Source organism: Clostridium tagluense (assembly GCF_003865095.1).
GTDB lineage: Bacteria > Bacillota > Clostridia > Clostridiales > Clostridiaceae > Clostridium_AD > Clostridium_AD tagluense.
The window spans coordinates 1-96819 of sequence record NZ_BHYK01000019.1 but is presented as its reverse complement, the minus strand read 5'-3'; the positions used below and the strand labels follow the sequence as shown (position 1 = coordinate 96819).

Here is a 96819-nt window from a genome sequence, read left to right as displayed (position 1 = left end):
TTTGTAAGAACAAAAACATTAAATTCCATAAGTTTAAGGCTAAAAAGACAACGACCTTATTTCTTAAAGTTGTAATTGACATACAAATATTCCTATGTGCTTTTTTCATAAGTCAGTTAACACTATCATTAATAATATTTATAAGTTTCTATTAAATAAGTGACATAATTTTAATGTAAAATATTGTTTAATATCAATGATTATAATTTCCTATAGACTCATAAATTATTTTCTATCAAAACCAATAATTAGCAAAGTGATTTTTACTTATAAATAATATGAGATTTATGTAATCCAATCATGACATGATACTGAATATCAATTAATAATAGATATCTTTTAATAGATTGTACTATCTAAATGTTATCATGTCAATACTATATTCAAATTATAATTCTGTAAATCAACTTGAAAAGATAAAAATAGTTTGGAGCGTAGGTTATAAATGAAAGTTTAAAACAAGGATATAGAGCGGTAATAGTTGTTGTTTAAAGCCCATTTTAAATATATAATAAACTGAGGCAGGTGATTTTAATGTATTCTTATAATGATATGGCTTTAGAAGAATTGAATAAATGGAAGATAGAAATGAAAAAAAAATCCACATTAGTTGAAAAGGTATCAAAGGGTATTCAAAATAAATTTAATGGAATATTACCCGAAAAATATCATGAAATAATAACTTCAGCTATAAAAAATATGATTAAAGTAGTTTTAGTTGGGTCTAAATATATTACGAAAGAGCCCTCTATAAATTTATCTCTTCAAGAAAGAGAAGAATTAGTTGCACAAAAAACCAAGACATATAAAACTACTGCTATGGTAGAGGGGGCAGGAACAGGGGCAGGTGGATTCCTTTTGGCACTTGCGGACTTACCTTTACTTTTAAGTATAAAAATTAAATTTCTTTATGACATTGCTGCAATTTATGGATTTGACGTTAATGATTATAAAGAAAGAATTTATATATTATATGTATTTCAGCTCGCTTTTTCTAGTAAGAGTAATGTAAATGAAGTATTTGATAGAATGGAAAATTTTGAAGAATATTATAGTACATTGCCCAAGGATATTAATTCTTTTGATTGGAGAGCGTTTCAGCAAGAGTATAGAGATTATATTGATTTAGCAAAACTATTACAGCTGGTTCCTGGAATAGGGGCCTTTGTAGGAGCTTATGTTAATACTAAATTTATTGATAAACTTAGCGAAACGGCTGTTCAAGCTTATCGTATGAGGATATTATAACTCTAAAGTATGCTGAAAATATGATAATAAAATAGCCCTCAGCACTAAGTAGAGAGTGTATATTACGCAAAGAATAACCAGCTACAATTTGCATTTCCAAGAGTATTTCCGTTATGGTTTCATCCATTATCAAGGTTTGTAGCACCATTATTTGTATTCTTAATGGTAGAGGGATTATTCCACACAAAAAATAAATTGAAGTATAACCTTAGATTATTCGGATGGGCTATATTTATGGAAATTGGGAATTTTATAATAAATAAAGGGTTAGTGTCAAAAGAAGTTGTAGTTAACAATAATATATTTATGACACTGGCCCTAGGACTTACAATACTTAATTTGTTTGAGTTTAGCAAAAATAAGGAAGGCGCTAAAAAGGTAGGAATAATAGTGTTTTCAATAGTTCTTATTCCATTGGGAGTGTTTACAGAGGGTGGGATGGTTTTGATACCATTTGCATTAATAACATATTTTTTTAGAGAAAATAAGAAAAAAGCTATTATAGGATATTTTGTATTATTTTTAGCTTTGGCTCTTATGAGTTATGTGCCATATGATACATTTCAAGAGACAATAGAAATGTTAATGTTTAATTCAGATTTCTTATTTATAACAGCAGTTCCATTTATGATTTTATATAACGGAGAAAGAGGGGTTAACAATAAATTTAGTAAATATTTATTTTATGTTTTTTATCCATTACATTTATGGATATTAGCCATAATGGAATTTGTATTAAAGTAATGGAATAAATTGTATCACCTGGCTAAATTACATTAAATATTTATTAGTGTAGTAAGGAGTTGAATAAATTATTCAGCTCCTTATTTTGGTTTGTATTAGAGCAAAACTTGAGGGGATAGACTGAAATATTTTTGAATGTTTTAAGGATTTATAGAATTTCATTTAAAATAAACAAATATTGACAAATTGAAAAAGGTAGCTATAATAAGGGTAAGATGGGTTTTTATGATATACAGTTTAGTTCATTATATATTTTATGTAAAGCGTAAAGCTGTAAATTAAAGTTATTTTTAATTTTTATAAGAATTTAAAAATCATTGGAGGCAAGTATGAAAAAAATATTATTATATTGTTTGACCATTCTGTCATTATTAGTTTTATTAGTGGGATGTTCAAAGAAAGTGAATGATAGTAATAAACCTGAAATGTTTAAGAGTGATAAACTTGGGTTTTCAATTGTTTTCCCAAAAACTTGGAAGGATAAATATAGGGTTGAAGAAAATGATATGGGGATAACTGTGTATTTTAAACCAAAGGAAAAAGCAGAAGGTGGATACGGTAAACTATTTGCTTTTATTAATAAGAATTCAGCTAATTTCTATGAAGATAGTCTTGATACAATTTGTGATCAACGATATTTTGAAGCAAAAGGTGCTACTTATGTTATAGGTGGACCAACAGATCTAAATTTCCCGGAAGAGCATCCAGAATTTAATACCTTTTTAAAGATGAAGGGAGAACTAAAAGAAGTACTAAAGACATTAAAAATAATAGATAAGTAACGGTTTTTATAATAAACAAATGAAAGGAGATTATATGATTAATAAAGAAAAACAAAAGCTTATGAATGTATGGGACAAGGTTGCAACTAGATTTGGTAAAATTGGACCTAATTATTGGCAGAGATTTGGCAATAGATTAGTTGAACTTTCAAGTATTAACAAAGGTAAAAAAATATTAGATATTGGAGTAGGTAGGGGAGCTTCATTATTTTCTGCAATAAATAAAATAGGAAAAGAAGGATATGCTGTAGGTATAGATGCTTCAGAAGTTATGGTAAGTGAAACACATAAGGATATTGAGAAGCAAAAAATAGATAATGCCAAAGTAATAAAGATGAATGCACAAACATTAGAATTTGATGATAATTTTTTTGACAATGTTATCTGTGGGTTTGGAATCGGGTATCTTTTATATAGTGATAGTAAATTAACAGAAATACTAAGAGTACTTAAAAAAGATGGACAAGTAGGCTTTAGTATATGGGCTATACAAGAAGACCAAAAGTGGCTAACAAAGATAGTTAACAAATATTTACATATAGATTCCTCAAATCAAAATAACAAATCAGGTATTCCCAAATTTGATACAGCCAAAGATGTGAGAAAAATATTAGAAAATACAGGTTTAAGAAATATTAAGGTTTATAAGGAAAATGCAGATGTGATTTATACAACTAAAGAACAATGGTGGGAAGAAATGTGGTCTAATGCAGTAAGAGCAGTTTTTGAGGCAGTAGAAGAGCTAGGTGATGATAAATTTAAAGAGTTTAAAGTAGAGGTATTTAATGGACTTGAAATGTATAAAAATATAGATGGGTTGCATTTTAATATGCCAGTGATATATGCATTTGGAGAAAAATAAAATACAACTCAAGGTTATAATTAGATAATGATAATAAAGATGGTTATTTAATTATTACTCAGCTTTTCAAGTAAATATTCCCCTTTAAATACTCCTATTAAAAAGATTAACACCATAACAAATAGCATCAAAAATAGGAATGGTTTACTGCAAGATAGCATGTTTGAACCTAAATAGCAGGAAAGTACTAATGCAGGAATTCTTCCAAAAGTTGAGTATACTAGGAATTTTTTTAGAGACATTTTTGAAATACCACAGGCGAAAATTAATGAGTCTCTTGGTATGCCTGGTAAAAAATAAATTAGAAACACAATAAGATTTAATTTTTTTGAGTTCAAGGCTGCTTCAATACTTTTCAATTTTGTTTCAGAAATAAATTTGTTAACAAGCGGTCGTCCATACTTTTTTGAAAGTAAAAATAGTAATATAGATCCAAGAGTTATTCCGATAAGAGAAAGAATAGTTGCTCCAAGGGTGCCATATATCCATCCACCAGTAGCTTGAATTACTTCGCCAGGAATGAAAAAGATTGTTACTTGAAGAAATTGAGAAAGTATAAAAATAAATATTCCATAGTATCCAAAGGAAGTTATGAAATTTTTAAATTCTTCAGGGCTTTTTAATACAAATAAATATTGTCTATATTTACAACCTAATATTAAGGTGATTATAATTAATGTGGATATTAAAATTAAATTTCTGTGTTTTTTTATAAATTGGCTGAGCTTCATATGTGTACCTCCGTATTTTAAATATCAAATTTAGTGCATGGTTTAATTTGTTGTCCAATGATTATTATAAGAGTTTTATAAGATTTGAACAAGCGATTAATATAACATTTACATTACATTATTGAAATGTTAGAAATTTTTAACCACTTTGTAAATAATAAAACCTAAAATACAACCTAATGTATTTAAAATAATATCATTAATATCTAAAACACCCACGTTTAGAATAAACTGACCCAGTTCAATACTCCTATACTTTAATCATAATTTTATAAGTGTATCTTTATTCAATTATACAGAATGTTAACATGAACTTCAATATTTATAATAATAAGGAGAAAATGGTTATAGTTATTTTTTACATTGATAATATAATATTTTACAATTAAAATAGGAATTACTTACTTAGGGGAGAAGTTAATAAAATAATTATTTCTTTTTATATGAAAAATGAAAGCAAGAGAAATGAGGAAAAGAAAAAATACAAAAGTTAGAGAAATTAAGGGGGGAATTATAGAAATATGAGTAGCAATATATTTAGTTCATTCCCTAAAATAATCACTAAAAGATTAGTATTGAGGGAAATAACAGAGCAAGATGCAGAAAGCATATATAAACTTTTAAGTAATCCTGAAGTGATTAAGTATGATACCTTTGAACTTTTTACGGATATAAAACAAGCAGAGGACTTGATTGAATGTTTTAATGAGGCATTTAGGCAAAAACGAGCCATATTTTGGGGGATTTCTTTGGGGAATCAGTCTGAAATTATTGGGTTTTGTAAGTGTGAAATAGAAATTCCTAAAATAAGAGCAGATTTGGGATATGATTTAAGACCTGAATATTGGAATAGGGGAATTATGACCGAAGCTCTAGGTGCAGTAATGGATTTTACATTTAGTAAAATCCATGTTAATAGAATAGAAGCCTCAGTATCTTATGGAAATAATGCATCAATTAGGGTACTTGAAAAATTAGGTTTTATAAAAGAGGGAGTTTTGAGAAAGAGAAGCTATTGGGGTGGTAGTTATCATGATATGGTAATGCTTTCTATATTAAAAAACGAGTATTGATATATAGTTAAATTTGATCTTATTTTATTTTCATATGAGTAAAAATACGGGGGGGTAATTCAGTGATAGAAATAGAAAAAATAGTAAATGAAGAAATAAAATTCAATTTACATAAAGAGTACATTAACACCTTAGCAGAGCCAATAGATGGGTTTTGGGAAAATGTAATGATTGGTAGATCAGAATGCTATGAAATTATTTATGATGAGAAAGTAGCAGGGCATTTTTTTGTGAATTCAAGCAAAACTTTAGTACAGTTTCATGTTTTGAAAGGGTACTATACATGTGCAGCAGAAATTTTTGAATATGTTATTAAAAGTGATATAGTAGAAAATGCTGCTGTTTCAACTAAAGAACCAGATTTTTTGTCTTTGTGTCTTGATTATCAAAAAAGTGCAGTGACGGATAGTTATCTTTTTATTGATAATAAAAAAATCAAATATGAATTAGAGGGTTTTAAAAATCTGTCTTTCAGGTTAGCCAAAACAGTTGATATTGAAACTATAAAAAACAAATGCGATGCTGCATTTGACGGCTATTATGAAGATCTAATAGAAAATGATCAGATATTTGTATTATATGATGATTCCAGTTTGCTCGGAATAGGTGAATTTAGAATAATGAAATCAAATGGAAGATTTGGAGATATAGGAATGATTGTAGCAGGAGAATATCGCGGAAAAGGAGTAGGGACATATATCATCACAAAGCTTAAAGAGCAATGTTATAACAATAAGCTTAAACCTATGGCAGCTTGTGACATCACAAACATATCATCTAAGAAAACATTAGAAAAATCGGGATTTATTAGTAATCATAGAATTTTACGTGTGAGTTTTGAATAGATCTTTCGTGGTTAGCTAGGAGCTGGGTATGGGGCGGTACTTTTAAATAAAGCAGATAAATTTGCAAAAGAGGGGTTAGATATGAATAATATTATTAGTATAAAAGATCAACATATACTGAAATGCTCGGCACTTTATATAAAAGTCTTTAACGCTGAACCGTGGAATGATAAATGGACACTAGAAACTGCTCATAAAAGACTAAATGATATTTATATTTCGACCAATTTTGAAGGTGTTTTATATGTTGAAGACGAACAAATAAAGGGTGCTATTTTCGGGAACTATGAACAGTTTTATGATGGAGTCCATTATAATTTGAGAGAAATGTTTATTTCTAATGAGTTACAGGGACAAGGGATAGGTAGTAAACTGCTCAATGAATTGGAAAAGCGATTAAAAGGAATTGGTGTAACTACTATTATTCTATTTACTTCAAAAGAAAACAAAACAAGTGAGTTTTATTTAAGAAATAATTTCACTGAATGGGATAGCATGGCTATGATGGGTAAGGATCTATAAACATTGTTGATTTAAAACATGTAATACATAAAATGTTTCTTATTAAATATATTGACAATAAATATAAAATAATGTAATATAAAGTTATAAGTTATTTTAATGGAGGTAAAACTATATGAGAAAGCTAATTCTTAACGTTGTAAGATAATACAATTTAATATTTTATCTAAAAGATGTTTTGCTTATTTATAATGCAAGTTTATTTATAGTATCTTTTGTAATTTTAATACTGACCGTATATATGCATACTTTTATATGTGTGTATTTTATTTGGAGAGGTGTTGAAAGTTACTTAGGGCTTAATAAGTATAGTTAAAAATCTGTTTATATCAGGTTTGTTGGTGTTGCATTTTTTTAGATGAATATAGTGTTAAGGAATAGTTTCAGCGTTTATGCCTTTTATGAATAATCTTCTTAAAAAATCATAGAATTATTTTATGTTTTATTTTTAAGTTGTATATTTGTATTTTGTTATGATTATAAATGCCGTACTTACTGTGCGGCTTTTTTTATACCTTCAAATTATCACATAAAGATTGTTAAAATGCAGTATGCCTTTTGTGATAGGGTTAATAGGAGAGTATTGCCTATTTAATTTGAGGTATTGCAGCATAACAAAAATCCTGAGGTTGTAATGAAATTTAATTTCGTTACAACCTTATTTTTTTTGCAGTGAATTTATTAGTAATAATAGGTTTTAAAGTGAGATAGTGTTTGGAGCAACATATGATTTTATTCTTACTTTTAACTACGGTAGGAGGTGTGTTCATGCCAGTGATTTAAATATATGACATAAGTGATAACAAATTAAATTTTAGGAGGGAATAATTAATGAAAAATATATTTGAAATAGAATGCAGGGATATAGTTTTAAGAGAGCTAGGAATTGACGATTTAGATGCACTATATAATCTTACGCTGCAACCAGAAATAACTGATTTCTTACCAGATTGGAAAGCTACAAAACAGCAACGAAGGGACTGGCTAATAAATTTTCATATGAAAAACAATAGAGAGTTTTTTCAGGCTGTTCCAAGTATTGATAAAGAAGGTTTAATACTTGGAATTATCTTAAAGGAAACAAATGAGTTTATTGGTTGGTGTGGTTCTTGTATTAAAGATGAACTTCCACCTCCCAATAGAGAGATATTTTATGCGATTTCAAAGGATTATAGAGGTAAGGGTTATACCTCGCAGGCATCACAAGCTTTAATAAAATACTTATTTGAAAGGACTAATATTGAGGAACTTAATGCAATAGCACTGCTGCATAATATACCTTCAAATAAAGTAATACAAAAATGTGGATTCAATCAGATAGGTACCATAGAGGTTGATAATGAGGAATTCAACTATTACAAGCTTATGAAGAAAATACTGTAGTTATTTTAGAAATTATAAGTTGAAACTTGATAAATAAATACTTTTATAAAAGTGAAAAAGGAGAGAATAGCATGGTAACAATGACAAATGCTTCTACAACTACAAAGGAATTTAATGCTCAACTTAATGAGTTAATTATGCATGCATTCGATTTTAGTTTTGACAAATGGCATGCTAAAAATGTTTGGAATGACGACTATGAGATTTATTCAATAATTGAAGATGGGGTTATGCTAGCCAATATATCGGTGACTAAAATGAAGATGGTTATAAATGGTGAGAAACGTGATTATTTACAGTTTGGATCAGTAGCAACAAGAGAAGAACATAGGGGTAAAGGGTTATCTAAAAAACTTATGGAACATATTTTTAGTATATACCCAGATACACCTTGCTTTCTACATGGTGGAGATAGTGTTGTGGGGTTCTATCCAAAATTCGGGTTTAAACCTATTACTTATAAGCAGCCATATATTGAATATAAGTTAAATAATAGTGGTGAAATGACAAAGCTAAATATAACTAATCCAAAGGTTGATAAGTATTTAAAAGAACGTACTCAATACTCAAAGGTTTTTGATTGCATAAATCAATATTCTATTAACTGGTTTCATTTGATTTACGGTCACCAAAATAATACCTATGAAATACCTCAGCTTGACATAATGCTTGTAGCCCATCAACGAGATAACAAACTTACAATTTATGATATTGTTGCTTCAAGACCTGTAAGTTTTGAACAAATTGCGCCATATCTTTACTTTGAGGGAGTAGATATTATTCAATTTGGTTTTAATCCTGACTGGTTGGGAATTGATTATAACATGAGAGAATACAAAATGGAGGATGAAAATCCATTTTTAAAGGGTGATTTTGGATTAGAACAGGAATACATGATACCTAGAATGATAACAACATAAGGTGTATTGAAAACAATTAATTAGGTACATGAAAATAAGTAAGAGGTCAAATATACTAGTAAAAAGCCTACATGTTGATTAGTAACTTGTAGAGGTGGTAAATATTTAGTTGCTGTAGATACAAGCAACATTGGTTTTAATGAATTTTTATCAGATTATTTATATAATCTTGAAAATCATAGTAATTATTTTGACATTTACAGTTCTTCACGCCAATGGATTATCAAATTGGACGAGATTCTTAATAAATTATTGACTTATAGCGTTAATGTGAAAAGCTAATAAGGCAGATTAAGTGTAAGTCAACGGTATATTTATATTAGGTAAAAAGAGGTGTCTGTTTGAAAAAGCTAATTATTATTAATGGAACAATGGGTGTAGGCAAAAGTACAGTGAGCAACATATTACTAGGTACCCTAAAGCCGAGCGTTTATTTAGATGGTGATTGGTGTTGGAATATGAATCCATTCGTTGTTTCAGAAGAAAATAAAAAAATGGTTATAAATAATATTACACATCTACTAAAGGCATATTTGGATAATTCGGGTTATGAGTATATCATATTTTGCTGGGTAATCCATGAGGAATATATATTTAGACAGCTTTTGGAACCATTAAAAAATTGTGACTTTGAGCTTTATAAAATTTCTTTGGTTTGCTCCGAAACAGCTCTTAAAAGCAGATTGGAAATTGATGTGCAAAATGGTATTAGAAATATTGATGTGATTGATAGAAGCCTGCAAAGACTTGATCTATATAACAATATGGATACAGTTAAAATTGATGTAAGTGATATTGACCCTAAAAAAATAGCTATTGAGATAGTTAAGTTAATAGAAAAGGGTGAAACAAAATGAAAGAATATAAAATTATAAAAATAGATAATTAAAACTATTCTATGCTTGATGATATGGGTTGGGTTTTGTGACTTTTTGGAAAGTTGTACAGCTTATTTTATGGAAAAGGTAAATAATATATAACGTTAAACCAGATTAATTGTAAATTAATAGAAAGATTATAGGGGGAAATTATAATGATTTATTATCAAAACAATGAGATTGTAATAAGAGATATCTGTTCAAGTGATGTAATTAACCTATTTTCATGGCAAATTGATAAAGAACTAAATAAACATGATCCAAGACCAATACCTAATAACAGCAAAGGGTTAATTGAAGAATGTATGGATTATTGTCATAGATTTGATACTGAAATAATGAGCGAAAATATTGAGGATATAGAATATAAATATTTTATAATTACAGATTATGAAGATAATGCTATAGGTTTTGTTAATTTTTTTGGTATAGATAAGCTTAAGAAGCAAGGGGAAATGGGAATTTCTGTAGGTGATAAAAGGTATTGGCATAAAGGAATTGCTTATACTGCAATAAAAACAGCAACTGATTATATATTCAATAATATGGACATAGATAGGATATATATTGAAACTGGTGAATGTAACAATCCAGCTTTGAGGCTATTTGAGAAACTGGATTTTAAAAAATGTGGTGAATATATTGAAGATGAAGATTTCAAGTTTATTGTAATGGAGAAGGTTAGTAGTAGGTTTTAGAGAGTGTCTTATATTCTAACTTAACAATAAAAGGTGCGATAATTTATATGAGTTCGCACCTTTTTTTATGTATTTAAAAATCAGTCATACATAATGGCTTCTCATCAGAGGAGAAAAGTATATTTAAAGTATTTAAATAGCCTTCATCAGATAACCGTACATGTCCATATTTATACAAAGATTTTAAGTCAACAGCACAAGTAATCAATGAAGAAAAATCAGCAATGTCCATAGTCAACTCCACATCGTAATCATCACTTTGAACTAGTAAAGAATTACCATTATTAAAGTGGATTACATAACTACCACAGTTCTCGGGAATGAAACTATCTAGTATAGAAAGTTTTAATTTGCAGTTTATATTATTAAAGTTATGATCTTTTAAATCTTCAAAAAGCTTAGGAATATTAATAACTCTATACATTATACCAGTTCCTTGGGTACTACATTCATGATGCAAAGACACCAAAAGTCTATCAGAATTATTTCTTGGATCATTCAAAGCAAATCTAAAGTTTTCATCTTGGGTGTTTATTATTACATATCTTATTTGGTCACTTTGTGAATTTAAGAAAGTCATAAGTTCTAGAAAAACCTCAGAATCCTCAAATAGCATTTGAGATACAAAAATATCATTTACAACGAAAGAACCCGTTTCTCCCTTTCGAAAGTGAAAAACCAAATAGCCTAAAATTGTATTACCTACTTTGTATCCTACAATTTTTGTGGATTCAAAGTTAAAAAGGCTATTAAATTCTTTTGGTGATTTTTCCATAAGACCATTAGTTTTATTTGCAATGCTGTTATAAAATTTGCACATTTCTTCAGCATCATCTTTACTTAAGAACTTAATGTTTTTCTTGGAATTTCCTTTTGGAAGATTACAAGGCTTAATTTTAAACTGATTAATGCTTGTACCAAAACCAAATCCCATTTTTTTATAAAAGTCAGGTCTAAAAGGATACAGTAAAACCATGGATGCTCCTCTTTCTTTATAATGATAAATAAAGAATTTAATAATTTCTAAAGCAACCTTCTCTTTTTTGTGAAGTAAATCTACAGCAACTGAACCAACCCCACCAGCAAAGATTTCCTGATTAAGTGAATTCATTTTAAAATCATGTAATCTCATTCCACCTATAAGATTTTCCTCATTAAATAAACCATAGAAATTCATAAAGTCATATTCATTTTGAACATTCATTATTTCAGCATGTTTTTCAAGTGGGACAGAAATTGCAGGGAAGGAATTAGCACGTATTTTAGCTAAGTCAGTTATTTGGGCATTGTCTAGTTTCTTTATGGAATACATGTATGGATACCTCCTTGATTTGTAAAACATAAGTTTATTATCTATGAAATATAAGCAAAAGTAAATATATATACGATATGTAGTTTATTGTTAAAAGATTACTGTATAATTAAAGGGGCACATAGTTGTTGAATAGGAAGTTATAGCTAGGTGCGAACAAAGTCATAATATTATTGACAATATAGAAGTTACCATAATAAAAAGAGCAGTTCCATTATTTAACAAAGCAAAAAAGTCTTGACCGTGACGTAAGGTTACTGTTTATAATAAAGTTGGGTGATGAAAATGAATTCTAAAAAAGGAAAATTTTATACTGCAGGTAAATTTGCTGAAAAAGCAGGGGTTACACTTAGAACCATAAGATATTATGATAAAAAGGATTTGCTTAAGCCCACTGAATACAGTGAATCAGGCTATAGACTTTATAGTAATCAGGATTTCGCGGTGCTTCAAAAAATCTTAACTCTTAAATTTATGGGATTTTCATTAGAAGAGATAAAAGTGGTAATGAAAGAGGAGTCAGATAAGGCCGACTTTAAGCATTCTCTTAATATACAAAGGCATGCCATAGAAAGAAAAATGGAGCATATGTCACACATTTTAGAAGCAATTAATGAAACAGAACAAATGTTGGATAGCGAAGATACATTGGATTGGGATAAATTTATTTTGATTATTAAAGCTATCAATTTAGAAAAAATATCTGCTGAGCAGTTTAAGAATGCAGCAAATCTAAAAGACCGTATTAATCTTCATGAGAAATACAGCACAAATAAGCAGGGATGGCACAGATGGATGTTTGAGAGAATTCCTATTTTAAAAGGTGCAAAAATCCTAGAACTAGGCTGTGGTGATGGAAGCTTCTGGCTCAGGAATAAGGACAGACTTCCAGAGCAGTGTGAAATTACTCTTACAGATATTTCTGAAGGTATGATAGAGGACGCAAGAAATAACTTAGCAGATTTGGATAAAAACTTTACATTTAAAGTTATGGATGCACAAAATATTACCTTTGGAGATTCGGAGTTTGATATTATCATTGCAAATCATATGATTTATTATGTACAAAATAGGGAAAAGGTTTTTTCAGAAGTAGATAGAGTTTTAAAATCTAATGGAGTTTTTTATGCTGGCACCAATGGTAAAAAGCATATGGAGGAACTTTTTAATATGGTAGAAAACTTTAGAGAAAAAGTAACTTTTTCTTACATTAGAAAAAACCATAAATTCAAACTTGAGGATGGGAAAACACAATTAGAGGAATGGTTTTATCCTGTGCAGCTTTATTGCTATAAAGATTCTTTAAAAGTAACAGAAGTAGAGCCTTTGATGGACTATGTTCTTTCAGCGCCAGGTAATTTAAATGAAATTTTAAATGAAAAAGATTTTAAAGAGCTAGAAGAATTATTTAGAAATATCATAGAAAATGAAGGCTATATGTATATTACAAAGGATTCAGGAGTTCTTGAAGCTAAGAAAAGATAGTACAAAAATATTTTATTTAGGAGGCAATTATGGAGAATATTGAAATTAATAAACAACCAATAAAAGATCAATATAAAGATGATAAAAATTTAAATTTAAGGTTAAATTTACACACTTATAATATTAATAAGGTGGATTGGAATGATTGGTGCTTTAATCAAATGGATTTTCAAAGCAAAGCGAGAATACTAGAACTCGGTTGTGGACCTGGAGGTTTGTGGGAAAGAAATAAATATAAATTAAATAAAGACTGGAATATTACTTTATCTGATTTTTCTAAGGGCATGCTTGAATGTGCTAAAAAAACGTTGGCAGAGGTAGATTATGACTTCAAATATAAAGAAATCGATATACAAGATATTCCCTATGAAGAGGGCAGTTTTGATGTGGTAATTGCAAGACATATGCTTTATCATGTTCCAGATATAGAAAAAGCTTTATCTGAAATAAAAAGAGTTCTTGCTGCTGGTGGAACCTTTTATGCAACTACCAATGGACGTGGAGCAATGGCGCAGCTTTATGAACTTATAGAAAAATTTGATCCTGAAATAGGCCTTAATAACTTAGGGATGGGTGATAGGTTTGAATTTGAAGGTGGTAGGCTCTTATTGGAGAAATACTTTAGCGAAGTTGAAATGCAGGTTTTTGAAGGAAAAATTGTGGTACCTCAGGCTGAACCTGTAGTTTCATATGTAGCATCAACCATGAGGGGTAGAGCTATACTTACAGGACAAAAAAAGCAAGAATTCACAAAGTATGTGGAGGATTATATTGAAAAAAATGGGAATATGTCAATAACTACAGAAGCTTGCATATTTAAAGTGAAAAAATAGATTTTTAGAAGTGAGAAACTGTTTTTGGTATCTTGCTTGGTTTATCTCATATTGAATTTATAGTTCTAGCAATTATGAAAGGAAATGATAATTTGTATGGTTAAAAAGTTTTTAGGTAAAAAATATATTATATTTATTTCTATTATTATATTTTTAGTTTGTTTTTCATATTTTGAGAATAATAATATAGTAATCTCTAAATATAATGTAAAAAGTAGTAAGCTTCCAAAAGCCTTTAATAACTTTAAGATAGTCCAAATTTCAGATTTACATAACAAAATATTTTATAAAGACAATAATATTCTTGTGAAAAAAAAAATCACAAAAGCCTGACATTATAGTTATTACGGGTGATTTGGTGGATAGAAGAAAGTATAATGAAGAAAATGCGTTGTCTTTTATTGATAAAATAAATTCTATAGCACCCATATACTATGTTAATGGAAACCATGAAGGGTGGTCTGGAAAATTTGAATCTTTAGAAAAAAGCTTAAAGAAAAAGGAGTAATAATTTTAAGAAATGAATCACTATATTATGAAAAAAATAAACAGAAAATTCTTATTTTAGGGGTTGATGACCCTGCCTTTAATACAACTAGTCATTCTGAAGATTATATGAATTCAGATATAATGAAAAAAGATTTAAAATACTTCTTTCTCACAGACCTGAACTTTTTGAGCTTTATGTTCATAATAATATAGATTTAGCTTTTACAGGACATGCTCATGGTGGACAAGTTATTTTGCCTTTTTTAGGTGGAATTATTGCACCAAATCAAGGCTTTTGGCCAAAATATTATAAAGGCGTGTATAAAAAAAACAATACTGTTATGGTGGTAAGCCGAGGCCTTGGTAATAGCATTGTTTCTCAGAGGATATTTAATAGACCTGAAATTGTATCAGTTACACTAAAATTAGGTGAGAATTAAAAGAACAATTTTAAAATACAGTTAGATTTTATAGCTGGGAAGAATTATACTCTATAATAAATAAACTGTTATTACATCGCTTTGTAATAACAGTTTATTTTATTTCTTAGGAGATTATAAGAATTAAAACTGGATACTGCTACGTATTTAAGTGTACTTTTAAAAACTTTTCTTACTTCTTGAAGTGGAGTTTTTAGACGTAATATAAAATTTGTTTATAGAAATACTAGTGCATAGCAATTAAATGCTATATACATATTATAGCATTATATACAAATTAATGTTATAATTTGTATACAAATAAACTATGAATTAGTAAATACTTGAATATTATTGCAAATTAATAATGGAGGGAATTGTGATGCAGAGCATATGGATACTTGGTTCATCTGGGTCAGGAAAAACTACTTTGGCTAATGTTATTGGAAATAAACTGGGTGTACCAGTTTATTATAACGATAGAATTTTTTGGATGGAAAGTTGGCAGGTATAATAAATGCGACACTATTATTTTCTTGAAAATAAATAGAGTTATATGCATGTATAGATTTTTGAGGAGATATTCTAAACATAGAGGTACTGTACGTCCTTATATTTCTGAGGGGTGTATAGAAAAAATTGATATTAACATTGTAAAATATATTATGTTTGATTATCCGAGTAAGAGCAATGAAATAAAGTTTGAAATTGTATTGAATGCGGAGGAAAAATCATGGAATGGATTAAAATAGAAAGTGATAAGTATATATTTAATTATCATGAGAATTCTATTGCAGAAAGTGACATACACAAAATAGTTGATATACAGGAAACTTGTAATGAATTTATTTGTAACTGTTTAAATGCTAAAATGGAAAATAAAATTAAATACTATCTATGTGAATCTCGTTTAGAAGTGGGCGAGTTATATGGGGACAATGAACCCTGTAATGGGTTTGCTAATGATATAAACGAAATATATGCTGTATATAATGATAAAATTAAATGTATAGGATTTCATGAGGATGCACATGTAATTTCATATAATATATCGACTTAATAACATATCCTATTGCTGGGTCATTTGTGGAATATCTTATTTCAATTTTTGGCAAAGAAAAATTTAAGATATTTTATAGTTCCTTAAAAGAAGATTTTAAAACAAATTTTCTGGATATGTTTAATATTACCTTAGCTAGTGCAAATAAAAAATTTATAAAATATATTAACAGCATAGGGAATAATGATGTTATTTCTAATATTATAAAAAGTGAATTGGAAGAAAGGAATCTTTTAAAATAAAGTAAAACGATTTAAATAGCATATTAAATAAAAAATTTAATTCATTCTTAAAGTTTCTTATAAACAACTATAAGAATTACTATAGAAATTCAGTTTTATAAAAATGGTAAAAATGAAATTTGGTTATTAATAATATAAATTGAAGGTTAGGTGTATAGAATGAAACTTGTTATAATATTTGGTCCGCATGCAGTTGGTAAAATGACTGTTGGACAAGAACTTGCAAAAATTACTGGTTTAGGACTATTTCATAATCATATGACAATAGACATTGTTTCTGAGTTGTTTAAAAATATGCCTCAAGAGCGATCAAGATTAACAAATCTATTTAGAAAAGAGATTTTCAAAGCATATTCCGATAGTGAAGAATATGGAATGGTTTTTACTTATATGTGGGCACTGGATTGTAAAGAGGACTGGGATTATGTAGGTATGGTTGAAGAGATGTTCAAAGAAAAAGGTGGAACTATATACTATGTAGAGTTAGAAGCAGATTATGATGTACGTATAGAAAGAAACAAGACCGAAAATAGACTACTGAATAAACCTACGAAAAGAGATGTTATACGTTCAGAGGAACTTTTTAGGATGCTGGAAGAGAAATATAGGCTTAATTCATTAGAGGATGAAATTAAAAAGAATAATTATATAAAAATCAATAATACGAACATTTCGCCTGGTGTTGTTGCACATATGATTAGGGACGAATTTAGATTATAAGCATAATATAAGGTTAGATTAATTGGCGATTTTCTTTAGTTACGTCACAACTGTAAATAATTACGTACTAAATAAGATTAAGCTAAACAGAAATATAAAATATCAATAATACAGAGGGTGTAGACAATGATAAAAACAATTTATAAAGTTGAGGAAGTAATTGATTTTGCATGGGAATTAAGTCAGAATAATTTATATGCGAGTTATCCAAGAATAAAATCAATCAAAGAGGTTGAAAGAGAGATCCAAAGAGCCATCCATAAAGAAAATTATAATATAGTAGCTTGCTATCATCAAAATGTATTATGTGGAGTTTGTGTTTATTTTTGGATATGTGATGAAAAATATGCACAAACAACACAATTTTTGATAAGAGAGGATTATGACCAAACTGCAAAAGAATTGATTGGGTATATAAGCAAGAAATTAGCTGGATATGAATTATTTATAGGTGTACCATTTTCTAACGAAAATGCAAATCAATATTTTAAGAAAAAGAATATAGAATGTATCGAATCTAGTATTGTTACCAGTTTATATAACTTAAAATCCTATTCGAATCAAAAGCATGATTGCGTAGATAAAATTACTAAAGAAAATTTTGAAGAATATGCTATATTTCATGACAAATATGCTATCCCTTCTGGAGGTTTTTGGAATAGCAAAAATTTACAAAAAAATATGAACCGCTTTCAAGTACTTGTTTTTAGGAAAGATGAATCGATTCATGCAAGCATCTTTACTAAGATTGGCAAAGACTTATCAGACGTTGTTGGTTTATTTATTGATAAAGAATATGAAAATAATGGTATTGAAAGTATTTTAATTAATGAAATGTTAATGCAATTATATAATGAATTTGGTGCAATAAAGGAAATTTTATTTTTTATTGATGAAGATTGTACTGATGAATTAAATTTAGCTTTGACTGCAGGTTTTGAGATTAAAGAGAAATATAGAAATTATAAATGGATACTTTAGTTCGTTAAATTTTTTTTAAATAAAGGCTCGTAATATTCTTATCATGCAACACAACTCTAGAAAAATGTGCATTAAAGATTAACAGAAATTTTATTTTTTGTGAGGTGAATTATGACTATACATTTTAGTAATATTACTCCAGATAACTGGCGTACTTTTAAGGCACTGAAGGTTAAAGAAGAACAGAAAAAATTTGTTGCTTCCAATGTGACAATACTTGCAAGGGCATTTGCATTTCGAGACTATAATAGTCGTGTATATGCCATTTATAATGGGGATTTACCAATAGGAATGTTAATGCAACATGATTTAGACGATAATAGCCTAGTGTGTGTGCTAGATCAATTCATGATTGCAGAACAATATCAAGGAAAGGGTTATGGAAAGTCTGCTATGCAACTCTGGTTCTCCATGATAAAGAATGAAGAGAAATATGATTCGATAATTCTTTGCTATATAGAAGGTGATGAAGTCGCACGGAGTTTATACCTTGGCATGGGGTTCCATTATACTGGTGAAGTTGATGAAGATGAAATAGTTATGGAATATAATCTGAAGGATAAAGCATGATATGTTTTTTTCTTGTTTCGACTTTGTATTATATTCCGTAACAACGGTAATTTATTGTGCTTAGAAGTTTATAGATTGGGGGAAGGAAATATTCTATGAAATTTATTTATTGTCCTATATGTGGTAAAAAACTTAGTGAGAAAAATATTGGTGATGAAGGGTTAGTAAAATATTGTATTACTTGTGATAGGCCGTATTTTGATAGCCCTGCCAGTTGTGTTGAAGTTTTAGTTATAAATGAGTATAACCAGATATTGTTATTAAAACAAAATTATATTTCTCAAACTCATTGGGGAGTAGTGTCTGGCTATGTTAATAATGGGGAGACATTAGAGGAAACAGTGATAAGAGAAGTTTTGGAAGAAACAGGCCAACAGGTTGAAAAAATGCAGTATGTGGAAAGTTATTATTTTAAACCAAAAGGATTAATAATGGCTGGTTTCATTTCATTTGTTAAGGCAAAGCCATTTGTGGATTCTAATGAAGTTGATGATATTATGTGGTGCGAAATTGAGGAAGTTAATAGATATATTGCTAGGGTAGATAATATGTCTGGTATTCATTTTGATAATTCAATGCGATTATTAAATTTATAATTAAGGTATTGTATAAAATAAGCAATTCAGGTGAGGTTAAAACTATGCTAGATAATGTAAAAATTTTAGGGGTACCATTTTCCAAAATGAATATGAAAGAAACAGTAAACATTATAGTTAATAAGATTGATTGTAATAATCAATCAATTTTTAATATTATTACGGGAAATCCCGAAATAGTATTGCAAGCACAAAAAGATTCCCAGCTTCAAACTATTTTTAATGAGGCAGATTTAATCACTCCAGACGGTGAAGGGATAGTTTTAGCTTCGAAGTGGAAGGGCCAGCCATTATTTGAAAGAGTTACTGGAGTTGATTTGTTACTGGAAGTTTTGAAAATGGGAAATGAGCGAGGTTGGTCCTTTTATTTTTTAGGTGCAGATGAAGAGGTCAATAAGAAAGCAACGGAAAATATATTGGAGGAATATCCAAATATAATTGTATCGGGCAGGCATCATGGCTACTTTGATAATGTGCAAGAGGAAAAAATTCTTCTAGATATTGAGAGTAAAAGACCCAATATATTAATAGTTGCGCTAGGTGCACCAAGGGCTGAAAAATGGATCTATAATTATAAACACAGACTACCAGTAAAGGTTGCCTTTGGAGTAGGTGGGAGCTTAGATATAATTTCAGGAAAAACAGCGCGTGCTCCCCAAAAATGGCAACAACTAAAACTGGAATGGTTATATAGGTTAATAATTCAGCCTTCCCGCTTACGTAGGCAAATGGTGTTGCCAATATTTGCTTACAAATCCTTAATGGAGGCGCTTAAGGAAAAACGTAAGAGGGTATAGGGAACTTTCTCTAACAAAATGAAGAATTGAAAGATTCGATGACTTTATTCTATGATTTTAAGGGGAATAACAATTGGAATTGTTATGTGATCTCAAGGAATACGAGGGGGAATAATTTATGCATGGCTATGCACTTGTAGGTTATTTAGACAATGAAATCGAATCATGTTTTAAAAAGTTATGGGAAGATTTAAGTGAAAATAATATTACACAATATGGTGTAGATACAAAAGGTAGGAGGCCACATATTACTATTGCAGATTATGATAATTTAGATAGTGATAGATTTGTGGAATTAATTAGTAAATTCTATGAGGACAAGTCAAGAGTAGCTATAGCTCTAAATATATTAGGTACCTTTATTAATACTGGGACCTTGTTTCTTGCTCCAACCTTATCAACTGAATTACTTCATTTTCATAATCGTCATCATGACTATTTTAAAGAATTCAATGTAAATGAAAATTCATGGTAAATTGAATGAGATTGCTCTCATAGAAGTTGAATTTAATGATTATGGCATAGCAATAAAAGATACAGTTGTTTTTTCAAAAGAGCTCAAATAATTTGTTAATGTTAATAAAAATATTATTATATATGAAGTTAGGTCAGATATGTAAAATGTTACGAGACAAAGATTATTATATATAGCAGAGTGAAAGGGTATGATAGATATGAAAACACCAATATTAAAAACAGATAGATTAATTTTGCGACCATTTTGTCTGGAAGATTCACTGGAAGTATTTGAGTGTTGGGAAAGCGACCCTGATGTTGCAAAGTATATGTTTTGGACAAATCATAATGATATAAACAAAACTATCGCATGGGTAAAAAAAGAATTAAGCAAAATAGATGCTGATGATTGGTACAGATGGGCAATTTTATCGAAGCAAGCGAAAGAATTGCTTGGAACTGGATTAATCTATGTTGAAGAAGAGTATGGCAAATTTGAAATAGCATATAATTTCGGGAAAAAAGCGTGGGGATTCGGGTACACAACAGAAGCAATGCAGGAAGTAATAAAATTTGCAAAAGAAGAATTGGGAATCAAAGAAATAATGGGAAGACATGCAAAAGAAAATCCTGCTTCTGGCAAAATAATGGAAAAATTAGGTTTTAAATATATTAAGGACATACCATATGAATGTAATAGAGGGAATAATCTATATGAGGGTAAAGAATACATTTTAAAATTATAAAAATGAGCATAATATGAAGTTGAATTAGTTCAACATCTTCTTGAAGTTCGTCATAAACAACTGTAAGAATTACTAATGAAATCAATTAAACTGGACAGGTTATGTCTATAATGGGAGTGTTGAAAAAAATTAAAGGCTAATCGACTAATAGGTAAATATAACATGTTAAACTTGTAAAATGTAGTTAATTAAAGAATGCTTATATATAAGAAAGGTGTGAGTGTAATGGATTGTGGATTTGAAAATGGAGATAGCTGGTTCCGATATCGGGCTGCAGCAATAATTATTGAAGATGGATGTGTTCTTTTCGCAAAAAATGAATTGAATTCTTACTATTATTCTATAGGTGGTGGAGTGCATTTAGGAGAAAGAGCAGAAGATGCAGTTAAGCGAGAAGTATTTGAAGAAACGGGAATTGCATATGAAGTTGACAGATTAGCATTTATTCATGAGAATTTTTTTCATGGCTTGAAGAGCCATGAAATTGCATTTTATTTTATAATGAAATCAAGAGGTACAAAAGAGTTGGATAGCAACAGCTATTCACAAGGTGTACGTGAATATATGCATTGGTTACCAATTGATAAGTTAAAAGATTATGTTGCATATCCAAGCTTCTTTGCAGATAAGTTACTTAATTTGAGGGATAGTGTTGAGCATATTGTTACCTGCGAATAATGGGAAGTCAAAAAAAGTGTAAAAATTGATAGGTGTAGGGTATATCAGCGATATCTGAAGACATTTCTCAGTTAAAGAGTTATGTCAAACTTGTAATAAAGTATGAAGCAAAGAAAGACTATAAATGATGAATTGAGGGAAAGTATGAAAAATATGAGGATTTTGCATATATGAATTTAGAAGATGACGAATACGAAGAACTAGCAAAATTAAACATTTTACATGAAGCGAAGGAATAACAAATTTCTACGAGATGTGAAAGAAAAATTGTATTCTTTAAAAGGAGGACAAGCAAGTGAAATATAAATTTATTAACATGAACTTAGAATATGCGAGTATTATTCACACTTGGAAATACGAGGGAGAATATTCAGTCTACAATTATGAAAATGATGACTGTTTATTAGACCCAAATAATTGGCGTGATATGTATGCTGTGTTAGATGAAAATAATGACGTGGCTGCAGAGATAACATTATATAATAATGATTTGCCAGAAGGGTTAGAGAATACATTTGAGCAGGGGGATATGTTTTATGGTCAAGGGATGAGACCAGACCTTACTGGAAAAGGCTACGGACCAGAATTAATTTCACAAGCTTTGGTCTTTGCACTTGCTAAATATAATTATAATCGAGAATATGTTTTATTAGATGTAATTTCTTTTAATAAAAGGGCATTTAAAGCATATGAAAAATGTGGTTTTGAATTTGCTTACGAACATAGTGAAGAATGCGATGGAACTGTATATGATTTTATAAGGATGAGATATAAAAATCCAAAAGTAAATCTAGGGAGGTAGACATCATGAGTTTTGATAATTACGCTAAAACTTGGGATACTGATGAAAGAATTGATAGAGCAAAGATAATTGCCAATGAGATAAGCAAATCCATTGTTATTGATAAAAATTATTCTGCTATGGAGTTTGGGTGTGGAACAGGGCTTGTAAGCTTTAACCTTTATGATAAATTTAAAAACATTACCCTTGTTGATTCATCAAAAGGAATGATAGATATACTGGAATCCAAAATTGATGAATACAAAGTAAATAACATGCTACCTTATCATTTAGATATATTAAGCGAAAATTCAATAGATATGAAATTTGATGTTATCTATAATTCTATGGTATTGCACCATATTCAGGATACTGAGGCTATAATAAAGACTTTTTATGAATTACTCAATAAAGATGGTTATTTATGTATAGTAGATTTGGATAAAGAAGATGGTAGCTTTCATAAGAATTATCCGGATTATGATGGTCATAATGGTTTTAAGCAAGAGGATTTGAAAAACATTTTAATTAGTGCTGGTTTTAAAGATATACAAGCAAATACCTTTTTTTATGGTGAGAAAATTATAGAGGATCAAAAGGTTGATTATTCTTTGTTCCTTATGAAAGCAAGAATATAATAAATTTAAGGGGGACTAAAATGAAAATTAATACAGTCTTAGCTAATAATGAAACTTCAAATATTATTAAAAATATATATCCATTATATTTGCACGATTTATCAGAACATTACGGGGACATACCTAACGAATATGGAATATACGAAGAGGAGCCTATGAAAACATTAGCAGAGCAATATGAAGTTCAAAATATTTGGTTTGAGAAGCCCAATGTACTGTTTCCATATATTATTAGGGTGGATGATAAACCAGCAGGATTTATTCTTATAGCTACTGCGCCATATGCACCGAAAACAAGTGATTATTATGTTAATGAATTCTTTTTATTAAGACCCTATAGAGGTAAAAATATAGGAGAAATTGCTGCAAAACAAGTATTTGATAAATTTCAAGGGAGATGGGAACTATATACAAACCATTTACCAAAGAATTTAAAAGGGCAGAAATTCTGGAGAAAAACTGTAAGCAGTTATACAAATAATAATTATGATGAATCTACAGGACAAACTGTCCATGAGGAAAAATTAATATTTAGATTTAATAATAAGGAATTAAGATAGAGTAAAGGTATCTTAATAAAGCATTTATAGTTATTTATAGAAGTATCAGGGTGATGATTATAGCTTTAATGAAGAGTGGTATTCATTATATAAAGCAAAAATAATGCCTAATACCATGATCATAAAAGTAAGAAATAAATTAAGAAGGGTAGAAGATTTAGAATGATAAGAAATTTTAAAGTTGAAGATACAGAAAAACTTATCCAATTTATAAAAAAAGAAAATATCGTTGATGGAGACAATATACTTAGCGATATTGAAAGTGATGATAAAAAGCTAATAGTATATGATGAAGCTGGTATACGCGGCTTTGTATATATGAGCGTATGTAACAAAGAAACTAAAAGATACGACGTTAATTTATATGTAGAAGTTCCATCAAGAAGAAAAGGAATTGGTACAGCTTTATATAATGAAATGTCAAAGTATTTACAAGAAATAAAGCCAAATCTTCTAGTGACAGAGTTTAGTGTAGACAAAGATAAGGAAGCTTCATTCTACAAAAGGCTAGGTTATAAAAAATGGTTTGGCTGCAATGAACTATATTATAGAGGAATAATTCAGCCTAATGTAGATATAGAGTTTGTACCTTATGAAGATAAATACTATGATCAATATGTAAAGCTTGTGAAAGATTGCTTTTATGAGTTAAGAAAAGAAAATGATATACAACCATATTCAATTCCAGCTAATAAGCAGGATAGAGAAAATAGATTAAAAAGCAAGGATTCTATATATGTTTTATTTGAGAATGAGCAGCTAGTTGCATCCATCTTTGTAGAAAATGGAAACTTGGACTTCATAATGGTTACCCCATCTTATCAAGGAAAAGGATATGGAAAGAAAGCTACTCAGTTTGGTATCAATAAGGCATTAAGCCAAGGTGCAAAGCTTATTCAGCTTGGTGCTTTAGAATGGAATACTAAAGCAATTTCTTTATATGAATCACTAGGTTTTGAAATAGTACAAACCGTTCATTTTTATAGACAGTTTGGTGAAAAATAATATTATTAAAAATTATAATGCCAGATACATCTCTAATATGGTGAATCTAAATATTAGAGCAGTATAAGATAGATTAAAGTCAATTAGAAAGGGAGTTGTGTAAGGTTATGGCCTCAAGAATAATCCATATTTGCATTGCTAATAAACTAGCAAAAATCCACAATTTGAATTACCGTTGCTTTTTATTAGGTAGTATAGCTCCAGATGCACACTACCCAAACCTTCCTCCTCATGTGGGTTCTCATTTCGCACTACCTGAAGAAAAAAGAAAGGTTAATAACTTTATTGATTACCCAATTTTTATTCACAAGTATCTTAATAACAATAGAAATGATTTTTTTCTAGGTTACTATTGTCATTTAATATCTGATGAAATATGGTATTCAGACATATACACTAAATATATACTTGCTAATAATGAAAACGATATCTTAAGCAGAATGGAATTAGTTTATAGGGATTATAGGCGGTTAAATGGCAAGGTAATACAATATTACTGTATTAATGACCTTAGCAATATATCATTAGATCTTTTAGATGGGTTGAGAATGGAAGAAATAGATTTAACTGCATTTGAAAACATTTTAGCAGAAGCTAAAACAGATTTTAACTATGGGATGGAGAGCAATGAACCACTAGAACTATTAGAGTTTGAAGAAATCAGAAATTATATTAATAAAGCGGTTTCTGAATGTTCAGCTGCAATTAAGAAATACCTTTAATATTTCATCAATATTAGTCACTTTATTTTTTTCGGTAAAAAACGAGATATACTAAATATAAGGAGTGAAGCTAAAATATGGTGGGCTATGTTATGTGAATTTCTTAAGTGAAGAGTGTAATTCATATGGAAAAGGCATACAAATAGGTGAAGGTGAGTTCATACAAAGTGAAGACAATGGAGAAGTGCTCTACTGCCATTACAAGGATAATGAAATTGAAGAATGCTTTAGAAAATTTGAAGTTATCTATAAGGAAAAGCGATTAATTAAAAGAAAAATAGATAATAAGGAATATACTTCTGCATATTTTGATTATATATTAAAAGTTCCTTCTGAGAATATATCAAAATCAATATCTGCTAATTATTTTATATTATAAGTGCTATACAAAAAAACATTAGTGTTAAAGACATGCTTATATGGTAATATATAGTATATGATTATGTTTTATATTAGGAGGAATTATGAAAAAAAAATTAGCAATTTTATTGTTTATTATGACCCTAACTCTTTTCGGATGTGGATTTAAAAATGATAATCAAGATCTAAAAGGATTAGAAAAACAAGTTAAAGTAAGTGAAAAATCTAACAAAAACAAAAATGAAGTTGACATAAAAACAAGTGTGGATGAAATGGATTTAAGAAAATTATTTAAGATAGATGATAAGCAATTTGGAAGCATATGGACATACATTGGCCCAATTGAATATGGGCATATTTTAAAATATAAGGCAACTAAATATGATAAAGCAAATAATTGCGTAAATATTATAATGGATGGGTACAATAACGGTGGGGTAGGACTAATATCAGAGGGGGAAAATGGAGAAGTAGGAGCTTTTACATTAACATATACAGTGAAGAGTGATAGTGTGGTTGAGGTTATTGCTAATAAGACAAAAGAAGAAACTACTTTAGGAAGCATAATACCAAATAAAATAATTTTAAAAGCTCCATTGAAGGTAGGGAATACATGGGAAGAAAAATTTCAATATAAGGGAAAAGAGTATACTGCAATTTCTAAAATTACAGCTGATGAATATGAGCAAAAGTACAGTAAGGATAAAAAGAAATATAAAGGGTATGTAGTGGAAACAAGTGTTAAGGGGATGGATAATTTTGAAAACAAGGAATTTAATGAAACTAGGATAATAGATTTAAACAAAGGTGTAATTGAACATTCCTATAAAACTATTGTCGGAGAAGGTAAAGATAGTTTTGAGTATCCTTTTGCATATAGACTATTTTGTATTAATAATGAGGTGCCTTATGATATAAAGCTATATGAAAGCTTAAAGGATAACATGGGCAATAAAAATATTGAAAGTATAAAGAAAATATACCCACAAGAAAAATCCATAGAAACAAAGGGAATGACTCTTGTTAAGAAAGTAAGCGCTGATATAGATGAAGATAAGGTAAATGAAACTATAGAATTATTTGGAGGAGTGACAATGTCCAAAGAGGGACAAATAATAAATTCAAATGATAGAAATAAGTGGTGCTTAGTAGTTAATAAAGGTAAAAAGCAATTTGTATTATTCAATGATTACATTCAACTTGGAGAATTAGAATTTTGGGCATATGATTTAATGGACTATAAACAATTTAGAATTACAACGGTAAAATCTACAACTGCAAGTTTAGTTTTCACAGATTACATTTTTAATAAGCAGTCAGAGCATTTTTGGGCAGTAGAAAATAGAACATTAAAAGGGTCAGTAAACATGCACTAAATAAAGAGCTACTTGACTCTTCCGGGAAAATTTTTAAATAAGCATTAGAAAATAAAATTTCTAATGCTTATTGACATTATGTGGAATAGTGTTATTATAATACATAGGAAGTCGATGCATAGAAACAATAGGTATAAATAGTAGCATCTAATAATATATGAGGGAGGCGAGAACATGTCAATAAATAATGAGCTTTTAAAAGGAAGTACAGTAACTCTTATTTTGAAATTAATTAATAAAAAACCCATGTATGGCTATGAGATGATAAAAGAAATGGAAGAGAAATCAAATGGGGTATTTACATTAAAAGAAGGGACACTTTATCCTATTCTACATACTTTAGAGGCAAAAGGGTTAGTAGAGGCATATTGGGATGAAGGCTGCGGAAAGCGCAAAAGAAAATACTACAAGATAACTGAGGAAGGTATATTATCTTTAAAGGAAAAAGAAGAAGAATGGACAACTTTCCGTTTAGCAGTTGATAAAATGTTAGGGGAGGCTATAGTATGGGGGTAGGAGATAATTCTAAAATCAATGAATATATAGATTATGTATGTTCCTATGTGAAATATAAAGAAGCTCATAAAGAGATAAAAGAGGAATTATCATCGCACATTGAGGATATCGTAGATGAATATTCTGAAAGTGGAATGTCACAAGAAGAGGCAGGAAGTAAGGCTATTTCGCGAATGGGAGATAGCGATATCGTAGGTAAACAGCTAAACATAGCACATAAAGGAACACCAGATTGGATTACATTAATTTTAACTATAGTACTCGTAAATACGGGGGTTATATTGATGTATCTTATGCAATATAAAAGCTCATATAGAAGTAGTGATTATTTATTTAATCATAGCTTATTATATGCTGCTATTGGTACAGCAGGTATAGTAGTATTATATTTCTTTGATTATAGGAAACTTCAAAAGTATTCTAATTATATTTTTATAGGAATGTGTTTATTATTTATCTTATCATTTTTTATAGGGAATCCTATAAATGGAAGTATTTTTATTAGTGTGGGAAGCTTTACATTTAATATTAAAGCAATTAGTTTGTATGTATTTGTAATTGCACTTGCAGGTATATTCAATAACTATGACTGGAACAAAAAAATAAATTTAATTAAAGCTACAGGGTATTTGGGTATTCCAATGTTTTTTATGTTTTCTGCCCAGGGATTAAGTTACTGTGGAATTTATTTTATTGCATTTATAGTTTTAGCACTTAAATCTAATATGAAGAAAAGATATGCAATTTATATTGTTGCACTTAATACTTTTTGCGTTCTATTTTATTTTTGGTTAGAAACATATAGAATGCAAAGATTTTTCTCTTTTTTAAATCCATTCTCAGATCCAGAAGGAGCGGGATATTTAAATGTAAAGATATACAAAATAATTCATACCTCTGGAATTTTCGGAAATGGGTTTTCTACAAATGAAAAATTATTAAATTTACCTGGACTGCAATCAGAATTTGTGCTTAATTATATAGTACACACTTTGGGGTGGCTTGGAGTTGCGGTTATTATTACTATTATTGTTTCTTTTATATATAGAATGCTACATATTTCAAAACATGTTAGAGATAATTATGGCAGATTACTTATAAGTGGACTAATTAGTATATTCATAGTTCAATTTACAGCGAATATATTAATGAATGTGAATCTATTCCCTATTATTGGGATTGAGCTTCCGTTTATAAGCTATGGAGGATCTTTAGGCATTATTAATATGCTATCTGTAGGTATTATTATGAGTGTGTATAGAAGGAGGAGTTTATCTAATCAATGAAAGTAAAGTATTAAATTAATATATCTAAGTGCTTAGAATTGTTAGAAGTTATTACAATTCATCTTTTAATTAATAGAGTAGCATTTGTTGGAATTCAAATCATCTCTCTCATCATAATTTTTTGATATATTTTTTTAAAATTGTTTGTAATTCTTATTATATTTAACGACATTTCAGAAGGAAAGTATCCCACTTCTATAAGTGGGGGTCACAAACTATAACAAAAAGAGAACTTCAGTAGGAATTTAAATCGTCTTCTGAAGTCGTTAATTACAGCTCCGCAGGAGATGATTTAACCTAGGAAGGTATAGGGAAAATTAAAAAATACTATTCCTAAAAATAACTTGACTTACAAATCTATATGATTTAAAATCTAATTACCAGTGGTAACTACCACTGGTAATTAGATTTTTTTTGGAGGTCTTATTCATGAAAAAGGGAATTACAAAGGAGCAAGCAATTGATGCTGCGCTTGAGTTAATGAGAAGTAGAGATGATATCAGAAGTGTTAATTTACGGGAAATAGCTCGTAACCTAGGATGTGCCCATACAAATCTTTATAACTATTTCGGCTCTTTTGATGATTTGCTATGGGAAGCACATATAGAAGTTTTAAAAAAATTTTCCGAGAACCTTGAGAAGCATATCTCAGTAGTAGATAAGTATGATCAAAAATTGCTATGTTTTTTCAATGAATTTGTAGATTTCTATATTAATAATAAAGGTTGGTTTCGTCTTGCATGGGTAGAAATTATTGGTGGGGAAAGGCCTAAGGTTGATGAAATAGCAACAGTAAAAGTTGTAGATGGTCTTGTAGAGAATATTGAAACTATCTGGAAAAATTTATATAAGTATACTCCTAAAAGGGATAAGATTAGAAATGTACTGCATATTGTACACGCCTATATGCAGGGAGAAGTTTCTATTTATATTGCAAGGCGTTCCCTCATATCTGATGAGAGTGAATTTAAAAGCTATGTTGCGAATACAGCAAAATCTATGTTTGAACTATTATTGTCAAAGGAGGAGTAATTTTCTATGGATAATTACGAGGAAAATCTAAAACAAGAGAATATTTATTTGAAAGAAACATTGTCTGTCATTGCACAACAGTTAGAATATGAAGAAAATAAAATTTTAAGCAACAAGCAAAAGCTTATTGCAGCAAGACGTGATATGTATGAAAATACCTGTCATTCAGCAGATGATTTTGATAAGAATTCCGAAACTGTTCAATATCTTAATCCATTGGCTATTCAGACTTTTGATTATCAGGCAAGGGAAGAACGGATAGAAAAATTTAAAAAACTATTAATATCACCTTATTTTGCTAGAATAGATTTTTATGAGAAGCGGTATGGAAAGGAAAGTATATATATTGGTATTGCGAACCTGACAAATGATGAAACCTATGAAACATATATTTATGATTGGAGAGCACCAATATCAAGTATCTTTTATCAATATGAAATTGGTGAGGTGAGTTATCAAGCACCTTGTGGGAAAGTAACTGGAGAAGTTAGCTTGAAAAGGCAATATGAAATTAAAAATAGCAAACTAGAATATTTTTTTGACTCCAGTGTAAATATAATGGATGATATTTTAAAAAAAGTCTTATCTGGCAATACTTCTTCTAAAATGAAATCCATAGTAGAGACCATTCAACGGGAACAAGATATGATTATCCGAGATATTGAAAATGACCTTGTCATAGTGCAAGGAGTTGCAGGAAGTGGAAAAACATCGGTTGCTTTGCATAGAGTAGCTTTTTTGATGTATCAAGGGCTTACCTCGAAACTTAGCATGAATAATATTGTGATTATATCACCTAATAGTCTGTTTGATAAGTATATATCTAATGTGCTCCCAGAGCTTGGGGAAAAAAATGTCTCAACCCTTACATTTGAGAATATTTTTGCAGATGTTTTTGAAGGTAGAACAGAAATAAAAAGTAGAAATTCACTGTTAGAAAAAATTATAACTGCGGATAGCATGGCGGAAAAGGAACTACTTAAATCTGGTATGGAATTTAAACTCTCCAAGAACTTTATTTTGATATTGGATGCTTATTTAAACTACTTTGAGCACAGAATGATTGAAATTAGTGATGTTTATTATAATGGTGAATATATTGCTGATAGGCATTTGTTAAAAGCAGAGTTAATCCATTACAATAAGGTGAATATGCCACTAGAAAAAAGGTTATCAATTATAGAAGCTCGTATTATGAAAAAATTGCAAGAATTAAGAAAAACTCGTCTACCTAAACTTGAAAAGTTTGCAAGTAATTATCAGGAGCATAGATTTGAAATTAGGCCATTTGCACGATTATTATCTATAAAACAAAGTTCAACACTTCAAAGAATAATCTATAAATTTACTCGATTAGATGTAGTAGAGTTATATAAGAAACTTTTTAAAAATAAGGAACTGTTTTATCGTATATCAAAAGGAATAGAACTGCCCTCTAACATTCAGCAAATTTTGGACTATACAAATTGCAATTTGCAAGATAGAAGTTTATGCTATGAAGACGGGATTGCTTTATTGTATTTAAAACTAAAAATGTCTGGAAGAAGCAGTTATAAAGATATAAAACAAGTAGTAGTGGATGAAACACAAGATTACTACCCCTTGCATTTTGAAGTATTAAAACATCTATATGTTAATGCTAAGTACACCATAATGGGTGATATTAATCAAACCATGGAAAAAAATGCTGACTTAACAATATATGATGACATAAAAACTATTCTCAGTAAGAAAAAGACTACAACAGTTTTTATGACTAAGAGCTTCAGATGTTCCTATGAAATTAATACATTTAGTTCACAATTTATTGATTCCAATGTAGAAATTGAAAGCTTTGATAGGCACGAGGATGTTCCTGAAATTCATAAGAACTCCTGTAATAGCGAAATGGAATTTGAAATCATTAAGGGAGTTGCACGATATCAAAAGGAGGGATATGAATCCATAGCTATTATATGTAAAAGCATGTGTGAAGCTAAATGTCTTTTTGAAAGTATAGGAAAAAGCATTGGGGCTACATTGTTAAATGAGAGCGCAGATGATACCAGCATAGGGGTGGTTATAGTTCCTATTTATATGGCAAAAGGTCTCGAATTTGATGGAGTTATAATCTATCAAACAAATAATGAAAACTATAAAACCGAGGATGATAAAAAGCTATTGTATATCGCAAGCACAAGAGCTTTACACAAATTATCCCTTTATTATACAGGGCATATAAGCAAATTGATAAAATCTTCAAAGCTTTAGTCTAGGAGTTGTGTTTAGTACACAACTCTTTTTTTAATGTGAAAGCAAGCTATTGTGGTTTAAGAACGAGCATATATGGTATATAATAAGTATATAGATGAAAAAATAACTGTAAACTGAAAAAGAGGTGTAAGAATGAAAAGAATACCCTATGGCATAAGTGACTATAAAACTTTAATAGAAAAAAATTATGTTTTCGTAGATAAAACTAAATATATAGAAAAGCTTGAAAATTATCCTGCTCCTTATATATTTTTCCTAAGACCTAGGAGATTTGGGAAAAGTCTTTTTACTTCAATGCTATCCGCTTATTTTGATATAAGTCAGAGAGACAACTTTGAAAGACTATTCCGTGATACGTATATAGCTCAAAATCCTACTAAGGAGAGAAGTGGATATTACATATTAAATTTTAATTTCTCCAGCCTAAACACTGATACTAAAGAATCTCTAAAGGAATCTTTTTTAAAAAATATTAGAGAATCTTTTGATCGGTTTATTAAAAACTATGATTTAAATGTTGAGTATAGAAAAGATTATGATGATGCAGCCAGTATGCTAAATAATTTTTTTACTACAGTAAAATATGAAATAGATAAACCTATTTATGTAATAATAGATGAATATGATCATTTTGCAAATGAGCTTTTGAGTTTTCAACCGGAACTGTTTAAAGATAGTATAAGCAAAACAGGGTTTGTGAGAAAATTCTATGAAGCATTAAAGATAGGTACAGAAAAAGTAGTTGGAAGAATATTTGCAACAGGAGTATCTCCTATTACTTTAGATAGTATGACTAGTGGGTTTAATATAGCGGATGATTTAACAAGACATGTGAATTTCAATGAAATGATGGGATTTACAGAGCAGGAGGTAAGGGGTTTAATTAAAACTACTTTAAATGAACCAATATCTTTTGAAGAAACAGAAGAATTAATGGAAATTTTAAAAAAGAATTATAATGGTTACCTGTTTTCAGAGGATGCAACAACTAGACTTTTTAATAGTGATATGATTCTCTACTATATTAAAGCCTTTATTGAAACCGGGAAAGGTCCAACCAATTTAATAGATAAAAATATTGCTAGTGATTATAGCAAAGTTGGCAATTTATTTAAGTTGCAAAATCAATCAAATAATATGGAGGTATTAAAAGATATAGTCAGTGGCAAAGAAGTATTTTCAAGAATAACTGAAGAATTTAGTCTGGAAAAGAGATATAATAAAGATGATTTTAGGTCACTCTTATTTTATTTGGGAATGCTTACTATAAAAAAGCAAGTCATGGGTAGGGTAATACTTAAGATACCTAATGAAGCTATAAAGGGATTATATTATGATTTTTTTGTTAGTAGCTTAAATGAGTTAACTGAATATAGTCTAGATACTGCTGATATAGAGAATTCTATATTTGAAATTGCATTAAATGGAGATAATGCTTCATTTGTAAGTATAATTGAAAAAACTTTAAATAAATTATCAAACAGAGATTTCATTGCCTTTGATGAAAAATACATCAAAATAATAATGATAGCTTATTTAAATCTAGCTAAAGCGTACCTTATAAAATCAGAATATGAGGTAGAAGAGGGCTATATAGATATAGCACTTTTAAATAATCATATAATAAAGCCAAAATATTATGGGATAATTGAGCTTAAATATATAACAAAAAAGGAATATGATAAATATGGTGAAGCTTTAGTAAATCAAAGAAAAGAAGAGGCAATAGTACAAATCAATAAATATAAAAATTCTCAGGAACTTTTAAATTACAAAAATCTTAAAAAGTGGGTTTTAGTATTTGATTGTGATAAGTGCGTGGTTAATTTAGAAATGGAGTAACATTACCTGCTATTTTTTATAATATGGAAAAGTGAAATTTATTTTATAGGAACATAAGAGGAGCGCTAAATGAAAAATTCAGAAGCATTAAAAAAAGATTTAGATAGAATTGATGGAAAAAGCTATAGGCTTTATAAGGATTTAGAGGGCGAATACGATTTTGGAAATTATACACTTTGCATAGATCATGTTCAAGGTGACCCTTTTGCATCACCATCAAGAGTTAGAGTAATAGTAAATCAGAATATTGCTAAATTTCCAAAGGAACTTTTTGATAATAAAATCAAAAATATTGCAGTAGCAGACTACTTAACAAGAGAATTTTATTCTAGTATAAATAAGTGCTGCGTAAAAGTTTTTGGGTCCGGAAAGAGTGGATTATTAGCTATAAGCAAATGTCCACAGGAGATATTAAATAGAACTTCAATAATTATAGATGAGGATAAAATAGAAGCAAGATTTTATGTTGGGTTTCCGGCAAGGGGAAGAAGCGTTTTATCAAGAGAGCTTGAGAAGATTTTGTATAATGTTATACCAAGCATTGTAGAAAAAACTTTAATATATAAAAACATTAATAGCGAAAAATTAATAAATAGAGTAAAGCTAGTAGAAGATCAAGAATATATAAGAGGGGAACTGCAAAATAGAGGATTAGTAGCATTTGTAGCTAATGGATCAATGCTACCTAGAGAAAGTGGCATATCTACAAAAGCATTAAGAGGTGGAACACTATTTATTTCACCAAAGGAATTAGAAGTAGAATTTAATACAGAGAGCCAGGGTATAATTTGCGGAATGGGTATTAAAAAAGGTATAACTCTTATAGTAGGTGGAGGATATCACGGTAAATCCACATTATTAAAAGCATTAGAACTTGGAGTTTATAATCATATTGAAGGTGATGGTAGAGAATTTGTTATAACAGATGGATCAGCTTTAAAAATAAGGGCTGAAGATAGCAGGTGTGTAACTAAAACAGATATATCATTATTTATAAGTAACTTGCCTAATGGGAAGGATACCCTAGAATTTTGCACGGAAAATGCAAGTGGAAGTACATCACAAGCGGCTAGTATTATAGAGGGCATAGAAAGTAGCGCTAAGGTACTTTTAATAGATGAGGATACTTCAGCTACTAATTTTATGATGAGAGATGAATTAATGCAAAAATTAGTTTGCAGGGAAAAGGAACCAATTACACCATTTATTGAAATAGTAAGGCCTCTATATAAGCAAAAGGGTATTTCAACAATAATAGTAGTAGGGAGCTCGGGAGATTTCTTTGATGTAGCAGATTCTGTTGTGCAATTGGATAATTATGAGGCTGTAGATGTAACAGAAAAGGCTAAAAAACTAAGTAAAGGTCATATTATAAAAAGAATTAATGATAGAAATTTAAAAATAGATATTGAATTTAATAGACAAGTTAAAGTTGGAACTATTAAGTCCGGAGAAAAGGGAATTAAAATCAAAACAATAGGACTAGATACATTAAGTATAAATAGAGAAGACATAGATTTAAGGGCCGTGGAACAAATAGTTGATACTGAGCAAATAAATGCTATAGGTTCAATTATGAAATGGGCAGAGGTAAGTATTATGAATAAGAACTTAAACTTTGAAAATATGGTGGACAATATAATTTGTGAAATAGAGAAAAATGGGTTAATATCCATAGAGCGGATAAAAGGTGGAAGTGGAAGTTTAGCTATGCCAAGAAAGCAAGAAATAATGGCTGCATACAATAGATACAGAAACTTAAAAGTATAAAATAGGTATAAAGTAATGAGGGTTAATAATGATTAACCCTCACTGTTAATTTCAAGCATTGTTTTAATTTCGTATACATTATATGAAACATTTTAGACATGCATCTTTTTTATGACCTAAAGAATTCAAAAAACCGTCTATGCTTATATATCCCAAGCTATTTACACAAACAAAGTCACGTATTGACTCTAAGGTCATATTAGAACCTATAAGTTCTTTTTTACTGGAAGTATCAATTCCTAAGTGGCAGGGAGATTTTATTATAGGCGAAGCTAGTCTATAATGAATTTCTTTTGCACCTGCTTCTTTAAGCAGAGAGACAATCTTTTTACAGGTTGTGCCCCTTACCATGGAATCATCTATAACTACCACTTTTTTACCTCTAATGTTTTCTTTGATAATATTTAATTTCAAAGATACTGCCTCTTCTCTTTTAGCTTGAGATGGTTTTATAAAGCTTCGTCCTATAAAATTATTTTTTGCAAAGCCTAAAGTATAAGGTATTGAGGAAGCTTTAGAATATCCTAAAGCAGCGCAGGTGCCAGAGTCAGGTACTCCTATTACAATATCAGCATCAGCGGGACATTCTTTAAATAAAAGCTCACCAGCTTTGAATCTAGAGTTATAAACACTAACGCCGTCAATTTTACTATCTATTCTGGCAAAGTATATATATTCAAAAGCGCAGGTGCTACATATAGCGTTTTTTATAAAACTTATTGTTTCTATTCCGCTATTATCAATCCTAATTATCTCTCCAGGAGCAACATCTCTTATAAATTCGTAACCAAGAATATCTAAAACGCAACTTTCAGAGGATACAATATAACTGTCCCTAAGCTTTCCTATGCATAAGGGTCTTATGCCATGGCAGTCTCGCATAGCAAATAACTTGTCCTTTGTAAGCAGAACAACAGCATATCCACCTTCAATATGTTTTGATATAATTTCTAAGGTGTTTTCTATAGAAGAATTATAATGCTTTTCAATAAGTTTTAAAATAACCTCAGAATCCGTAGAAGTATTAAATTTCAATCCACAGTTTTCAAGGGACTTTTTTAGTTTAACTACATTTGTAAGATTACCATTATGTGCTAGCGCTATTTGACCAAAGGAATATTCATCTAAAATAGGTTGAGCATTCACAGCAGTACTTTCGCCAAAGGTAGAATATCGTACATGACCAATGGCTGAAAAACCATTTATATTATTGAAGTTATTCTTGGAGAATACTTCATTTACAAGCCCCATGTCCTTATGACAAATGATGGTACGACCATCTGTATATGTTAAGCCACAGCTTTCTTGGCCACGATGTTGAAGTGAATTAAGTGCAGAATAAAGTATAGAAGACAAATTGATTTCTTCATTAGAAAATACACCTACTATTCCACATTCCTCTTTATATTTATCAGCATCATTAATTTGCATTTTATCACTTCCTTTTAATACCTAACTTGCATTTGTTGCATCTATACAAATTCCATTATCTTATCAACATATTGTTTTGTTACAGTATAAGGGTCCTTCGCTTGCATTATAGTAGACATAATTGCGGCGCCACCTGCACCTGATTGCATAACCTTAAGAATGTTTTCCGGTTTTATTCCACCTAAGGCAATTACAGGAATAGTAACATTCTGCTTAATAGTTTTAATAAGCTCGATGCCTCTAGGTGGAAGACCTTTTTTACAATCTGTTTGGAATATATGACCTAATAATAAATAATCAGCACCGCGTTTTTCGGCTTCTATTGCTTCGTAAAGGCTGTGAACGGAAACTCCAATAATACCCTTAAAGGATAACTTTGTTTCAATAAATTTTTCAAAGCTTAAGTGGAAGCCAAAGGCTTCCACTTCCTTTGCTACTTTTAAATTACTATTTATTATTAGCTTTACATCTCTGCTATCTATAACTTTCTTGACTTTTTTAGCCATGGTTAAAAGCTCAGCGTAAGATAAATCTTTTTCACGAAGAATAATAGCAGATATACCGCCATTTATAGCTTCATCAATAATATTATAAAAATCCTTATTATTAGCTAGGTTTCTATTGGTTATTAGAAATAGCATATTAGTTGTCTTCTCTTAAAATGTTGATATCTTTTCCTTGCATTATTTTATTCATATTTCTCACAGCACACATTTTCCCACACATAGTACAGCTATTCTCATGTTCAGGAGTAGATTCTTTTCTATATCTTCTAGCTTTTTCTGGGTCAATTGAAAGCTGGAAGGTTTTCTCCCAATCAAGTTCTTGTCTTGCTTTAGCCATTTCATTATCCCAACCCCTAGCACCGGGAATATTTTTAGCTATATCACCAGCATGAGCAGCTATCTTTGCAGCAATGATACCTTCTTTAACATCTTCAAGCATTGGTAATCTTAGATGCTCAGCTGGAGTTACGTAACACAAGAAATCAGCTCCACAACTTGCAGCTAATGCTCCACCAATGGCACTTGTGATGTGGTCGTAGCCTGGTGCTATATCTGTAACTATAGGTCCGAGTACATAAAAGGGAGCACCATGACAAAGTTTCTTTTCAAGGAGCATATTTGCTTTAATTTCATTTAATGCCATATGACCTGGTCCTTCTATGATAACTTGTACATTTCTAGCCCAAGCTCTTAGGGCAAGTTCTCCCAGTGTCATTAATTCTTTGATTTGACAAGCATCAGTAGAATCACTTATACAGCCTGGTCTGCATGCATCTCCTAGACTTAAGGTTAAATCATATTTTTCACATATATCTAATAACTCATCGAAATATTCGTAAAAAGGATTTTCCTTATTGTTAAGTTCCATCCATGCATAAAGAAGGGAACCACCTCTTGAAACAATGTTCATAAGTCGTTTATTTCTTTTAAATACATTAGCAGTTTCAAGGTTTATACCTGCGTGAATAGTTACAAAATCCACACCATCCTTTGCATGCTTTTCTACAACATCTAAAAATTCTTTTGCAGTAATGTCCTTTAATTCTTTATCATAAAAACCTACAGCATCATATATTGGCACAGTACCTATCATAGCAGAGGAGCATGTAACAAGCCTTTGTCTGAATTCTTTAGTTTTTCCAAAGGAGCTTAAGTCCATTATAGCCTCAGCTTTCATGTCTAAAGCTAGTTGTACTTTTTTCATTTCTTCATCAATATCATAGCAATCCTTTGATATACCTAAATTTACATTTATTTTTGTTTTTAAGCCTTCTCCTACGCCTTCTGGGTCTAGGGATTTATGATTCTTATTTGCAGGTATAACAATTTTACCTTGTGACATAAGCTTTTTTAAAAGTTCTAAATCCATATTTTCCTTTTTAGCCACTATTTCCATTTCCTTTGTAGTAAAGCCTTTTTTTGCAGCATCCATTTGAGTTGTATATATCATTTTAAAATCTCCTTTACTATTTAGTTTTTTTAATACTCAGTATATTTTATTTAATATTTTATGAACCTTTTAATGCTGAATTTAAAGTGCCATCCAATCCTTAAAAATAGGTTGATAGTTTTTAGCGAGTATAGCCTTCTTAACTTCGTCTACAGTTCGATCATCACTTATTTCAAATTGACTCTCACCAGAGGAGGATGATGATGTATGGCCTCCAACTTCTGTAGATACACCAGCAGACATTTTAGTTATTCCCAGGGGAATTAAATTATCTCTAAAGCTCTGGGTTTCTCTTGTAGAAAGTGTTATACCTACACGAGGAAGAAAAATTCTAAGAGCAAGAATTGTTTGAAGCAAATTTTTATCTTCTACAAAACATAGATCATTAAAACTTCCTACATGAGGTCTTATCCTAGGAGTGGAAATACTAACTTCCATCTCCGCATATTTATTTTGAAGATATTCTGCATGTAGTGCCGTATAGAAGGCGTCCGATCTCCAATCAGCAAGACCTAGCAGTGCGCCAATATTAATGCTTCTAATTTTGGCAATGCAGCCTCTTTCAGGTGCATCTAATCTAAACTTGTAATCTTTCTTTGGGCCTTTAATATGAACTTTGTCATAAATACACTCATCATAAGTTTCTTGAAATAGGGTTAGACCATCTACACCAGCCTCAACGACTTTTATATATTCATCTGTAGTTAAGGGATATATTTCTATTGAAATTGAATCAAAGTATTTCTTTAAAATCTTTACAGCATCAACTATATAAGATACAGGAGCTTCTGTGCTACTTTCACCGGTTAGTACAAGGATGTGTTTAAGCCCCGAAGACGCAATAGCCTTTGCTTCTTCTTCAATTTCTTTCATAGTTAAGGTTTTTCTCTTTATTTTATTTTCTACATTATAGCTACAGTAGGCACATTTATTAACACAATAATTTGATATATATAAGGGGGTAAATAGCAAAATTGTTTTTCCAAAATGCTGCAGTGATAATTCATGAGCCTTTTGTGCTATTTTTTCCATATGTTTTTCGGCAGTTGGCGAAATCAGTGCTAAAAAATCCTGTTTTGAAATCTTATCTTTATTAAGAATATTTAAAATATCTTCATCTGTTATTTGTTTAAAGAAATCCTCAAAGTCAATATTTTTATGCTTTGCATAACAATCATAAAAACTCATTATTTATCACCTTCATGTAAGAATCCAGTTAGAGGAGAAGAGGCTACAGCTAAACTATTTTGAGAGCCAAGCTTTGCAATATACGCAAGTCTTCCAGCTTTTACTGCAAGTGAAAAGGCTTCAGCCATTTGCACTGGATTATTTGAGGTTGCTATAGCAGTATTAACAAGTACTGCAGCAGCTCCCATTTCCATTGCCTCTGCTGCCTGTGAGGGTCTTCCTATACCAGCATCAACGATTATTGGAAGAGATATTTCGTCTATTAGTATTTGTATTAATTCCTTAGTTCTTATTCCGCGGTTAGTGCCTATTGGGGAACCAAGAGGCATCACCGCAGCGGCGCCAGCTTCAACTAATCTTTTTGCACTCATTAAGTCAGGACTCATATAAGGAAGCACCACAAAACCTTCTCTTGCAAGAATCTCAGTTGCTTTTATGGTTTCATAGTTATCAGGTAATAGATATTTGTTATCTGATATAACTTCAATCTTAATCCAGTTACCACAGCCCATGGATTTTGCAAGGTGAGCTATTCTAACTGCTTCTTCTGCATTTCTAGCTCCAGAAGTATTGGGTAACAATATACAATTTTTAGGTATATACTCTAAAATATTTTCTTCTTTAGATGATAAGTTAACTCTTCTAATTGCCATAGTAACTATTTCAGTACCACAAATTTCAATAACTTTAGGTACTATAGCATTATTACTGAACTTACCTGTACCTATTAATAGTCTGCTTTTAAGCTCTACACCAGCGATTATTAGATTGTCCATAATATACACTCCCTTTATATAAAATAAATTTAAATATCATTTTCTCCTAAAATAAGTCTAAGGACCATGTTAGCTTGGTGATTTGCTACTATATTTACTCTAGGTGCAAAAGGCGTGTAGCCTAGATCAATATCAGAAAATTCATCACCAGCTAGATAAAAATTATTTCGTATTTTTCTTGTTTTTATTGAGTTACTTGAAAAATATCCTGCCATACCAGAGCCAGCCACTATAGGTTTATCAGGCATTTTAAGCAAAGTAGTATTAACTAATGTAGCTTTGCTTTGAGAATTATCAAAGGCTTCAACTATGATATCTACATCCTTAAATAATTGTTCTATATTAGTTTCATCCACAAATATATTTGTGATTTCAAGCTCTATATCAGGATTAATATCATTCAATACTTCTTTTAAGGCTTCAGTTTTATACATTCCAATATGCCTTAAAAAGTATTGCTGCCTATTTAAATTGCTTTTATCAACTTTATCAAAATCAACAAGTACAAGTTTGCCTATACCTATTCTTGTTAAAGATACTGCCACATTTGAACCAAGACCACCAAGTCCAGCAATACCAACCACAGCATTTTTAAGTTTTTCTGAAATTTCATCCATAGGAATCATGTTAATATTGTCCATATCTAACCTCCTCCTACAAAGCTTACTACTTCAATGATATCTGCCTTATAAAGTTTATGATTTTCATAGTTTTCTTTTGGTATGATTTCATAGTTTACTTCTATAACTACTTTTTCGGAAGATAGATTTAAATGAGTAAGTAGGGTAGTTATAGTTATGCCATTTTCAAAGATCATTTCAGTGCCATTGATAATCATGATTTTACCTCCTAAAAAGAATATTATGGAAATAAAAAATACAAGCCCATAGAGAGCTTGCAATAAAAATACAAATGCGCTCCCTACGTTGGAATTACCCAAATCAGGTTATGAGGGTCAGAGATAACATCTCTTTCTCAGCTTATGAAGGCACATTTTTCATGTGACAAGTAAGCTCCCCTTGCTTTAGGCATCTCCATAAAATAACTAGTGGTGATTACTTGTTATTTTATGGAGATGTCTAATTATTAAATTTTAAATATAAACTAAAAAAAGCTTTACCATATGGTAAAGCTTTTTACAAAGACATACTATAAAGACTAATTATAATAATCATCGCAAATAACTTTCCTACGGTAGTTTTAGCTACATCAGGTTCAGAGAGTTAGGTTAATATAAACCTTCTCAGCCAAATTGGCACCCCTAGTTAATTATATTTATTTTTCATGTGAACAATAACCAAAATATTACTTCGTGTTCATTATAGTACTGAAATATTATTCTGTAAAGGTTTTTTTGCAGTTTATTATTTGACAGATGCCACGTGGGTGGCACCTTTGGTTTATTTCATATATTAGTTAGTTTTCTTCGATTGCATCATTTATTTTTGTTAAAGGGAGTTTAATTGTAAAAATAGTTCCCTTGCCAACCTCAGTTTTCACATCAAGCTCACCTTTGTGTTTGTTTACAATTATGTCGTGAGATATACTAAGGCCTAAACCAGTTCCTTTTCCTACGTCCTTTGTAGTGAAAAAAGGATTAAAAATTTTATTTAATAAATCTTTTTTTATTCCTGGTCCATTATCTTCAATAGAAGTATATGTATAATTATCATCGCAAGTAGTTTTAATAGTAATATTGCCCTTTTGGTCTTTGTTATACTCTTTAATTGCTTGTATTGAGTTAATTATCAGATTTAATATTACTTGTTCAATTTGGCCCCTATTACAATATATATCTGGTGAGTCGCCATATATTTTTTCTATGGTTATGGAATATTTCCATTCATTTTTTATTACAAGAAGTGTTTCATCAATAATATCATTAACATTATAATAATTATATTCATCTTCATTATCGGTTCTTGCAAAATTTCTTAGACTTTTAACAATTTTACTTACTTTTTGAATTCCATCTCTAGAATCATTCATCAAATCATCAATATCCTCAAGTATAAAATCAATATTTAATAAGCTTTCATTTTCTTTAATCTTATTTATATCATTTGTTAATTCTTCATTATGTGAACTTTTAGCTATATTATCTATTAAATCGCGATATTCAACTAAAATAGTTTTTAATGACTTAAGAAATTTACCTAGTGTTTCATGATTACTGGATATATAACCTAATGGATTATTTATTTCATGGGCAACACCTGCTGCAAGTTCACCTATGGCAGAGAGTTTTTCTTTTTGAATTAGTTGAAATTGCATTTCTTTTAATTTAAGTGTTGTGCTTTTCAATGAATTGTTTTTTGCCTCAAGCATTCTAAAAGCATCCTTAAGAGCTAATTGATTACTTTTTAATTTTATAGCAGCTTTTAATCTTGCTGTAAATTCTATAGCTTCAATAGGCTTATTAATAAACTCATTAGCACCTAGTTCAAAACTCTTCCTTAAATATTCCTTATCAGTTAATGAAGTGAACATTATTATTATTATATCCCTATATTTAGGATTTGATCTTAAATGCGCTAATACCTCCAGACCAGTCATATTAGGCATAATAATATCCAACATAATAATATCAATTTCTTCAGAGTCTACTATTTTAAGGGCGTTACTACCGGAAGTACATGCTTCAATTTCACAATTTATTTTATTCTCTTCAAAAGCTTTTTTTGCCTGTTCAATATTAAATTTTGAATCATCAACAATTAATATCTTCATAGTACCCTCCTATGATTATTTAAAATTTATCGCAATTAATAGTAAATATAATTTTTTTTTCGATTTTACTGTGAATAATTTTACCTTTTAAAATAGAACTTAATTCATTTAAAAAGTACGTTACAAGGTTGATTTCTGTATTATCATATTCTTCTTTTTTACTTAAATCTAAGATTATACTTATTGCGGATTCATTTAATAAGGTAACTGAGAACTCTTCTTCTTTAAAATTCCTTAATACATGACTAAATAAATCTTTTGATATATAAACTAATAAACTATAATTCCCATAGTATTTAAGATCATCTATGCATATAATTTTATTGTTTTCACTTAAAGTTTTATTAAGATCTTCAGTTAGTTGTGTTAAATTATAAGCTTGATATTTAGAGGGCATTGTATTAAGGTAACCAAAATATATGTCGTATATAATTTTAATATAGTGTTCTATTTCATTAAAAGTAATATTAAGTTTAGAATTGTCAGTTATAATGAGGTTAATCATCTTGAACATTATATTATTGATATTTTTGATATTTTCAATGTCAATTTTATTATTCAGAACTATATCATTATTTGTTTTTAAAATATGGTTATATGCATGACTTTTGTCTTCTAAAAAGCTCTTTAATTGATCACTAGCCTTTTTAAGATTATAATACTCTATGCCCTCTCTTATTGCAGGGAGGAAATCTTCATCTACATTCCATGGTTTAGTTATAAATTTAAATACACCCACTCCATTTACTGTGGCAAGTATTTGTCCGAGCTGTGCATATCCAGATAAAACTATTCTTATAGTATCAGGATATTTTTCTTTTATGATTTTTAAAAGTTTTAATCCGTCCATTACAGGCATTCGCATATCTGTAACAATAACACTGATAGTGTTATTTTCCATAACTTCTAAAGCTTTTTCACCACTAGTAGCAAGATAGCTTTTAAATTTCTCAGTTATAACTGCTCTTTTAATTGAGCTTAATACGTTTACTTCATCATCTACAAAAAGTACATTGTTATATTCCATTCATATCCACCTCACTTTTAATATGCTCAATAAATTCTTCAAACTCTGATTTTTTAATATTCAAACAATTAAAAGCATTATCATCTAAAAGTGAATAATTTTCTAAATTTAACAATTTGAGTGAATAGTAATCAGCAATATGAATAGTGCAAGTTAGCTCAAGATTTATATTACTAGCATTTAAAGGGCTATGATGGTATAAGGCTGATTCTACAATAGAATTAGGTATACCCCACCAATTTAAAAGATATGCACCAATTTCTTCATGAGATACGCCTAAGCGCTCCTTCTCAGCTTGACTAAATGGTATCTTCCTTTTAGTAATATCATTAAGCACATTCTCGTATTCTATAGGGAAATTTTTAAAGAGAATAATTTTTCCTATATCGTGCATAAGGCCTGCTGATGCATCTTTATCTAGTAATTTCTTTTTGAGTAAATCCTTGTATATTTTAACCATGATTTGATTTGTCAGACTAGAATGGGCCCAAAGTAATTCTTTTTCTTTTAATTTAGTAGGAACTAAATTAAAAATTTCTGATGTCAGAATTATATTTTTAATGTTTACCAAGCCTAAATTCATAATTGCTTTTTTTACTGATCCTGTTTTTGCTCCAAAATAGGCACAATTAGCTACCTGCAGTATTTTACTTGAAATAGCAGGATCCTCTTGTATAGTTGATGAAATCTCTTCTACATCAGCATCTCTAGCTATAAGCTTATTCAAATTTATATATAATCCAGGCAAAGTAGGCAAGGTATCAAAGGAATTTACAATATCTAATAAATTTTCATTTTTTAATAGTTCCTGGGTCTTAAAAATTTCATCGATAGCTATTTTAAACTTTTCATCCTCCCAAGGTTTTAAAAAATAGGCTCTTGCCAAGTTATTTTTTATAGCGCTAAATATCAAATTCTCTTCAGCATAACCACTTAATATTACCCTAATAGTTGAAGGATACAGTAACATGACTTTACTTAAAAGTGCATATCCATCCATCTCAGGCATTTTTAGATCTGAAACAATTAGAACTATAATATTTTTACTTAATATATCTAAAGCTTCTGCGCCACTTTCAGCGTAAAACACGCTATACTGGCTACCTAGAAACATTCGCCTAATAGCTTTTAAAATAGGTTTCTCATCATCCACAAATAAGATAGATTTATCCATATAATCACCTCTTGTTAGAATATTTGATATTTAGTACTTACATTAATTATCGGAATGTTTATACAATTCTTTAATTTTAAATTTTCAATCTATTTCTGCGAAATGAGAAAATTTAGTTCCACTTGTCACGGAGGTGGCATTCTTGCTATTATTACTTAATTGAGAGATTTTGTATGTTTCATGTGTATTACTATATGAGAGGTGTTTAAAGATGATAGATAAATTGGTGAATCTAATAAAAGCTGTGAATATTAAATTCACAGCTTTTATTACAAATAGTGTATATAGTGTTATTTAATTATGAGAATTCTTAGTGAATTCATCAATACAAGTTACAAGCTCTCCTATTTCGGGTTTACTTAGTTGTGCATCTGCACCAACAGAGTTACCCTTATGTTTTAAATCACTAGTAATTAATGAAGAGAATAATATAACTGGCAATTTTTTAAGGATAATATGTTCTTTAATTTTTCTTGTTAGTGTATGGCCATCCATTTGAGGCATTTCAATATCAGTTATAAGTACGTTACAGTCTTCCATGAAATTTTCTTTTTTAAGTTCAACTAAATCAAATAAATAATCTAAAGCTTGCTTTCCATCATCAAATATCTTTAAGTTATTAAATCCAGCTTTAAGAAGAGTATCTTTTAACAATCTTCTAATTAATGGAGAATCATCAGCCAGGACTAGTTTAACATTAGATCTATCTTTATAAGCTATGTCAACAATTTTATCCTCACTAATTCCTGTAGAAGGACTGATATCAGTAACTATTTTTTCGAAATCTAGAAGTAGTATTATTTTATTGCCTAAAACAATATTTCCTATAACTAGTGAATTAACAGATATGTCATCGGGCTTGGTTATTTGTTCCCATTTAATACGATGAACACCTACAATATTATCAATACTAAAGGCAACTTGGATTTTATTGAATTCGCATAGAATAATTTTTGCTTCGATTTCACTTTTATGCTGTTTTTCTAAAACATATTTTAAATCTATTAAGGTTATTATTTTATCTCTATACAGTGTAAGTCCTGCTACGGCAGGATGTGAATCAGGTAGTTTTGTTAAGTTATTTGCATGTATTACCTCTTTAACTTTTATAATATTAATTGCATAATGCTTATTATTTATGACAAATTCTAGTATTTCAACTTCACCAGTTCCAGATTCTAATAGTATATTATTATTATTATTATTCATACTTTCCCTCACTTTCGAATGGTTATAAACATAGGATTTAATAAATTTTTTTAAAAATTGAATTATTTCATAATTTTTTTTAAAGAGATATATATATATTATATATGTCGAACAAAAACTTCACAACTTTACTTTTAAATATATGAATTATGATTTATTGGGTAAGTAGAATTTAAAAATAATAAAACAGAATATAAAAGTGAAATTTTTAAGTTAAATATGGTAAACTGTATAGTATGCAATAAAATATTAACGGCATTAGTAGAGGGTGAAGTTAAATGATATTAAATGGCGGATGGATAGAAACTACAGAAGGCATGCACACATTTATATTGTGGGGCGAGAACGGGCAGACTAAATGTACAAGAAAAGGTAGAACACCTAAAGATGCACTTTCACTATATGAAGAAATGGCTTCAGTCCAAGAGGTGCGTAACAAACTAAATAATTCAGCACTAGAGATTAAATGTGGAAAATATAAATATGATGCAATAAAAAATAAACTTCTTAAAAGGGAAATTAGAGGCATCACATTTAGTGATTTAGATTCATTTCATATAATTTTAAATATAGATAGAAACTGCGCGGATGGAATAGAATTGTCACAGGAATTAAAGTTTTGGATTACCGTTGCAAAATTCACAGCTGAGCTAATTATAAAGCATAAATATTTGCCTTCTTTAAGTATAGATAGGGTTCTTAAAAAAGTAAATTCTAGGTGGAGATGGCATACAAGCGATTCAGAGTATATTGATAAAAAAAAGACACTATGTAGCAATATGCCAACGGAGTGTAAGGCATATTTTCCTTTAGACAATCAAGAATTTAAATATATAAATACAACTAAACTTGTAAGCGATTTTATAGATTCTATGATTGATAGTATGGTGAGATTTAGTTGTAGCGAAATAAACACAGAGCATGATTACTTAAGAGAAGGTTTTATTAGACTAGGAAGTACTTGGATACATTCTCTTTTTTCAAGATTTCCTGAAATACCTATTGATACAAGTGATCAGATTAAAATGCTAAATGAGTATAAAAAATGGATAGAACCATTAAAAATTAAAAAAAATAACTTTAAGTTTCGTACTTGTTTCAAAGTTATGCCACCAATTCGGGGTGAAGAGTGGACAATTGAATATTTGCTTCAAGCAAAGGATGATCTTAGTCTTATGCTACCAGCAAAAATGATTTTTGAAGAATCTTTAGATACCATAACCTATTTAAATAAAAAATTCAATAATCCCCAAGAACGACTTCTAGAGGATCTGGCAGTTGCATCAAAAGTATTTATTCCAATTGAAAGGAGTCTTTATGATGCAGTACCTGTAGAGTGCAAAATATCTACGGAGGAAGCATATTCATTTTTAAGAGAATCAGCCTACTTTTTAAAGGAAAAGGGATTTGGGATTATTGCACCGTCTTGGTGGAAAAAGCCTTCAAAACTTTCAGTTAAATTAAAGGATAAAAATCATAGTACAAATACTAATTTAGCAACAAAGAGTACATTTAATATGGATACTATTCTTGAATATGATTGGAAGCTGGCCCTAGATGGAAATGCCATAAGTGAGAAAGAATTTGATAGGATTTCAAATTTAAAGGTTCCATTTATTCAGTTAAGAGGTGAGTGGGTACAAATTGATATACATCAAATTAAAACACTTTCCAAGATGAAAATCAGCAAAAGTTTAAATGGAAAAATTCCTGTTGGAGAATTATTAAGACTTAATTTAAGTGATGAGGAAATAATTCCTGGAATTAGTGTTGATAATATAGACAATCAAGAAGCTGTGGGGCATTTTTTTGAAAAATTATTTAATCTTAACAGTATAGAGGAAGTTGATATTCCAAAGGGATTTAGTGGTACTCTAAGGGAATATCAAAAAAGAGGTTTTTACTGGTTAACTTTTTTGAGAGATCATGCTATAGGTGCTTGCCTTGCAGATGATATGGGCCTTGGAAAAACGGTACAAAGTATATGTCTTTTGCTTTACGAGCGGGAAAATAAGTTAACGGATAAGCCTACTTTGATAATATGTCCTACTTCTGTTGTGGGAAATTGGGAAAGGGAAATTGAAAAGTTTGCACCTGGACTTAAAACTGCAATCCATCACGGGAATAGTAGGTGGACTTATGAAACTTTTAGTAAGGAAATACACAAAAATGAAGTTGTTATTACAACCTATGCGCTAATAGTAAGGGATAAGAATTTATTTCAAAAGGAAGAATGGGCAGGGATTATATTAGATGAAGCGCAAAATATTAAGAATAGCGCATCCAAACAAACACAGCATATAAAAGCCCTTAAAGCAGAATATAAGGTGGCATTAACAGGAACACCAGTTGAAAATAGACTTTCAGATTTATGGTCTATTATGGACTTTTTAAATAGTGGATATTTGTACAATTGGTCAACCTTTAGACGCGAATTTGCAGTTCCTATTGAGAGGCAGGGAGATCCTGAAAAAAGTAGTAAACTAAGGAAAATAATTTCACCTTTTGTACTACGTAGGCTTAAAACTGATGCAAATATTATTAAAGATTTACCAGAAAAAATTGAAACTAAGGAATATGCACCACTAACAAAGGAACAGGCTACATTATATCAAGCAGTAGTAAATGATTGTTTAAATAAAATTGATAGCTCTGAAGGTATACAGAGGCGAGGGTTAATTATTGCATCTTTAACAAAGTTTAAGCAAATTTGCAACCATCCTGTACAGTTTTTAAAGGACAATGGTGAAATAGAAGGTCGCTCTGGAAAACTTGAAAGGCTACTGGAAATGCTAGAAGTTGTTATAGAAGAAGGCGATAGGTCACTGGTATTCACGCAGTTTGCAGAAATGGGACACATTTTGCAATTAGAATTGGAGAAAAAACTCCATGTAAAAACATTATTTTTACATGGAGGGACTAGTAGAAAGAAAAGAGAAGAATTGATAAATATTTTTCAAGATGACACAGCGGAACCTATGGTGTTTGTATTATCCTTAAAGGCTGGAGGCCTTGGGCTAAATCTTACAAAAGCTAATCATGTTTTCCATTTCGATAGATGGTGGAATCCTGCTGTAGAAAATCAAGCAACAGATAGAGCCTTTAGAATAGGCCAAATTAAGAATGTTCATGTGCATAAATTCATATGTATGGGAACGTTAGAGGAAAAAATAGATGAGATGCTAGAACGGAAACAGGCACTTGCTGAAAGTATAGTTTCCACAAATGAGAACTGGATATCAGAAATGAACAATGATGAACTTAGAGAACTATTTATATTAGATCATGACAACATAGTTGATAGCTAACAATTGACAGATAGCAGATAAACTGGATTAATAATGCATACCTAGATATGGTAAGGAGAGGTAGCCCTATGACCGGAAGAATAAGAAACGAATTTGGGATTAATTGGTGGTCTAAAAAGTGGAATAATGCAATTTCAAGCTTTACTATAAGTTCTAGAATTGATAAAGGGCGTGAATACGCAAGGGCTGGCAATGTACTAAGTATGGAAGTTTTAAAGGGCGAAATAATTGCAGAAGTTCAGGGTGGTAGATTAACACCATATACAGTAAATATGGAGATTGATATTTTCTCAAAAGAGCAGTGGAAAAACATTATGAATATTATGGCACAAAAAGCTATATTTTGTGCCATGATTTTAAATGGAGAAATGCCTGAAAATATAGAGGAAGCTTTTAAAGAAGCTGGAGTTTCACTTTTTCCTAAAAAACAAATACATTTAATAACTCATTGTTCATGCGCTGATGCCGCAAATCCATGTAAACATATAGCTGCTGTTCATTATCTGCTTGGGCTTGAATTTGATAAAGACCCCTTTGTGATTTTAAAACTGAGAGGCATGGATAAAGAAGAATTCTTAAAAGCCTTGAGAATTTTAAGAAGTGGCAATGAAACTGATGTAATTAAAACAAAAATAAAAAAACAGCTTAAGTCAAAAAAAACTATTGTGGATTTAAAAAGAGAATTTGAGAATTCAAAGGGAATAGATGAAGAGGTATTAAATATGTCTTTTTCTTATGTATCACCTGGAGTTGTGCATGGCGTTATAAAAACATTGGGTATTCCAGACTTTTGCACTAGTGAAGATGAATTTGGATATAAAATGAGGAAGGCCTATAGTAATGCTGAAGAGGAGACTAGAAAATATATAGATGGAAAGTGAAAAAATTTAAATGTAAATAAAGATTCAGATATATCTGAATCTTTTTAAAATTCAAGTTGTAATATAAGTAATTATGGTATATAATTACTTTGTTGGCAACAACTAATATTAAGAAGGAGGTCGTGACCATGTTTACAAATATAAGATTTACATTAGAAAGTGTGAACTTTGAAGTAAAAATTAATCAATTATATAAACACGATCTTGGTACAAATTTTTAATATTAATTAATTTTGTTATTTATATTAATTATCTAAGCCGAGGAATATGTATTTACGGCTTTTTTTATTAGTCTTTAAGAGAACTTTTATTTGAAAATACAAGTACCCTTAATATCTAATTATATCTTTAAAAAGCCGTAGAATATATACATATATATTCTACGGCTTTTTAATTTTTATAGTAATAAATTTTGCTGTATTAAAAAGAAGGAGTGATTTGAAAATGACTAAAACACACAATTACAGAAAATTTAGGGGCTGGAATTTTAATTTTCACACTTGAGTTTTTGAAAAGTGTACTAAAACCATATTAAAAGGTGGAAAATGCACAAGTAGTAATATCCACTGTAATGGGTCACAAGGAGGGGATTTATATTAAGAAACTTTTAAGTCTAACCAAGGGAAATAGATTATTATATTTTGCAGCAATACTCTCTATAGCAGCAGCTACATTTATAGCTATGCTAGAGCCTATGATTATAAAAGTAACAATAGATTCAGTAATAGGAAATAAACCACTGGATGTTCCGAAAGCTATAGAAAAGCTGGTAATGATGGTAGGAGGAACAAGGGTGCTTTTTAGAAATTTATGGATATGTTCTTTGAGCCTTGTAACATTGACCTGTGCACGCGGTGTTTTCCTATTTTTGAGAGGGAAACTTTCTGCGCAGGCAGCTGAAAATATTGCTAGGAATATGAGAGTTAAGCTTTATGATCATATTCAGAATTTGCCCTATGAATACCATGTAAAAGCAGAATCTGGAGACTTAATTCAAAGATGTACTTCAGATGTGGACACCGTTAGAAAATTCTTTGCGACGCAAATGGTGGAAATAGGAAGAGCATTTTTTATAGTAACCTTTGCAATTATAATGATGTTGTCACTTAATAAAAAAATGACGGTTATAGCAATGGTTATAGTACCAATCATATTTATATTTTCATATGTATTTTTTTATAAAATTAAAAATACCTTTGAAAAAGCTGATGCACAAGAGGGCGCTTTAACATCAGTGCTTCAAGAGAATTTAAGTGGAGTTAGAGTTGTAAAAGCTTTTGGAAGACAAAACTTTGAAATTGAAAAATATGAAAAAGAAAATATGAAATATAGGGATTTGAATTTTAAATTAGTAAAACTGCTTTCAACTTATTGGTCTACATCAGATGTCCTTTGTATGACTCAAATTGGTCTGGTTTTAATATCAGGCATATATTTTGCAGTTAATGGAGAAATAAGTTTGGGTACCTTGGTTGTATTTAACACTTATGAAGGAATGTTGTTATGGCCTGTAAGACAACTGGGTAGAATACTTTCCGATATGGGAAAGATGTCAGTTTCTCTTGAGAGGATAACAAATATTCTTGATGTGCCAGTGGAGCAGGAATATGGGAAAGCACTAAAGCCTCAGGTTAAAGGAGAAATAAGCTTTGAAAATGTAAACTTTGAATACGAGCAAGACAATGAAATTTTAAAAGATATAAGTTTTACAGTAAAGAGAGGCGAAACAGTGGCTATTGTTGGACCAACAGGTTCAGGTAAATCCTCCCTGGTGCATCTTTTATTAAGACTTTATGACTATGATAGTGGTTCGATAAAAATTGATGGAGTGGAGCTTAAAGATATTGAAAGAAAGCATATGAGAAATAATGTTGGAATAGTGCTTCAAGAACCCTTCCTCTATGCAAGAACTATAAAGGAAAACATCAAAATGGCAAAGATAGACTCAAAAGATGCAGAAATCCACAATGCAGCAAACGTAGCTGCTGTGCATAATGTTATAACTTCCTTTGAAAAGGGGTATGACACCATCGTTGGAGAAAAGGGTGTTACCTTATCAGGAGGACAAAGACAAAGGGTTGCAATAGCAAGAACACTTATAAAAGATATGCCCATATTGATATTTGATGATTCGTTAAGTGCGGTGGATGCTGAAACGGATAGAGTTATAAGGGGAGAACTTAAAAAGAAAAGTAAAGGCAGTACTACCTTCATAATCTCTCATAGAATTTCAACAGTTATGGCTGCAGATAAAATTATAGTTTTAAACCATGGAAAGATTGAAAGCATAGGAACGCATGCAATGCTTATTAAAAAAGATGGTATCTATAAAAGAATATGGGAAATACAGACATCATTAGATGCTTTAGATGATGAAAAGCAGGTATGCAATGAGTAAAAGGGAAGTGATATTATGTCTAGAATAGATGAAAATAAATTAGTAGAAAATAAATCAGCACAAAAGATAGATATAGGTATATGGAGAAGACTCTTTAAGTACCTTACAGAATTTAAAAAGGGACTTGTATTTTTGGCTTTCTTAATGGTAGGCGTAGCAGGTATAGACGTGGTAATGCCACTCCTCACAAGGTATGCCATTGATAATTTTATAATGAAGAAAACTACAAATGGGCTTACCATATTTGCAATAGTTTACTTTTGTATAATTGTTTTTCAAGCATTAAATGTAAAACTATTTATAATAAATGCAGGTAAGATTGAGACACACTTGGCTTATCATATAAGAAAGCTGGGTTTTAAAAGGCTTCAACAGTTATCTTTTTCATATTATGATAACTCCTCAGTGGGATGGCTTATGGCAAGAATGACCTCGGATGTAGCAAGGCTTAGTGAAATAATATCCTGGGGACTCATTGATATGGTATGGGCACTAGTTATGATGACTGGATTTATAGGAGTAATGCTTTATAATAATGTACGTTTGACGCTTATATGTATGAGTGTTGTGCCACCATTATTTTTAATAGGAATGTTTTTTCAAAAGAAAATCTTGAAATCTTATAGAAAAGTGAGAAAATTAAATTCACAATTAACTGCAGATTTTAGTGAGGAGATATCTGGGGCTAAAACTACTAAAACTATTGTTCGTGAAGAGGAAAACTTAAGTGAATTTGTGCAAGATGCAGGTAATATGAGAAATTCTGCTGTAAAAGCAGCTATGTTTTCTGCTCTATTTCTTCCAATTGTTATATCCATGGGAAGCCTTGGAGCAGGTTTTGTTTTGTGGATAGGAGGGAAAAGTGTTATATCAGGACCACTATCCCATGGTACTTTTGTAATGTTTATTGCTTATACAATACAGTTTTTTGACCCTGTAAGTCAGCTGGCAGGAACTATTGCAGAACTTCAGAATGCTCAAGCATCTGCAGAAAGAATAATAACATTAATAGAAACTGAGCCGGATATATGGGACACGAAAGATGTAATTGAAAAATACGGAGATTTATTCAATCCCAAAATAGAAAACTTTGAACCAATAGATGGAGATATTGAATTTAAAGATGTATGTTTTTCCTATGAAAACGGAGAAAAAGTGTTTCAAAACTTTAACCTAAAAGTGAAAAAAGGTGACACTATAGCACTAGTTGGAGAAACAGGTTCTGGAAAAAGTACCCTAGTTAATTTACTTTGTAGATTTTATGAGCCAAGTAGTGGAGAAATATTAATTGATGGAATAGACTATAGAAAAAGATCACTATTGTGGCTTCAATCCAATATTGGCTATGTGCTTCAAAGTCCACATCTATTTAGTGGGAATATTAGAGATAATATTATGTATGGAAAGCTAGATGCCACATTGGATCAAATTGAAAATGCAGCAAAGCTTGTAAATGCTCATAGTTTTATAAGTAAACTAGAAAAAGGCTACGATTCAGAAGTTGGTGAAGGTGGCGGTAATCTGTCCACAGGAGAGAAACAGCTTATCTCCTTTGCTAGAGCTATCGTAGCAGACCCAGCGTTATTTGTTCTTGATGAAGCTACCTCTTCTATAGATACTGAGACAGAAAGAATGATACAAAATGCCATAGAAAAAGTTCTCTCAGATAGAACTAGCTTTGTGGTTGCCCATAGACTTTCGACTATCGTGTCTGCAGATAAAATTCTTGTTATAAGACATGGAAAGATAACAGAATCAGGAACTCACAGAGAACTGCTAAGAAAAAAAGGCTATTATTATACTCTATATACAAACCAATTGCTTGAGGATAAGGAAATGGAAAGCAAAGCGGTGGTTTCCTAGGGGATGGATGCTAGAATTCAAATGGCAAGTTCATAATTAAATTAGAGCTAAAACTTATTTTAAATTAATAAAATAAGCTTTAGCTCTTTTTATGTTTAATATCTAAATAGGGCCTGAATTTTAGTTGATTCATACTTAGGCATTTGTAATACAACCTTTTTACCATTCAAATTAAGGTCTAAACAATAAAGATTTCCCTTGAAAAATGCTTTATTAATCCATGAATGCTGTAGATCAATCACAGATATATGGACATTAGGATTTTTAATATCATCAATTATAAATTTTTCGTTATTAAGGTTTTCTTTAAAGGGTACAAAAATTAATGAGTTCGAATTCAAAGTAAGAGCACCAAAGGTTGGACCATTAAACTTTTTAAGGTTACATATTACAGTGATTGCTTTATTGTCTTTTTTTGAATTAAATTCACCATTGTTCTTATCATAGAATTGCGCAATGAATTTTCGGTTTTCTTTGTGAAGTAACTTAGGAGTAATGAAAGAAATAGGGATAAGCAAAAATGAAAGTAATATAGAAATTAGTAGATAGCAATGCTGAATGTAGCAATATAAAATCCAAAGTATTTCTTGGATAATAAATAATTTAAACCATAAATGCTTGAAGTAGTTATTAAGAAAATATTCAGTTTTATTTTGTGAGATTGTGATATTCATGTGAAATCATCCTTTCTCTTATAAATAATATTTTTTTAAGTATAGCAAATATTTCAACGGAGGGGCTAAATTAATGACAGCCTATTCTAGGCGAAGCTTACATTAAATCTTTCCTAATATCTACGGATTTTAAACTATCTAATGGAGTAAAATCATCTATAGGATTTTTTTCTAAGTGTAATACTTTTAAGTGGCTCATATTGCTTAAAGGTCTTACATCTTTGATTTTATTTGATCCTAAGTGCAAATTTGTTAAACTAAATAACTTATTTAGGCTACTAATATCTTCAATCTCATTAATTGATAATTTCAATGTCTTTATATTAGGAAGAGGAGATAGAGGGCTTACATCTTTAATCTTATTGTCAATAGCATCTAAATACTCTAATTTAGTTAGTTTGCTTAATGGACTTATATTTGTTAATTCTTTAATTGAGGATATATCTAAATATTCTAAATTCAACAATTTGCTTAATGGTGATATATTCGTTAAATTTCTATTTAATGATATATTTAAGTGTTTTAAATTTGATAAACTACTTAATGGTGATATATCGCTTATATCATGTCCTACAAGTGATACTATTTCTAAATTTTTAAAATATTGTATCCCATCTAAATAAGTGATTTTATAAGTTATATTACCATTTAATATGGCAAGTGGATTACCAAAATTAGCTTGTAACTTTTTTATATTTTCTAAGTCTTTCTTAAAAATATGTCCTTTAGGCTTATGGATAGTCATTCTCACTAGCTTTTCAAAATTTTTATTTTCAAATTTTAGTACATTATTGTTTAGGTATGTTTTGTACTGAAAAATCGAGAATAATCCTACAATAATAAGAAAAACTAAAATAATTTTAATATATGTTTTGCTTAGTAATTTGGATTTAATCACATGGATCTACCCCCTTAAATATTTACTGTTAATGAGATATATTACTTTTATTAACATGCCTAATTATAACACAAATAATTACATAAATAAGTCTAAAAAAATAGGAAAGTAGGGTGTAAATCACCTGGTAAGTTTAAAAGATAGTTGACAATACACATAAAATGTAATAAAATAACATCAGATAGATTTTGTTAAAATAAAAGAATGAGGTGCTTTATGAGCGTGTTAGTATCCAAATAGATTAAATTTTATAATTAAATAAATCATTCAAAAGGGGTGTAGTATACCTTTATTTGTTATGGATTTATTTAGTAGGATCTATGAAGATACAATTCCGCAAAGTACCGTTATAGTAAGAAGAGATAGATCAATCTATCTTTTATGAAGTTACGTATTTTTAGCTGTGGTAGTATCCACGGCTTTTTTTATTTTGCAGATAAATAAAAGTGTTTGCAAAGTTAGTTAACCATTCTAAAGAGAGAGTGGTAATGAAATCTATCTATGGCGTAGTATCTTCATAGAACAAAAATGTTAATATGAGGAGAGATAAAAATGAATATAAATACTTTTAATAAATTGCAATATAATGAGTTAAAGGAAATAGTAAAGTCTTATTGTGTGAGTGGACTTGGAAAAAATCTAATAGATAGGTTAGAGCCGAGCAGCAGTTTAAAAGTTGTGGAGAGTAGGCTGAGCGAAACTAGTGAGGGAAGATCCTTACTAGATACGGTCGGGCACATTCCCTTAGAAGGAATATTCAATATAAAAAATATTATTGAGAATATGGAAAAAGGAGCAATATTAGAGCCAGAGGAGTTAACAAAGCTTTGTAACTTTTTAAGAGGTTGTAGAAAAATTAAAGATTTTATGAAGGGAAAAGAGTTTTATGCCCCTACTTTAAGCAGTTACGGGGATTCAATTACAGAATTTAAATCCATCGAGGAAGAAATTGAATTTTCCGTAAGAGGTAGCTTAGTAGATTCAAATGCTAGTAAGGAGCTTAAAAAAATCAGAAGATATATAGAAAATGCAGAAAGTAAAATACAAGAACAGTTAGACAAGTTTTTAAAAAATAGTAGCAACAAAACTTATATACAAGAATTCTTTGTAAGCAAAAGAAATGGGAGATATACAATTCCTATAAAGGCAGCTTTTAAAAATCATGTGCAAGGGACAATTGTAGAAACTTCATCTAAAGGATCTACGGTATTTATAGAGCCTAGTGTTATATCAAAAAATACAGCAGAGCTGGTAGTATTAAAATCTGAAGAGGCCATGGAGGAATATAAAATATTATCACATCTAACTGGATTAGTATTTGATAATTCAAAGGAAATTAAAATTAATATAGAAGTAATAGCAGAGTATGATATGATTTTTGCTAAGGCTAAATATAGTAGAGCCATAGAGGGAATAAAGCCTAAAATTAATGATTATGGATATATAAACATTGTTAACGGTAAGCACCCACTATTAAAAGGAAATATAGTACCACTAGACTTTAACATTGGCACAAATTACAGGGCCTTAATAATAACAGGACCTAATGCTGGTGGTAAAACTGTGGTGCTAAAAACCGTTGGTCTTTTAACTTTAGCTGTACAATCAGGACTTCATATTGCAGGTAAAAATGGTACTGAAATATCCGTGTTTGAAAAGATATTTGTAGATATTGGAGATGATCAAAGCATAGAAAATTCCTTAAGCACATTTTCTTCACATGTAAAAAATTTAGCAGAGATAATTAATAGTAGCAATAGATCTTCTTTGATATTATGTGATGAGATAGGAAGTGGAACTGAGCCTAATGAAGGGGCTGGTCTTGCTATTGCAATACTCGAAGAGCTTTATCATAAAGGGTGCATCATAATGGCTACCACTCATTATGGAGAAATTAAAAACTTTTCTAAAAGGCATGGTGACTTTGAAAATGCAGCAATGCAGTTTGAAAACAATACATTGGAGCCACTGTATAAGCTAATCATAGGTAAATCAGGAGAGAGTAATGCACTTTGGATTTCTAAGAAAATGGGAATAAGGGATTCTATTCTTGAAAAAGCAAAAAAGTATGCAGAGGATAAGAATTATAATTTAGAGTTAGTAAAAGATAGTAAGGTTAAAAAGAAAAAAGATGAAGAAGACATTATTAACAGCAAAACGTATGATTATAAAATAGGTGATAGGGTGCTGCTTATGGAGTATATGGACTTTGCCATAGTTTATAAAGCAATAGATAGTTTTAATAATATAACAGTGTTATATAAAGATGACTTCCTAGAGGTTAATGAAAAAAGATTAAAATTAGAGCTAAAGGCTGAGGATTTGTACCCAGAGGATTATGATTTTAATATATTATTTATGGATTATGAAAAGCGAAAATTAGAAAGAGACCTTGAGAGAGGATCTAAGAAGGCATTGAAAAAGATTCAAAAGGAAATAAGCAGTAGTAGGGTAAACTAAAAAAAGTAGGGTGTCATCCACAGGGCAAGTTGCAGATGGATGGCACCCTACTTTTTTATTCTGAATTTTATCCAAGTTCTAATGTGCATCCTGTGTTATATTCAAAAGTTTCTTTGATTTTTAGGAAGATATCCTCATCTATATTCTCACACTTTAAAATAACTTTTAAAGCAGCACCATTAAAGGCAGGATTCTTTTTTAAGTTCACCTTATTTTCATCGCATAGCTGCACTGCTAAATTTATAATAGCGTTTTGATTAACAGAAGTTGCTATGTTTATATTCCAGGCTATTTCTTTTGATAGAGCTTCAAATTTATGAAGATATTTTCTACCAATAATTGGTGAAATAAAAGTAAGTTCTATAAATTTACCAATATGGTTATGCTTTATACTTTTTTTATACGGTTTAAATTCTTCATACATAAAAGCATCATCAATAAGCTGAAAAGCTACATTTTGCTCTAAAGGAGCTTTGTTGTGTTCATTGAATATAGCATCTATGTCAGTTGACATAGAATTTGATAAGTCGGTACTTTCACTTTGAACTACTAAATTTACACCAGTGAGGTTCTTGAATTCCTCTAATTCGGTAGAGATTTCAAAAGATGATTTTAGTGCTACTACTATCTTATTTTCATTAAGATGACAGGAAATTTTTTTTATATCAGCATTTTTTAATAAGCTTTTTATAAGATTATCAGAAGACTGTAAATTGATTTGCTCATTTATTTCAAATTTCCATCCTGTTTTTTCTTCAAGTTCCTTAATAGTTTTATGGATAGAGTTATCTACTGATTTAGGAAAGTCAAAATATAAAATTGCTACTCTTTCTTCTTGATTTAAACCTAGTTTTTTATATTTAAAGGCACTTAAACACTCGAAAGCCAGGGCAGTTATTTCGTTGGCTTTTAATGTTTTAGGCTCTAAATCCAACCTTACGTCTTCGGAAGTTCTAGCTTTAAATAAGAAAAGCCGTCTTAAATCACTTTCAAAATAAGGGGAATCTAAAAGTTGAAATCTAAAGTTGTCAACTTCTGAGACTTTAAGAATTTTTGAACCACCCCATATGAAAGTTAATTCTTCGATAGTAAAAAATTTATCCCTATATTTTTCGTAAACAAAACTCCATAGTAATTTAATATTTTCTTTATTTAGAGGTTCCTTTGATTTCATAACAAAAGGAATTTGTTTGCTTAACTGTTTTCTTGGAGTTTTAATTTCTATGTCAAAGCATTCTCCAGATTTAGGCGCGAAAAGTTTTCCTCTAATATCTTTTGCAGCTTCATTTGCAAAGGTATTAATAACTTCACTATCACCATGGACTAAAAATACATTATCAGGAGTGAGCTTTGCTATGAGAGCTTGGATTTCACTTTTATCTCCATGAGCGGATAGGCCTACTCTTTCTACTCTGCATTTCACGGGAATGATTTTACCGTTTATTTCGAGAGTTCTATCCTCTTTGTTGGTTTCTAATAAATTTAAAAGTTTTCTTCCGGGAGATTCTTCATCTTGATAGCCTGTTATAACTATATAGCCATTGTCCATAGCAGCAATTTTTTCAGCATAGAATTGGCTAGGACCTCCTGTAAGCATACCAGAACTAGATATTATAATGCAGCTTTCTTTAGAATCAAGCAGGGTTTCTCTTTGTTCTTTATTTTTTACTGGTATAATATTATCATCATAAAAAGGCTCCACGCCTCTTAAAACCTTTTTGCCTAAAGTGTTTTTAAGGTAAAGGGGATTGAACTTGTAAACTCTATTAATGTCTTTTACCATACCATCTATGTAGATATTAACTTTTTTTAATTTCTTAGAATTCATAGCTTTTTTAAGTATAAGTATAACTTCCTGCGCACGACCTAAGGCAAAAGCTGGAATTATCATTTTTCCGCTGTTGCGAGTACAATCATTAACAATATCTATAAGGCGATCTTCCTCAATTTCTCTATTTGAATGTAGTTTATCCGCATAAGTGCATTCGAAAATACCAATATCAGGTCTTAACCTAGGGACTTTTGCACCTTCTACTGACTTTTGAGAAAATAATGAAAAATCACCGCTATAAAATAATGAGCCTTCACTACCTTGCAAATATATACAGCTTGCGCCTGCTATATGGCCAGCATTATAGAAGGTGAGCTTTAAATTATCAAGAATTTCAAAGGGCACTTCATAATTTACAGTAAAGATTCTATTTAACATATTTTCTACATCTACCTCGGCATATAGTGGAATTTCAGCATCTCTGTTGTTCATTATTTTAAGACTATCATATAGCAATACTCTCACTAAATCTTTAGTCATATTATTCATATATATCCTAGCACTAGGATATTCTTTGCTTATCATAGGCAAACTGCCGATATGGTCCAAATGGGCGTGACTAATTATAATAGCATCTACTCCACCCATTTCTTGTATTGTTCTGAAATCAGGTAAGGGATCTTTAGTGGCACTTTGACGTATGCCAGAATCCATTAATATATTTTTATTGTCAATTTCAAATAAAATGCAACTAGCACCGATTTCATAGGCTCCACCTAAAAAAGATAGTTTCATATTAAGTCACTTCCTCTTGTATAGATAATTATTTATTTTTGAAAATTTCTACTAATACTTTTTATGCGATAACATATATCGCGTCCAAAGGCTATTAAAAATATAATTAATAAAAGAATTTTATTCTCATATGGAATTATATGTGCAGTAGCTAATTGTGGGAATTTAGCCTTAATCATATTCTCTACACTAAAAATCAAATATGTACACATAACCCAAAATACCCAAGATAAATCTATCTTGTTTTTCTTTTTTTTGAAAATTTGCTTCCTTATTATCATAAAGATTAGTAGATATATAACTACAAAATTAGCTATGAAGTCAATTAGATCTATATTAAACAGATTTTGGTTTTTAAAAGAATTACCCCCTCCATTTAAAATTATATCAAATATAAACATTATTAAATAGTAAATAAATCCTGTTTGTAAAATAATTTCTATATTATTAAAACATTTGTGAAAAACACTTTTATTGTAGTTTGATTCTTCAATTATTGAATCACAAAAGCCTTTTATATCGTCACCGATAACTTCACTTGCAAATTTACCTTCACTTTTTGCTTGGAGTATCATATCTAGTACTTGTTGAAATATTACCTCTTGTTCTATTAGACGTAAAGATGACATTCCAATGTACTTAGTAATATCATTAAAATTCTTTAAGTCTCTATCATTCAGTTCCTTTGTGAGCTTGTTTCTTTTAAACATTAATATAATAGTTCTAATCATAATTATTCCCCCAATACTCTATCTACATTTGTTTTTATGACCTTCCATGAAACAACAAAAATTTGGAACTCCTCTGCTCCTTCATTCGTTAAATAATAATATTTTCGCTTAGGCCCAAAAGGTGAGTTTTTCATAATAGAATATATTAATTTTTTCTTTTCAAGGCGTATTAATATAGGGTAAACACTGCCTTCTGTAATATCTTTGAAGCCGTAGTTTACTAATCTTTCACATATTTCATATCCGTAAGTTTCATTTTCTTTAACTATTTTTAAAATGCAACCCTCTAATAACCCCTTTAGTATTTGTGTACCGTTTGCCAATTCATCACCTACTTTGTATTACCAAATAGCTATATGTTAATATTATCCTACGCATTTTGCATTGTCAAGTAGTTAAATATTTTATCAATGGTGCAATGTTCTTTGAAAAACTTGCCACTCTTGCTGTCACCTGTATTATAAAAATGCTGCTGAAAGAGATTAACATCTTTCAACAGCATTTAATGGTTATTCTAGACTATAGTATATTACTTATTAGCTTTTACAAATAATAGTTTATATGTTTGGATCAAAATTAGAGGCATAAGGGATAGTCCGTATACTATAGCACGTTGGTTTATTGTTAAGGGAGCTACCTCAAAAACTCCCATAAGTGGCTTAAAGCTTAAAACAAATTCTAAAAGTAAATACCCGAGTATGGTTGCAATCCACAAATATTTATTTGAGAAAACTCCTATTTTAAATATGGATTGTTGTGATCTCGAGTTAAATCCATGGAGCAGTCTTGAAAAACACAGTGTTGCAAAGGCCATTGTGCTGGAAGCCAGCGTATCGCCGGTTGATAATCCTATATGGAATGCTGTCATTGTACCTAGTGCAATAATTAATCCTTCAATTAATACTTCTATTGAAAAGGATTTATTTAATATAGGTGAATTTATATCTCTAGGTTTTTCATTCATTATATTTTTATTATGAGGTTCAAGTCCTATTGCAATAGCTGGAAGACTATCTGTAACCAGGTTGATAAATAGAAGATGAACTGGTGCAAAAGGCATTGGGAGCGCTGCAAGTGAAGTATAAAGAACTGAAATCACAGCTGCGGTATTTCCAGATAATAAAAACTTAATTGAATTTTTTATGTTTGAGTATATACTTCTTCCATTGGAAATTGCCTTTACAATGGTTGAAAAATTATCATCCATAAGTACTATAGAAGCAGCATCTTTAGCAACCTCAGTACCTGTTATTCCCATAGCGATACCAATATCTGCTTGTTTTAGTGCAGGGGCATCATTTACGCCATCACCGGTCATTGCGACGATATTTCCTCTTTCCTGCCATGCTCTTACTATTCTTATCTTGTGCTCAGGGGATACTCTTGCATATACAGAAATATGTTCTACTTTAGTTTTAAGCTCTTCATCGCTTAAGGAGTCAATTTCATAGCCTTCTATAGCAACAGATTCATTAGTTAATATACCAATTTGCTTCGCTATGGCAGAGGCGGTTATCTTATGATCTCCAGTTATCATTACTGGCTTAATGCCAGACCTTATACAGTCTGCAACTGCTGTAGCAGATTCTATTCTTGGAGGGTCCATCATGGAAATTAGACCTACAAATATCAAGTCATTTTCATCTTCAATACCTATTGTTTTTTCATTTTCAATTTCTTTATAAGCAAAGGCTAAAACTCTGAGTCCACTTTCGGAAAACTCCTTATTTACTCTTTCAATCTCTTTTTTATCATTCGCAGTCAGTGTTTTAACTCCACTTGATGTAACAATACTTATAGATCTTAATAAAAGTACATCAAGCGCACCCTTGGTTATCATAAAGGTTTTCTCTTCAAGTTTATTTGCTGTACTCATTAGCTTTCTATCAGAATCAAAGGGTACTTCAGAAACTCTTGGATAGTCTTTTCTGATATCTAGCTCGTCCAAATCATATACTTCACCTAGGTTTACAAGTGCAACCTCAGTGGGATCTCCAATCTCTTTGTCTTTAACAGTTATAGCATCATTACATAATAGTGCCATTAGTACAAGATTCTTTTCTAAAAGCTTATCATGGTCAAGTTCATCATGAGACAGTACTTTTTCATCAACATATACCTTTTGTACAGTCATTTTATTCTGTGTTAGCGTTCCAGTTTTGTCTGAGCATATTACTGAAATACTTCCTAAGCTTTCAACTGCATGAAGTTTTCTTACAACAGCATTTTCACGAGACATCTTTTGTGTTCCAATGGCAAGAACTATTGTTACTATTGAACTTAATGCTTCAGGTATTGCAGCAACAGCAAGAGATACAGCAAACATAAAGGAATCAATAATTGCATAACCTCTGAATACATTAAGGGCGAAAATAAGGGCTGATATTGCAAGTATAACAAAGGCAAGCTTTTTACCGAAATTGTCCAAGTTAACTTGTAATGGAGTCTTCTTTTCCTTTGCAGTTTCTAAAAGGTTAGCTATTTTACCTAGCTCTGTTTCCATTCCAATAGATGTAACTAAAATTAAAGCTCTTCCATAGGTTACAAAGCTTCCGGAAAACACAATATTTTTTTTATCACCTATTGCTACATTATCCTCATTTATTATATCAGTTGTCTTTAAAACACTTTCAGACTCACCTGTTAATGAACTTTCATTTATCTGAAGACTGTAGTTTTCAATTATTCGTCCATCGGCACTTACATAGTCGCCTGCATCTAAATATAAGATATCTCCGATCAGCAATTCCCTTGAAGGGATTTCTAGTTTTTGTCCATTTCTTAAAACCTTGGCTGTAGGAGAGGACAGGGCCTTAAGACTTTTTAAAGATTGTTCTGCTTTAACATGCTGAACAGTTCCAAGAATAGCATTTATAACAACAACTACAATTATAACAAGTGTACTCTCAAACTTACCAAGGAAGGCTGATATAAGAGCGGCACCTAAAAGTATTACTACTAAAAAGTCCTTAAACTGTTCTAGGAATACCTGTAGGTTACTTTTTCTAGCGCCTTCAGTTAATTCATTAAAGCCCTGCTTTTCTCTCAGTTTTTTTATTTCAAGATCATTTAGGCCTTTGTCACTAACTCCCAGAGTTCTCATCGCCTCTTCTGATGTTTGTTTATAAAACATGTTCATTAATATTCCCCCTCGTAATGGTTATTTTTATGGTGTCAATTCCTTTAGTATAGATAAAACTTATTGATTATAATAACAGGGTAAAATAAAAAGGCTCTACAGTTGGCATAAATACCAGCTGTAGAGTCTTACTAAACTTTAGAAGTTATCAAAGCCGGGATTTAATCCGTGGTGACGACTTTGATTCTGCTTAAAAAAGCAGGAAGTTACTCCCTCTACATATATTATTTTGAAATCCGTACATAATCTCTATACTTAACATATTAATGTGTTCTGATATATTTGTCAATATGAATAATGAAAATATAAAAATGTCCTTCAAAATGTGATTTAATAATTAAGTGAAAAAATAGACTTCCAGTGTATGCTTCAATTGGAATATCATCAATTATATTTAGAATTATTGAGAAATATTCCTATTCCTTCAATGATATATTTGACATTATTATAAATACATAATATACTATAAAAAGAAGTATATAGAATTAAAATATTAAAATGAAAAAGGAGATTAGATTAATGATTATAGTTATTCTTTAATAGGCTATTTAAATTAAATAGTAATTTTAAAAGCAAAAGTTTTTTAACTTATTTAATGTAAGTTCATTTGTTATGGCATTTATGCTTTAGCTTATGCCACTGCTTTTAAATTTAAGAATAACATAGGCAGCTAATTTTCTTTTAATGTATATTTTGTTTGAAAGTCACTTTTATTTATATGTATTTAACGTGAATTAAGATTTTACTTCTGTTTTTCACGAAGGATAATAGTGATTTCCAGCATACGTAGATTAGGTAGTTTATGCTGTACTTATTAAGTACAGTATTTTTATATTTTTTACGCAATAACAAGATGTTTTGTTAATGAGAAAACTTTATATGATATTAGCTTTAAGCCTGTAAATGATGTTATTCATTTACAGGCTTTTTGTTTTATATAATAAATATTTTGATATTGAATTTTTTGAATTAGGGAGGATAAGTAGAGGCGATGAGTAGATAATCTCAATTAGTATAATTATAAATATAGTTAAATTATTAAAGTGAGGTGATTTTATGACAATTTTGTTTAAAAATATAACTAAGATATATGAAGGAAAGACAATTTTCCAAAATATTAGTGGCAAAATAAATGATAAAGATAAAGTTGGAATTATTGGTATAAATGGTATAGGGAAGACTACACTTATAAAAATATTAGTAGAAGAAGAAAATTGTGATTCTGGTACCGTTGAAATTCTTCCTAGCGATATAAAAATAGGGTACTTAAAACAAAGTAGCGATTTTGATGAAGATATTACTTTGTCTGAAAAAATCCAAAAATATAAAACTAAATATATCTATAAGTATTCCCAGGATAAAAACTTAACTTATGAAAAAGCTCTCAAAAAGTCCCTAACTGATATGGGATTTAATGATAAAGATCTAAAGAAAAAAATATCAAAACTAAGTGGCGGAGAAAAAACTAAGCTTTCCATTTGTTTAGTGCTTATGAATGATCCAGAGGTATTAATTCTTGATGAGCCTACAAATCATCTTGATGTAGATGCTATAAAATGGTTGGAAAATTTTCTAAGTAAGCTTAACAAAACTATAATTATAATTTCACATGATAGGTTGTTTTTGGATAATACTGTGAATAAAATTTTTGAGATGAACTATGATAAAATTGAAGAATATAGTGGAAATTATAGTCATTACAAATATCAAAAGAATATAAACATTGCAAATATTAATAAAGAACATTCAAAACAGCAAAGAGAAATTAAACATCTAGGAAAAGTAATACAAGAACAGAGACAATGGTTTGATAAAGCTCATAAATCCGCAGGAACTAATGACCATTTAAGAAAACTTGCTGGAAAGCACATGAATACAGTATGGTCAAAAGAGAAAAAACTAGAAAAAATTTTAGAGAATAAAATAGATCCATATAAAGCAAATATTCCAGCGGCTTTTTATCTCATTAATAAAAATAATATAAACAAAAGTAAACTTCCCAATTATTTAATTAGAATAAATAGGTTGAAGAAGAGCTTTGACAGTAAAGTCATATTTGATAATGCAGCATGCAACCTTAAAAAAGGGGACAAAGTAGCCCTTTTAGGCTCTAATGGATCAGGTAAAATAACTCTTCTAAAAATGATTATAGGAAGTGAAAAACCTAATTCAGGTACAGTTTATATACCACCTTCTATAAGGCTTGCTTATTTCTCACAGGAGCTTGAAAATTTAAATTATGACAATAGGATACTTGATGAAGTTATGTCACTGGGTATTTGTAGAAATGATGCTAGACTAATGTTAGGTTCTTTGTTATTTAAATCGGAGGATGTTTTTAAAGCTATAACTAAGCTTAGTATGGGCGAAAAATGTAGGGTTGCTTTTGCAAAACTATTATTATCAGGAAGTGATATACTTATATTAGATGAGCCTACAAATTATATGGACACAGTTTCTAAAGAAAATATAGAAGAGGTTTTAAAGCAGTATGAAGGCACAATACTTTTTGTATCCCACGATAGATATTTTATTAATAGTTTGGCTACAAAAATCTTTGAGATAGATAATCAAAAGATAATAACATATGAAGGTGATTATGATTATTATTTAAATAAGAAAGCTGAAATGAAAGACAATGTAACCGCAAATGTTAATTATGATAAAATTAAGGATGAAATTCTACAACTTGAATGTGAACTAGCTTTTTTATGTGGTAAATTAAGTGATGTGAATTTACTTGAGTATTCAAAGATTGAAACTCAGGAAAAATTCCTAGGTACTTATGAAAAATTAAGAGAATGTAAGTATGCCATTTCTAATGACAATGGTTTAAATAAAAAAGTATAAATCATAAAGAACTTGCAGGTGCCACCCAAGTGGCAAGTGGCAAGTTCTTTATTTATTAAAGGAAATCTTGACTTAATCTTTCAATAACACGTTTTTCACCCATAACCTGCATTACTTCATATAAATCCTGAGTTTGCGTTCTGTTAGTTAAAGCAACTCTAATAACGGTTGCAACATCAGAAATTAAACCTTTATATAATTCGGGATTCTTTTTATAAACTCTTCCGTTTTTTGCATATCCAAGTTTTTCAGAAAGTTCTTTAACACGTGAAAACCAAGTATCCGCATCATCACAATGATTATATATAGCTATATAGTCCCTAAGGATTATTTTCACGTCTTCCATTGTTATTTGTTCAGGGAAATTAGTGCCAGCACTAATACTATTTTTATAAAAATCATCGAAGAAATATTCAATATGTTCTTTTACATCTAGCCATTTTACAAAATCTTTTCTTGGCTTTTCATTTTCTCTTTCAATATTAAATATTTGTTTTGCATAATCCTCATGCTTGGTAAGTATATCGGAAGTTGCAGTATCGTTTTCTTTAGCCCAAGCAAGGTATAAGTCATAAACTGTACCTGCGCTCATAGCAGCTATAATATCTTTACTCATATCGTTAAGTTTTAAAATATCAAATAGTGCACCGCTTTTGCTCATATTTTCAAGGATAATATTAAAGTTTGTACAAGGCTCATCTACGTTTGCAGATCTCCATTCTTGAAAATTAGAGTTAACTAAATTTACAAGATACTCAGTTACAGATATAAGCGGATATCCCTCAGTTTTATAATAATCTACGCGAATTTCAGGGTCTTTTCTTTTACTAAGCTTACGTTTTGATGTTCCATCCATTTTCATGATTGTAGGTATGTGAGCATATTTTGGAGCAGTAAAGCCTAACATTTCAAATAATTGCAAATGTATAGGTAGAGAAGAGAACCATTCTTCCCCACGTATAACATGGGTCGTTCTCATTAAATGGTCATCTACAGCATGAGCTAAATGGTAGGTTGGAAGACCATTGGTTTTAAGTAACACAATATCTTGGTCATTTTCTGGCATACTTATATCACCTTTAATTAAATCATTACAAATTACTCTTTTATTTGGATCGCCAGGAGATTTAAGTCTTATAACAAAAGGTTTGCCTTTTGCTAAATTGTCAGTAATTTCATCGAAAGTGGCATTTCTGTGAATAGCCCATTTTCCATGATACCCTGTATTGATTTTTTGCTCTTGCTGAATTTCCCTTGTGGCATTTAATTCTTCTTCCGTGCAAAAGCAAGGGTAAGCTAAGCCTTTTTTTATTAAATCTTTAACGAAGGCATGATATATTTCCATCCTATCACTTTGCTTGTAAGGCCCATAAGCACCTTTTTCACTATTAGAATCCACCATTCCTTCATCAAAGAAAATTCCAAAATCGCGTAGAGTGGTAATACTATCTTCAATGGCACCAACTACCTCTCTTTTCTTATCAGTGTCTTCTACTCTAAAGTAGAATATTCCTTCACTCTGATGAGCCACCCTCTCAGATATAAGCGCCGCGAATACTCCTCCAAGATGCTGAAAACCAGTTGGGCTAGGAGCATATCTTGTAACCATAGCACCTTGTTTAAGGTTTCTTTCTGGGTAGAGATTAGAATAGTATTCTGGAGTTTTGTCAATGCTAGGAAGCAGTAAATCTGCTAATTTAGTATAATCCATTTTAATCATCCTTTCTTGTTAATATTATTTAACCGCAAAAAAAACCTCTCATCCTATACTATATAGGACGAAAGGTAAACTTCCGCGGTACCACCTAAATTGATGTAAAGGCATCTTGCAATACCTAAATCCACTTATTAACAGTATAAATCATACTGTACTTTTATAACGGAAAGCTACCGTTGGACTTACTCAAATGTTTCAGTCCAATGCTCCAGAGCTTCTTTCTGTAGTTTCAAATACCAAATTTCCACCATCATTGGTTCTCTTTAAATTGAAATATACTTACTTTTCTCTTTCATTGCATTTATGTTTAAATTTTATTATTCAACTACAATTATACATTCATTATTTATAATGTCAACATACAAGATTTTATGATGAAGCTTTTTTCATAAAATCCTTTAAAGTGGGTTTCAAGAATTTATATGTAGTTTTGTTAAATACTTGATGTTTGGATTGATATTCTGTATATTTAAATAGGCAAACAATGGTTTTATATTATTTAATTAGTCTAAAGGTAGATTCACAATATGCGAAATGGAGGGTTTATGGAAATTTCAATTAATATAATAAAGGCAGTAAATAATAATAAGTATGTAAATATGAAAGATTACGATGAATTAGCATTTAACGCTAAACGTATATGGTTATCCGAACCATGTAATATAATTTTCGAAAAAAATAGAATATATAACATAAAGCTTAAATCAGATCAGGTTATTGAAGGGTCAATTATTCAAATAGGACAAGATGAATTTGGATTTTACATAGTATTTAAAAGGGCAATAGTACCATCACAAAAAGGAGAATTACTAAATAACAGCGTTTTTTTTGAACGCCAAAGGATTCCTAAAGGATATGCAGTACTTAAAGAAGTTTTTGCACCTGACAGTATAGCTGGTGGAAAAGAACTAATACAATACTGTGAAGGGCAGTGGCCTAACCTTAATGGCTCAGCACTATCTATAAAGAAAGAAGGTAGCAATTATATTTTTCATTTAATGAAAGGGAATTTAGGAGAAACCGCTGTAGAATTACGTCTTTGTAATGTTTATGCTGAAAAATGTATTGGAGACGACTGTGATAATTTAGAGTACTTTGATAAGCAGGGGATTGGATATTTAGATATTAAAAAGCTAGATGATTTTAATTATACAATTCATATACAAAATAATTTTATGGAATTTATTTGCATTGATGAATTAACTTATAATTCAGTGGAACACAGAAATGAAGTAACAATTAACTGTAGGGAATTAAATATAACTTACTATAATAGCTTCTTAAGGGGATTAGAAGAAAAAGGTATTGCGTTGACAAAGTTATATTCTGATAAAGATGTTCATTATTCAAAAGCAGATGAACTTCGAAGTAAATGGCTTGAAACTTTTACTCGAAATATAGATGTCAGTGATGCTAACCTAGACCAATGTCTTTGGCATATATTTAGCTATGGAAAGTTGTCATGCGTGCAAAGAGAAGAGGCAAATGCAGATTTAATTAAAATTAAAAAAGAAACATTATATTTATTCTTTAATGAGGGAACAACTTGTTATCGTTTAAATAATGCTGAGAAATTTACTGCAGAGAATATTGATTATTTTAATGATATTTATGTAACCAATGAAGATTTTACTTGGACCTACGTGCTAACACATGAAAGAGTAACTTGTGGTCCATATTTTCATTCAAACTAAGGAATAAGTGCCCACGTGGCAAGCTGGCGATATACTAGTGAGAATATTTTGCACTTTTTATGAATTTCATATTGACAATATATTGATAATGTTATAATATATAACATATACAGTGAGTGTACCTAACAAAATGTTAGCGGTACAGGGACTTTCCTACACGTAGATAACTCTACGGAGTCACTTCCAAAGTGATTTCGTGGAGTTTTTTTGTTTTATAATTAAGTAGTAATAATTAACAATTGCCATCTACTTCAGAGAAAATACGAGGGGGATAACAATTGAGAATTGTTATCTGCCACAAAGGAATGCAAGGAGGGATTAAAATGGATTTTATTATTAGACCAGTAAAAATTGAAGATGCAGTATTTATAAATGAGTTGCGCCGTCAGGATGGAGTTCGAGAAAACATAATGGGTATAACTAGTGAAAGAGTTACAAGAACTGAGGGCTTCATAAATGGACTTACAGATAATGACCATATGCTAGTAGCAGAGGTAGAAGAAGATGGGGTTAAAAGGGTAGTTGGAGTTGCATCTCTGTCAGTAAACAAATCAAATAGAGTAAGACATTCCGCAAGCATTGGATTAATGGTTAGGAAAGAATATCATAGAATGGGAATAGGTAGAGCTCTAATGATGGATTTAATTGATATAGGTGATAATTGGTTAATGCTTATTAGAATTGAATTGGGAGTTTTTACGGATAATGAAAAGGCAATAAATCTATATAAATCTCTAGGTTTTAAAATAGAGGGTACAAAAAAATACGCAATAATCAGAAATGGTAAATATGATGATGAGTACCTAATGGCAAGATATAATATATAGAATTATAGTTAGCTTTAATTTCTTTGAAAAGTAGAGTTTAAGGGGGATTATAATGAAAAGTATATTAGAATATTATGAAAAATATGATGAGGAAGCGAGACTTATTAAGGATAATGCACATAAAATAGAGTTTATTACAACTATGCATTACTTAGATAAGATTGTTAAACCAGGTGCAAGGATTCTAGAAGTTGGTGCAGGAACAGGAAGATATTCATTTTGTCTTGCAGAAAAAGGCCATAGTGTTACTGCATTAGATATAACGCCAAAGCATATTGAGATTATGAAAGAGAAAGCAAAACATAAAGACTTAGATATGGATATTGTACTTGGAGATGCTAAGAATTTAAGGGGGTTTAAAGATAATAGTTACGATGTAGTTTTATGTCTTGGACCACTTTATCATTTTAGTGTGGAAGAAGAAAAAATACAATGTTTAGATGAATGCTTAAGGGTACTAAAAAGTGGTGGAATTTTAGCAGTGGCTTATATCAATAGATTTTCAACTTTTGTTAATATGATAAATAGAAAAAAAGAAAATATTAATGATGAGGGCTTGAACAATATTGTAAAAACAGGATTAGAATATGGTGATGAAAGAGACTGCTTTTACTATTCCAAATATGATGATATAGAAAATTTAATGGATAGTTTTAATATAACAAAGATTAGTCATATTGGAACTGATGGATTGGTGGGTCTGTTTAGTGATAAATTAAACGAATTTAACGGAGCGGAATTTGAAAAGTGGATGGAATATCACTTAATGACATGTAGTGATAGCAGTTTAATTGGATATAGTCAACATGGATTATATATATGTGAAAAAATATAAGTTTAGAGGTGTACCTGTTAATAATAGGCTACACGAGATATAGCAATTGATAATTGTTATGTACTATTAAGGAATACAGGAGGGAAATAATTATGTATACAGGTAAAAAAATTAGATTAAGAGAGTATAAAAAAGAAGATGTGAAACAAGCTCAAAATTTTATAAATGATCCTGAGGTAAAGAGACTCTTACACCCAGGAATTCCTTATTTATTTACCTTTGAAGATGAACAAAAATGGTTTGAAGGAATGTCAGGTACGAAGGAAAAATACAGTTTTGCCATAGAGACATTAGAGGATAACAAATATATAGGTGGTTGCGGGATAAACGATATAGATTGGAAAAACAGCGTGATAGTTGTAGGTATATTCATCGGGGATAAAGATTATTGGAGTAAGGGCTATGGCACTGATGCAATGAAGGTTTTAATTAGGTTTATTTTTGAGCAAATGAATATACACAAAATTAAATTGAACGTATATTCCTTTAATGAACGTGCAATTAGATGCTATGAAAAATGTGGATTTAAACAAGAAGGCAGACTAAGAAAAGAAATATTCAGAGATGGAAAGTATTACGATGAAATTGTTATGGGACTTTTAAGCGAAGAATATTTTTCATAAAAGGGTATTTCTGTTTTGAGGATATTTCATCACAGTAGGTGATGAATTAATAGGCATCAGCAGCAAGACCTAAGGATTAATGACGGCGATGGAATCATTGTAATTAAATAAAGCATTTGAAAAAGAACAGACTAGCCAGTTGACTAGTCTGTTCTTTTTCAAATGACTTAAATATAGATTTTTTAAATACCTGCAGGAGCAAGTCTAGATTTAATAAGTTTAGCTTTGTTTTTCTTATAAATTTGATGCATTTCTAGTATTTCTAAAGAAGTATAAGTATATTTAATGAATATAGTAGCTGTAATAAAAGATATTACATCGGATATGGGATAGGCAAGCCATGCTCCAAAGACTCCCATGTCTAAACCTACTACAATCGCATACACTAGTGGAATAAATACTACTATTTGCCTGTAAATAGATAACTTGAAAGATGCTTTAACTCTATTTATAGCTTGGCAATATGAGATTGACAGATAATATATTCCAAGGCAAGGGAATACAGCTATAACCATTCTAAAAGCCTTTGCTGTTCCTACTATAATAGCACTATCACTTATAAATATGCCTATAAGTGATTCTGCAAAAATCATAAATATTGCCCACAATATAGTTGAACTTACAGATACTGCAATTACAGCAGTTTTAACAACTTCTTTTAATCTGGTATAATTTCCAGCACCATAATTATAAGCAGCTATAGGTTGCATAGCTGAGCTTATACCCATTACTGTCATAAATAAAAACATTGAAACCCTTGTAGTTAAACCAACCGTTACAATTGCTAAATCTCCGCCATAGGAGGATAGCAAATTGTTTAATATAGCAGCTACCACTGCATCTGAGATTTCTATTATAAATGTTGAAAACCCAACATATACTATTCCAAGTGATACTGCTTTATTAAGAGTTAGTTTAATAGAAAAATTTAACTCCTTCTTTATTTTCATAAATACAGTTAGAACATATATAAAACCTATTATCTGAGATATTACTGTAGCTATAGCAGCTCCTTTTACTCCATATGAAAATACGTTTATTAGAAGATAATCTATAATTACGTTGCAAATTGCACCAATAGAAGTACTAAATAGAACTATTTTAGTGTTACCAAAGGCAGTTATAATATAAGATGCAATTAGCGTAAAGGATTGAAATAGCACACCAATTAAGATTATACTTACATAATCTTTTGCAAGAGGGAATATCTTTTCCGAAGCACCTAGGCTAATTAAAATTTTATCTTGAAAAATAAAAATACCAGTACCAATTATAGATACCATTATAAGCATTAGAACTATAGCATTAGGTATGATAGTCCTTAGATTTTCAAAATCTTCGTCTCCACAGCTTCTTGCCACAGCGGTAGAAGCACCAACAGCTATAAGCATAGATATAGCTAAAAATAATCTTTGAATTGGAAAGGCTATAGTTAAAGCACCAATAGCATCAGCTCCTATGGCTTTTCCTAAAAACATAGAATCCACCATGTTGTACATTTCTGCTACCATTAAAGAAATTATTGCTGGCACAGAAAATTTTAACAATAGTTTCCCGATTTTTTCCTCGCCAAATGCTTTATTACTTTCTGCCATGTTACCTAGTGTCATGAAATTCACGTCTCCTTAAAAATTTTTGTTTCCATAGTATTATTCTACGCTATTAAGAATATATTAGCATTCACAGGGTTGCTAGATAAGAAGTACAAAATTGCTAACATGCAACTTTACGCAATACTGAAATAACAAAAAAACACCTCAAAATAGGTGTTTTTGTACTTTTTGAAGAACTATTAGTGTAGAACCATAGCCTTCTATCTTTATTATATTATTATAAACTGCTGTTTTTTTAGCATAGGATAGAGAAACATTAGGAGTGGAAATTTTAGTTAAAATTTTCCATTCGTCATAACCAAGCCTTTTTGGCTTACCCATACGTAACCAGATATCATAAGCTGAGCCGAAATTTTCACCAATTTCATATTTAATAACTTTATAGTCATTAACTAAATTTTTAATGGATAAGGATATCTTTCTCTCAGTAATATTTTTACTACCCTTTCCCTTGGGTAAATCTTCTAACTTAATTAGACTATTAAGTTCATCACTGTAACTGTAAAGTAAGACCTGGATATCTTCATCTTGCCTTGTGATAATGTATCCATCACCCTGGTCTATAACTTCGTTTCCTAATTTTGACAATAAATAATAAGCATAGTAGGAAACTTTTCTTATCCCATTTAAAGTAAGGAGACCTGGTGAACCAAAAAATAATTCATTATTTAAAATTGAATTTTCATCTACAGTATCAAAAGCCTTTAGAGTAAGTAAGCTATTATTATTGCCACTAATAAAATTATGAATAATGTATGGAAGCATGTAGGATGAGTCATAAATAGTATTTATAGTTTCAGGAACATTAAAAGGATCTTCTATTAGATTCTGCAATTCATATTTTTCGAAAATTTCCCTTGTAATATCTATATACTCTACAGATAAATCACTTGATGCTTGGAATTTCCATAGTTTAACTACCTCAATGCCATATATATCAGCAAAATACATGATAAAGCTTTCTAAAAGTTTTATAAAAGAGCTTTTATCTTCAAAGGTTTGATTCAAAATTATTAAGGGAACCAAGGATATATCCATTAAGAATTCTAACAATTTTTCAACTTCATTCCAATTTAAAAATTTTACATTTTCATTAAAATATACTTTCATCCCTTTTCCAAATAAGTTCTGAACTATACCATTTTCAAAGCCTATAGCTTCTTGAATAGATCTCAGATATCCTTGTTCCCCTGCTTTAACAAGTTCTTCTGCTTGCCCTAAGTTTATTTTTTCCTTCCAGCTATGTTCTAGGTTTGTACCTGGTAGCAGAGAGTCTGTTTGGATTTTTATAATTTTGTTGGTATAGTTGAACCTATCATAGTCTTCTAAATAATAAGATATATATTCCAGTGTTTGAGATAAATCATGTGTATCCATTTTTTTGAAGCTATCAAATTCTCCCTCTGGTACATGATATTTTTTCCTGAATTGTAGGGGAGTACAATTATAGTGATCTTTAAAGTTCTTATTGTAATATCTAGTATGAGAAAAACCAACATCCATAGAAATATCTGAGATAGTTTTATCTGTATCTAATAGTAATTTAATAGATTCATCTACTCGTACAATATTTACGAGTTCACTAAAATTTGTTCCAGCCATTTCTTTTATTTGATGAGATAAATAATAAGAACTTAAATATTCTTGGTTTGCTATATCCTGTAAACTAATTTTATTCATGTAGTTATTATAGATGTACTTTCTAATCCTATGATACCTTTGAAATTGTATTACATTTTCTTTTAAATCTTTTTCATCATAATTAAGATAGTGAAATTTATTAATTAAATGGAATAATAATTTTACTAAAACAGCCTCTATTTGATCATCAAAGTTTTCACTTTTTTGTATTATTTCGCAAGCTAGAATAGATAAGTATTTCCTTAGAACATCATACTTTTCTTCTTGTTGTGCGCCTTCTTCACTAGAGTTTGTATAAAAATAAATATTTTTCATATCATCATAATACTTTTCGAAAAATATAGGATCCAGGTGAAAAATTAAAACCTTATTTTTTACATCTGAATAAATTCTATGGGCTTCATCACAATTTACAATCTCAATTTCACTCTCGTATACTTCATAATTTCCTGACTCTATAAGTACATTAACACTGCCCTCAAGCACGAAAATTATTTCTATAGAGTTATGCCAATGTATTGGATAGTCCGTTACACTTTCTAGAGAGATGTTTATAGGTAAATCATTTATAAAACTTATATATTCTTTTCTCATTTAATCTCCTTTAGTGCCTTTGGTGCCACCCATGTGGCAAGTGGCAAATTTGATATATATATATTATACATCATGGATAAAAAAGTGCCACCCATATTGCAAGTGGAAAGTTTGAAGTAAAAATTTTAAATAGGGTGGATTAAGAATTTGTTTTAAAATTGTTAATCCACCCTGACTTTTTTATCTAAGAGAGGGAAGGTCTTTTACGTATTCATAAAAATCTTCGTATTCACCTGAATAGTCAGTTATTATTTCTTCACCAGTCCTATGTAGTAAATTATTTGTTATTAAATATGTCTTTAGTCCAAGCTTTTTAGCTATTAAGTCTTCTTGAACATCATTTCCTACCATTAAACAGTCATAAGGATTTTTTTCTATATCTTCTAATATCTCTTCATAATACTTTAATTGTGGCTTGCAATAATGATTTTTCTCAAAGGTTGAAACATATGAAAAATCTTCTGGCTGAAAACCTGCCCAACGTATTCTATGATGAATAGCTTTTTCAGGAAATAGGGGATTTGTGGCAAGTGCAACAGTATAACCCTTTGACTTTAATATTTTAACACTTTCTTTTATACACTGAATATCTTGTGCATATTCTTTGATTTTTAAAAAACTTGTATCATAAAAATCATCAAATCGTTTTTGCAGGGCTGGAAGCTCCATATTCATTCTAGTGGTAAAGTCAGCCATGAATATTTCTTCATTAGTTTTATATTCTGTGTTTTCTACCATGATTTTGGTAGAACTCCATATATTCTTAGCTAGTTCACTAGGTGATATTATATCAGCAAAATCCTTTGAAAGCTCTTCAAAATATAGTTTTTCAAATAGAATCATGTCTATAGGAAGTAAGGTACCATCAAGATCAAATAATATTGTATTCATTTATTTACACCCCTTAAATTTGAATAATTATTAAATTTTATATTATAAGCAATAAAGAAATATTATGTTTAATTTCGAATTTTGTCAATGAAAAATATAGGTATCATTATAGTAACTATATGTCAAGAAAGTGTGTACTTGCATTAAACGATTATAGTAGTACAATAATACTTGTACAATAAAAATTCTAATAAAGGGAGAGAATGCCCTTTGTTTAAAAATAAAAGGAGAGATTAATAATGAAAAATTTTAATTATTCAATTCCAACTAAGGTGTTTTTCGGTAAAGATCAAATAAATGTACTTGCTAGGGAAATAAAAAACTACGGTTCTAAGGTATTGCTTGTTTATGGAGGCGGTAGCATAAAGAAAAGTGGATTACATGACAAAATTACTGGAATATTAAAAGCTAATAATATTAGTTTTTGGGAGCTTGCAGGAGTAGAACCAAACCCAAGAGTAACCAGCGTAAGAAAAGGCGCTCAGCTTTGCCGTGATAATAAAATAGACCTTATACTTGCAGTAGGCGGCGGAAGTTCTATTGACTGTGCAAAGGTTATAGCAGCAGCTTACTACTATGAAGGAGATGCATGGGATATAGTGCTAGATCCAAGTAAAATTAAAAAAGTGCTTCCACTTGCTACTATATTAACACTAGCGGCTACTGGTTCGGAAATGAATGCAGGAGCTGTAATTACAAACTTTGAAACAAAGGAAAAATTAGGTACAGGACACGAAGATATGGCACCTAAGTTCTCTATATTAGATCCTACTTATACATTCACATTGCCTGTAAAACAAACAGCAGCAGGTACTGCAGATATAACTAGTCATATTTTTGAGGTATACTTTAGCAGTACAAAAGAAGCATTTTTGCAAAATAGAATGGCTGAGGGAATGCTTAAAACTTGTATAAAATATGGTCCAATAGCTCTAAAAGATCCAGAAAATTATGAAGCAAGAGCTAATTTAATGTGGACTTCAAGTCTAGCAATAAATGGACTTATAAGCTACGGTAAAGAAACAGAGTGGAGTGTTCATGCAATGGAACATGAATTAAGTGCATACTATGATATTACTCATGGAGTGGGTCTTGCAATTTTAACACCACACTGGATGAAATATATTTTAAATGATTCAACTTTAGATAAATTTGTTGAATATGGAGTAAATGTTTGGGATATTGACAAAAATGGAGATAAATATGCAATAGCTAACGCAGCAATTGAAAAAACAAGAGAATACTATAATTCCTTAGGAATTCCTTCTTCATTAAAGGAAGTTGGCATCAATGAAGAGAAATTAGAAGAAATGGCAAAGCAATCTATAAGAAGAGGTAAACTAGGAAATTTCAGAGTTTTAGAAGCAGAAGATGTGCTTAGTATATTTAGAGCAGCATTATAATATAAGGCATATCAAAAAATAGACTAGTATAATGACTAGTGATTTTTGGGAAATACCTAAAGAATAAAAAGCTCCAAAATCTTAGAAGTATTAAGATTTTGGAGCTTTTATATTTTTAACGATGGGTTGGTCTAATAAGTATTCTCGTTTATTAAAAGGTTTCACACCATCTTCTTCATCAAATTTTAAATATTTGTTGACTGTGGCTATCCTTGCCTTTTCTGTTTCTGATTTAAGAAGGTAAAGCTCCTCATAGAACATAATCCTTCTGTTAGAGATATAATCTATCTGTTATTGATAATAATATGCTTGGATTATGTTATTATAGTTAGGGGAGTTGTGAACTTACTCCAACCTCAGAGGTGAGAGCTTCGTGGATAATATCCTCTAATGAGGACAAATTCATCACGCTAACTGGGTAGAAACACCCCTTATTCATTGATGTTCCGTTATAAAACCTTGAATGTTTTACGCAGAGAAGGTATAGCTTGGTTATCGCTTTTTTTTATATTCTCTCTGCAACCTTATATATTCAGTTTATCAAAGAACATTTATACATTATTATAACCAATCTTACAAAAATCATACAAAATAATCATTATAAATAGTATGGAACTATTTATAATGATGTGCTATTCATCACCCACCTAAGAGGTGGGTGAATTTTGCACAAAATCAGTTAAAAGTCCTTAGATCATAGGAACAAAAGAATAGAAGCTAATGGTCAAGATGATATATTTAATAAATTTGGAAAAGCCTTTAGTAAATTGTTCGTCTAAAGCTTCTTTCAAAATAATTAGTTTGAATGATAGGTTTGATACAGGAGACTAATTATAATAATTTTACGAAAATCAAAAGGAGAAAATTAAAATGAAAGATTATGACAAAATATTAGATAGTTCATCTGATACACCCGCAAATGAGATTAAAAAAGCATATTTCAAAATGGCAAGAAAGTATTTACCAGATAGATGTCCAAATGAATTTATGAAAATAGGAAGGGCATATGAAACCTTAAGTAATGAAAAAACTAAAAAAGAATATGACATTCTCGCATCAATGTCAAACAAGATTCCCATGGACTTTCAGCGGGCTAAGAAATTTTTAGAAGAAAATGAAATACCAAAAGCTATAAGTATTTTAGAAGATATTTTGATTAGGGAGCCAGAACTTTTAATACCTAAAAGTTTACTGGGTGAAGTATATATAACTAATGGTAACAGCGGCAAGGCAATTAAAATATATGAGGATCTTGTAAAAAAAGAACCTAATAATGCTGGATTTAGAGGGAGCTTGGCTTATGCTTATATTCAAAGAAAGTATAATAAAAAAGCTATTAAAGCTTTTGAGAAAGCAATAAAACAAGATGAGGAGAATATTTCATTATGGTTTGGACTTAGTGAAGCATATATCCAAAGTGATTTACCTAGGGAGGCTAAAAAGACTTTAAACAAGACTATAGAAATAGGTTCTTCAAAAGAAATGGATATTACTAGTCTTTATTTTAAAATTATATTTATAGATGTGGAAACAGATTCACAGGAAGAGATGATGGAGGATTTAGAGAAGCTTATAAATGTTGCTATGCAAAATGATGAACTTAGAGAAAATGTGGCATGGGATCTTGTTGAAGTGTCTAAATTGATTATAGGTAGTGGACTGACTACAGAAGCTATAGTTGTTGCTGAGACAGCCTTAAGATTAAGACCGGGAGACAAAAGTATTCTAACATTAAAAGATGAATTTAGTGAATTTGAAAAAATTCAAGTTCCCTTTGAGGCGTTTTCAGAAGATGATAGATTTCATGAAGATATTATAACCCTTATAGCAATGGAAGTTGTTCCTATAGATGCAATGGATATGAAAAAGGAAGAGCATAAGGAATATAAGACTATGATTGAGACGTCATTGTTAATTGAGTGTGAAAAATATGTAAGTGATATAAAAAGAATAAAAAAATATTATCCAGAGCTTTATAAAGTGAAAGAGGAATTTTTTGAAGCTATTTTGAATAGTGAAAATTCACAGAAATTGCTAGAAAAACATGAAAAAGAATTTAATAAAATGGGTTTTTCAAATGAAATGATAGATCAGTATGATTTAGATGGGGATAGTTTTGATGAAGATATAGAAGAACCCTTTGTTAGAGAAGAAGAGAAGACAGGAAGAAATGACCCATGTCCCTGTGGAAGTGGAAAAAAATATAAAAAATGTTGTGGTAAGAATATATAATTCTTTCCCTTGATTCAACTATATAATGTATGCAAAAATATACATGTAACAAAATAGAAAAACTGGGGGGGAAATAAATGATAGAAGTAACTACTCAAAGACTAAAAATTGTACCATTAGATATTGAAAATTATAGATTATATATAGAAAATTCTAATGAAATGGAAGAAAATTTAGGCTTGAAAATAACTAACAAGATATGGGATGAAAATATTAAAGGTGCTTTTCAATATAGATTTAAAAAGGTTTCTGAAAATAAGGAGCGATATTTGTGGGAAACCTTATGGATTGTCATATGCAAAGAAGAAAATTGTGAGATAGCAAGTCTTATGATAAAAGGTTATCCCAATGAAATGGGTGAGGTCATAATAGGCTACGGTACAAATGAAACTTTCCAAAACAAAGGATATATGACTGAAGCAGTAGAGGGATTAATAAAATGGATATTTACAAATCCTAAAGCCTTATCAATTGTAGCGGATACTGAAAAAACTAATATTGCATCTCATAGAGTATTAGAGAAAAATGGATTTATTAAATATAAGGAAAGTGTTAAAACATCAGATGAGGGGGAAGTAGAGGAATTAGTATGGTGGAGGCTTGCTAGATAAAATTTTGTAAAAGATTAGTTAATATAAAGTTTAGTGGTTGTTTTTCATATAATTTAGAAATTCAAAAAAACATGTAGGTACATCTACCTTATGTTTTTTTTGTTTTGAAAAATAAACTATAAAAAATTCAATATTGCCTCTTAAATTTAATATTCTATCCAAGGTACATTTTCCAAGTTGAAAGTTAATTAAAATAATATTTTCCCGAAAGATTTCTATGAATTAGTGTAAAATTGGTTTGTTTACATTATATAAAAAAAATGTTACCATTTACATTAATAAGAAATAAAATACAGGAGGAGATTCGTTTGAAAAAAAATAAAGACCAAGAAAATAGAAGTGTTATGACAAATATCAAGTTTCTAGTTGCAAATGCATGGAAATGGGACAAGGGTTTATTCGGATATTTTGGATTTTACACAATTTTAACAGCTATGCTTCCATTTATAGGTATATTTGCTCCTAAGTTTTTGATTGATGAATTAACTGGGGCAAAAAGAACTGATATTTTAATGATGATTATTGTTATTTTCTTTGTTCTTTCAGTAACTGTTAATTATTTGGTAGCTTATTTAGGGGGAGCATATTACCCTAAAATGATTAAGATAAGATTTAAGTTTATTACTATGATGCAGAAAAAAAGCATGACAATGGATTTTAAATATACAGAAGATCCTAAAACCCTAAATGATATTGAAAATGCATGGAGCGCAGCTGAGAATAATGATAATGGAATAGAGGGTGTATTTCATAGATTATTTGCTTTGTTTGGAAGTACAATTGCTTTTATGGGATATATTGCTATTGTTTCAACTTTAAATCCATTTATACTTTTGTATCTTCTTGCTAATGTGTTAGTAATATATTTTTTAACACTTAAAGTTAAAAGATATGAGCACAGTAGAAAAGATGATATATCTGAATTAAATAGAAAATCAGGGTATGTATATAATATCATGCATGATTTTTCTTATGGCAAGGATATAAGAATATATGGCCTTGAAAATTGGTTTTCAAAGAAATTTAAGAATTTTAGGGGTGAAAAAGTTAAAATAAATGAAAAAATAAAATATAAGTATTTTGTAGTATCAGCACTTGATGTGATGCTTCTCTTATTTCGCGAAGGTATTATTTATGCTTATTTAATTTATAGAGTAATATATAAAGGTATGGGAATTGGTGATTTTTCTATGTACTTTGTTACAATAGGTGGATTTGCAACTTGGATGCAAAATATCATGACTGATATAGCACATATAAGGGCTCAAAACTTATATATAAATGATTATCGTGATTTTTTAGAATTTGATGATGGAATATTAAACCCAAATCCAGAGCCTATTCCAGATAAAACTCCATATGAAATTGAATTTAAAAATGTTGCTTTTAAATATCCTAACAGTGAAAAATATATTTATAAAAATTTATCCTTAAAAATAAAGGCTGGTGAGCGACTTGCTATAGTTGGAATTAATGGTGCAGGAAAAACTACCTTTGTAAAGTTGATAACAAGACTTTATGAGCCACTAGAAGGAAAAATATTACTTAATGGGGTAAATATTGCGAGGTTTGATAAGGATGAGTATTATAAAAAGTTTTCTGTTGTGTTTCAAGAAATAAAGATGCTTGCCTTTTCAGTAGCAGAAAATGTTGCATTGGTAAGCGAAGGTAATATTGACCGTGAAAAAGTTAATAAATGTATTGATAAAGCAGGAGTAGCTAGCAAAATTAATTCATTAGAAAGGGGCATTGATACAAGTGTTTTAAAGATACTTGATGAAAAAGGGGTAGAGTTCTCAGGAGGAGAAAATCAAAAGCTTGCGTTAGCACGAGCGCTTTATAAAGAAGGAGATATTATAGTTCTAGATGAGCCTACAGCTGCCCTTGATCCAATTGCAGAATATAATATTTATAGAGGCTTTGACGAAATGATAGGGAATAAAACTGCAATATATATTTCACATAGACTTTCAAGTACACGTTTTTGTGATGTTATAGCATTTTTTGAAGATGGTGAAATTAAGGAATACGGTACTCATGATGAGCTTTTAAGTAAAGATGGAAGGTACGCTGAGATGTTTAATATACAAGCGCATTACTACAAGGAAAAAACTTTAGAGGAGGTTATATAGATGAAAAATGCTAGACTAGCAGGACTCAAAAAAGACTTTGAAATTATGAGATATTTTCTAAAGTTATCTTCTAAAATGTCTAAAAGCTATATACCAGTTTTATGTTCATCTGCAATATTTAAAGCTATAACCCCCTTTATTAATATCATTATGCCTAAATTTATCATAGATGAACTTTTAGGACAGAAGAGAGTAAATGTTTTTATAATGTTAGTTTCCATTATTGTAGTAGCAAATGGAATTTTAAATCTTATTAGTAGATGGATTGATACCTTAGTGGATATAAAAAACATGGAGATAATAAATGGTTTTGATTTATTGATTGGACAAAAAATAATGGATATGGATTTTGAGAAAATTGAAGATCCAGATATATTAGACTTAAAAGAAAGAGCTATATTTCCTTTACGTAATCAAGGCGTTTTAGAACGTATGATAAAATGCATAGTAGATTCAATCTCACAATTTGTTACTGCCATAGGTCTTTTAGTAGTAATATCAACATTGAATTTCCTTATAGTTTTTCTAATACTGGGAATCGTATTACTTAATTCATTTTTATTTAAGAAATCACAGGCGGCGCAGTATAAATTTCATGGGGAGTTAATCCCTCTTAATAGAAAATTCGGATATTATGCAAAAATAACTTCGGATTTTTCTATGGGTAAAGATGTGAGATTATATAACATAAGGCCGCTTATCATGGGAAAAATAGAAGGTTATAATGAAAAGAGTGTTGAATGCTTTGGAAAGCTATTTAGGCTCATGGGAAAATATAATGGATTAAATGAAGTCAATATGCAGCTTCAAATGATAGTTGTTTATGCTTATATGACCTATAAGGTATTTAAAAATAGTATTGGAATAGGCGATTTTACAATGTATATAAGCGCTGCTAATAAATTTAGCACATCTATATCTGATTTCTTTAAAAGTTTTATAGAGTTTAGACAAATGTGTAGATATCTTGATTTATATCTGGAATTTGAGCAGATAGAATCTTCTAAAAATAAAGAGGGTAAAAAGATTCGAAATATAAATGAATGCAATATTGAGTTTAAAAATGTATCATTTAAATATCCTAGAAGTGAAAATTATACCTTAAAGAATGTATCTATTAATATTAATAATGGTGAAAAATTATCTGTAGTAGGTCTAAATGGTGCAGGAAAAACCACCTTTATAAAACTTCTTACAAGATTGTATGAGCCCGCAGAAGGTGAGATTTTACTTAATGGCGTTAATATAGGTGAATATAATTATGATGATTATATGAAGCTTTTATCGGTAGTTTTCCAGGATTATAAACTATTGGCGTTTTCAGTTAAAGAAAATATTGCTTTTGAAGAATATAAAAGTGTCAGCGATAATGAAATAATGGAGGTGCTTAATAAATCTGGATTAGAAAAGGCTATTAAAAAGTTAGATAAAGGAATATACACATCTATTTATAAAACCTTTGATAAGGATGGTATAGAATTTTCAGGAGGACAATCTCAAAAGTTAGCAATGGCTAGGGCCGTATATAAAAATGCTCCAATTGTGGTTTTGGATGAACCAACAGCAGCCCTTGACCCAATTGCTGAATTTGAAATCTATACTAGATTTAATGAACTTATAGGAGATAAAACTACAATATACATTTCTCATAGGCTATCAAGCTGTAAATTTTGTGATAAGATTGCTGTGTTTCATAAAGGTGAGATTGTTCAATATGGAACCCATGATGAATTAATTAAAGAATCAGGAAGTCAGTATGAAACTATGTATACGGCGCAGGCACAATACTATGTGTAAATTTGTTAAGGAAGGATTAGTAAGCGTATAAAAAGGGAGGGTTATTTATATAATGTTATCTATCGGAAGGACATTTTGAAAAAAAGAGTTTGGAACATAGGTAATTTTTTTGTATATTTTTGAATTTATACAAGCTTTTTTAGATTTTGTTAAAGAAGAGTATGATCTGACAAGCATAAGATTATTAGTAGCTAAATTTCATGACATTTCAGAAGGAAAGTTCTTTACTTTTATAAGTAGAGGACTTTTCTTTTAAGTATTGATAATTCAAAATAATAATAAAGATTTAGAATGTGGAATAAATTATGACTGCAATGGGTATATTAGCTAAAGGTGTATTTTCACAAAAATATGGTGAAATATAGAATATAGTTTTTGTAGAGTATACGTAGGAAGTCATTATTTAGCATAGTATCCCAGGTATTGATTTATATTATAGTCATTCCGTTAGCACATATTATAACTAGTTGGTTGCAAGGAGAAGCAAAATGGAAAAGTATGTTTATGTTATTATTTCAAGAACACCAACTTACACAGGAAAGATAATTAGAAAGTTTTTAAGAGCAAAATATAATCATGCTTCAATTAGCTTAGATGAAAATCTAAGCCAAATGTATTCCTTTTGTAGACTGTCAGTTAGCAATCCTCTTGTAGGTGGTATTATCAGGGAGAGTGTATTTACACTTACCATGGGAGTTAAGGATGATGTTCCTATTAATGTATATCGCATACCTGTAACTTCAGATCAATATGAACTAATAAGTAAATTTATATATGATGTATATAATGATGCGGAAGTATATTACTACAATTTACTTCAAGCCATTGGGATTATTTCTAATAAAAAGCATGCTCTTTATAAGACATATATATGCTCTGAATTTGTAATGAAAGCCTTAAGCAAAGGAGGAATACAGCTTACTTCCTTAGAATTCTATAAGATAACGCCAACAGATATTTGTGGAATTATGAGGAAATTTATTTATTATTCAGGAAATATCAAGGATTATCCATTCAAACAAAATATAAAAACAAAAGATGATGAGCTTTTCTTTTGTAAGACAGGACTTATTTATGAAGGGGTGCATACAGTTAGTCACTTTTGGAAGGTTATGTCTAGGGATAGGAATAGCAAAAAGGGTAGAAGAGAATTTTAAATTGGAATTTATATCAATACAAGGTATAATATTGATACAAAACTAATTAAAAAAATGCTTAAAAGCCCTTTAAAATATATTTGTTTGGAGTAGTGTTAAAGTTATGAAGAATGTAATTGATGAATTAAAAGGCTCCTTTGTTTTGACAAGGCAAGAGATAGAAAAAATAAAATTATATGTTGTGAAAAAATATCCTAATAATTCTTCTAAAGAAAATGCCTCCATATTATCACGGACTATGTATGAAATTATTGATAAGAATTTAGAAGGAATAAATAGAGAAGACAAGCAGAATATTAAAAGAAATATCATGCAAAGCACAATTTTAAAAAACAAGGACAATATATTAAAATTGGATGTTTTTAATGCTTTCATTATTGAATCAGAAGAAAATCCACAGCTAAAAACTTCACTTATTAAATGGATAAATAAAAACCAAAAAAATACTGTATCCCAAGAAGAGTTTGAAAAATATGTGGGGTCATTGAATGTGTCAAATGATATTGAAAAGTTACCTTATAAAAGAGCTGAATTAGCAACTATGGATAATGTGGTTAAATTTAAGGGGGCATCAATTTGTAAACATAATTCTAAAAACTTAATATGTAAATATAAAAGGGGACTAGCAGTAAGGATTAATAGTGCATCTGAAACAATAAACATGATGTTGGAAATTGTTGCAAACAAGATTTCAACCACAAAAATAGCCCTTTCTGTATTAATCTTATTGATATTATCTTTATATTCCTTAAATAATCCTATTAATATTAGTAAAATCATAGGAGATGAAAATAAAAATAAAAATGAAATAAAGCAGAAGGATGTATTAAGTAGTGATAAATATGATTTATTTGTTGCAGATGCAATGAGCTATCATCCTCACCTGCCTGAGTATTTTAATTATAAAACCATTGATAAAGGCAGATTATTAGAATTTTTAAATTCAAGAAATTCAATACTTGCTGAGGAACCATATTTCTCTGCTATAATTAGAACTTCTAAAGAGTTTAATTTAAATCCACATATCTTATTTGCTATTACAGGACAGGAACAGTCTTTTGTTCCAAAGAGCCATGAAAATGCACAAAAGATTGCAAACAATCCCTTTAATGTATTCCATAGTTGGAAGGAATATAATACTGATATCTATGATTCTAGCAGAATAGCTGCTAGGACTGTTATTAATTTATCTAAGGACAAGCCTACTAATATGGATATTTTTGATTGGATAAATAGTAAATATGCAGAGGATAAGAATTGGGGAAAAGGAGTTAAAGAGATTTTTAAATCACTTGGTGAATAATAAAATATAGGTTATATTTTAAGTAGGAATTTTAAAATTAGGGAGGAAAAAATAATGGACAATCACCAGCATACTATTACTATTACTATGAAGTTGGAATTAAATCAAGAAGATTATGTTGCTATTAAAGCTCTAGAAGCTGTTTGCTGTGAAAAACAAAAAACTGAGTTAAAATTAGAACTTGAATTTAAAATGCAGCAAAGGAATAATTCTTTGAAAAATAAAATTATGGCAGAGTTTTTATATTACGACAATGAAATTTTAGTAGGTTATTTAGGTTTATGTAATTTTCATGGAACTTCAGTAGAACTCAGTGGTATGGTACACCCTGAGTTTCGTCGTAAAGGAATTTTTAAAAAGCTATACTTGCTTGCTAAGGAAGAATGGCAAAAAATAAACCCGGCAGAGGTGTTAGTGCTATGCGATCATACATCCCGTTCAGGTTTAGCCTTTATAAACCACATTGGAGCTGAATATGGATCTGCAGAGTATAAAATGTGTTTGAATAAAAGAACTCTTGGGCCTAATCTGAACCAGGGTATTGAACTTAGAATGGCAACTAATGATGATGCATATGAAATTGAAAGACAAGGTTCTATTTATTTTGGATTTCCAGAAGAAGAGGTTGAGGGTAAAGAGGACTTAGAAAGACCAGCCATTCAGGTAGATGATAATTTTATTAGCTATATGGCAGAACTTCAGGGGGAAATTATAGGAAAGGTTCATATTAGTGTCACTGATAATGAAGGTTTTATTCATGGATTTGGAGTAATTCCAGAATATAGAGGAAAGGGCTATGGGCGAGAAATTTTGTGCTTAGCACTGGATATATTAAAGAAAAAACAGGTGGACAATATTTTTCTTGAAGTTGCTACAGAAAATAAAAAAGCACTTGGACTTTATGAATCTTGTGGATTTGAAGAGATTTCTGTAATGGATTATTATATAGTATTTTAAAACATTTAACGACATTTAAATATGAGGTGCCACTTGCCACGTAGGTAGCAATTGGCATCTCACATTTTTTATTACCAGGTATGTCCTTCAGAGCACTTATGATTACCAGAATGTCCTTCACACAATTCACATTTTCGTACTCCACACTTAGGACAGGAATGACTGCAATGAGCTGTAGTTTCATCATTATTAGAAGAATTAATTAGTTGGCCTTTAACTAATAGTTCCTTTTGCATAAAACCGTCATATGGTAAATTTGACATTTTACAACAACTCCCTTGTAGTTTATTCTTATAGTTATTATTTGATATTTAATGATTTATATTCGCAGTTTAAATATTACTAAAATTCTCAAAATTTAAACAAATCATAATACAAGTTTAACTTGTTCTTAACTTTTAACGCATATAATAAAAGCATAAGGGAGATGAAGATAATATGAAAAATTTTAATATATGCATTGATATTGATGGGACAATAACGGATGCTTATTATTGGCTTAATATTACTAATAAATATTTTAACAAAAATATAACTGAAAAGCAGATAACTAAATATTATATCCATGAGGTAATGGGCATTAAGCAGAGCGAATATGAGGAATTTTATGAAAAAAATAAAATTCAAATTCATTCAGAGCAAAAACTTCGCGAAGATGTGCAAATTGTTATAAAAAAACTAAGTCTTATGCATAATATATTTTTCGTTACGGCAAGAGAAAAATCGCTTACTATGTTAACTCATTCATATCTAAGGAAAAATGAAATTCCATATGATGATTTGTTTGTTTTAGGTAGCCATTATAAAGTAGATAAAGCAAGAGAATTAGAATGTAATGTGTTTATTGAAGATAATTATGATAACGCAGTTCAGCTATCAAAGGCAGGAGTCAAGGTTCTTTTATTAGATACTAATTATAATCGAAAGCCACTAAATGAAAATATAATTAGGGTTTTTAGTTGGAAAGAAATATACTCAATAATAGATAAACTGATATTACAATGTAAAGCAATGTAATATCAGTTTATTTTATTATCAGGCATGACCACCAGAGTATTTATAATTATTCATTAGTTATAAAGAGGGTAACATATAACAAAATATAGAAATTAATGTTATAATTAGGGCGTAAACAAGCTACAGTTTAGTGGATTCTTGTATAATAATACAAAATAAATTGTACAACTACATATATAAAGGAGATTATACTATGAGCGTAAAAATGCTACACCATGTCTGTATTCAAACAGAAAAATATGAAGAATCACTTAAGTTTTATACTGAAATTTTAGAATTTGAATTAGTTAAAACAGCAGTAAATTTCCATAAACGAGATTTTAATACATGGTTAAGACTAGGAACATTTATGATCGAATTACAGACTGCTAAAAAGGGAGATAAATTAAAGGATTGGAGTTCATTAAATGAAGGCATAGTACATATGTGTTTTTTAGTTGATAGTGTTCAGTCCGAGTTTGAGAGGATAGAAAAATTAGGTTATACCAACTTTAAGATTAAAAATGGAGAAAAAATTTATAAAGTTGAAGATGGATATTTATTTAAAATTAAAGCACCAGAAGGTACTGAAATTGAAATAAGAGATATGCTAATATAAAAATGATAGACATCAAAAATATAAAAGCAATATTATTTGACTCAGGTCGTGTTCTTAACAGACCGCGAACAGGGCATTGGTTTATGCCACCAAATTTTTTCGAATTTGTTGATAAGAATAAATTTGAAGACTTAAATATAGATCTCGTAGAAAAAGCATTTAAAAAAGGTAATGAGTACTTTCATAAGCATCCACTAATTTTAACTGAAATAGAAGAATTAGAACATTTTATAGAATTTTATAGTATTTTTGCAAAGGAGCTACCAGAGCTTGGAATAAGTTCGGAGTATACTTTAGAATTAGCTAGAGATACAGTTTATAATGATGATAAATTTGAATTTTATAAAGATGTGTTTCAAGTTATACCAAGATTAAGTCAGCATTATAAGCTAGGGGTAGTATCCGATACTTGGCCTTCACTAGAGCGTGTATTTAAAAATGCTGGGCTAAGAGAATACTTTTCTACTTTTGTTATGTCGTCAACGCTTGGGGTATTGAAACCACATGAGCTAATGTTTAATACAGCGCTTTCTGGGTTAAACATTAGGCCAGAAGAAGCAATATTTATTGATGATAATATCGTGAACGTTAAAGCGGCTATAAAGCTTGGTATGCAGGGAATTGTGATATTAAGGGGAGATGAATTAAAAGAGTGTACAGATGTTATATGTGTGGATGATTTAAGTGAGCTTGAAGAATTATTAGCAAAATAGAAATTCAGGCTACTTTTCAAAGAATAAAAAAGAACGCAGGTGAATAAAGTAAATTCACACGCGCTCTTTTATTTTACTTAAGGATTTATTCTCTATATAGGTAAATAGTTTAACTCCTTGGTATGAATTTTAGTTAGTATCATAATCACCTTTTAACATTTTATCTCCAAAATATAAAATAAATTGATTGTTATAGAAATCACCGCCATTTAGCATAGTAAAGTTGTTAATATTATCTAGTCCTAAGAATATAAGTACAGTATTATTCTTATTTTTAGAAGTATCTGCAACTAGCATACCTGAAATACCTTTATTTTTTATAGTTACATCATTAAATTTGATATAATCTTTTGAAAAATCAATAGGGAGTCTATCTGTAACAGATTTTAATGCTGTATTTTCCGTAGTATTTCCTATAAATATTAAGTTGTTTTCTTTAAGTTCTTGATCCGTTAAATCCTTGTCCTCTTTAACAGTAATAGTAAGTGCAGATTCATTTTCTAAATTCGTTTTTAATATGTTTATTGTATTATCAAATGTTTTTTTAGTTTCTTGAGACATTATACAATTTGAAGGTTTTACTAAGTAAACATTATCATTATCTAGCGCTTGAATAAAAAATGAAGCAAAGTTATTCTTATTTTCTTTTTTTAAATACACAAATCTTTGTTTAATTTGATTTCTTAATAACTTATCATTTTCTTTTTTCAGTTCATCTAATTCTGAGCTAGATAATGCAAGATGTTTAGGATTAAAATCTTTATAATTAATATCTGATAGAACTTGGTCTTTTGCCTGTTTTCCACCAATTTCGTCTATTACACTTAAAAGTTCATCTAAATTGGCATTTTTAAATGTATTTTTTGCATAGTAAGCTTTTATTATTTTTAAGAATTTTTCTTCTCCTACTTTTTGTCTAAGATTTTCAAATACTAAACCACCCATACCGTAAAAGAGTCTTCCAAATTCGTTATTTTTTATTTGGTCAACAGGTACATTGATCGGAGTTGAGCATCCTTTGAAAATATCGGCTTTGCTTCTTAATGAAACAGCTACACCAGCTGATGAGTACTTACCGTATTTTTTTTCGAAATAATAAGCAGTTGAAAAAGCAGTGAGAGATTCGTCTAAAAACGTATCTTTAAATTCATTGTTTCCTACTGTTACATACCACCATTGGTGCCCTACTTCATGTACAGTTGATTCTTCTGCAAAGCTAACACCACCATTATAATTAGGATAATACTTGCCCATTTGGATTAATTGAGGATATTCCATAGCAAATGCCTGTATATAAGTTTCAACTATATCAAATTCTTTATATGGATATTTACCAAAATTGTCGCCGAAAAACTTTAAAGCATCTATACTTAAATCTAGTAATTCCTCAGCCCTTTTCGCAGTTTCTTTAACACCATCTTCAATATAGAAGCTGTTTACTGTTATATCATCGCATTTTTTTGTTATAATTTTAAAATTAGGACTCATAATAAAAGCAAAGTCTCTAACATTTTCAGCGCTAATATCATAAGTCTTAGTAGTTTTTTCATCTTTTTTGCTAGGTTTAGTTGTACCAGTAGATGCTAATATCATATTGTCAGGAACAGTTATAGAAACATTATAATTTGCTATATCACTATAGTTTGACTCTGCAATAGGATAAAATGGGTTTTCATCCCATTTATCTGTTTTAGTATCGTAAATTGATATTATAGGATACCAATTTGTAACAGAGTAAACATCATTGTAATAGCCCAATCTATTTTGAGTCATAGGTAATTTTAATGTGAAATTTATTTGGATATTTATGTTTTGATTTGGCTTTATATCAACTGCAGGTTTAATCTTTAATATTTGATTATCTTGAGTAAATCCCATTTCTTTATTAGCAATAGTAACTTTAGTTATAGTAATATCGCCTATCTCTTCTTTTTCAAGTTTTTCTTTTTTTACACCTAAAGCAGGAATTGTTGTTACGCTACCATAAGAATCTGCATATAAGTGAAATGCCAAGGAATTAAGACTTTCATTATAAGTATTAGTAAAGTTAACTGTTTCAGTAGAGGTAAAAGTTTTACTTGCATCATCAAATTTAGTATTAATATCGTATTGAGTTAATGTATTTTTGATAGATGCTACAGCAGGCGTTGCTACTTTAGGAACTTTTGGTGATTTCGCAAATGCAAAAGATGATTTAAATGATAAAAGCATAGCAAGTGCCAGTGAGCCACTTATAAATTGTTTGTAATTTTTTTTTCTGAACATTGTAATTGTCCCCCCATAATTGTATTTAATTTTTATTACAACAAACATTACAACAAATATTTACTAAAATGAATATATATTATAATTGAAGACATGTATTGACATGTTATATAAGAGAGAATATAATTTAAACTAAATATAGGGGGTGGGGGTATAAAAAACAAAATTTTGCATATCGCACTTCTGTTTAATTTTTAGTTGTTTTACAGATTAGAATTAAGGAGATGAAAAAAATGATACAATTAAATACTTTGAATGAGATGGACAAGTTCATAAAAAATAATACTATAGCTATGATTTACTTTGCTTCAGAAAGTTGCAGTGTATGTGGTGTACTGCTACCTAAAATTGAGGACATGATAATTGGATTTCCAAAGCTTAAGATAAGTAAAGTTATTGTTGATAAATTTACTCAGGCAGCAGGACAGTACTCAATATTTACACTGCCAGGAATTTTAGTTTACATTGAGGGTAAAGAAATTATTCGCGAGGCAAGATTTATTAGCGTTGAAATGTTAGAAAAAACTATAGACAGATATTATAGTCTTTTGTTTTAAAAGAATAAAAAAGAAGGATTAGTAAATTAAATTTACTAATCCTTCTTTTCAGTGTGCCAGGCATGGCAATTAACTAGGTGGTGAAAGTCCACTGTGGGGGTCTGTAGTTACCAACCACTAGCTGAAGACAAGGTATCCACCGTGAGGTGTGAACTGAAGGAAGTCTTAGGCA

General features: G+C 29.9%; 87 protein-coding genes, 1 pseudogene, 2 riboswitches and 1 other annotated feature. Of the genes and pseudogenes, 62 read left to right on the top strand and 26 right to left on the bottom strand.

Annotation, left to right across the window (positions count from 1 at the left end; all coding sequences use genetic code 11):
* The first annotated feature begins 534 nt into the window (after positions 1-534).
* From Ctaglu_RS16110 to Ctaglu_RS16095, 4 genes and pseudogenes are all read left to right on the top strand, one after another.
* Positions 535-1248: an EcsC family protein gene (locus Ctaglu_RS16110; RefSeq protein ID WP_125003525.1), complete on the top strand. Its 714-nt coding sequence runs from the start codon at positions 535-537 to the stop codon at positions 1246-1248.
* 126 nt (positions 1249-1374) lie between these two features.
* Positions 1375-1992 (top strand): annotated as a pseudogene (locus Ctaglu_RS16105) (TraX family protein); the annotation flags it as partial.
* Positions 1993-2321: 329 nt separating this feature from the next.
* A complete protein-coding gene (locus Ctaglu_RS16100) occupies positions 2322-2774 on the top strand; it encodes a hypothetical protein (RefSeq protein WP_125003523.1) in 453 nt (150 codons plus the stop codon).
* A gap of 34 nt (positions 2775-2808) precedes the next feature.
* Positions 2809-3636 carry a class I SAM-dependent methyltransferase gene (locus Ctaglu_RS16095; RefSeq protein WP_185732744.1) on the top strand — a complete coding sequence of 276 codons (828 nt, stop codon included), beginning with the start codon at positions 2809-2811 and terminating at the stop codon, positions 3634-3636.
* A 47-nt stretch (positions 3637-3683) separates the two neighbouring features.
* On the opposite strand, the gene Ctaglu_RS16090 is transcribed toward Ctaglu_RS16095, so the two are convergent.
* Positions 3684-4367 carry a TVP38/TMEM64 family protein gene (locus tag Ctaglu_RS16090; RefSeq protein WP_125003519.1) on the bottom strand — a complete coding sequence of 228 codons (684 nt, stop codon included), beginning with the start codon at positions 4365-4367 and terminating at the stop codon, positions 3684-3686.
* Between the two features lie 129 nt (positions 4368-4496).
* Positions 4497-4607 carry a VanZ family protein gene (locus Ctaglu_RS16085; protein ID WP_267901288.1) on the bottom strand — a complete coding sequence of 37 codons (111 nt, stop codon included), beginning with the start codon at positions 4605-4607 and terminating at the stop codon, positions 4497-4499.
* A 281-nt stretch (positions 4608-4888) separates the two neighbouring features.
* On the opposite strand from Ctaglu_RS16085, the gene Ctaglu_RS16080 reads away from it, so the two are divergent.
* From Ctaglu_RS16080 to Ctaglu_RS16050, 7 genes are all read left to right on the top strand, one after another.
* Positions 4889-5440, top strand: coding sequence for a GNAT family N-acetyltransferase (locus tag Ctaglu_RS16080; protein WP_125003517.1), 552 nt, complete (start codon positions 4889-4891; stop codon positions 5438-5440).
* Positions 5441-5502: 62 nt separating this feature from the next.
* Complete coding sequence (locus Ctaglu_RS16075) at positions 5503-6285, top strand: GNAT family N-acetyltransferase (protein ID WP_125003515.1); 783 nt, start codon at positions 5503-5505, stop codon at positions 6283-6285.
* Between the two features lie 81 nt (positions 6286-6366).
* Positions 6367-6807 carry a GNAT family N-acetyltransferase gene (locus Ctaglu_RS16070; RefSeq protein ID WP_125003513.1) on the top strand — a complete coding sequence of 147 codons (441 nt, stop codon included), beginning with the start codon at positions 6367-6369 and terminating at the stop codon, positions 6805-6807.
* An 831-nt stretch (positions 6808-7638) separates the two neighbouring features.
* Positions 7639-8190 carry a GNAT family N-acetyltransferase gene (locus tag Ctaglu_RS16065; RefSeq protein ID WP_125003511.1) on the top strand — a complete coding sequence of 184 codons (552 nt, stop codon included), beginning with the start codon at positions 7639-7641 and terminating at the stop codon, positions 8188-8190.
* 71 nt (positions 8191-8261) lie between these two features.
* Positions 8262-9110: a GNAT family N-acetyltransferase gene (locus Ctaglu_RS16060; RefSeq protein ID WP_125003509.1), complete on the top strand. Its 849-nt coding sequence runs from the start codon at positions 8262-8264 to the stop codon at positions 9108-9110.
* A gap of 341 nt (positions 9111-9451) precedes the next feature.
* Positions 9452-9967, top strand: coding sequence for an ATP-binding protein (locus tag Ctaglu_RS16055; protein WP_125003507.1), 516 nt, complete (start codon positions 9452-9454; stop codon positions 9965-9967).
* A 176-nt stretch (positions 9968-10143) separates the two neighbouring features.
* Positions 10144-10686: a GNAT family N-acetyltransferase gene (locus tag Ctaglu_RS16050; RefSeq protein ID WP_125003505.1), complete on the top strand. Its 543-nt coding sequence runs from the start codon at positions 10144-10146 to the stop codon at positions 10684-10686.
* A gap of 73 nt (positions 10687-10759) precedes the next feature.
* On the opposite strand, the gene Ctaglu_RS16045 is transcribed toward Ctaglu_RS16050, so the two are convergent.
* Positions 10760-11998, bottom strand: a complete 1239-nt coding sequence (locus Ctaglu_RS16045) for a GNAT family N-acetyltransferase (protein ID WP_125003503.1) — start codon at positions 11996-11998, stop codon at positions 10760-10762.
* Positions 11999-12283: 285 nt separating this feature from the next.
* Here Ctaglu_RS16045 and Ctaglu_RS16040 point away from each other — a divergent pair, with 285 nt between their 5' ends.
* The 29 genes from Ctaglu_RS16040 (at position 12284) to Ctaglu_RS15910 (ending at position 36211) form a co-directional block, all read left to right on the top strand.
* On the top strand, positions 12284-13483 hold the full coding sequence (locus Ctaglu_RS16040; RefSeq protein WP_125003501.1) for a MerR family transcriptional regulator: 1200 nt from the start codon (positions 12284-12286) through the stop codon (positions 13481-13483).
* Between the two features lie 29 nt (positions 13484-13512).
* The gene (locus Ctaglu_RS16035) at positions 13513-14316 is read left to right on the top strand and encodes a class I SAM-dependent methyltransferase (RefSeq protein ID WP_125003499.1); all 804 of its coding nucleotides are present in this window, start codon (positions 13513-13515) and stop codon (positions 14314-14316) included.
* A 358-nt stretch (positions 14317-14674) separates the two neighbouring features.
* Complete coding sequence (locus tag Ctaglu_RS26390; RefSeq protein ID WP_307720499.1) at positions 14675-14824, top strand: hypothetical protein; 150 nt, start codon at positions 14675-14677, stop codon at positions 14822-14824.
* A gap of 235 nt (positions 14825-15059) precedes the next feature.
* Entirely contained in the window at positions 15060-15245 is a 186-nt protein-coding gene (locus Ctaglu_RS26385) for a hypothetical protein (RefSeq protein WP_307720498.1), read from the top strand.
* A 361-nt stretch (positions 15246-15606) separates the two neighbouring features.
* Positions 15607-15738 carry a P-loop NTPase family protein gene (locus Ctaglu_RS26215; RefSeq protein WP_267901287.1) on the top strand — a complete coding sequence of 44 codons (132 nt, stop codon included), beginning with the start codon at positions 15607-15609 and terminating at the stop codon, positions 15736-15738.
* A 46-nt stretch (positions 15739-15784) separates the two neighbouring features.
* Positions 15785-15976, top strand: coding sequence for a P-loop NTPase family protein (locus Ctaglu_RS16025; RefSeq protein ID WP_148097594.1), 192 nt, complete (start codon positions 15785-15787; stop codon positions 15974-15976).
* Positions 15958-16284 carry a hypothetical protein gene (locus tag Ctaglu_RS16020; RefSeq protein WP_125003495.1) on the top strand — a complete coding sequence of 109 codons (327 nt, stop codon included), beginning with the start codon at positions 15958-15960 and terminating at the stop codon, positions 16282-16284. The genes Ctaglu_RS16025 and Ctaglu_RS16020 overlap by 19 nt, the downstream gene beginning before the upstream one ends.
* Positions 16285-16310: 26 nt before the next feature.
* The gene (locus tag Ctaglu_RS16015; RefSeq protein WP_125003493.1) at positions 16311-16526 is read left to right on the top strand and encodes a hypothetical protein; all 216 of its coding nucleotides are present in this window, start codon (positions 16311-16313) and stop codon (positions 16524-16526) included.
* A gap of 159 nt (positions 16527-16685) precedes the next feature.
* On the top strand, positions 16686-17246 hold the full coding sequence (locus Ctaglu_RS16010) for a DEAD/DEAH box helicase family protein (protein ID WP_125003491.1): 561 nt from the start codon (positions 16686-16688) through the stop codon (positions 17244-17246).
* Between the two features lie 126 nt (positions 17247-17372).
* On the top strand, positions 17373-18227 hold the full coding sequence (locus tag Ctaglu_RS16005; RefSeq protein WP_125003488.1) for a hypothetical protein: 855 nt from the start codon (positions 17373-17375) through the stop codon (positions 18225-18227).
* 111 nt (positions 18228-18338) lie between these two features.
* Positions 18339-18797, top strand: a complete 459-nt coding sequence (locus tag Ctaglu_RS16000) for a GNAT family N-acetyltransferase (RefSeq protein ID WP_125003486.1) — start codon at positions 18339-18341, stop codon at positions 18795-18797.
* Positions 18798-18892: 95 nt separating this feature from the next.
* Positions 18893-19393 (top strand): NAD(+) diphosphatase, encoded by a 501-nt coding sequence (locus Ctaglu_RS15995; protein WP_125003484.1) that lies wholly within the window; start codon positions 18893-18895, stop codon positions 19391-19393.
* 44 nt (positions 19394-19437) lie between these two features.
* Positions 19438-20190, top strand: a complete 753-nt coding sequence (locus tag Ctaglu_RS15990; protein WP_125003482.1) for a WecB/TagA/CpsF family glycosyltransferase — start codon at positions 19438-19440, stop codon at positions 20188-20190.
* A gap of 118 nt (positions 20191-20308) precedes the next feature.
* Positions 20309-20665, top strand: coding sequence for a hypothetical protein (locus Ctaglu_RS15985; RefSeq protein WP_125003480.1), 357 nt, complete (start codon positions 20309-20311; stop codon positions 20663-20665).
* Between the two features lie 190 nt (positions 20666-20855).
* Positions 20856-21392, top strand: a complete 537-nt coding sequence (locus Ctaglu_RS15980) for a GNAT family N-acetyltransferase (protein ID WP_233439813.1) — start codon at positions 20856-20858, stop codon at positions 21390-21392.
* 225 nt (positions 21393-21617) lie between these two features.
* Positions 21618-22070, top strand: coding sequence for an NUDIX hydrolase (locus tag Ctaglu_RS15975; protein WP_125003477.1), 453 nt, complete (start codon positions 21618-21620; stop codon positions 22068-22070).
* Positions 22071-22365: 295 nt separating this feature from the next.
* Complete coding sequence (locus Ctaglu_RS15970) at positions 22366-22872, top strand: GNAT family N-acetyltransferase (protein ID WP_125003475.1); 507 nt, start codon at positions 22366-22368, stop codon at positions 22870-22872.
* 5 nt (positions 22873-22877) lie between these two features.
* Positions 22878-23489, top strand: a complete 612-nt coding sequence (locus Ctaglu_RS15965) for a class I SAM-dependent DNA methyltransferase (RefSeq protein WP_125003473.1) — start codon at positions 22878-22880, stop codon at positions 23487-23489.
* A gap of 20 nt (positions 23490-23509) precedes the next feature.
* A complete protein-coding gene (locus Ctaglu_RS15960) occupies positions 23510-24049 on the top strand; it encodes a GNAT family N-acetyltransferase (protein WP_125003471.1) in 540 nt (179 codons plus the stop codon).
* Between the two features lie 162 nt (positions 24050-24211).
* Positions 24212-25054, top strand: coding sequence for a GNAT family N-acetyltransferase (locus tag Ctaglu_RS15955; protein ID WP_125003469.1), 843 nt, complete (start codon positions 24212-24214; stop codon positions 25052-25054).
* A gap of 107 nt (positions 25055-25161) precedes the next feature.
* Complete coding sequence (locus Ctaglu_RS15950) at positions 25162-25776, top strand: zinc dependent phospholipase C family protein (protein WP_125003467.1); 615 nt, start codon at positions 25162-25164, stop codon at positions 25774-25776.
* Between the two features lie 94 nt (positions 25777-25870).
* Entirely contained in the window at positions 25871-26155 is a 285-nt protein-coding gene (locus tag Ctaglu_RS15945) for a hypothetical protein (protein WP_125003466.1), read from the top strand.
* An 85-nt stretch (positions 26156-26240) separates the two neighbouring features.
* Positions 26241-27512, top strand: a complete 1272-nt coding sequence (locus Ctaglu_RS15940) for a hypothetical protein (RefSeq protein ID WP_125003464.1) — start codon at positions 26241-26243, stop codon at positions 27510-27512.
* Between the two features lie 174 nt (positions 27513-27686).
* A complete protein-coding gene (locus Ctaglu_RS15935; RefSeq protein WP_125003462.1) occupies positions 27687-28028 on the top strand; it encodes a PadR family transcriptional regulator in 342 nt (113 codons plus the stop codon).
* Positions 28019-29314, top strand: a complete 1296-nt coding sequence (locus tag Ctaglu_RS15930; RefSeq protein WP_125003460.1) for an FtsW/RodA/SpoVE family cell cycle protein — start codon at positions 28019-28021, stop codon at positions 29312-29314. The genes Ctaglu_RS15935 and Ctaglu_RS15930 overlap by 10 nt, the downstream gene beginning before the upstream one ends.
* A 429-nt stretch (positions 29315-29743) precedes the next feature.
* On the top strand, positions 29744-30346 hold the full coding sequence (locus tag Ctaglu_RS15925; RefSeq protein WP_125003459.1) for a TetR/AcrR family transcriptional regulator: 603 nt from the start codon (positions 29744-29746) through the stop codon (positions 30344-30346).
* A gap of 6 nt (positions 30347-30352) precedes the next feature.
* Positions 30353-32596 (top strand): HelD family protein, encoded by a 2244-nt coding sequence (locus Ctaglu_RS15920; protein ID WP_125003457.1) that lies wholly within the window; start codon positions 30353-30355, stop codon positions 32594-32596.
* 135 nt (positions 32597-32731) lie between these two features.
* Entirely contained in the window at positions 32732-34441 is a 1710-nt protein-coding gene (locus Ctaglu_RS15915) for a PD-(D/E)XK nuclease domain-containing ATP-binding protein (protein ID WP_125003455.1), read from the top strand.
* Between the two features lie 69 nt (positions 34442-34510).
* Positions 34511-36211, top strand: a complete 1701-nt coding sequence (locus Ctaglu_RS15910; RefSeq protein WP_125003453.1) for an ABC-ATPase domain-containing protein — start codon at positions 34511-34513, stop codon at positions 36209-36211.
* Between the two features lie 78 nt (positions 36212-36289).
* Here Ctaglu_RS15910 and purF read toward each other — a convergent pair whose 3' ends face one another.
* The 11 genes from purF to Ctaglu_RS15855 all read right to left on the bottom strand — a co-directional run bounded on the left by purF (position 36290) and on the right by Ctaglu_RS15855 (position 47702).
* A complete protein-coding gene (gene purF / locus Ctaglu_RS15905) occupies positions 36290-37642 on the bottom strand; it encodes an amidophosphoribosyltransferase (protein ID WP_125003452.1) in 1353 nt (450 codons plus the stop codon).
* Between the two features lie 41 nt (positions 37643-37683).
* Positions 37684-38283, bottom strand: a complete 600-nt coding sequence (gene thiE, locus Ctaglu_RS15900) for a thiamine phosphate synthase (protein WP_125003450.1) — start codon at positions 38281-38283, stop codon at positions 37684-37686.
* A 1-nt stretch (position 38284) separates the two neighbouring features.
* Complete coding sequence (gene thiC, locus Ctaglu_RS15895) at positions 38285-39598, bottom strand: phosphomethylpyrimidine synthase ThiC (RefSeq protein ID WP_125003448.1); 1314 nt, start codon at positions 39596-39598, stop codon at positions 38285-38287.
* A gap of 81 nt (positions 39599-39679) precedes the next feature.
* The gene (gene thiH, locus Ctaglu_RS15890; protein ID WP_125003446.1) at positions 39680-40786 is read right to left on the bottom strand and encodes a 2-iminoacetate synthase ThiH; all 1107 of its coding nucleotides are present in this window, start codon (positions 40784-40786) and stop codon (positions 39680-39682) included.
* The gene (locus Ctaglu_RS15885; RefSeq protein WP_125003444.1) at positions 40786-41562 is read right to left on the bottom strand and encodes a thiazole synthase; all 777 of its coding nucleotides are present in this window, start codon (positions 41560-41562) and stop codon (positions 40786-40788) included. The genes thiH and Ctaglu_RS15885 overlap by 1 nt, the downstream gene beginning before the upstream one ends.
* A 29-nt stretch (positions 41563-41591) precedes the next feature.
* Positions 41592-42203 (bottom strand): sulfur carrier protein ThiS adenylyltransferase ThiF, encoded by a 612-nt coding sequence (gene thiF, locus Ctaglu_RS15880; protein WP_125003442.1) that lies wholly within the window; start codon positions 42201-42203, stop codon positions 41592-41594.
* Positions 42204-42205: 2 nt separating this feature from the next.
* A complete protein-coding gene (thiS, locus tag Ctaglu_RS15875; RefSeq protein WP_125003440.1) occupies positions 42206-42400 on the bottom strand; it encodes a sulfur carrier protein ThiS in 195 nt (64 codons plus the stop codon).
* A 62-nt stretch (positions 42401-42462) separates the two neighbouring features.
* Positions 42463-42592: riboswitch (TPP riboswitch) on the bottom strand.
* Positions 42593-42731: 139 nt separating this feature from the next.
* Positions 42732-42835, bottom strand: a riboswitch (TPP riboswitch).
* 143 nt (positions 42836-42978) lie between these two features.
* Positions 42979-44292 (bottom strand): ATP-binding protein, encoded by a 1314-nt coding sequence (locus Ctaglu_RS15870; RefSeq protein WP_125003438.1) that lies wholly within the window; start codon positions 44290-44292, stop codon positions 42979-42981.
* Positions 44293-44311: 19 nt separating this feature from the next.
* A complete protein-coding gene (locus Ctaglu_RS15865) occupies positions 44312-45319 on the bottom strand; it encodes a response regulator (RefSeq protein WP_125003437.1) in 1008 nt (335 codons plus the stop codon).
* Positions 45309-46493: an HDOD domain-containing protein gene (locus Ctaglu_RS15860; protein ID WP_125003435.1), complete on the bottom strand. Its 1185-nt coding sequence runs from the start codon at positions 46491-46493 to the stop codon at positions 45309-45311. The genes Ctaglu_RS15865 and Ctaglu_RS15860 overlap by 11 nt, the downstream gene beginning before the upstream one ends.
* A 294-nt stretch (positions 46494-46787) precedes the next feature.
* Entirely contained in the window at positions 46788-47702 is a 915-nt protein-coding gene (locus tag Ctaglu_RS15855) for a chemotaxis protein (RefSeq protein ID WP_125003433.1), read from the bottom strand.
* Positions 47703-47980: 278 nt separating this feature from the next.
* Between Ctaglu_RS15855 and Ctaglu_RS15850 the strand changes: the two genes are divergently transcribed.
* The 4 genes from Ctaglu_RS15850 to Ctaglu_RS15835 all read left to right on the top strand — a co-directional run bounded on the left by Ctaglu_RS15850 (position 47981) and on the right by Ctaglu_RS15835 (position 56152).
* Positions 47981-51010 (top strand): DEAD/DEAH box helicase, encoded by a 3030-nt coding sequence (locus Ctaglu_RS15850; protein ID WP_125003431.1) that lies wholly within the window; start codon positions 47981-47983, stop codon positions 51008-51010.
* 68 nt (positions 51011-51078) lie between these two features.
* The gene (locus Ctaglu_RS15845; protein ID WP_125003429.1) at positions 51079-51891 is read left to right on the top strand and encodes an SWIM zinc finger family protein; all 813 of its coding nucleotides are present in this window, start codon (positions 51079-51081) and stop codon (positions 51889-51891) included.
* 538 nt (positions 51892-52429) lie between these two features.
* Positions 52430-54289, top strand: a complete 1860-nt coding sequence (locus tag Ctaglu_RS15840) for an ABC transporter ATP-binding protein (RefSeq protein ID WP_233439812.1) — start codon at positions 52430-52432, stop codon at positions 54287-54289.
* Between the two features lie 15 nt (positions 54290-54304).
* Positions 54305-56152 carry an ABC transporter ATP-binding protein gene (locus tag Ctaglu_RS15835; protein WP_125003427.1) on the top strand — a complete coding sequence of 616 codons (1848 nt, stop codon included), beginning with the start codon at positions 54305-54307 and terminating at the stop codon, positions 56150-56152.
* Between the two features lie 95 nt (positions 56153-56247).
* Here the strand turns inward: Ctaglu_RS15835 and Ctaglu_RS15830 are convergent, their stop codons facing one another.
* The gene (locus Ctaglu_RS15830; RefSeq protein ID WP_125003425.1) at positions 56248-56826 is read right to left on the bottom strand and encodes a hypothetical protein; all 579 of its coding nucleotides are present in this window, start codon (positions 56824-56826) and stop codon (positions 56248-56250) included.
* Positions 56827-56923: 97 nt separating this feature from the next.
* The gene (locus Ctaglu_RS15825; RefSeq protein WP_125003423.1) at positions 56924-57724 is read right to left on the bottom strand and encodes a leucine-rich repeat domain-containing protein; all 801 of its coding nucleotides are present in this window, start codon (positions 57722-57724) and stop codon (positions 56924-56926) included.
* A 552-nt stretch (positions 57725-58276) separates the two neighbouring features.
* Between Ctaglu_RS15825 and Ctaglu_RS15820 the strand changes: the two genes are divergently transcribed.
* Positions 58277-60184: an endonuclease MutS2 gene (locus tag Ctaglu_RS15820; RefSeq protein ID WP_125003420.1), complete on the top strand. Its 1908-nt coding sequence runs from the start codon at positions 58277-58279 to the stop codon at positions 60182-60184.
* A gap of 67 nt (positions 60185-60251) precedes the next feature.
* On the opposite strand, the gene Ctaglu_RS15815 is transcribed toward Ctaglu_RS15820, so the two are convergent.
* From Ctaglu_RS15815 to Ctaglu_RS15800, 4 genes are all read right to left on the bottom strand, one after another.
* Complete coding sequence (locus Ctaglu_RS15815; protein WP_125003418.1) at positions 60252-62750, bottom strand: MBL fold metallo-hydrolase; 2499 nt, start codon at positions 62748-62750, stop codon at positions 60252-60254.
* 32 nt (positions 62751-62782) lie between these two features.
* Positions 62783-63481 (bottom strand): DUF1048 domain-containing protein, encoded by a 699-nt coding sequence (locus Ctaglu_RS15810; RefSeq protein ID WP_125003416.1) that lies wholly within the window; start codon positions 63479-63481, stop codon positions 62783-62785.
* A 2-nt stretch (positions 63482-63483) separates the two neighbouring features.
* Positions 63484-63804 carry a PadR family transcriptional regulator gene (locus Ctaglu_RS15805; protein ID WP_125003414.1) on the bottom strand — a complete coding sequence of 107 codons (321 nt, stop codon included), beginning with the start codon at positions 63802-63804 and terminating at the stop codon, positions 63484-63486.
* 206 nt (positions 63805-64010) lie between these two features.
* The gene (locus Ctaglu_RS15800) at positions 64011-66620 is read right to left on the bottom strand and encodes a cation-translocating P-type ATPase (RefSeq protein WP_125003412.1); all 2610 of its coding nucleotides are present in this window, start codon (positions 66618-66620) and stop codon (positions 64011-64013) included.
* A gap of 1056 nt (positions 66621-67676) precedes the next feature.
* Between Ctaglu_RS15800 and abc-f the strand changes: the two genes are divergently transcribed.
* Positions 67677-69470: a ribosomal protection-like ABC-F family protein gene (gene abc-f / locus Ctaglu_RS15795; RefSeq protein ID WP_125003410.1), complete on the top strand. Its 1794-nt coding sequence runs from the start codon at positions 67677-67679 to the stop codon at positions 69468-69470.
* A 55-nt stretch (positions 69471-69525) separates the two neighbouring features.
* Here the strand turns inward: abc-f and gltX are convergent, their stop codons facing one another.
* Entirely contained in the window at positions 69526-71181 is a 1656-nt protein-coding gene (gene gltX, locus Ctaglu_RS15790) for a glutamate--tRNA ligase (protein ID WP_125003408.1), read from the bottom strand.
* Between the two features lie 60 nt (positions 71182-71241).
* Positions 71242-71492 (bottom strand) — a binding site (T-box leader).
* Positions 71493-71732: 240 nt separating this feature from the next.
* On the opposite strand from gltX, the gene Ctaglu_RS15785 reads away from it, so the two are divergent.
* From Ctaglu_RS15785 to Ctaglu_RS15770, 4 genes are all read left to right on the top strand, one after another.
* Positions 71733-72881 carry a DUF4275 family protein gene (locus Ctaglu_RS15785; RefSeq protein WP_185732742.1) on the top strand — a complete coding sequence of 383 codons (1149 nt, stop codon included), beginning with the start codon at positions 71733-71735 and terminating at the stop codon, positions 72879-72881.
* Positions 72882-73204: 323 nt separating this feature from the next.
* Positions 73205-73708, top strand: a complete 504-nt coding sequence (locus Ctaglu_RS15780) for a GNAT family N-acetyltransferase (protein ID WP_125003404.1) — start codon at positions 73205-73207, stop codon at positions 73706-73708.
* A gap of 52 nt (positions 73709-73760) precedes the next feature.
* Positions 73761-74543 carry a class I SAM-dependent methyltransferase gene (locus tag Ctaglu_RS15775; protein ID WP_125003402.1) on the top strand — a complete coding sequence of 261 codons (783 nt, stop codon included), beginning with the start codon at positions 73761-73763 and terminating at the stop codon, positions 74541-74543.
* 92 nt (positions 74544-74635) lie between these two features.
* On the top strand, positions 74636-75166 hold the full coding sequence (locus Ctaglu_RS15770) for a GNAT family N-acetyltransferase (RefSeq protein WP_125003400.1): 531 nt from the start codon (positions 74636-74638) through the stop codon (positions 75164-75166).
* Between the two features lie 182 nt (positions 75167-75348).
* Here Ctaglu_RS15770 and Ctaglu_RS15765 read toward each other — a convergent pair whose 3' ends face one another.
* From Ctaglu_RS15765 to Ctaglu_RS15755, 3 genes are all read right to left on the bottom strand, one after another.
* Positions 75349-76776 carry an MATE family efflux transporter gene (locus Ctaglu_RS15765; protein WP_233439811.1) on the bottom strand — a complete coding sequence of 476 codons (1428 nt, stop codon included), beginning with the start codon at positions 76774-76776 and terminating at the stop codon, positions 75349-75351.
* Positions 76777-76923: 147 nt separating this feature from the next.
* Positions 76924-79014, bottom strand: coding sequence for a helix-turn-helix domain-containing protein (locus Ctaglu_RS15760; RefSeq protein WP_125003398.1), 2091 nt, complete (start codon positions 79012-79014; stop codon positions 76924-76926).
* A gap of 180 nt (positions 79015-79194) precedes the next feature.
* A complete protein-coding gene (locus tag Ctaglu_RS15755; RefSeq protein ID WP_125003396.1) occupies positions 79195-79905 on the bottom strand; it encodes an HAD family hydrolase in 711 nt (236 codons plus the stop codon).
* Positions 79906-80144: 239 nt separating this feature from the next.
* Here Ctaglu_RS15755 and Ctaglu_RS15750 point away from each other — a divergent pair, with 239 nt between their 5' ends.
* From Ctaglu_RS15750 to Ctaglu_RS15715, 8 genes are all read left to right on the top strand, one after another.
* Positions 80145-81308 (top strand): iron-containing alcohol dehydrogenase, encoded by a 1164-nt coding sequence (locus Ctaglu_RS15750; protein ID WP_125003393.1) that lies wholly within the window; start codon positions 80145-80147, stop codon positions 81306-81308.
* A gap of 870 nt (positions 81309-82178) precedes the next feature.
* Positions 82179-83540, top strand: coding sequence for a tetratricopeptide repeat protein (locus Ctaglu_RS26380; RefSeq protein ID WP_125003391.1), 1362 nt, complete (start codon positions 82179-82181; stop codon positions 83538-83540).
* A gap of 77 nt (positions 83541-83617) precedes the next feature.
* Positions 83618-84151, top strand: coding sequence for a GNAT family N-acetyltransferase (locus Ctaglu_RS15740; RefSeq protein ID WP_125003389.1), 534 nt, complete (start codon positions 83618-83620; stop codon positions 84149-84151).
* 308 nt (positions 84152-84459) lie between these two features.
* Entirely contained in the window at positions 84460-86283 is a 1824-nt protein-coding gene (locus Ctaglu_RS15735) for an ABC transporter ATP-binding protein (protein ID WP_125003387.1), read from the top strand.
* A complete protein-coding gene (locus Ctaglu_RS15730; RefSeq protein WP_125003386.1) occupies positions 86284-88080 on the top strand; it encodes an ABC transporter ATP-binding protein in 1797 nt (598 codons plus the stop codon).
* A gap of 488 nt (positions 88081-88568) precedes the next feature.
* Positions 88569-89237, top strand: a complete 669-nt coding sequence (locus tag Ctaglu_RS15725; protein WP_125003384.1) for a hypothetical protein — start codon at positions 88569-88571, stop codon at positions 89235-89237.
* A 103-nt stretch (positions 89238-89340) separates the two neighbouring features.
* Complete coding sequence (locus Ctaglu_RS15720; protein WP_125003382.1) at positions 89341-90540, top strand: glucosaminidase domain-containing protein; 1200 nt, start codon at positions 89341-89343, stop codon at positions 90538-90540.
* A 54-nt stretch (positions 90541-90594) separates the two neighbouring features.
* Positions 90595-91497, top strand: coding sequence for a GNAT family N-acetyltransferase (locus Ctaglu_RS15715; RefSeq protein WP_125003380.1), 903 nt, complete (start codon positions 90595-90597; stop codon positions 91495-91497).
* A 71-nt stretch (positions 91498-91568) separates the two neighbouring features.
* Here the strand turns inward: Ctaglu_RS15715 and Ctaglu_RS15710 are convergent, their stop codons facing one another.
* Positions 91569-91760, bottom strand: coding sequence for a hypothetical protein (locus Ctaglu_RS15710; protein WP_125003378.1), 192 nt, complete (start codon positions 91758-91760; stop codon positions 91569-91571).
* 175 nt (positions 91761-91935) lie between these two features.
* Between Ctaglu_RS15710 and Ctaglu_RS15705 the strand changes: the two genes are divergently transcribed.
* The 3 genes from Ctaglu_RS15705 to Ctaglu_RS15695 all read left to right on the top strand — a co-directional run bounded on the left by Ctaglu_RS15705 (position 91936) and on the right by Ctaglu_RS15695 (position 93825).
* Complete coding sequence (locus Ctaglu_RS15705; RefSeq protein ID WP_125003377.1) at positions 91936-92514, top strand: 5' nucleotidase, NT5C type; 579 nt, start codon at positions 91936-91938, stop codon at positions 92512-92514.
* A gap of 193 nt (positions 92515-92707) precedes the next feature.
* Positions 92708-93112: a VOC family protein gene (locus Ctaglu_RS15700; RefSeq protein ID WP_125003375.1), complete on the top strand. Its 405-nt coding sequence runs from the start codon at positions 92708-92710 to the stop codon at positions 93110-93112.
* Positions 93113-93195: 83 nt separating this feature from the next.
* Complete coding sequence (locus tag Ctaglu_RS15695) at positions 93196-93825, top strand: HAD family hydrolase (RefSeq protein WP_207669484.1); 630 nt, start codon at positions 93196-93198, stop codon at positions 93823-93825.
* A 129-nt stretch (positions 93826-93954) separates the two neighbouring features.
* Here the strand turns inward: Ctaglu_RS15695 and Ctaglu_RS15690 are convergent, their stop codons facing one another.
* Complete coding sequence (locus Ctaglu_RS15690; RefSeq protein ID WP_185732739.1) at positions 93955-96090, bottom strand: M1 family metallopeptidase; 2136 nt, start codon at positions 96088-96090, stop codon at positions 93955-93957.
* 233 nt (positions 96091-96323) lie between these two features.
* Between Ctaglu_RS15690 and Ctaglu_RS15685 the strand changes: the two genes are divergently transcribed.
* On the top strand, positions 96324-96647 hold the full coding sequence (locus tag Ctaglu_RS15685; protein ID WP_125003370.1) for a thioredoxin family protein: 324 nt from the start codon (positions 96324-96326) through the stop codon (positions 96645-96647).
* The last annotated feature ends 172 nt before the right edge of the window (positions 96648-96819 follow it).

Coding starts and splice junctions, on each gene's coding strand:
- Ctaglu_RS15910 (WP_125003453.1), top strand. CDS start 34,511: ATGAAAAATTCAGAAGCATTAAAAAAAGATTTAGATAGAATTGATGGA.
- Ctaglu_RS16060 (WP_125003509.1), top strand. CDS start 8,262: ATGGTAACAATGACAAATGCTTCTACAACTACAAAGGAATTTAATGCT.
- Ctaglu_RS15855 (WP_125003433.1), bottom strand. CDS start 47,702: ATGAATAATAATAATAATAATATACTATTAGAATCTGGAACTGGTGAA.
- Ctaglu_RS16065 (WP_125003511.1), top strand. CDS start 7,639: ATGAAAAATATATTTGAAATAGAATGCAGGGATATAGTTTTAAGAGAG.
- Ctaglu_RS15750 (WP_125003393.1), top strand. CDS start 80,145: ATGAAAAATTTTAATTATTCAATTCCAACTAAGGTGTTTTTCGGTAAA.
- Ctaglu_RS15710 (WP_125003378.1), bottom strand. CDS start 91,760: ATGTCAAATTTACCATATGACGGTTTTATGCAAAAGGAACTATTAGTT.
- Ctaglu_RS15730 (WP_125003386.1), top strand. CDS start 86,284: ATGAAAAATGCTAGACTAGCAGGACTCAAAAAAGACTTTGAAATTATG.
- Ctaglu_RS15995 (WP_125003484.1), top strand. CDS start 18,893: ATGAAATTTATTTATTGTCCTATATGTGGTAAAAAACTTAGTGAGAAA.
- Ctaglu_RS15810 (WP_125003416.1), bottom strand. CDS start 63,481: ATGATTAGAACTATTATATTAATGTTTAAAAGAAACAAGCTCACAAAG.
- Ctaglu_RS16035 (WP_125003499.1), top strand. CDS start 13,513: ATGGAGAATATTGAAATTAATAAACAACCAATAAAAGATCAATATAAA.
- thiC (WP_125003448.1), bottom strand. CDS start 39,598: ATGATATATACAACTCAAATGGATGCTGCAAAAAAAGGCTTTACTACA.
- Ctaglu_RS15815 (WP_125003418.1), bottom strand. CDS start 62,750: ATGAAACTATCTTTTTTAGGTGGAGCCTATGAAATCGGTGCTAGTTGC.
- Ctaglu_RS15930 (WP_125003460.1), top strand. CDS start 28,019: ATGGGGGTAGGAGATAATTCTAAAATCAATGAATATATAGATTATGTA.
- Ctaglu_RS15820 (WP_125003420.1), top strand. CDS start 58,277: ATGAATATAAATACTTTTAATAAATTGCAATATAATGAGTTAAAGGAA.
- purF (WP_125003452.1), bottom strand. CDS start 37,642: ATGCAAATTAATGATGCTGATAAATATAAAGAGGAATGTGGAATAGTA.
- thiS (WP_125003440.1), bottom strand. CDS start 42,400: ATGATTATCAATGGCACTGAAATGATCTTTGAAAATGGCATAACTATA.
- Ctaglu_RS16050 (WP_125003505.1), top strand. CDS start 10,144: ATGATTTATTATCAAAACAATGAGATTGTAATAAGAGATATCTGTTCA.
- Ctaglu_RS15960 (WP_125003471.1), top strand. CDS start 23,510: ATGAAAATTAATACAGTCTTAGCTAATAATGAAACTTCAAATATTATT.
- Ctaglu_RS15725 (WP_125003384.1), top strand. CDS start 88,569: ATGGAAAAGTATGTTTATGTTATTATTTCAAGAACACCAACTTACACA.
- gltX (WP_125003408.1), bottom strand. CDS start 71,181: ATGGATTATACTAAATTAGCAGATTTACTGCTTCCTAGCATTGACAAA.
- Ctaglu_RS15975 (WP_125003477.1), top strand. CDS start 21,618: ATGGATTGTGGATTTGAAAATGGAGATAGCTGGTTCCGATATCGGGCT.
- Ctaglu_RS15785 (WP_185732742.1), top strand. CDS start 71,733: ATGGAAATTTCAATTAATATAATAAAGGCAGTAAATAATAATAAGTAT.
- Ctaglu_RS15985 (WP_125003480.1), top strand. CDS start 20,309: ATGCATGGCTATGCACTTGTAGGTTATTTAGACAATGAAATCGAATCA.
- Ctaglu_RS16095 (WP_185732744.1), top strand. CDS start 2,809: ATGATTAATAAAGAAAAACAAAAGCTTATGAATGTATGGGACAAGGTT.
- Ctaglu_RS15920 (WP_125003457.1), top strand. CDS start 30,353: ATGGATAATTACGAGGAAAATCTAAAACAAGAGAATATTTATTTGAAA.
- abc-f (WP_125003410.1), top strand. CDS start 67,677: ATGACAATTTTGTTTAAAAATATAACTAAGATATATGAAGGAAAGACA.
- Ctaglu_RS16025 (WP_148097594.1), top strand. CDS start 15,785: ATGTATAGATTTTTGAGGAGATATTCTAAACATAGAGGTACTGTACGT.
- Ctaglu_RS15845 (WP_125003429.1), top strand. CDS start 51,079: ATGACCGGAAGAATAAGAAACGAATTTGGGATTAATTGGTGGTCTAAA.
- Ctaglu_RS16020 (WP_125003495.1), top strand. CDS start 15,958: ATGGAATGGATTAAAATAGAAAGTGATAAGTATATATTTAATTATCAT.
- Ctaglu_RS15720 (WP_125003382.1), top strand. CDS start 89,341: ATGAAGAATGTAATTGATGAATTAAAAGGCTCCTTTGTTTTGACAAGG.
- Ctaglu_RS16070 (WP_125003513.1), top strand. CDS start 6,367: ATGAATAATATTATTAGTATAAAAGATCAACATATACTGAAATGCTCG.
- Ctaglu_RS15765 (WP_233439811.1), bottom strand. CDS start 76,776: ATGACACTAGGTAACATGGCAGAAAGTAATAAAGCATTTGGCGAGGAA.
- Ctaglu_RS15705 (WP_125003377.1), top strand. CDS start 91,936: ATGAAAAATTTTAATATATGCATTGATATTGATGGGACAATAACGGAT.
- Ctaglu_RS15950 (WP_125003467.1), top strand. CDS start 25,162: ATGGCCTCAAGAATAATCCATATTTGCATTGCTAATAAACTAGCAAAA.
- Ctaglu_RS16110 (WP_125003525.1), top strand. CDS start 535: ATGTATTCTTATAATGATATGGCTTTAGAAGAATTGAATAAATGGAAG.
- Ctaglu_RS15760 (WP_125003398.1), bottom strand. CDS start 79,014: ATGAGAAAAGAATATATAAGTTTTATAAATGATTTACCTATAAACATC.
- Ctaglu_RS15830 (WP_125003425.1), bottom strand. CDS start 56,826: ATGAATATCACAATCTCACAAAATAAAACTGAATATTTTCTTAATAAC.
- thiE (WP_125003450.1), bottom strand. CDS start 38,283: ATGCTATTTCTAATAACCAATAGAAACCTAGCTAATAATAAGGATTTT.
- Ctaglu_RS16045 (WP_125003503.1), bottom strand. CDS start 11,998: ATGTATTCCATAAAGAAACTAGACAATGCCCAAATAACTGACTTAGCT.
- Ctaglu_RS15835 (WP_125003427.1), top strand. CDS start 54,305: ATGTCTAGAATAGATGAAAATAAATTAGTAGAAAATAAATCAGCACAA.
- Ctaglu_RS15990 (WP_125003482.1), top strand. CDS start 19,438: ATGCTAGATAATGTAAAAATTTTAGGGGTACCATTTTCCAAAATGAAT.
- Ctaglu_RS15775 (WP_125003402.1), top strand. CDS start 73,761: ATGAAAAGTATATTAGAATATTATGAAAAATATGATGAGGAAGCGAGA.
- Ctaglu_RS15940 (WP_125003464.1), top strand. CDS start 26,241: ATGAAAAAAAAATTAGCAATTTTATTGTTTATTATGACCCTAACTCTT.
- Ctaglu_RS15740 (WP_125003389.1), top strand. CDS start 83,618: ATGATAGAAGTAACTACTCAAAGACTAAAAATTGTACCATTAGATATT.
- Ctaglu_RS15695 (WP_207669484.1), top strand. CDS start 93,196: ATGCCACCAAATTTTTTCGAATTTGTTGATAAGAATAAATTTGAAGAC.
- Ctaglu_RS15770 (WP_125003400.1), top strand. CDS start 74,636: ATGTATACAGGTAAAAAAATTAGATTAAGAGAGTATAAAAAAGAAGAT.
- Ctaglu_RS16000 (WP_125003486.1), top strand. CDS start 18,339: ATGACTATACATTTTAGTAATATTACTCCAGATAACTGGCGTACTTTT.
- Ctaglu_RS15860 (WP_125003435.1), bottom strand. CDS start 46,493: ATGGATAAATCTATCTTATTTGTGGATGATGAGAAACCTATTTTAAAA.
- Ctaglu_RS26215 (WP_267901287.1), top strand. CDS start 15,607: ATGCAGAGCATATGGATACTTGGTTCATCTGGGTCAGGAAAAACTACT.
- Ctaglu_RS15800 (WP_125003412.1), bottom strand. CDS start 66,620: ATGAACATGTTTTATAAACAAACATCAGAAGAGGCGATGAGAACTCTG.
- Ctaglu_RS15755 (WP_125003396.1), bottom strand. CDS start 79,905: ATGAATACAATATTATTTGATCTTGATGGTACCTTACTTCCTATAGAC.
- Ctaglu_RS16100 (WP_125003523.1), top strand. CDS start 2,322: ATGAAAAAAATATTATTATATTGTTTGACCATTCTGTCATTATTAGTT.
- Ctaglu_RS15700 (WP_125003375.1), top strand. CDS start 92,708: ATGAGCGTAAAAATGCTACACCATGTCTGTATTCAAACAGAAAAATAT.
- Ctaglu_RS15690 (WP_185732739.1), bottom strand. CDS start 96,090: ATGTTCAGAAAAAAAAATTACAAACAATTTATAAGTGGCTCACTGGCA.
- Ctaglu_RS16040 (WP_125003501.1), top strand. CDS start 12,284: ATGAATTCTAAAAAAGGAAAATTTTATACTGCAGGTAAATTTGCTGAA.
- Ctaglu_RS15780 (WP_125003404.1), top strand. CDS start 73,205: ATGGATTTTATTATTAGACCAGTAAAAATTGAAGATGCAGTATTTATA.
- Ctaglu_RS15935 (WP_125003462.1), top strand. CDS start 27,687: ATGTCAATAAATAATGAGCTTTTAAAAGGAAGTACAGTAACTCTTATT.
- Ctaglu_RS15715 (WP_125003380.1), top strand. CDS start 90,595: ATGGACAATCACCAGCATACTATTACTATTACTATGAAGTTGGAATTA.
- Ctaglu_RS16010 (WP_125003491.1), top strand. CDS start 16,686: ATGAAACTTGTTATAATATTTGGTCCGCATGCAGTTGGTAAAATGACT.
- Ctaglu_RS15885 (WP_125003444.1), bottom strand. CDS start 41,562: ATGGACAATCTAATAATCGCTGGTGTAGAGCTTAAAAGCAGACTATTA.
- thiH (WP_125003446.1), bottom strand. CDS start 40,786: ATGAGTTTTTATGATTGTTATGCAAAGCATAAAAATATTGACTTTGAG.
- Ctaglu_RS16090 (WP_125003519.1), bottom strand. CDS start 4,367: ATGAAGCTCAGCCAATTTATAAAAAAACACAGAAATTTAATTTTAATA.
- Ctaglu_RS15955 (WP_125003469.1), top strand. CDS start 24,212: ATGATAAGAAATTTTAAAGTTGAAGATACAGAAAAACTTATCCAATTT.
- Ctaglu_RS15850 (WP_125003431.1), top strand. CDS start 47,981: ATGATATTAAATGGCGGATGGATAGAAACTACAGAAGGCATGCACACA.
- Ctaglu_RS16005 (WP_125003488.1), top strand. CDS start 17,373: ATGATAAAAACAATTTATAAAGTTGAGGAAGTAATTGATTTTGCATGG.
- Ctaglu_RS16080 (WP_125003517.1), top strand. CDS start 4,889: ATGAGTAGCAATATATTTAGTTCATTCCCTAAAATAATCACTAAAAGA.
- Ctaglu_RS15915 (WP_125003455.1), top strand. CDS start 32,732: ATGAAAAGAATACCCTATGGCATAAGTGACTATAAAACTTTAATAGAA.
- Ctaglu_RS26380 (WP_125003391.1), top strand. CDS start 82,179: ATGAAAGATTATGACAAAATATTAGATAGTTCATCTGATACACCCGCA.
- Ctaglu_RS15965 (WP_125003473.1), top strand. CDS start 22,878: ATGAGTTTTGATAATTACGCTAAAACTTGGGATACTGATGAAAGAATT.
- Ctaglu_RS15685 (WP_125003370.1), top strand. CDS start 96,324: ATGATACAATTAAATACTTTGAATGAGATGGACAAGTTCATAAAAAAT.
- Ctaglu_RS15925 (WP_125003459.1), top strand. CDS start 29,744: ATGAAAAAGGGAATTACAAAGGAGCAAGCAATTGATGCTGCGCTTGAG.
- Ctaglu_RS15980 (WP_233439813.1), top strand. CDS start 20,856: ATGATAGATATGAAAACACCAATATTAAAAACAGATAGATTAATTTTG.
- Ctaglu_RS15865 (WP_125003437.1), bottom strand. CDS start 45,319: ATGGAATATAACAATGTACTTTTTGTAGATGATGAAGTAAACGTATTA.
- thiF (WP_125003442.1), bottom strand. CDS start 42,203: ATGGACAATATTAACATGATTCCTATGGATGAAATTTCAGAAAAACTT.
- Ctaglu_RS15870 (WP_125003438.1), bottom strand. CDS start 44,292: ATGAAGATATTAATTGTTGATGATTCAAAATTTAATATTGAACAGGCA.